General features: G+C 71.7%; 112 protein-coding genes, 2 pseudogenes and 1 riboswitch (1 of these 115 running past the window's edge). Of the genes and pseudogenes, 46 read left to right on the top strand and 68 right to left on the bottom strand.

From position 1 onward, the window contains the following. The first annotated feature begins 46 nt into the window (after positions 1–46). The 6 genes from K377_RS31770 to K377_RS31745 all read left to right on the top strand — a co-directional run bounded on the left by K377_RS31770 (position 47) and on the right by K377_RS31745 (position 5,699). A complete protein-coding gene (locus K377_RS31770; RefSeq protein ID WP_111667025.1) occupies positions 47–679 on the top strand; it encodes a TetR/AcrR family transcriptional regulator in 633 nt (210 codons plus the stop codon). Between the two features lie 90 nt (positions 680–769). Further along, the gene (locus K377_RS31765; RefSeq protein ID WP_111667024.1) at positions 770–1,762 is read left to right on the top strand and encodes a DEDDh family exonuclease; all 993 of its coding nucleotides are present in this window, start codon (positions 770–772) and stop codon (positions 1,760–1,762) included. 136 nt (positions 1,763–1,898) lie between these two features. Further along, a complete protein-coding gene (locus K377_RS31760) occupies positions 1,899–2,132 on the top strand; it encodes a hypothetical protein (protein WP_111667090.1) in 234 nt (77 codons plus the stop codon). Positions 2,133–2,230: 98 nt separating this feature from the next. Then, entirely contained in the window at positions 2,231–3,028 is a 798-nt protein-coding gene (locus K377_RS31755) for an SURF1 family protein (protein WP_111667023.1), read from the top strand. A 114-nt stretch (positions 3,029–3,142) separates the two neighbouring features. Continuing rightward, positions 3,143–4,939 (top strand): glycoside hydrolase family 15 protein, encoded by a 1,797-nt coding sequence (locus tag K377_RS31750; RefSeq protein WP_111667022.1) that lies wholly within the window; start codon positions 3,143–3,145, stop codon positions 4,937–4,939. Between the two features lie 4 nt (positions 4,940–4,943). After that, positions 4,944–5,699 carry an SDR family oxidoreductase gene (locus tag K377_RS31745; RefSeq protein WP_111667021.1) on the top strand — a complete coding sequence of 252 codons (756 nt, stop codon included), beginning with the start codon at positions 4,944–4,946 and terminating at the stop codon, positions 5,697–5,699. A gap of 135 nt (positions 5,700–5,834) precedes the next feature. Here K377_RS31745 and amaP read toward each other — a convergent pair whose 3' ends face one another. From amaP to K377_RS31720, 5 genes are read right to left on the bottom strand one after another with little or no spacing between them, the layout of a single operon-like run. After that, positions 5,835–6,422: an alkaline shock response membrane anchor protein AmaP gene (gene amaP, locus K377_RS31740; RefSeq protein ID WP_181512688.1), complete on the bottom strand. Its 588-nt coding sequence runs from the start codon at positions 6,420–6,422 to the stop codon at positions 5,835–5,837. Beyond that, positions 6,419–7,081 carry a DUF6286 domain-containing protein gene (locus K377_RS31735; RefSeq protein WP_111667020.1) on the bottom strand — a complete coding sequence of 221 codons (663 nt, stop codon included), beginning with the start codon at positions 7,079–7,081 and terminating at the stop codon, positions 6,419–6,421. Before K377_RS31735 ends, amaP begins: the two co-directional genes overlap by 4 nt. Beyond that, positions 7,078–7,413, bottom strand: coding sequence for an Asp23/Gls24 family envelope stress response protein (locus K377_RS31730; RefSeq protein ID WP_111667019.1), 336 nt, complete (start codon positions 7,411–7,413; stop codon positions 7,078–7,080). The genes K377_RS31735 and K377_RS31730 overlap by 4 nt, the downstream gene beginning before the upstream one ends. Before the next feature lie 3 nt (positions 7,414–7,416). Continuing rightward, positions 7,417–7,602: a hypothetical protein gene (locus K377_RS31725; RefSeq protein ID WP_111667018.1), complete on the bottom strand. Its 186-nt coding sequence runs from the start codon at positions 7,600–7,602 to the stop codon at positions 7,417–7,419. Positions 7,603–7,651: 49 nt separating this feature from the next. After that, complete coding sequence (locus K377_RS31720) at positions 7,652–8,128, bottom strand: Asp23/Gls24 family envelope stress response protein (protein ID WP_111667017.1); 477 nt, start codon at positions 8,126–8,128, stop codon at positions 7,652–7,654. 111 nt (positions 8,129–8,239) lie between these two features. On the opposite strand from K377_RS31720, the gene K377_RS31715 reads away from it, so the two are divergent. Continuing rightward, positions 8,240–8,965: a nucleopolyhedrovirus P10 family protein gene (locus tag K377_RS31715; protein ID WP_111667016.1), complete on the top strand. Its 726-nt coding sequence runs from the start codon at positions 8,240–8,242 to the stop codon at positions 8,963–8,965. 7 nt (positions 8,966–8,972) lie between these two features. Here the strand turns inward: K377_RS31715 and K377_RS31710 are convergent, their stop codons facing one another. From K377_RS31710 to K377_RS31695, 4 genes are all read right to left on the bottom strand, one after another. Continuing rightward, complete coding sequence (locus K377_RS31710) at positions 8,973–9,764, bottom strand: enoyl-CoA hydratase/isomerase family protein (RefSeq protein ID WP_111667015.1); 792 nt, start codon at positions 9,762–9,764, stop codon at positions 8,973–8,975. A 153-nt stretch (positions 9,765–9,917) separates the two neighbouring features. Further along, positions 9,918–10,139 (bottom strand): helix-turn-helix domain-containing protein, encoded by a 222-nt coding sequence (locus tag K377_RS31705; protein WP_018533414.1) that lies wholly within the window; start codon positions 10,137–10,139, stop codon positions 9,918–9,920. A gap of 374 nt (positions 10,140–10,513) precedes the next feature. After that, positions 10,514–12,112 carry a ribosomal protection-like ABC-F family protein gene (gene abc-f / locus K377_RS31700; RefSeq protein ID WP_111667014.1) on the bottom strand — a complete coding sequence of 533 codons (1,599 nt, stop codon included), beginning with the start codon at positions 12,110–12,112 and terminating at the stop codon, positions 10,514–10,516. A 95-nt stretch (positions 12,113–12,207) separates the two neighbouring features. Then, the gene (locus K377_RS31695; protein ID WP_181512687.1) at positions 12,208–12,996 is read right to left on the bottom strand and encodes a hypothetical protein; all 789 of its coding nucleotides are present in this window, start codon (positions 12,994–12,996) and stop codon (positions 12,208–12,210) included. 230 nt (positions 12,997–13,226) lie between these two features. Between K377_RS31695 and K377_RS31690 the strand changes: the two genes are divergently transcribed. After that, positions 13,227–14,114 (top strand): neutral zinc metallopeptidase, encoded by an 888-nt coding sequence (locus K377_RS31690; protein WP_111667013.1) that lies wholly within the window; start codon positions 13,227–13,229, stop codon positions 14,112–14,114. An 18-nt stretch (positions 14,115–14,132) separates the two neighbouring features. Here K377_RS31690 and K377_RS31685 read toward each other — a convergent pair whose 3' ends face one another. The 3 genes from K377_RS31685 to K377_RS31675 form a co-directional block, all read right to left on the bottom strand. Then, a complete protein-coding gene (locus tag K377_RS31685) occupies positions 14,133–15,518 on the bottom strand; it encodes a hypothetical protein (RefSeq protein ID WP_161195054.1) in 1,386 nt (461 codons plus the stop codon). Positions 15,519–15,619: 101 nt separating this feature from the next. Continuing rightward, a complete protein-coding gene (locus tag K377_RS31680) occupies positions 15,620–16,747 on the bottom strand; it encodes an alpha/beta hydrolase (protein ID WP_111667012.1) in 1,128 nt (375 codons plus the stop codon). A 120-nt stretch (positions 16,748–16,867) separates the two neighbouring features. Continuing rightward, positions 16,868–17,557 (bottom strand): class II aldolase/adducin family protein, encoded by a 690-nt coding sequence (locus tag K377_RS31675; protein ID WP_237551551.1) that lies wholly within the window; start codon positions 17,555–17,557, stop codon positions 16,868–16,870. Between the two features lie 177 nt (positions 17,558–17,734). Between K377_RS31675 and K377_RS31670 the strand changes: the two genes are divergently transcribed. The 8 genes from K377_RS31670 to K377_RS31635 all read left to right on the top strand — a co-directional run bounded on the left by K377_RS31670 (position 17,735) and on the right by K377_RS31635 (position 27,105). Then, positions 17,735–18,478 (top strand): lysozyme, encoded by a 744-nt coding sequence (locus tag K377_RS31670; protein ID WP_111667010.1) that lies wholly within the window; start codon positions 17,735–17,737, stop codon positions 18,476–18,478. Positions 18,479–18,692: 214 nt separating this feature from the next. Further along, complete coding sequence (locus K377_RS31665; protein WP_111667009.1) at positions 18,693–19,970, top strand: inorganic phosphate transporter; 1,278 nt, start codon at positions 18,693–18,695, stop codon at positions 19,968–19,970. A gap of 16 nt (positions 19,971–19,986) precedes the next feature. Next, the gene (locus K377_RS31660; RefSeq protein WP_111667008.1) at positions 19,987–20,208 is read left to right on the top strand and encodes a hypothetical protein; all 222 of its coding nucleotides are present in this window, start codon (positions 19,987–19,989) and stop codon (positions 20,206–20,208) included. Between the two features lie 132 nt (positions 20,209–20,340). Further along, positions 20,341–20,473: riboswitch (cobalamin riboswitch) on the top strand. 58 nt (positions 20,474–20,531) lie between these two features. Next, on the top strand, positions 20,532–21,467 hold the full coding sequence (locus tag K377_RS31655; RefSeq protein WP_111667086.1) for a cobalamin biosynthesis protein: 936 nt from the start codon (positions 20,532–20,534) through the stop codon (positions 21,465–21,467). Then, the gene (locus K377_RS31650) at positions 21,464–22,975 is read left to right on the top strand and encodes a cobyric acid synthase (RefSeq protein WP_111667007.1); all 1,512 of its coding nucleotides are present in this window, start codon (positions 21,464–21,466) and stop codon (positions 22,973–22,975) included. Before K377_RS31655 ends, K377_RS31650 begins: the two co-directional genes overlap by 4 nt. 109 nt (positions 22,976–23,084) lie before the next feature. Then, a complete protein-coding gene (locus tag K377_RS31645) occupies positions 23,085–25,118 on the top strand; it encodes a putative cobaltochelatase (protein WP_111667006.1) in 2,034 nt (677 codons plus the stop codon). After that, complete coding sequence (gene cobO, locus K377_RS31640) at positions 25,118–25,726, top strand: cob(I)yrinic acid a,c-diamide adenosyltransferase (protein WP_111667005.1); 609 nt, start codon at positions 25,118–25,120, stop codon at positions 25,724–25,726. Before K377_RS31645 ends, cobO begins: the two co-directional genes overlap by 1 nt. Continuing rightward, positions 25,723–27,105 (top strand): cobyrinate a,c-diamide synthase, encoded by a 1,383-nt coding sequence (locus K377_RS31635; RefSeq protein WP_181512686.1) that lies wholly within the window; start codon positions 25,723–25,725, stop codon positions 27,103–27,105. Before cobO ends, K377_RS31635 begins: the two co-directional genes overlap by 4 nt. An 8-nt stretch (positions 27,106–27,113) precedes the next feature. Here the strand turns inward: K377_RS31635 and K377_RS31630 are convergent, their stop codons facing one another. After that, positions 27,114–27,845: a ZIP family metal transporter gene (locus K377_RS31630; protein ID WP_111667003.1), complete on the bottom strand. Its 732-nt coding sequence runs from the start codon at positions 27,843–27,845 to the stop codon at positions 27,114–27,116. Positions 27,846–27,884: 39 nt separating this feature from the next. Here K377_RS31630 and K377_RS31625 point away from each other — a divergent pair, with 39 nt between their 5' ends. The 3 genes and pseudogenes from K377_RS31625 (at position 27,885) to cobC (ending at position 29,815) form a co-directional block, all read left to right on the top strand. Beyond that, entirely contained in the window at positions 27,885–28,286 is a 402-nt protein-coding gene (locus K377_RS31625) for a cobalamin biosynthesis protein (protein WP_111667002.1), read from the top strand. A 104-nt stretch (positions 28,287–28,390) separates the two neighbouring features. Further along, positions 28,391–28,597 (top strand): annotated as a pseudogene (locus K377_RS42485) (CbiX/SirB N-terminal domain-containing protein); the annotation flags it as partial. Between the two features lie 132 nt (positions 28,598–28,729). Then, entirely contained in the window at positions 28,730–29,815 is a 1,086-nt protein-coding gene (gene cobC, locus K377_RS31620) for an Rv2231c family pyridoxal phosphate-dependent protein CobC (protein ID WP_258395200.1), read from the top strand. 14 nt (positions 29,816–29,829) lie between these two features. Here the strand turns inward: cobC and K377_RS31615 are convergent, their stop codons facing one another. From K377_RS31615 to K377_RS31605, 3 genes are all read right to left on the bottom strand, one after another. Continuing rightward, complete coding sequence (locus K377_RS31615) at positions 29,830–30,195, bottom strand: group 1 truncated hemoglobin (RefSeq protein WP_111667000.1); 366 nt, start codon at positions 30,193–30,195, stop codon at positions 29,830–29,832. A 52-nt stretch (positions 30,196–30,247) separates the two neighbouring features. Beyond that, positions 30,248–31,204 carry an SCO1860 family LAETG-anchored protein gene (locus K377_RS31610; protein WP_111666999.1) on the bottom strand — a complete coding sequence of 319 codons (957 nt, stop codon included), beginning with the start codon at positions 31,202–31,204 and terminating at the stop codon, positions 30,248–30,250. 631 nt (positions 31,205–31,835) lie between these two features. Continuing rightward, entirely contained in the window at positions 31,836–32,930 is a 1,095-nt protein-coding gene (locus tag K377_RS31605; protein WP_111666998.1) for an amidohydrolase family protein, read from the bottom strand. Between the two features lie 78 nt (positions 32,931–33,008). Between K377_RS31605 and K377_RS31600 the strand changes: the two genes are divergently transcribed. The 5 genes from K377_RS31600 (at position 33,009) to thpD (ending at position 37,660) form a co-directional block, all read left to right on the top strand. Continuing rightward, positions 33,009–34,109, top strand: a complete 1,101-nt coding sequence (locus K377_RS31600) for an alanine--glyoxylate aminotransferase family protein (protein ID WP_111667085.1) — start codon at positions 33,009–33,011, stop codon at positions 34,107–34,109. Between the two features lie 373 nt (positions 34,110–34,482). Continuing rightward, complete coding sequence (ectA, locus tag K377_RS31595; RefSeq protein WP_111666997.1) at positions 34,483–35,007, top strand: diaminobutyrate acetyltransferase; 525 nt, start codon at positions 34,483–34,485, stop codon at positions 35,005–35,007. A 58-nt stretch (positions 35,008–35,065) separates the two neighbouring features. Continuing rightward, a complete protein-coding gene (gene ectB / locus K377_RS31590) occupies positions 35,066–36,337 on the top strand; it encodes a diaminobutyrate--2-oxoglutarate transaminase (protein ID WP_111666996.1) in 1,272 nt (423 codons plus the stop codon). A gap of 37 nt (positions 36,338–36,374) precedes the next feature. Next, positions 36,375–36,773, top strand: coding sequence for an ectoine synthase (locus K377_RS31585; protein ID WP_018533388.1), 399 nt, complete (start codon positions 36,375–36,377; stop codon positions 36,771–36,773). Positions 36,774–36,778: 5 nt separating this feature from the next. After that, the gene (thpD, locus tag K377_RS31580; RefSeq protein ID WP_111666995.1) at positions 36,779–37,660 is read left to right on the top strand and encodes an ectoine hydroxylase; all 882 of its coding nucleotides are present in this window, start codon (positions 36,779–36,781) and stop codon (positions 37,658–37,660) included. A 90-nt stretch (positions 37,661–37,750) separates the two neighbouring features. Here the strand turns inward: thpD and K377_RS31575 are convergent, their stop codons facing one another. Then, positions 37,751–38,815: an alkene reductase gene (locus tag K377_RS31575; protein ID WP_111666994.1), complete on the bottom strand. Its 1,065-nt coding sequence runs from the start codon at positions 38,813–38,815 to the stop codon at positions 37,751–37,753. A gap of 152 nt (positions 38,816–38,967) precedes the next feature. Here K377_RS31575 and K377_RS31570 point away from each other — a divergent pair, with 152 nt between their 5' ends. Beyond that, positions 38,968–39,468: a MarR family winged helix-turn-helix transcriptional regulator gene (locus K377_RS31570; protein ID WP_111666993.1), complete on the top strand. Its 501-nt coding sequence runs from the start codon at positions 38,968–38,970 to the stop codon at positions 39,466–39,468. Between the two features lie 87 nt (positions 39,469–39,555). Here the strand turns inward: K377_RS31570 and K377_RS31565 are convergent. The 6 genes and pseudogenes from K377_RS31565 to K377_RS31540 all read right to left on the bottom strand — a co-directional run. Then, positions 39,556–39,804 (bottom strand): annotated as a pseudogene (locus K377_RS31565) (sigma factor); the annotation flags it as partial. 66 nt (positions 39,805–39,870) lie between these two features. Further along, positions 39,871–40,950 (bottom strand): aminotransferase class V-fold PLP-dependent enzyme, encoded by a 1,080-nt coding sequence (locus tag K377_RS31560; protein ID WP_111666992.1) that lies wholly within the window; start codon positions 40,948–40,950, stop codon positions 39,871–39,873. A gap of 82 nt (positions 40,951–41,032) precedes the next feature. Then, the gene (locus K377_RS31555) at positions 41,033–41,749 is read right to left on the bottom strand and encodes a DsbA family oxidoreductase (protein ID WP_111666991.1); all 717 of its coding nucleotides are present in this window, start codon (positions 41,747–41,749) and stop codon (positions 41,033–41,035) included. A gap of 92 nt (positions 41,750–41,841) precedes the next feature. Continuing rightward, positions 41,842–42,312, bottom strand: coding sequence for a GNAT family N-acetyltransferase (locus K377_RS31550; protein ID WP_111666990.1), 471 nt, complete (start codon positions 42,310–42,312; stop codon positions 41,842–41,844). Between the two features lie 241 nt (positions 42,313–42,553). Next, entirely contained in the window at positions 42,554–43,159 is a 606-nt protein-coding gene (locus tag K377_RS31545; protein WP_111666989.1) for a DUF1349 domain-containing protein, read from the bottom strand. A 5-nt stretch (positions 43,160–43,164) separates the two neighbouring features. Then, entirely contained in the window at positions 43,165–44,712 is a 1,548-nt protein-coding gene (locus K377_RS31540) for an aldehyde dehydrogenase (NADP(+)) (RefSeq protein WP_375605978.1), read from the bottom strand. A gap of 128 nt (positions 44,713–44,840) precedes the next feature. On the opposite strand from K377_RS31540, the gene K377_RS31535 reads away from it, so the two are divergent. Beyond that, on the top strand, positions 44,841–45,623 hold the full coding sequence (locus K377_RS31535) for an IclR family transcriptional regulator (RefSeq protein ID WP_111666988.1): 783 nt from the start codon (positions 44,841–44,843) through the stop codon (positions 45,621–45,623). Positions 45,624–45,724: 101 nt separating this feature from the next. Further along, positions 45,725–47,185, top strand: coding sequence for a penicillin-binding protein 2 (locus K377_RS31530; RefSeq protein ID WP_111666987.1), 1,461 nt, complete (start codon positions 45,725–45,727; stop codon positions 47,183–47,185). Here K377_RS31530 and K377_RS41830 read toward each other — a convergent pair. Then, positions 47,182–47,703, bottom strand: a complete 522-nt coding sequence (locus K377_RS41830; protein WP_161195053.1) for a hypothetical protein — start codon at positions 47,701–47,703, stop codon at positions 47,182–47,184. The two genes, K377_RS31530 and K377_RS41830, sit on opposite strands and share 4 nt — an antisense overlap. Before the next feature lie 181 nt (positions 47,704–47,884). Here K377_RS41830 and K377_RS31520 point away from each other — a divergent pair, with 181 nt between their 5' ends. From K377_RS31520 to K377_RS31510, 3 genes are read left to right on the top strand one after another with little or no spacing between them, the layout of a single operon-like run. Beyond that, a complete protein-coding gene (locus K377_RS31520) occupies positions 47,885–48,475 on the top strand; it encodes a SigE family RNA polymerase sigma factor (RefSeq protein ID WP_258395190.1) in 591 nt (196 codons plus the stop codon). After that, on the top strand, positions 48,472–49,302 hold the full coding sequence (locus K377_RS31515) for a hypothetical protein (RefSeq protein ID WP_111666986.1): 831 nt from the start codon (positions 48,472–48,474) through the stop codon (positions 49,300–49,302). Before K377_RS31520 ends, K377_RS31515 begins: the two co-directional genes overlap by 4 nt. Positions 49,303–49,343: 41 nt before the next feature. Continuing rightward, entirely contained in the window at positions 49,344–50,177 is an 834-nt protein-coding gene (locus K377_RS31510; protein ID WP_111666985.1) for a pectate lyase, read from the top strand. Positions 50,178–50,198: 21 nt separating this feature from the next. Here K377_RS31510 and K377_RS31505 read toward each other — a convergent pair whose 3' ends face one another. After that, the gene (locus tag K377_RS31505) at positions 50,199–51,002 is read right to left on the bottom strand and encodes an HAD family acid phosphatase (protein ID WP_111666984.1); all 804 of its coding nucleotides are present in this window, start codon (positions 51,000–51,002) and stop codon (positions 50,199–50,201) included. A gap of 254 nt (positions 51,003–51,256) precedes the next feature. Here K377_RS31505 and K377_RS31500 point away from each other — a divergent pair, with 254 nt between their 5' ends. Further along, positions 51,257–51,574, top strand: coding sequence for a hypothetical protein (locus K377_RS31500; RefSeq protein WP_237551550.1), 318 nt, complete (start codon positions 51,257–51,259; stop codon positions 51,572–51,574). 29 nt (positions 51,575–51,603) lie between these two features. Here the strand turns inward: K377_RS31500 and K377_RS31495 are convergent, their stop codons facing one another. The 15 genes from K377_RS31495 to K377_RS31425 all read right to left on the bottom strand — a co-directional run bounded on the left by K377_RS31495 (position 51,604) and on the right by K377_RS31425 (position 68,624). Beyond that, positions 51,604–52,740, bottom strand: coding sequence for a pectinesterase family protein (locus K377_RS31495; RefSeq protein ID WP_111666983.1), 1,137 nt, complete (start codon positions 52,738–52,740; stop codon positions 51,604–51,606). 279 nt (positions 52,741–53,019) lie between these two features. Next, on the bottom strand, positions 53,020–54,318 hold the full coding sequence (locus tag K377_RS31490; protein WP_111666982.1) for a polysaccharide lyase family 1 protein: 1,299 nt from the start codon (positions 54,316–54,318) through the stop codon (positions 53,020–53,022). Between the two features lie 19 nt (positions 54,319–54,337). After that, entirely contained in the window at positions 54,338–55,162 is an 825-nt protein-coding gene (locus K377_RS31485; protein WP_111666981.1) for a rhamnogalacturonan acetylesterase, read from the bottom strand. A 94-nt stretch (positions 55,163–55,256) separates the two neighbouring features. Beyond that, complete coding sequence (locus K377_RS31480) at positions 55,257–56,606, bottom strand: sugar ABC transporter substrate-binding protein (protein ID WP_111666980.1); 1,350 nt, start codon at positions 56,604–56,606, stop codon at positions 55,257–55,259. Further along, the gene (locus K377_RS31475; protein WP_111666979.1) at positions 56,603–58,237 is read right to left on the bottom strand and encodes a glycoside hydrolase 43 family protein; all 1,635 of its coding nucleotides are present in this window, start codon (positions 58,235–58,237) and stop codon (positions 56,603–56,605) included. Before K377_RS31475 ends, K377_RS31480 begins: the two co-directional genes overlap by 4 nt. Next, entirely contained in the window at positions 58,234–59,085 is an 852-nt protein-coding gene (locus K377_RS31470; protein ID WP_111666978.1) for a PmoA family protein, read from the bottom strand. Before K377_RS31470 ends, K377_RS31475 begins: the two co-directional genes overlap by 4 nt. Then, positions 59,082–60,278, bottom strand: coding sequence for a Gfo/Idh/MocA family protein (locus tag K377_RS31465; protein ID WP_111666977.1), 1,197 nt, complete (start codon positions 60,276–60,278; stop codon positions 59,082–59,084). The genes K377_RS31470 and K377_RS31465 overlap by 4 nt, the downstream gene beginning before the upstream one ends. Then, positions 60,275–61,168 (bottom strand): carbohydrate ABC transporter permease, encoded by an 894-nt coding sequence (locus K377_RS31460; protein ID WP_375605977.1) that lies wholly within the window; start codon positions 61,166–61,168, stop codon positions 60,275–60,277. Before K377_RS31460 ends, K377_RS31465 begins: the two co-directional genes overlap by 4 nt. Beyond that, positions 61,165–62,115 (bottom strand): carbohydrate ABC transporter permease, encoded by a 951-nt coding sequence (locus K377_RS31455; RefSeq protein ID WP_111666976.1) that lies wholly within the window; start codon positions 62,113–62,115, stop codon positions 61,165–61,167. The genes K377_RS31460 and K377_RS31455 overlap by 4 nt, the downstream gene beginning before the upstream one ends. A gap of 93 nt (positions 62,116–62,208) precedes the next feature. Beyond that, positions 62,209–63,945: an L-arabinonate dehydratase gene (gene araD, locus K377_RS31450; protein ID WP_111666975.1), complete on the bottom strand. Its 1,737-nt coding sequence runs from the start codon at positions 63,943–63,945 to the stop codon at positions 62,209–62,211. Then, the gene (locus K377_RS31445; RefSeq protein WP_111666974.1) at positions 63,942–64,859 is read right to left on the bottom strand and encodes a dihydrodipicolinate synthase family protein; all 918 of its coding nucleotides are present in this window, start codon (positions 64,857–64,859) and stop codon (positions 63,942–63,944) included. Before K377_RS31445 ends, araD begins: the two co-directional genes overlap by 4 nt. Then, the gene (locus K377_RS31440) at positions 64,856–65,548 is read right to left on the bottom strand and encodes a GntR family transcriptional regulator (protein ID WP_111666973.1); all 693 of its coding nucleotides are present in this window, start codon (positions 65,546–65,548) and stop codon (positions 64,856–64,858) included. The genes K377_RS31445 and K377_RS31440 overlap by 4 nt, the downstream gene beginning before the upstream one ends. 222 nt (positions 65,549–65,770) lie before the next feature. After that, complete coding sequence (locus K377_RS31435) at positions 65,771–66,358, bottom strand: TIGR03086 family metal-binding protein (RefSeq protein ID WP_111666972.1); 588 nt, start codon at positions 66,356–66,358, stop codon at positions 65,771–65,773. Between the two features lie 95 nt (positions 66,359–66,453). After that, positions 66,454–67,614 carry a hypothetical protein gene (locus K377_RS31430; RefSeq protein ID WP_111666971.1) on the bottom strand — a complete coding sequence of 387 codons (1,161 nt, stop codon included), beginning with the start codon at positions 67,612–67,614 and terminating at the stop codon, positions 66,454–66,456. Then, positions 67,611–68,624 (bottom strand): 5-dehydro-4-deoxyglucarate dehydratase, encoded by a 1,014-nt coding sequence (locus K377_RS31425; protein WP_258395189.1) that lies wholly within the window; start codon positions 68,622–68,624, stop codon positions 67,611–67,613. Before K377_RS31425 ends, K377_RS31430 begins: the two co-directional genes overlap by 4 nt. A 199-nt stretch (positions 68,625–68,823) precedes the next feature. Here K377_RS31425 and K377_RS31420 point away from each other — a divergent pair, with 199 nt between their 5' ends. From K377_RS31420 to K377_RS31395, 6 genes are all read left to right on the top strand, one after another. Further along, entirely contained in the window at positions 68,824–69,669 is an 846-nt protein-coding gene (locus K377_RS31420) for an NAD(P)-dependent oxidoreductase (RefSeq protein ID WP_111667080.1), read from the top strand. 261 nt (positions 69,670–69,930) lie between these two features. Next, positions 69,931–70,692, top strand: coding sequence for a DeoR/GlpR family DNA-binding transcription regulator (locus tag K377_RS31415; protein WP_111666970.1), 762 nt, complete (start codon positions 69,931–69,933; stop codon positions 70,690–70,692). 105 nt (positions 70,693–70,797) lie between these two features. Beyond that, the gene (locus tag K377_RS31410) at positions 70,798–72,168 is read left to right on the top strand and encodes a sugar ABC transporter substrate-binding protein (protein WP_111666969.1); all 1,371 of its coding nucleotides are present in this window, start codon (positions 70,798–70,800) and stop codon (positions 72,166–72,168) included. Further along, positions 72,165–73,103, top strand: coding sequence for a carbohydrate ABC transporter permease (locus K377_RS31405; RefSeq protein ID WP_111666968.1), 939 nt, complete (start codon positions 72,165–72,167; stop codon positions 73,101–73,103). Before K377_RS31410 ends, K377_RS31405 begins: the two co-directional genes overlap by 4 nt. Then, on the top strand, positions 73,100–73,933 hold the full coding sequence (locus K377_RS31400; RefSeq protein ID WP_111666967.1) for a carbohydrate ABC transporter permease: 834 nt from the start codon (positions 73,100–73,102) through the stop codon (positions 73,931–73,933). The genes K377_RS31405 and K377_RS31400 overlap by 4 nt, the downstream gene beginning before the upstream one ends. Continuing rightward, positions 73,930–74,919, top strand: coding sequence for a zinc-dependent alcohol dehydrogenase family protein (locus K377_RS31395; protein WP_111666966.1), 990 nt, complete (start codon positions 73,930–73,932; stop codon positions 74,917–74,919). The genes K377_RS31400 and K377_RS31395 overlap by 4 nt, the downstream gene beginning before the upstream one ends. 12 nt (positions 74,920–74,931) lie before the next feature. Here K377_RS31395 and K377_RS31390 read toward each other — a convergent pair whose 3' ends face one another. The 3 genes from K377_RS31390 to K377_RS31380 all read right to left on the bottom strand — a co-directional run bounded on the left by K377_RS31390 (position 74,932) and on the right by K377_RS31380 (position 79,228). After that, complete coding sequence (locus K377_RS31390) at positions 74,932–76,200, bottom strand: amidohydrolase (RefSeq protein ID WP_258395188.1); 1,269 nt, start codon at positions 76,198–76,200, stop codon at positions 74,932–74,934. Between the two features lie 128 nt (positions 76,201–76,328). After that, entirely contained in the window at positions 76,329–77,552 is a 1,224-nt protein-coding gene (locus K377_RS31385) for a TerD family protein (RefSeq protein ID WP_181512691.1), read from the bottom strand. A 98-nt stretch (positions 77,553–77,650) separates the two neighbouring features. After that, entirely contained in the window at positions 77,651–79,228 is a 1,578-nt protein-coding gene (locus tag K377_RS31380) for a TROVE domain-containing protein (protein ID WP_111666964.1), read from the bottom strand. A gap of 471 nt (positions 79,229–79,699) precedes the next feature. On the opposite strand from K377_RS31380, the gene K377_RS31375 reads away from it, so the two are divergent. Then, positions 79,700–81,175, top strand: coding sequence for an amino acid permease (locus tag K377_RS31375; RefSeq protein WP_258395186.1), 1,476 nt, complete (start codon positions 79,700–79,702; stop codon positions 81,173–81,175). A 191-nt stretch (positions 81,176–81,366) separates the two neighbouring features. Here the strand turns inward: K377_RS31375 and K377_RS31365 are convergent, their stop codons facing one another. Continuing rightward, positions 81,367–82,821 carry an alkaline phosphatase PhoX gene (locus K377_RS31365; protein ID WP_111666963.1) on the bottom strand — a complete coding sequence of 485 codons (1,455 nt, stop codon included), beginning with the start codon at positions 82,819–82,821 and terminating at the stop codon, positions 81,367–81,369. 114 nt (positions 82,822–82,935) lie between these two features. Between K377_RS31365 and K377_RS31360 the strand changes: the two genes are divergently transcribed. The 4 genes from K377_RS31360 to K377_RS31345 all read left to right on the top strand — a co-directional run bounded on the left by K377_RS31360 (position 82,936) and on the right by K377_RS31345 (position 85,806). Beyond that, on the top strand, positions 82,936–83,700 hold the full coding sequence (locus K377_RS31360; protein ID WP_111666962.1) for an SDR family NAD(P)-dependent oxidoreductase: 765 nt from the start codon (positions 82,936–82,938) through the stop codon (positions 83,698–83,700). A gap of 219 nt (positions 83,701–83,919) precedes the next feature. Then, on the top strand, positions 83,920–84,138 hold the full coding sequence (locus K377_RS31355; RefSeq protein WP_111666961.1) for a hypothetical protein: 219 nt from the start codon (positions 83,920–83,922) through the stop codon (positions 84,136–84,138). Positions 84,139–84,190: 52 nt separating this feature from the next. Continuing rightward, the gene (locus tag K377_RS31350; RefSeq protein ID WP_258395185.1) at positions 84,191–85,348 is read left to right on the top strand and encodes a S1 family peptidase; all 1,158 of its coding nucleotides are present in this window, start codon (positions 84,191–84,193) and stop codon (positions 85,346–85,348) included. A gap of 11 nt (positions 85,349–85,359) precedes the next feature. Beyond that, positions 85,360–85,806: a hypothetical protein gene (locus tag K377_RS31345; protein ID WP_111666959.1), complete on the top strand. Its 447-nt coding sequence runs from the start codon at positions 85,360–85,362 to the stop codon at positions 85,804–85,806. A 316-nt stretch (positions 85,807–86,122) separates the two neighbouring features. On the opposite strand, the gene K377_RS31340 is transcribed toward K377_RS31345, so the two are convergent. Next, entirely contained in the window at positions 86,123–87,571 is a 1,449-nt protein-coding gene (locus K377_RS31340) for a hypothetical protein (protein ID WP_111666958.1), read from the bottom strand. A 322-nt stretch (positions 87,572–87,893) separates the two neighbouring features. Between K377_RS31340 and K377_RS31335 the strand changes: the two genes are divergently transcribed. Beyond that, the gene (locus K377_RS31335) at positions 87,894–89,717 is read left to right on the top strand and encodes an endonuclease/exonuclease/phosphatase family protein (RefSeq protein ID WP_111666957.1); all 1,824 of its coding nucleotides are present in this window, start codon (positions 87,894–87,896) and stop codon (positions 89,715–89,717) included. Between the two features lie 19 nt (positions 89,718–89,736). On the opposite strand, the gene K377_RS31330 is transcribed toward K377_RS31335, so the two are convergent. The 6 genes from K377_RS31330 to K377_RS31310 all read right to left on the bottom strand — a co-directional run bounded on the left by K377_RS31330 (position 89,737) and on the right by K377_RS31310 (position 93,280). Next, positions 89,737–90,528, bottom strand: coding sequence for an SRPBCC domain-containing protein (locus tag K377_RS31330; protein ID WP_202455127.1), 792 nt, complete (start codon positions 90,526–90,528; stop codon positions 89,737–89,739). Between the two features lie 6 nt (positions 90,529–90,534). Next, on the bottom strand, positions 90,535–91,161 hold the full coding sequence (locus K377_RS31325; protein ID WP_111666956.1) for a winged helix-turn-helix domain-containing protein: 627 nt from the start codon (positions 91,159–91,161) through the stop codon (positions 90,535–90,537). A 73-nt stretch (positions 91,162–91,234) separates the two neighbouring features. Continuing rightward, positions 91,235–91,909, bottom strand: a complete 675-nt coding sequence (locus K377_RS31320) for a hypothetical protein (protein WP_111666955.1) — start codon at positions 91,907–91,909, stop codon at positions 91,235–91,237. Continuing rightward, positions 91,906–92,061, bottom strand: coding sequence for a hypothetical protein (locus tag K377_RS41825; RefSeq protein WP_181512684.1), 156 nt, complete (start codon positions 92,059–92,061; stop codon positions 91,906–91,908). Before K377_RS41825 ends, K377_RS31320 begins: the two co-directional genes overlap by 4 nt. 72 nt (positions 92,062–92,133) lie before the next feature. Beyond that, positions 92,134–93,066 (bottom strand): aminoglycoside phosphotransferase family protein, encoded by a 933-nt coding sequence (locus tag K377_RS31315; RefSeq protein ID WP_111666954.1) that lies wholly within the window; start codon positions 93,064–93,066, stop codon positions 92,134–92,136. Next, a complete protein-coding gene (locus K377_RS31310; protein WP_146614792.1) occupies positions 93,020–93,280 on the bottom strand; it encodes a hypothetical protein in 261 nt (86 codons plus the stop codon). The genes K377_RS31315 and K377_RS31310 overlap by 47 nt, the downstream gene beginning before the upstream one ends. Positions 93,281–93,506: 226 nt before the next feature. On the opposite strand from K377_RS31310, the gene dapA reads away from it, so the two are divergent. Beyond that, complete coding sequence (dapA, locus tag K377_RS31305) at positions 93,507–94,421, top strand: 4-hydroxy-tetrahydrodipicolinate synthase (protein WP_111666952.1); 915 nt, start codon at positions 93,507–93,509, stop codon at positions 94,419–94,421. Here the strand turns inward: dapA and K377_RS31300 are convergent. From K377_RS31300 to K377_RS31220, 17 genes are all read right to left on the bottom strand, one after another. Then, positions 94,408–95,589 (bottom strand): WD40 repeat domain-containing protein, encoded by a 1,182-nt coding sequence (locus tag K377_RS31300; RefSeq protein WP_111666951.1) that lies wholly within the window; start codon positions 95,587–95,589, stop codon positions 94,408–94,410. The genes dapA and K377_RS31300 overlap by 14 nt on opposite strands. Further along, positions 95,586–96,143, bottom strand: a complete 558-nt coding sequence (locus K377_RS31295; protein WP_111666950.1) for a SigE family RNA polymerase sigma factor — start codon at positions 96,141–96,143, stop codon at positions 95,586–95,588. Before K377_RS31295 ends, K377_RS31300 begins: the two co-directional genes overlap by 4 nt. Before the next feature lie 162 nt (positions 96,144–96,305). Further along, positions 96,306–97,298, bottom strand: a complete 993-nt coding sequence (dapD, locus tag K377_RS31290; RefSeq protein WP_111666949.1) for a 2,3,4,5-tetrahydropyridine-2,6-dicarboxylate N-succinyltransferase — start codon at positions 97,296–97,298, stop codon at positions 96,306–96,308. A gap of 119 nt (positions 97,299–97,417) precedes the next feature. After that, positions 97,418–98,386 carry a CU044_5270 family protein gene (locus K377_RS31285; protein ID WP_111666948.1) on the bottom strand — a complete coding sequence of 323 codons (969 nt, stop codon included), beginning with the start codon at positions 98,384–98,386 and terminating at the stop codon, positions 97,418–97,420. After that, on the bottom strand, positions 98,383–98,937 hold the full coding sequence (locus K377_RS31280; protein ID WP_111666947.1) for an RNA polymerase sigma factor: 555 nt from the start codon (positions 98,935–98,937) through the stop codon (positions 98,383–98,385). The genes K377_RS31285 and K377_RS31280 overlap by 4 nt, the downstream gene beginning before the upstream one ends. Positions 98,938–99,116: 179 nt before the next feature. Next, entirely contained in the window at positions 99,117–99,656 is a 540-nt protein-coding gene (locus K377_RS31275) for a TetR/AcrR family transcriptional regulator (RefSeq protein WP_111666946.1), read from the bottom strand. After that, positions 99,656–99,976 carry a multidrug efflux SMR transporter gene (locus tag K377_RS31270; RefSeq protein ID WP_111666945.1) on the bottom strand — a complete coding sequence of 107 codons (321 nt, stop codon included), beginning with the start codon at positions 99,974–99,976 and terminating at the stop codon, positions 99,656–99,658. The genes K377_RS31275 and K377_RS31270 overlap by 1 nt, the downstream gene beginning before the upstream one ends. Positions 99,977–100,043: 67 nt before the next feature. Continuing rightward, positions 100,044–101,018 carry a sulfotransferase gene (locus tag K377_RS31265; protein ID WP_111666944.1) on the bottom strand — a complete coding sequence of 325 codons (975 nt, stop codon included), beginning with the start codon at positions 101,016–101,018 and terminating at the stop codon, positions 100,044–100,046. 118 nt (positions 101,019–101,136) lie between these two features. After that, positions 101,137–102,516 carry a DUF3616 domain-containing protein gene (locus tag K377_RS31260; protein ID WP_111666943.1) on the bottom strand — a complete coding sequence of 460 codons (1,380 nt, stop codon included), beginning with the start codon at positions 102,514–102,516 and terminating at the stop codon, positions 101,137–101,139. Positions 102,517–102,681: 165 nt separating this feature from the next. After that, positions 102,682–103,017 carry a metal-sulfur cluster assembly factor gene (locus K377_RS31255; protein WP_018533312.1) on the bottom strand — a complete coding sequence of 112 codons (336 nt, stop codon included), beginning with the start codon at positions 103,015–103,017 and terminating at the stop codon, positions 102,682–102,684. Then, on the bottom strand, positions 103,014–103,472 hold the full coding sequence (gene sufU, locus K377_RS31250) for a Fe-S cluster assembly sulfur transfer protein SufU (RefSeq protein WP_111666942.1): 459 nt from the start codon (positions 103,470–103,472) through the stop codon (positions 103,014–103,016). Before sufU ends, K377_RS31255 begins: the two co-directional genes overlap by 4 nt. 12 nt (positions 103,473–103,484) lie before the next feature. After that, entirely contained in the window at positions 103,485–104,741 is a 1,257-nt protein-coding gene (locus K377_RS31245) for a cysteine desulfurase (protein WP_111666941.1), read from the bottom strand. Next, on the bottom strand, positions 104,738–105,502 hold the full coding sequence (gene sufC, locus K377_RS31240; RefSeq protein ID WP_111666940.1) for a Fe-S cluster assembly ATPase SufC: 765 nt from the start codon (positions 105,500–105,502) through the stop codon (positions 104,738–104,740). The genes K377_RS31245 and sufC overlap by 4 nt, the downstream gene beginning before the upstream one ends. Before the next feature lie 7 nt (positions 105,503–105,509). Continuing rightward, the gene (locus tag K377_RS31235; protein ID WP_111666939.1) at positions 105,510–105,839 is read right to left on the bottom strand and encodes a bifunctional 3-phenylpropionate/cinnamic acid dioxygenase ferredoxin subunit; all 330 of its coding nucleotides are present in this window, start codon (positions 105,837–105,839) and stop codon (positions 105,510–105,512) included. Then, a complete protein-coding gene (gene sufD, locus K377_RS31230) occupies positions 105,839–107,020 on the bottom strand; it encodes a Fe-S cluster assembly protein SufD (protein ID WP_111666938.1) in 1,182 nt (393 codons plus the stop codon). Before sufD ends, K377_RS31235 begins: the two co-directional genes overlap by 1 nt. A gap of 67 nt (positions 107,021–107,087) precedes the next feature. Continuing rightward, on the bottom strand, positions 107,088–108,512 hold the full coding sequence (sufB, locus tag K377_RS31225; protein ID WP_111666937.1) for a Fe-S cluster assembly protein SufB: 1,425 nt from the start codon (positions 108,510–108,512) through the stop codon (positions 107,088–107,090). Continuing rightward, entirely contained in the window at positions 108,509–109,294 is a 786-nt protein-coding gene (locus K377_RS31220) for a metalloregulator ArsR/SmtB family transcription factor (RefSeq protein WP_111666936.1), read from the bottom strand. The genes sufB and K377_RS31220 overlap by 4 nt, the downstream gene beginning before the upstream one ends. 195 nt (positions 109,295–109,489) lie before the next feature. Between K377_RS31220 and K377_RS31215 the strand changes: the two genes are divergently transcribed. Further along, positions 109,490–110,281 (top strand): aminoglycoside N(3)-acetyltransferase, encoded by a 792-nt coding sequence (locus K377_RS31215; protein WP_111666935.1) that lies wholly within the window; start codon positions 109,490–109,492, stop codon positions 110,279–110,281. Between the two features lie 102 nt (positions 110,282–110,383). Next, positions 110,384–110,549, top strand: partial view of an ABC transporter ATP-binding protein gene (locus tag K377_RS31210; protein WP_111666934.1) — the 5' end (the start) only. 761 nt of this gene lie beyond the right edge of the window; the window shows 166 of its 927 coding nt (coding positions 1–166); it begins with the start codon at positions 110,384–110,386; its stop codon lies beyond the right edge, outside the window.

Genomic DNA, 110,549 nt, shown 5'->3' with positions numbered 1-110,549 from the left:
TGTGCACCGAAAGACGTGTGCGTCGACGGGAGTCGAGGGGGCAGGGATGGCACGCGCGCCGCTCACCCGGGACGAGGTCCTGTCCGTCGCGGGCGACCTGGTCAAGCAGCACGGCCCCGAGGCGCTGTCCATGCGCAAGCTGGCCGCCGAGCTCGGCACGGCCGTCACGTCGATCTACTGGCACGTCGGCAATCGCGAGTCGCTGCTCGACGCCCTGGTCCAGCGGACCGTCGCCGACCTCGGCACGATCCGGCCGCGCGGGAGCGGCCCGCAGGAGCGCGTGGTGTCGATCGCCCGCACCCTGCGCCGGCAGCTGCGCGCTCATCCGCACCTGGTGGCGATGGTGCACGAGCGCGGCCTCACCGAGCACATGTTCCTGCCGGTGCAGCGGGCCCTCGTGCACGAGGCGCACGCGGCCGGGCTGCGCGGGGCGGCCGCCGCCGAGGCCGTGCGGGCGGTGCTCTTCCAGGTCGTCGGGCACGTCCTGGTGGAGCGCAACCGGGAGCGCGCGCCGGTGCAGCGGCCCGGCGAGGAGGAGCTGTGGGCCGGGGCGAAGGCGGTCGCCGCGGAAGACGACCGGGCGCTCGCCCGCGCGCTCGCCGCACCGGTGGACTCGGAGCGGCTCTTCGAGACGTCGGTCCGCGCCCTGGTCAAGTCGCTGCTCTGTCCGGCCACTTGAGCCGGAGCCGGATCCGGCCGAATCCCTGGGGGCGCGCGAGGGGGACGGCGGCGACGGGACTGTCAGTGAGGGCCCGTATCCTCAGGGACCATGCTCGAAGACCGCCCGACCGCAGCGTCCGCAGCCCCCTGGCCGGCCGCGTATCCGCAGGGATACGCGGTCGTCGACGTGGAGACCACCGGCCTCTCCAGGGACGACCGGATAATCTCGGCCGCCGTCTACCGCCTGGACGCCCGCGGCGAGGTCGAGGACCACTGGTACACGCTGGTCAATCCGGAGCGGGACCCGGGCCCGGTCTGGATCCACGGCCTCACGACCGACGTGCTGTCCGGGGCGCCGCTCTTCCCGGAGATCGCCGAGGAGTTCGCCGCGCGCCTGGACGGCCGCGTCCTGGTCGCGCACAACGCGGTGTTCGACTGGTCGATGATCTCCCGCGAGTACGCGCGGGCGCAGCGCACGGCCCCGGTGCGGCAGCGGCTGTGCACCATCGCGCTGTCCAAGGAGCTCGGCCTGCCGCTGCCCAACCACAAGCTGGAGTCGCTGGCCGCGCACTTCGGTGTCGTCCAGGAGCACGCGCACCACGCGCTGGACGACGCGCGGGTGCTCGCCGAGGCGTTCCGCCCGAGCCTGACGGTGGCCGCCGGGCGCAACATGCGGCTGCCGCTGCTTGAGTGCCGCCCGCTCACCGAGTGGGCCGAGCAGTCCGTGCCGCGCCAGCAGCAGTCCTCGTACCGCGGTGGCGGTGGCGGCGCGTCGGCCGGCTGGCGTCCCTCGCGCAAGCGTCCGGCGTGCCCGTACCCGAACCCGGGACGGTACGAACCGGGCAGTCCGCTCAAGCAGGGCATGCGGGTCGCGTTCTCCGGAGACACCTCGGTCGACCGGGAGCTGCTCGAGGACCGGGCGGTCGAGGCGGGCCTGCACGTGGCGACGAGCCTGTCGCGGCTGACCAGCCTGCTGGTGACCAACGACCCGGACTCGTACACGTCGAAGGCCGTGAAGGCGAAGCAGTTCGGGACGCCGGTCGTGGACGAGGCGGCGTTCGGCCAGCTCCTCCAGGACGTCGCCGACGCGGACAAGCAGTAGACACGGACAAGCAGAAGACACAGACAAGAAGTACCGTCCGTAAATAGGGAGACATTGCCGACAGACGGGTGATTTGTGGGGCGACTCGCCCCGCGCCCGCCCGTCCGCCGGGGCCCGCGCCCGCACCCTGTGGCGCATGGCACGTTGCGAGGTCTGCGGAAACGACTACGGCATGTCCTTCGAGGTGCACGCGCAGGGCGCGGTGCACGTCTTCGACTGCTTCTCCTGCGCCATCCACCGCATGGCGCCCATCTGCGAGCACTGCCGCTCGCGGATCATCGGGCAGGGCGTCGAGGTGGAGGGCCACTGGTACTGCGGGGCGCACTGCGCCCGCTCCGAGGGGCGGGTGGGCATCGTCGACAAGGTCTGAGTCCCCACGACTCCCGTACGAGCCCTTACGGCGCCCGGCCGCCCAAGCCGGGCGCACCCCCCTGAAAACACCCCATGGCCGGGCGGTACCGTCATGGGGTGTACCGCTTCCTGTTGACTCGGCAGTGGGTGATCCTCACGCTGGTCGCCCTCGTCCTCATCCCCACGATGATCCGGCTGGGCATCTGGCAGATGCACCGCCACGACGAGCGCGCCGCCCGCAATCAGCTGGTCACCGACGCGCTGAAGGCGAAGCCGGTCGCCGTCGAGGACCTGGCGTCCGTCGGGCACACCGTCACCAGCAAGGAGCGCTACCGCACCGTCACGGCCACCGGCCGCTTCGACACCGAGGACGAGATCGTCGTGCGCCGCCGCGTCAACTCCAACGACGAGGTCGGCTATCACGTCCTCACCCCGTTCGTCCTGAAGGACGGCAAGATCCTGCTGGTCAACCGGGGCTGGGTCCCCGACAGCGGCAGCCAGACCTCCTTCCCGAAGATCCCGGCGCCGCCGTCCGGCGAGACCACTCTCCAGGGCCGTCTGATGCCCGACGAGACGACCGCGGCCAGCGGCATCAAGAACCTGCGGGGCCTGCCCGACCGGCAGGTCATGCTGATCAACAGCAAGCAGGAGGCGAAGCGCATCGGCGGCGACGCCGAGGTGCTCGGCGGGTACGTCGCACAGACCTCCCCCACGCCCAAGGGCGACGTCCCGGAGCAGCTCGGCCAGCCCGGCAAGGAGGACGCCGCGCTGAACCTCGCGTACGCCTACCAGTGGTGGCTGTTCGCCGCCGCGGTGCCCGTCGGCTGGGTGGTCCTGCTCCGCCGCGAACTGCGCGACCGGCGGCGCAAGGAGGAGGACGAGCCCGTGGACGAGGTGACCCCGGCCGCCGTCTAGGACGGTCTGCGGCGGGCCCGCGCTCGGCCGGGTGGTTGATGTCCCTCGTGCGTACTGGTTGTGTGTGACCGCCCGCGCAGTTCCCCGGGCCCTTGACGGGGCAACCGCAACCGTATGCATCGACCCATCGAGGACTACGCGCTCGTCGGCGACGAACAGACCGCCGCCCTGATCTCCCGGGGCGGTTCCGTCGACTGGCTGTGTCTGCCGCGCTTCGACTCCCCCGCCTGTTTCTCCGCGCTGCTCGGCGACGAGGAGAACGGGCACTGGCGGATCGCCCCGAAGGACACCGACGGGGACTGCGCCCGCCGCTCCTACCGGTCCGGCTCGCTCGTGCTCGACACCGAGTGGGACACCGACGACGGCAGCGTCCGGGTCACCGACTTCATGCCGCAGCGCGACCAGGCCCCCGATCTCGTCCGCATCGTCGAGGGGATCAGCGGCCGGGTCACCGTCCGCAGCGAGCTGCGGCTGCGCTTCGACTACGGCTCCGTCGTGCCGTGGATGCGCCGGGTCGACGGACACCGGGTGGCCGTCGCGGGACCCGACTCGGCGTGGCTGCGCAACGAGCCGGAGGTGCACAGCTGGGGCAAGGACTTCGCCACGCACGCGGAGTTCACGGTGGAGGAGGGCGAGCGGGTCGCCTTCGTGCTGACCTGGCACCCGTCGCACGAGGAACGCCCGGCCCTGGTCGACCCGTACGAGTCCCTGGAGCACAGCCTGGAGGACTGGCGGGCCTGGGCCGACCGCTGCACCTACGACGGACCCCACCGGGACGCCGTACTGCGCTCCCTGCTGACGCTCAAGGCGCTCACCTACGCACCGACCGGCGGCATCGTGGCCGCGCCCACCACCTCGCTGCCGGAGGAGATCGGCGGCGTACGCAACTGGGACTACCGCTACTGCTGGCTGCGGGACTCCACCCTCACGCTCGGCGCGCTCGTGTCCGCGGGCTATCTGGAAGAGGCCAGGGCCTGGCGCGACTGGCTGCTGCGGGCCGCCGCGGGCAACCCCGCCGACCTGCAGATCATGTACGGGCTCGCGGGCGAACGGCGGCTGCCCGAGCAGGAGCTGGACTGGCTGGACGGCTTCCGCGCCTCCCGTCCCGTACGGACCGGGAACGAGGCCGTACGGCAGTTGCAGCTCGACGTCTACGGCGAGGTGGTCGACTCCCTGGCACTGGCCCGCCGTTCCGGTCTGGAGGCGGGACCGCACGCCTGGCGGCTGCAGCTGGCCCTGCTCGACTTCCTCCACGAGGCGTGGTCCGAGCCCGACGAGGGGCTGTGGGAGGTGCGCGGGCGGCGCCGCCACTTCGTCCACTCGAAGATGATGGCCTGGGTCGCGGTGGACCGCACCGTGCGGTCGATGGAGGAGGACCCGCGGCTGCCGGGCGATCTCGACCGGCTGCGCAAACTGCGCGACACCATCCACCGCGACGTGTGCGAGCGCGGCTACGACGCCGAGCGGAACACGTTCACGCAGTCCTACGGATCCCGGGAACTCGACGCGGCCCTGCTGCTCCTGCCCCGCGCGGGATTCCTGCCCGCGGACGATCCGCGCATCGTCGGTACGGTCGACGCGGTACAGCGGGAGCTGTCGCACGAGGGCCTGCTGCGCCGGTACAGCACGACCGGGACGGAGGTCGACGGACTGCCGGGCGGCGAGGGCACCTTCCTCGTCTGCTCGTTCTGGCTGGCCGACGCGCTGCACATGATCGGCCGGAAGGACGAGGCACGGGAGATGTTCGAGCGGCTGCTGTCGCTGCGCAACGACGTGGGGCTGCTCGCCGAGGAGTACGACCCCGTGGCCGGGCACCAGCTGGGGAACTTCCCGCAGGCGTTCAGCCACATCGGACTCGTGAACACCGCGCTGACCCTGTTCGCGCCCGAGCCGGACCGAGAGGCAGGATAGAGCCATGGATCTTGGACTGAAGGACCGTGTCTACGTAGTCACCGGCGCCACCCGCGGCCTCGGCAACGCCGCCGCGCGCCAGCTCGTCGGCGACGGCGCGAAGGTGGTCATCACCGGGCGCGACGAGCAGAAGGTCAAGGCCGCCGCGACCGAGCTGGGCCCGAACGCGTACGGGGTCGCCGCCGACAACGCCGATCCGGCCGTCGCCGAACGGGTGATCGGTGCCGCCCGCGAGCAGTTCGGGCGGTTCGACGGGATTCTCGTCAGCGTGGGCGGGCCCGCGCCCGGCTTCGTCGCGGACAACACGGACGAGCAGTGGGAATCGGCGTTCTCCTCGGTGTTCATGGGCGCCGTGCGGATCGCCAGGACGGCGGCGGCCGAGCTCGATGACGGCGGCGTCATCGGGTTCGTGCTCTCCGGGTCCGTGCACGAGCCGATCCCGGGGCTGACCATCTCCAACGGGCTGCGGCCCGGGCTCGCCGGGTTCGCCAAGTCGCTCGCGGACGAGCTGGGGCCGCGCGGTATCCGGGTCGTGGGGCTGCTGCCCGCACGGATCGACACCGATCGCGTGCGCGAGCTCGACGGGTACTCGGCGGACCCGCAGGCCACGCGGACCGCCAACGAGTCGCGGATTCCGCTGCGGCGGTACGGGACGCCTGAGGAGTTCGGGCGGGCCGCGGCGTTCTTCCTGTCGCCGGCCGCTTCGTATCTGACCGGGGTCATGCTGCCGGTCGACGGTGGGTACCGGCACGGATTCTAGGGGTGCGGTCCCGGGGGGCACGGGGCTGCGCCCCGTCTGTCGCCCTTCGGGCTCGTCCTCAATCGCCGGACGGGCTGGAGGGTGCCGCACCGGGCTTGAAAGGAAAACGCCGGACGGGCTTGAAGGGCGGTTCTCTCAGCTCACCCGTTCCGCGCGGTGCTTGACCGCCTTCAGCCTGACCTCGGCCGGGAGGGACGCCAGGCCCGCCGATTCTCTCGCCTGGGTCAGGGCCTGCTCGCCGAGGTGGTCCAGGGTGGCGCCCGGGGAGGCGTGCGGGGCGAGGGTGAGGGACACCTTCGCCTGCGGGGTCGAGCGGCGGCCGGTCAGCATGGCGCCGGCCCGCTCCACGCCGTCCTGCGCCTCGGCGCCGCTCACCAGGACGCTCTCCAGGGCCCGGCCGCGCAGCAGCGCGCCCTCGCCGTCACCCGTGTCGACCAGCACCTCGCTGAGCCGGCGCCGGCGGAACTGGGCGACCAGCCACCACAGCGCGAGCAGCACGACGACGCCGAGCGCGGCGATCACCACCGGCCACCACCAGCCGTCGGCGCGCCAGCGCTGCCGGTCGGCGACGCTCAGCAGAACGTCGTCCTTGCCGTCGTGGATCCACCAGGACGGCGGCTTCACCCCGAGCCCCACGGCGAGCACCGAGCCGCCGCCGACGACCAGGAGCAGGCCGAGGAGACCGAGCAGGATCCGGTTCACGGTTCTGAGCACCGCCGTCATCCCTTCCGTCCGGGCCGGGCCACGCGCACCGAGAGGCGGGGCGCCGATCCGAGGCCGAGCCCGGTGATGCCGTCGCCCAGCGCGCTGTCCAGGTCGGCCCGTACGTCGTCGAGTTCGCGGAAGTGCGAGACCGCCCGCACATCCACCTTGGACCGCTTCATCCGGACCCGTACGGACTGCACGCCCGCCACTTCCATGGCCCGGTCGCGCAGCACCATGGCGGCGGCGTCCCGGTGCAGGCCCGCGCGGATGTCGGTGTGGGTCCTGCGCATCGGAAGGACCGCGCGCAGTCCGGGTGTCACCGCGAGGACGATCAGCCAGAGGCCGAGCGCGGCGGCGACTCCGGCGCCGATCAGTACGGCGGTGTCGTCGAGGGGACGGGTGGCGAGGTCGTCGGCGAGGGTGCGGCGCCACTGCATGGCGTCGCGCCCGGCCCGCACGGCGGCGATGTCGTACAGCAGCACGCCGGCACCGCCGAGCAGCACCAGGGCCGCGAGCCCGGCCGGGATCCGCCGGCCCGACCAGAACCTGGCGGACTTCTCCTCGCCCTCCAGGGTGGGACGCGGCTCGTAGGCGGCCGCGGACGCCGACTGGTCAAGGCCGTCGGCGCCGGTCGGGCCGCGCTCGACCACCGGCATCCGCTGGGTGGGCTCGCTCATCGGATCCTCCCCCGGTCGGTGTCCGCCGAGTGCAGCCGCTCCACGAGGACGGCCACCTCCGGCACCTCCATGCCTGCCAACGTCCTTACCCGCTCGGTCACTTGACGACGCACGGCACCGCACTGGGCGCCGATGTCCGCCGGGAAACCGAGTTCCAGGCTGATGCGCACGCGCGCGGTGTCCTGGTGCACGCTGACCGTGGCGTGCGGGGGCGCACCGTCCTCGGGAATCGTGTCCAGCGCCTCACGTGCCGCGTGCGCGGCGATCTTCGCGACGACCCGGTCGGCGATCCGGGTCGCGCCGCGCTCGGCAGGCGCGACCTGTGCCGCCACCGGTCACCGCCGCCGGTCGCCGCGGGCGCGGAAGAACTCGCCGGGTTCCAGGTCCCCTTCGAGGAACCGGCCCGCGACGAAACCGATGGCGCCGAGCGCCGCCACCAGCAGGAAGGCCCCGAAGCCGCCGAAGTATCCGGCGAATCCGAGGGCCATGCCGGCGATCATGCCGACCACGGCCAGATTCATCGTGCGCTCCTTCTCCGGGGCCTTCTGCCAAGCCCGCTACGCAGTACGGTCACTGGAGCCGTGACTCCGGCTCTTCGTCTTCCTCGTCCGGCAGCTTCACATCGCTGACGGCGATGTTCACCTCGACGACTTCGAGACCCGTCATGCGCTCGACGGCCGCGATCACGTTCTCCCGTACGGCGCGCGCGGTGTCCGCGATCGACACGCCGTACTCGACGACGATCTCCAGGTCGAGCGCGGTCTGCACCTCGCCGACCTCGGCCTTGACCCCGCGGGAGACGGACTTGGTGGATCCGCCGGGCACGCGGTCACGGACGGCGCCGAAGGTGCGCGAGAGGCCGCTGCCCATCGCGTGCACGCCGAGGACGTCGCGTGCGGCGAGTCCGGCGATCTTCTCGACGACGCCGTCGGCGATGGAGGTGCGGCCGCGGCCCGCGGGGTCGCCGCCGCCCTTCTTGGTCACGTTGGCCCGGCTCGTGGGCGCGGAGGCGGGCGTCTCGCCCGGCTTCTGTGAGGTGTCGCTCATCGGGGGTGTCCCCTCTTGTGAGATGCGGTCTCCCTGCGGGATCCTGTCTTCTTTTGCCCACACTAAGTGCGGTTACCCGAGCCCGCGCCCGGGATGAGGCAGCCTGGGTGGATGATGGCAGACCGATGGGCACAGGCAGTGCGGCAACAGCTCGGATTCGGCAGGCTGCTGCCACTGGGCGGACCGGGTGACGGCGCGTGGATCACGGAGGTCGCGGCGGCGGGGGCCCTGCGCCGGTCCGCGGCCGCGGTGAGCGGGGTGCGGCTGGGGTCGCTGCGACTCGCTCCGGCCGATCCGGACGGCTCGTACACGTCCGTGGTGCCGGCCCCGCCGAGCGCGCTGCCGCCGGGGCCGCTGCGGATCGGGGCGGAGTGCGCGGCGACGGCCGACGAGCCGTTGCCGCGAGCGGCGGCGCGGTTGCGGGAGGCGCTCGAACAGGCGGCGCGGGACGGGCTCGGCCTGGTGGTGGCCGAGGTGGATCTCCAGGTGACGGCGCTGCTCGACGCCGAACCGGAGCGGGAGGAAAAGCCGGAGTCCGCTCCCGCCCCGGCCGAGGAGTCCGCCGCGGACGGTGACGAGGGCCGCGTGGCGCGGGCGGCGCAAGGGGTCGCCGGGGTGGTGCGGCTGACGGGCGCGCTGGGCGGTCTGGGCCGGGCGGTGCACATCGAGGAGACCTCCGCCCCGGCCGCGCTGGCGCACCGGCACGTCCGGGTGGAGCTGGCGGTGTCCTCGTCGCACCGGGCCCTGGACGTGGCGCGGGCCGTCCGCGAGGCCGTGTCCACGGCGCTCACCGACGGCCCGAGCGTCGCGGTGCTGGTCACCGAAGTGACCCCCTGAGAACGGGTCAGTCGCCGAGGCCGGCCAGGTCCCGCAGCCGGCGTCCCTGCGCGGCCCGCTCGGCGACGCGCTGCTCGTCGAGGGTCCGGCGGGAGGCGCCCTGAAGCAGCGCCTTGGTCTCGATCACGGCGTCGCGCGGCGCGGCGAGGAGCGCGCCGGTCAGGTCGGACGTGGCCGCGTCCAGGGCGTCCGCGGGCACGGCGACATTGGCCAGGCCACTGGCCACGGCCTCGTCGGCGTGCACGTAGCGCCCGGTCACGCAGATCTCCAGGGCGCGCGCGTATCCGACGAGCGAGACGAGGGGGTGCGTGCCGGTCAGGTCCGGTACGAGCCCGAGGCTGGTCTCGCGCATGGAGAACTGCACGTCGTCGGCGACGACGCGCAGGTCACAGGAGAGGGCGAGCTGGAAGCCCGCGCCGATCGCATGGCCCTGGACCGCGGCGACGGACAGGATGTCGCTGCGCCGCAGCCAGGTGAAAGCGTCCTGGTACTCGGCGATCGTCGTGTCCAGAAGATCGTCGCCGCCGCGTGCCAGGTCGATGAAGGACGGCTCGCCGTCGAAACCCTCGGGCGTGAACGCCTGACGGTCGAGACCCGCGGAGAAGGACTTGCCCTCACCGCGCACCACGACGACCCGCACGGAGCCCGGCAGTGACCGCCCGGCTTCCGTCAACGCCCGCCACAGAGCGGGAGACTGAGCGTTGCGCTTGTCCGGGTTGGTCAGGGTCACCGTGGCGACGGCATCGTCGACGGTGAGCCGGACCCCGTCCTTGTCGAGCAGGGGTGCGAGCGTAGCCATCTGGGCCTCCGAGTCTGCGCAGTCGTGTCCACGGACGACGTGGACGACCTAAGTGACTGCACAGTAACCACCCGGCCGATCGGGGAACCGACCGGGTGGTACCGAGAGATCCTGTGCGGCCCGCACCGCCCGGGAGCGGACGGGCCGGCCGCGTCAGCTTGCCGCGGCCTTCTTGCCTCGCGTGGCCCCGCCGCGACCGCGCAGCGTGACCCCGGACTCGCTGAGCATCCGGTGGACGAAGCCATACGAGCGGCCGGTTTCCTCGGCCAGTGCCCGGATGCTCGCACCGGAGTCGTACTTCTTCTTCAGGTCTGCCGCGAGCTTGTCGCGCGCGGCGCCGGTCACCCGGCTGCCCTTCTTCAGAGTCTCGGCCACCCGTGCCTCCTCATGGGAAGTGCGCTCTGGATTTCCCATGATCACCCCTCATGGCCGTCCTGGCCACCCATTCGGCAAGGTCCGTGGACCGGGAATTCCCGTCCCGAAGGGGATCCACACGAGTGGAATTCGTGATTCCGGAGGCTTTTCGCACCCCCCGGAACCACCCCCTCGAAAAAACCGGCAGGTCAGCGACTGCCCAGGCGCCCCAAGGGCTTCAGCCCCGATGAGCGGGCGAAATCCGTGTAGGACACACCTCGGTACGAGGCGATCTCACCCATATGAAGGATCACGGCTCGGCCGAATGATCCATACCGAGTGGATCATCTCTTCGATCACGCTGTGCTGACGGCTCCCGGGCGGCCGGGCGCCGGTCAGGCGAGCGCGACGAGATCCGCGTAGGTCTGGCCCCACAGGTCCTCGACGCCGTCCGGGAGCAGGATGATCCGCTCCGGCTGCAGCGCCTCGACGGCTCCCTCGTCGTGCGTGACGAGGACGACGGCGCCCTTGTAGGTGCGCAGCGCGCCGAGGATCTCCTCGCGGCTGGCGGGGTCGAGGTTGTTCGTGGGCTCGTCGAGGAGCAGCACGTTGGCCGCCGAGACCACCAGGGTCGCGAGGGCGAGCCGGGTCTTCTCGCCGCCGGAGAGCACGCCCGCGGGCTTGTCGACGTCGTCGCCGGAGAACAGGAACGAGCCGAGCACCTTGCGGACCTCCACGAGGTCCAGGTCGGGCGCGGACGAGCGCATGTTCTCCAGGACGGAGCGCTCGGGGTCGAGGGTCTCGTGCTCCTGGGCGTAGTAGCCGAGCTTGAGGCCGTGGCCCTCGACGACCTCGCCGGTGTCGGGCTTCTCGGTGCCCGCGAGGAGGCGGAGCAGGGTGGTCTTGCCCGCACCGTTCAGCCCGAGGATGACGACGCGGGAGCCCTTGTCGATGGCCAGGTCGACGTCGGTGAAGATCTCGAGCGAGCCGTACGACTTCGACAGGCCCTCGGCCATCAGCGGCGTCTTGCCGCAGGGCGCGGGCTCGGGGAAGCGCAGCTTGGCGACCTTGTCGGACTGGCGGACCGCCTCGAGGCCGGCGAGGAGCTTGTCGGCGCGCTTGGCCATGTTCTGCGCGGCGACGGTCTTGGTGGCCTTGGCGCGCATCTTGTCCGCCTGCGCGTTCAGCGACGCGGCCTTCTTCTCGGCGTTCTGCCGCTCGCGCTTGCGGCGCTTCTCGTCGGCCTCGCGCTGCTGCTGGTAGAGCTTCCAGCCCATGTTGTAGACGTCGATCTGGGAGCGGTTCGCGTCCAGGTAGAAGACCTTGTTGACGACCGTCTCGACCAGGTCGACGTCGTGGGAGATCACGATGAAGCCGCCGCTGTAGCTCTTCAGGTAGTCGCGCAGCCAGACGATCGAGTCCGCGTCCAGGTGGTTCGTGGGCTCGTCGAGGAGGAGGGTGTCCGCGTCCGAGAAGAGGATGCGGGCCAGCTCGATACGGCGTCGCTGACCGCCGGAGAGGGTGTGCAGGGGCTGGCCGAGCACCCGGTCCGGGAGGTTGAGCGCGGCGGCGATGGTGGCGGCCTCGGCCTCGGCGGCGTACCCGCCCTTGGTGAGGAACTCCGTCTCCTGGCGCTCGTACTGCTTGAGGGCCTTGGCCTGGGTGGCGCCCGTGCCGTTGGCGATGCGCTGCTCGTTCTCGCGCATCTTGCGCATCAGGGTGTCGAGGCCGCGGGCCGACAGGATGCGGTCGCGGGCGAGCACGTCGAGGTCGCCGGTGCGCGGGTCCTGCGGCAGATAGCCGACCTCGCCGGAGCGGGAGATGGTGCCGCCGGCCGGGATGCCCTCACCGGCCAGGCACTTGGTGAGGGTGGTCTTGCCCGCGCCGTTGCGCCCGACGAGGCCGATGCGGTCGCCCTTGGCGACACGGAAGTTGGCGTTCTCGATGAGGATGCGGGCGCCTGCGCGCAGTTCGATACCGGATGCGGTGATCACGGGTGGGTCTCCAGGGCAGTGAACGGCTGATTGACGGGTCGGGGGCCGGTCTGCGCCGCTAATGCACCCAGAGAAGAAACGTCATACAGCCCAGCTTACCGGTGGGATGCAAGGGCTTTTCCCACGCGTCCCGGACCGGGCTCCGGCAGCTCGTTGCCCAGGGGCGTCCGGTCCGGGGCGATCCCGCCGAGGTCGTCGACGGCGACGATCTGCTCGGTCCAGGCGGTGTCGTCTCCCGCGCAGGGCTGTGCGATCAGCAGTGCGGCCCCCCGCCGCGCGGTGCTCGCCGGGGCGAACGCGCAGCCCGCGCGCGCGGGCAGCACCCAGCGCAGGTCGCCGTCGGCGGTGCGGTAGGCGGCGATGCGGTGCGGGGTGACGACGGCGAGCATCCGGGCCGCCGGGTCGAGCGGCTGGAGGACCCCGGCGCCGCCGTGCGCCCCCGGGGTGCGCAGCCAGGGTGCGGCGTCCGGGACCGCGCGGTGCCAGCGCACGGCGGCCGCGGTGCGGCGCTCGGTGTCGGTGACCAGGCCGTCGCTCCACAGCGCGAAGGCATGCCCGGCGGCGGGCAGCACGGCGAGCGCCCGCCGCCCCTCACGCGCGTGCCGCCAGCGGGTCCCCTCCGCGTCGTACGCCTCGACCGCGCCGCCGCTCATGCGCAGGGCGGGCGCGGACGCGCCGGAACCGCCCGCCACGCGCGCGAGGTGGTCGCCGAACGGGTGCGGGCGCGCGCCCTGGGCCGCGCCGATCAGCAGCAGCGCGAGCAGGACGGCGAGCGGCGGCAGGAGGGACGCGGCGCGCGGCCGGCGCCTCGGCGGACGTACGGGACGCGCCGCAGGCCGTGCGGGGCTCTGCCCTGCTGTCGCGTCGAGCGGCAGCACCGCCATCGCACGCCCCCTCATTCCTCACCACGAACCACGAACCACGAGATTTCTCACGAAAGGCCACGAATCAGGTGCGGAGCGTAGCCGTGGAGCCGGGTGAGCGGGTCGCCGGGCGACGGCGACACGGCGTGCGCGGGCGCGCGCGTCCCCCGTTCGGCCGCCGGATCAGGGCCGGGCCCCGCGGCACGTAACAGGATGATCAGGGTGGGTTCCGGCGAGAGGGCGGTACGAGCATGCAGTTCGACGACGACGCCAACCTGGACACGTCCGAGGTCCAGGACCAGCGGGGCAGCCGGGTGCCCGGCGGGCGGGCGACGATCGGCGGCGGTCTCGCCGGTCTGCTGGCGCTGGTGCTCGGCCTGTTCTTCGGCACCGACCAGTTCGGCCTCTCCTCGGACGGCTCCGGCACGCCCGCGACGTCCGTGTCGAGCGCGGCGCAGGTCCAGCAGCAGTGCCGTACGGGATCGGACGCCAACAGCAAGGACGACTGCCGGATCGTCGCGGTGGTCAACAGCGTGCAGGACTTCTGGCGGCAGGAGTTCGCGCGCCGCAACGCCCGTTACAGCGGCGCCTCCACGGTGTTCTTCACCAACCGGGTGAGCACCGCGTGCGGGGCGGCGACGTCGGCCGTGGGGCCCTTCTACTGCCCCGGCGACCGCAAGGTCTATCTCGACCTCGGCTTCTTCGACGAGCTGCGCACCAAGTTCGGCTCCAGCGGCGGACCGTTCGCGCAGGCGTACGTCGTGGCGCACGAGTACGGGCACCACGTGCAGAACCTGATGGGCACGCTGTCGCGCTCGCAGGACGGCCGCACGGGGCAGAACAGCAACGCCGTGAAGGTGGAGCTCCAGGCCGACTGCTACGCGGGCGTGTGGGCCCACGGCGCGACGCGGACGCCCGACGAGTCGACCGGGCGCCCGCTGATCACCAGCCTGACCGACGCCGACATCCAGGACGGTCTGGACGCGGCCGCCGCGGTGGGCGACGACCGGATCCAGGAGCGTTTCCAGGGCCGGGTGACGCCCGAGTCGTGGACGCACGGCTCGGCCCAGCAGCGCCAGCAGTGGTTCTACCAGGGCTACAGGACCGGCGACATGGGCCGCTGCAACACCTTCGGCTAGCCCAGCGGGCGTGAGCCGTCAGGCCCCGCCGGTGTGGACCTGGAAGGCCGCGCGGCGGACCGCCTTCGCGAGGGCCGGGTCGGGGTGGGCGGCGGCGAGGGCGACGAGCACCTGCACGGTGCGGGGGTGGCCGACGGCGCGGACCTCCGCGATCAGCGCGGGCACGGTCGGCTGCACGGCGGACTCCAGGTGACGCACGAGCAGCGGCGCCTCACCGTGGTCGGCGACGGCCGCCGCGGTGTCGACCCACAGCCAGGTGGCCTCCTCGCGGGTGAGGACCGTGTGCACGTCCTCGGGGTCGGCGCCCTCCGCCTCGGCGAGCCAGAGCAGCGCGTAGGGGCGCAGACCCGGCTCGTCCGCGGCGCGCCGCACCTCGGGCTCGGCGGGGCCGCCGACGACGCGCAGCGCCTCGAAGGCGAGGCCGCGCAGCAGGGCGTCCTCGCCGCGGGCGGCCTCGATCAGGTCGATGACGGCGGTGCCGACGTCGCGGGCGGCGAGCCAGGCCCGGTACTCGGCGCGGGCCGCGTTGGGCCGCAGGCGGGCGCAGCCGCGCAGCATGTCCTCGGCGCTGACCTCGATGTTCCCGGCCGGGGACTGGGCGGCGACGCAGATCTGCTCCAGCTTGACCCAGACCGCCCAGCTGCCGAGCGGGGTGAGGGTGGCCTGTCCGTCGGCGTAGGTGAGCGCGCCGACGGAGGCGAGGCCGTGCAGGGACCAGTCGAGCAGCGGGCGCAGCGGGGTGTCCTCGGGCGGGGTCGGCTCCGGCTGCGGCCCGAAGGGGATCTCGCAGCGCTCGGTGCGCAGTTCGACGACCCGCTGGTCGAGGAGGTCCAGGAGCTGGGCCGCCGCGACGGGGCCCGCCATGAGCTGGAGGAAGGACAGCAACTGCGGGACGGCCTCGACGACTTCGGCGACCGCGGCGGGCTCCAGGGCGTCCGGCGCCGGATGGACCAGCGACCAGGCGTCGAACAGGGCGACCCAGCCGCGCAGCACGGCGGTGTCGTCGCGGTCCCAGGCGCGCAGCCGCCAGCCGGGGCGGGCGCTGTCGCCGTGCACCTCGACGAGGCCGGCCAGGCGTGCGGTGTCCCAGTCGGCGCGGACCCGCTCGACGCTCAGGCCGAGGTCGTCGGCGGCGCGGCGCGCGGTGGCGTCGGAGAGGGTGCCCTTGCCGTCCCCGGCGGCGGTGTGGTTGCCGGGGCTGAGCGTGGCGTCCGCCCAGCGCGCCACGCGGACGGCGGCGGCCAGGCCCTCGCGCGCGGCGCGGGCGAGTTCGGCGGGGGGCGGGGTGCCCTCCGGGGGGCGCGGGGCGGGACGGGCCACTCGGCGCGGGGCAGCGGGGGCCAGCGGCTGGCGGCGGGGGCGGACTAGTCGGAGCCTGGAGTCGCGCGGGGTACGGGACGTCACTGGAGCAGTCTCCAGGGTGACCCCGCGAATTCCCAAACGCGGCCCTGTGTTCGGCGCCCGCCCCGGGGTGCGGGGCCCGCCGTCGGGGCCCCGCGCCGCATTCACATCAGCGGTGTCAGGAAGCGCCGCAGGGTCTCCTCGTACGTCGTCGGGTCCGCGTTCCACATGGCGTTGTGCGGGGCCTCGTCGACCGTGTGCAGGGAGATCAGGTCCGGGCGGCGGGCGGCCAGTTGGCGGGAGAGGCCCCAGGGGGCGACCTCGTCGTCGGGGCCGTGCAGTACGAGGGTGGGGACCTTGAGCAGGCGCGGGTCGGCGGCGTCCGCGAGCCGGTCGCCGGTCAGGCCGGTGCGTCCCTGGGCGGCGCGCACCGCGAGCGGCAGCAGCGCGCCGGGGATGCGGCGGGCGGCGGCGAGGGCGCGCAGGGTGGTCTCCCAGGACAGCACCGGGCTGTCCAGGACCAGTCCGGCGATCCGGTCGCGCAGCGCGGAGTGGGCGGCGGCGTGCAGGGCCATCGCGGCGCCGGTGGAGAAGCCGAGGACGACGACGCGGCGGGCGCCGTAGCGCACGGCGTAGCGCAGGGCCGCGTCGAGGTCGCGCCACTCGGACTCGCCGAGGTGGTTCAGGCCGTCCGGGGAGCGGGGCGCGCCGAGGTCGCCGCGGTAGGCGAGGTCCAGGACGGGGAACTGCTGCCGGTGCAGGAACGCCATGAGGTTCATGGGGTGCTCGCGGGTGGTGCCGAGGCCGTGCGCCGTGATGATCCAGGTGTCGCGGGCGCCGGGCACGAACCAGGCGGGCAGCGGGCCGAGTTCGCCCGGGATGTCGATGTCGGCGTGGTCGAGGCCGAGCGCGGACTTGGGGTCGCCGATGTGCACCTGGGGCGTGAGCCAGGCCCGCGCGCCGGGTTCGAGGGTGCCGTGGGTGACCCGCTCCAGGCGGCGTACGACGGTGTCCGCGGGGTGCGGGGCCGAGGCGACGACGGGCCCGACGACGGCGTGGAAGCCGTCGCCCGCGAGTCCGTAGGTGCCGGGGTACTGGGAGGCGAGGTCCCGGCTGAGGGTGATGTGTCCCGCGGCGAGGGCGTGGACGGTGAGCCGGGGCTCGGTGGGCAGGGGGCGTCCTGCGGGCGCCTTGAGCGCGGCGTCGCTGGCCAGGCGGCCGGCGGCGATGGCGGCGGCCGAGGCCCCGATGACGGCGGTGACGGCAGCGGCCGTCGCTTTGGCGGTGCGCACTCGTCCAGTGTCGGGGCCCTGGCGCGCCCGGGCCAGCGGGACGGAGGATGCGAGTGACGCGTGTGCCGGGCGGGACGGAATGAGCGTACGGATTCCTCGCACCGGGGCTCCCGGGCTGGGCTAGGGCTGCTGCCCGTACCCGTCGAGCTTCCTGGCCGCCTCCGCCATCTGTTCCTCGCTCAGCAGGGAGGGACGCAGTCCGGGGACGGAGTGGGCCGTGAGCCAGAGGCGGCACATCCATTCCAGCTGGGCGGTGCGGTCGTAGGCCTGGGCGAGGGAGTCCCCGTAGGTGACGGTGCCGTGGTTCTGCAGGAGACACGCGGTGCGCCCGGTCAGAGCGGCGAGCATGTTCTCGGCCAACTCCTCGGTGCCGTACGTCGCGTAGGGGGCGACCCGGACGGTGCCGCCGAGGGCTGCGGCCATGTAGTGGACGGGCGGGAGTTCCGGGACGAGCGTGGAGACGGCGGTGGCGTGCACCGCGTGGGTGTGCACGACGGCCCGCGCGCGGGTGTTCCGGTGGAGCGCGAGGTGCAGGGGCAGTTCGCTGGTCGGGGTGAGGGTTCCGGCGCGGCGGGTGCCGTCGAGGCCGACGGCGACGAGGTCGTCCGGGCCCAGCCGGTCGTACGGGACCCCGCTCGGGGTGACGAGGATCAGGTCCTCGCCGCTGCCGCCGTCGCGGACGCGTACGGAGACATTGCCGGAGGTGCCGACGACGAGTCCGTCGGCGACCGTTCTGCGGGCCGTCGCCACCAGTTCCGCCCAGGCCCGGCCGTGATCCGTCGCGTTCCTCGTGTCCCCGGTGTCCGTCATGGCGGGCATCCTGCCAGCCGCGGAGGGCGAGCGGGACGGGTGCGGAGGAGAGGAGTCCGGTAGCTCCGTTATGGGCACGTATCTGCCCACTGAGGGCTTTTGGCTGGGGTTCGACGGGCAGGTCCGGATCTTCCGATAATCTCTGGGGGATTTGCACGTCGCCATTCGGGGGGAATTATGGCTCGTGACAGCAAACCGTCCCGTCGTCGTGCGTGCCTGCTCGCGACGGTGACCGTCACCGCACTGACCATGGGAGCGACGGTCCTGACGGAGCTGCCCGTCCAGGCAGCGGCGAGGCCGAAGGGGCACGACGTCTCGTCGCACCAGAAGAACGTCGACTGGTCGAAGGCGAAGAGGAAGGGGGCCACGTTCACCTATGTGAAGGCGACCGAGTCCACGACCTACAAGAACCCGTACTTCTGGAAGCAGTACGACGGCGCCCGCAACGTCGGCATCATCCGGGGCGCCTATCACTTCGCGGTGCCCGACGAGTCCTCGGGCCGGGCCCAGGCCGCGTACTTCGTACGCAACGGCGGGGACTGGCTGGGGGACGGCTGGACGCTGCCGCCCGCGCTCGACATCGAGTACAACCCGTACAGCAAGCACAAGTGCTACGGCATGAGCAAGCGCAAACTGGTCTCGTGGATCACGTCGTTCAGCGTCGAGGTCGTGCGGCTCACCGGCCGGCGGCCGGTGATCTACACGAACTTCCACTGGTGGAAGACCTGCACCGGCAACAGCGGTGCCTTCGCCGCCAACCACGCCCTGTGGCTCGCGCGCTACGACGAGAGCTCGGGGTCGCTGCCCAGGGGGTGGTCGTTCTGGACGTTCTGGCAGTACGACAACAGCGGCGGGCTGCCGGGTGACCAGAATCTCTTCAACGGGTCGATGGCTCAGCTGAGGAGGTTCGCCCGGGGCTAGCCGGACCAGGGACCAAGGTCCCTCGGAACCCGGTATTCCGGGGCTCCGAGGGGTCTCCTCCCGGGCCGATCCGGAGTCGGTGCCACCTCCACGGGCCAAGCGGATCGCCCCCGCTCCGGATCGGGTCACCGCGATGCCCCGCCCAGTTCATCTTCCGTTCACCCGACGTGCTTACGTTCGATCCGCCACTGACGTCCAACCGAAGCCTGGGTAAATGGAACACATCACGCTGCTCCTTGCGATCGTGATCGTTACCGCACTGGTTTTTGATTTCACCAACGGTTTCCACGACACCGCCAACGCGATGGCGACGACCATCTCGACCGGCGCCCTGAAGCCCAAGACGGCGGTGGCCATGTCCGCCGTGCTGAACCTCGTCGGAGCGTTCCTCTCGGTCGAGGTCGCCAAGACCATCTCCGGCGGCATCATCAATGAGGACGGCCTCAGAACAGAGGTCATCTTCGCGGCGCTCGTCGGCGCCATCCTCTGGAATCTGCTGACCTGGCTGCTCGGTCTGCCGTCCAGCTCCTCGCACGCCCTGTTCGGCGGCCTCATCGGCGCCGCGGTCATGTCGATGGGCTGGTCCTCGGTCAACGGCGGCACCGTCGTCACCAAGATCCTCATCCCCGCGGTCGCCGCGCCGATCGTCGCCGGCCTCGCCGCGATGCTCGCCACGCGCCTGACCTACCGGATCAGCGCCAAGACCGACGCGCGGGCCACCTCGAAGGGCTACCGCGCCGGCCAGATCGCCTCGGCCGGGCTCGTCTCCCTCGCGCACGGCACGAACGACGCGCAGAAGACGATGGGCATCATCACCCTCGCCCTGATCACCGGCGGGGTCATCGCGCCCGACGCCGACCCGCCGCTGTGGGTCATCATCTCGGCCGGTACGGCCATCGCGCTCGGCACGTACCTGGGCGGCTGGCGGATCATCCGCACCATGGGCAAGGGCCTCACCGACCTCGCCCCGCAGCAGGGTTTCGCCGCGCAGACGTCCGCCGCGACGGCGATCCTCGCCTCCTCGCACATCGGCTTCTCGCTCTCCACCACCCAGGTCTGCTCCGGCGCCGTCATGGGCTCCGGCCTCGGCCGCAAGGGCGGTGTCGTCCGCTGGTCGACCGCGACCCGGATGTTCGTCGCGTGGGGCCTGACCCTGCCGGCCGCCGGTCTGGTCGGCGCGGGTGCCGAGTTCCTCACCAAGCAGGGCGCCTGGGGCATCGGCCTCACCGCCGCGCTGCTCGTGATCGGCTCGGGCATCATCTGGAAGCTCTCGCGCCGCGACTCCATCGACCACACGAACGTCACCGACGACGAGATCGGCACCGGCGCCGAGCCGGCCGCCGAGCCCGCCGGTGTCGTGACCACGGCCATCGCCGCCGTCACCCCGCCGCCCGTCGGCACCCTGGTCACCGGGGAGTCGGAAGACATGAAGGCGACCATCCCGGCCCCCGCGCCGGCCGACCCCGCGCGCCCCGCCGGCGCCACGCTGTAAGGAAGCAGGACCAGCTATGAAGATCGACTGGGCGGCCCTCGGTTCCGTGTTCGGAGTCAGCCTCGTGGTCACCGTGGCCCTGGTGGGCCTGTTCACCCTCGGCATCGTCGGGCTCTCCAAGAAGGAGTCGGCGGCGGAGCGGGGCGACTCGGCGACGCTCGCCGTCTCGGGCGCGTACGCGTGCTTCGCGGCGTGTGCGGCGGCCGTGGCGTACGGGATCTTTCTGATCGTGGCGTGATCCGCGACAGCCCTTTCGGCGGGCCCGGACCTCATCGGTCCGGGCCCGCCGCATGTCCGTGGCCGTACGGGGATGTGGACCTGCCCACACTCTCCCGCCCCAGGTCAACAGCAAGTTGACGCACCTTCGCGGAGCGTGGTGCACTTCCAACGCCATATACGGCAGCAGGTGAGGAAGCCGGTGCGAATCCGGCGCGGTCCCGCCACTGTGAGTCCCCGGTCGTCCGGGGGCGAGCCAGGAACTCCCGCTGCCGGTCTCGTCGAACCAGGGCGTGGACACCCTGAGTGAGGACAACTACCGCCATGTTCGCCCCGCGCGGCGTCATGCGGCCCGGGCGCGTGTTCGCGTACGGGGCCGCCGCAGGACTGTTGAGCGATCTGCTCGTCGGTGACCCGCGCCGTGGGCACCCCGTCGCCGGGTTCGGGCGGGCCGCGAGCACTGTCGAGCGGGTGCTGTGGCGGGACCACCGCGGCTGGGGCGCGCTGCACACGCTGGTGTGCGCCGGTGGCGCCGCCGCCCTGGGCGCCGCCGCCTCCCGTGCCGTACGCCGCTCCCCCGCCGCCGCCGCCGCGCTGACCGCCGCCGCGACCTGGGCCGTGGTCGGCGGGACCTCGCTGGGCCGGGAGGCGCGGGCGGTCGGCTCCGCGCTGGAGGCCGGGGACGTGGAGCTGGCGCGGGAACTGCTGCCGCGATTGTGCGGGCGCGACCCGCAGAGCCTGGACGCGGACGGGATCGCCCGGGGCGTCGTCGAGTCGGTCGCCGAGAACACCTCCGACGCCGTGGTGGGCGCGCTGGTGTGGGGCGCCGTCGGCGGGGTGCCGGGGCTGCTCGCCTTCCGCGCCGTGAACACGCTCGACGCGATGGTCGGGCACAAGTCCGTGAAGTACCGCCGGTTCGGCTGGGCGTCCGCGCGCCTCGACGATGTCGCGGGCTGGCCGGGGGCCCGGCTCACCGGCGCCCTCGCCGTCCTCGCCGGCGGCCGGCCCCGCGCCGCGCTGGCCGCGTGGCGGACGGACGCCGGACAGCACCCGAGTCCCAACGCCGGGGTCGTCGAGGCCTCCTTCGCGGGGGCGCTCGGGGTGCGGCTCGGCGGCACCCTGTCGTACGCGGGCCGGGTCGAGCACCGGCCGGTGCTGAACGGGGCGGGGCGTGCGGTCCGGGTGGCCGATGTGGAACGGGCCGCGCGGTTGTCGCGGCGGGTGAGTGTGCTGGCGCTGGGAGTCTGTGTGGGCGGGCGGTTGCTGTGGGGTCGTCGATGAACCGGGGCGGGCTGCTGGTGGCGGGGACCACCTCGGACGCGGGCAAGAGTGTCGTCACCGCCGGGATCTGCAGGTGGCTGGTGCGGCAGGGCGTGAAGGTCGCGCCGTTCAAGGGGCAGAACATGTCCCTCAATTCGTTCGTCACGCGCGAGGGCGCCGAGATCGGGCGTGCGCAGGCGATGCAGGCGCAGGCCGCCCGGGTCGAGCCGACCGCGCTGATGAATCCGGTGCTGCTCAAGCCCGGCAGCGACCGCAGCAGCCAGGTCGTGCTGATGGGCAGGCCGGTTGGCGAGATGAGCGCGCGGGGCTATCACGGGTCGCGGCAGGAGGCGCTGCTGGACACCGTGGTGGGGTGCCTGGAGGAACTGCGGGGCAGTCATGACGCTGTGATCTGTGAAGGCGCGGGCTCGCCCGCCGAGATCAATCTGCGGCGCACCGACATCGTGAACATGGGCGTCGCGCGGGCCGCGCGGCTGCCGGTGCTCGTGGTCGGGGACATCGACCGGGGCGGGGTCTTCGCCTCGTTCTTCGGGACGACGGCGCTGCTCGCGCCGGAGGACCAGGAACTGCTCGCCGGGTATCTGGTCAACAAGTTCCGCGGTGACGTGAGCCTGCTCCAGCCGGGCCTCGACATGCTCAAGTCCCTGACCGGGCGCGACACTTACGGCGTTCTGCCGTATCAGCACGGCCTCGGTATCGACGAGGAGGACGGGCTGCGGGTCTCCCTGCGGGGCACCGTGCGGGAGTCCGTGGTCGCGCCGCCGGTGGGCGAGGACGTGCTGCGGGTCGCCGTGTGCGCGGTGCCGCTGATGTCGAACTTCACCGACGTGGACGCGCTGGCCGCCGAGCCGGGTGTCGTCGTGCGGTTCGTGGACCGGGCCGAGGAGCTCGTCGACGCCGATCTGGTGGTGGTGCCGGGCACGCGCGGGACCGTGAAGGCGCTGGAGTGGCTGCGCGAGCGCGGGCTCGCGGACGCGCTGGCCCGGCGGGCCGCGGAAGGGCGGCCGGTGCTGGGCATCTGCGGCGGCTTCCAGGTGCTCGGCGAACGCATCGAGGACGAGGTCGAGTCGCGGGCCGGGGTCGTCGACGGGCTCGGGCTGCTGCCCGTACGGGTGCGGTTCGCCGCCGAGAAGACCCTCGCCCGGCCGGTGGGCGAGGCCCTCGGCTCGTCCGTCGAGGGGTACGAGATCCATCACGGGGTCGCCGAAGTCCTGGGCGGGGACGCCTTCCTGGACGGGTGCCGGGTGGGGGCCGTGTGGGGGACGCACTGGCACGGGTCGCTGGAGTCGGACGATTTCCGGCGGGCGTTCTTGCGGGAGGTCGCGGCGGCGAGCGGGCGGCGGTTCGTTCCGGCGCCGGACACGTCGTTCGCGGCGCTGCGGGAGGAACAGCTCGATCGGCTCGGGGATCTGATCGAGCGGGCTGCCGATACGGATGCGTTGTGGCGGCTGATCGAGGGGGGCGCGCCGATCGGGCTGCCGTTCGTGCCCCCTGGAGCGCCGTCGTGAGAGCCGGGTGGGGCTCACGGGGGCTTCTCGCGCCCCGCGGCGAAGCCGCACATCGACACTGTCCCGCGCCCCTGACGGGGCGCCTCAAGTCAACGGAGGATCAACGCTGATGGCCACCCCTTATCCGTTCACCGCCGTCGTCGGGCAGGATGACCTGCGGCTTGCTCTTCTGCTCAACGCCGTGTCGCCCGCCGTCGGGGGTGTGCTCGTGCGGGGAGAGAAGGGGACCGCCAAGTCCACTGCCGTGCGGGCCCTTTCCGCCCTGATGCCGGGGGTCGAGGTCGTCACCGGGTGCCGGTTCTCCTGTGATCCCGCGCGTCCCGACCCGGAGTGCCCGGACGGGCCGCACGAGGACGGTGGCGGGGGCGAACGGGCCGCCAGGATGGTCGAGTTGCCGGTCGGCGCCTCCGAGGACCGGCTCGTCGGCGCGCTCGACATCGAGCGGGCGCTCGCCGAGGGCGTGAAGGCCTTCGAGCCGGGGCTGCTCGCCGACGCGCACCGCGGGATCCTGTACGTCGACGAGGTAAATCTGCTGCACGACCACCTCGTGGACCTGCTGCTCGACGCCGCCGCCATGGGCGCCTCGTACGTGGAGCGCGAGGGCGTCTCCGTACGGCACGCGGCGCGCTTCCTCCTCGTGGGGACCATGAACCCCGAAGAGGGCGAACTGCGGCCGCAGTTGCTCGACCGGTTCGGGCTGACCGTGGAGGTCGCCGCGTCCCGGGAGCCGGCGCAGCGCGTCGAGGTCGTGAAGCGGCGGCTCGCCTACGACGACGCCCCCGACGCCTTCGCCGCGCAGTGGGCCGGCGAGGAGGCCGAGGTGCGGGCGCGGATCGTCGCGGCCCGCGCCCTGCTGCCCGAAGTGCGGCTCGGGGACGACGCGTTGACGCAGATCGCGGCGACCTGTGCCGCGTTCGAGGTGGACGGCATGCGCGCGGACATCGTGATGGCGCGGACCGCAACCGCGCTCGCCGCGTGGGCCGGGCGCACCGAGGTGCTGTCCGAGGACGTGCGGCAGGCCGCGCTGCTCGCGCTGCCGCACCGCAGGCGGCGCAACCCGTTCGACGCGCCGGGGCTCGACGAGGACAAGCTCGACGAGACGCTGGACGAGTTCGGCCCGGACCGGCCGGACGACGAGCCGGACCCGGACCCGGAGCCGAACGGGCCCGACAACGACGGTGGCGGCGGTGGCGGTGGCGGGGTTCCGCCGCAGGGCGATCCGGCGGACGACGGCGGCGCGGCCGAGGAGGCCCCCGCCGAGGCGCCGCCCGCGCCGGGCGCCGGGGCGCCCCGGGAGCAGCGGGCCGTGTCGGCCGGTGAGCCGTTCCGTACGAAGATGCTGAGCGTGCCGGGGCTGGGCGAGGGCGCGGCCGGGCGGCGATCCCGGGCGCGCACCGAGCACGGCCGCACCACGGGCTCCGTACGCCCCCGGGGGAATCTGACCAAGCTGCATCTGGCGGCCACCGTGCAGGCGGCCGCACCGCATCAGCGGGCGCGGGGCCGCAGCGGTCCGGGGCTCGTCGTGCGCCGGGACGATCTGCGGCAGGCGACCCGGGAGGGCCGCGAGGGCAACCTCGTGCTGTTCGTGGTCGACGCCTCCGGTTCGATGGCGGCCCGCAAGCGGATGGGCGCCGTGAAGGGCGCGGTGCTCTCGCTGCTCCTCGACGCCTATCAGCGGCGGGACAAGGTGGGGCTCGTGACCTTCCGCGGGACGGGCGCCGAAGTGGCGCTGCCGCCGACGTCCAGCGTGGACGCCGCCGCGGCCCGCCTCGAATCGCTGCCGACGGGCGGGCGCACACCGCTGGCCGCCGGGCTGCTCAAGGCGCACGAGGTGCTGCGCGTGGAGCGACTGCGGGACCCGGCGCGGCGGCCGCTGCTCGTCGTCGTGACCGACGGGCGGGCCACCGGCGGGCCCGAGCCGGTCCAACTGGCCGGACGGGCGGCCGGGCTGCACGCCGCCGAGGGCACCGCCGCCGTGGTCGTGGACTGCGAGAGCGGCATGGTGCGGCTCGGGCTCGCCGGGGAGCTGGCCGCCCGGCTCGGCGGACAGGCCGTGACGCTGGACGAGCTGCGCGCGGACTCGATCGCCGGGCTCGTCAAGGACGTACAGGGAAACCACACCACCAGCAGGAGGGCCGCCTGATGCCGCAGGGACAGCCGAGTGTCGTACCGGACGACGGGCTGACGACCCGTCAGCGTCGCAACCGTCCGCTGGTGTTCGTGCACACGGGCATCGGCAAGGGCAAGTCGACGGCCGCCTTCGGGCTCGCGCTGCGCGCCTGGAACCAGGGCTGGCCGATCGGGGTGTTCCAGTTCGTCAAGTCGGCGAAGTGGAAGGTCGGCGAGGAGAACGCGCTGAAGGTGCTCGGCGCCTCCGGCGAGGGCGGCACCGTCGACTGGCACAAGATGGGCGAGGGCTGGTCCTGGGTCCAGCGGGACCTTCACGGCGACAACTCCGACAACGAGGAGAAGGCCCGCGAGGGCTGGGAGCAGGTCAAGCGGGACCTGGCCGCCGAGACGTACAAGCTGTACGTGCTCGACGAGTTCGCCTACCCGCTGCACTGGGGCTGGATCGACGTGGACGAGGTCGTGCGGGTGCTGCGCGACCGGCCCGGCACCCAACACGTGGTGATCACGGGCCGCAACGCCCCGGAGAAGCTGGTCGAGTTCGCGGATCTCGTGACCGACATGTCGAAGGTGAAGCACCCGATGGACGCGGGTCAGAAGGGCCAGCGAGGCATCGAGTGGTGAGAAACGTCCCCCGGCTCGTCGTCGCCGCGCCGGCCTCCGGGTCCGGCAAGACGACGGTGGCGACGGGCCTGATGGCCGCGTTCGCCGAGCGCGGCCTCGCGGTGTCCCCGCACAAGGTGGGCCCCGACTACATCGACCCGGGCTACCACGCCCTCGCGACGGGCCGTCCGGGCCGCAACCTGGACGCGTACATGTGCGGCCCCGAACTGGTCGCGCCGCTGTTCGCGCACGGCGCCGCGGGCTGTGAACTCGCCGTCGTCGAAGGCGTGATGGGACTGTTCGACGGTGTCTCGGGCGCGGGTGAGCTGGCGTCGACGGCGCATGTCGCGAAGCTGCTCAAGGCGCCGGTCGTGCTCGTGGTGGACGCGTCGTCGCAGTCGCGGTCGGTGGCGGCGCTGGTGCACGGCTTCGCGTCGTTCGACCCGGAGGTGCGCCTCGCGGGCGTCATCCTCAACAAGGTCGGCTCCGAGCGCCACGAGCAGTTGCTGCGCGAGGCGCTGGACGAGGTGGGCGTCCCGGTCTACGGCGCCCTCCACCGCACCCCGCAGGTCGCCACCCCGTCCCGCCACCTGGGCCTGGTCCCGGTGGCGGAGCGCAGCACGGAGGCCCTCGACTCGGTACGGGCGTCGGCGGCGATGGTCAGGGAGGGCTGCGACCTGGAGGGCTTGCTGGCCCTGGCCCGCACCGCCCCGCCACTGTTCGAGGAGGCCTGGCAGGCAGCTGACCCAGGGGCGCGGGGAACTGCGCGACCAGCCACGACGCACCCGCACACGCCCACGAAACCGGTCGTGGCTGTGGCAGGAGGCGCAGCCTTCACCTTCTCCTACGCGGAACACACGGAACTCCTGGAGGCGGCCGGCGCGGAGGTCGCCACCTTCGACCCCCTGAACGACGAACGCCTCCCGGAGGGCACCGCGGCGCTGGTCATCGGCGGCGGCTTCCCCGAGGTGTACGCCCCGGACCTGTCGGCCAACGAACAGCTCCGCAAGGAGGTGGCCGCGCTGGCCGGCACCGGCGCCCCGGTTGTCGCGGAGTGCGCGGGCCTGCTGTACCTGGCCCGCTCCCTCGACGGCAGGGCGATGTGCGGGGTCCTGGAGGCCGACGCCCGGATGTCCGGCAGGCTCACGCTCGGCTACCGGGACGCGGTCGCGATCGGCGACAGCGTGCTGGCCCCGGCGGGGACCCGGATGCGCGGCCACGAGTTCCACCGCACCGTCCTCGAACCGGGCGCGGGCCCGGCGCCCGCGTGGGGCATGCGGCTGCCCGCTCCGCGCGTCGAGGGGTTCGTGCAGCAGGGCGTGCACGCCAGCTATCTGCACACGCACTGGGCGGCGCTGCCGGACATCGCCCACCGGCTGGTGGAGCGGTGTCTGCGGTGAGCGGCGGCTCAGCCCGCGATGCCCACCACGAGCCAGATGAAGGCCGCGCCCGCCACGGTGGCGGCCAGGGTCGAGCGGGCCGGGTGGTCGTGGTGGGCCTCGGGCAGGATCTCGGCGGCGGCCAGGTACAGCAGGACACCGCCGAAGAAGCCCAGATAGCCGCCGAGCAATTGCTCCGGAATGGTGAACAGGAGCGTGGACGCGGCGCCCACCACGGGGGCCGCCGCGTCGGCGAACAGCATCATCAGCGCCTTGCGGCGGGCGTTCCCGTACAGCCGGGTGAGCGTGTACGTGTTGAAGCCGTCGGCGAAGTCGTGGGCGATGACCGCGAGCGCCACAGCGAGGCCCATCCCGCCGCCCACCTGGATCGCGGCGCCGATCGCCATGCCGTCCATCAGGCTGTGCCCGACCATCGCGGACGCGGCCGTCAGGCCCACCTCGGGCACCCGGCCGTTCTCGCTCTCGGCGGCGCCGTGGGCGGCCTTCCGCTGGGCGAGGAGGTGTTCCAGGACGTGTGCGCCGAGGAACCCCGCGACGAACAGCAGCAGCGCCGCGGGCACGCCGAAGACCGGCCCGCCCGCCGCTTCCAGGGCCTCCGGCAGCAGGTCGAGACCGACCACGCCGAGCATGAGACCGCCCGCGAGCCCCAGCACCAGATGGCGCCGGTCGGTGACCCTCTGCGCGGTCCAGCCGCCGATGAGGGTCATCAGAAAGGCGCCGAGCGCCACGAACACCGCCATAAGCCCTTGCTAACTCATCCGACCCCCGAGACGCACATCATGACCTGTGGCCCGGACCGGCTCGTCGGCGGGGTCGGGGCCCGGGCCGGAGTCACCGCCGACGAGGTGCTGGCCCTGGTCGGGGAGGTGCTGGCCGAGGCCGGGGCCGCCCCCGGCGCGCTGATCGCACTCGCCACGGTCGAGGCGAAGGGGCGGGAGCCGGGGATCGTGCGGGCCGCCGCGCTGCTCGGGGTGGAGCTCGTGACGTATCCGGCGGCGCGTTTGGCCGCCGTACCGGTCCCGCACCCCTCGGAAGGGGCACGGAGCGCCGTGGGAACACCGTCCGTCGCGGAGGCGGCCGCGCTCGCCGCCGGGGGTGAGCTGCTGGTTCCCAAGAGGACGGCGCGCGGCACCGGCGGGGGGCGCGGGAGGGTGACGTTCGCGCTGGCACGCGCCGGGTAGGGTCCGGATCTCCCCCGCCTTCCCCCTTCGCACGCCCGTCCTGTCCGTACCCGCTAGGAGTCCGTCCCGTGCTCACCCCTCCCCCGGCCCTGCTCGCCGCGCTGATGCGGCGGCTCGACGAATCCGCCGGCCCCGGCACCGGCGTCCGCACCCCGCACGACCGGGCCGACGTGACCGTGCTGCTCGTCGGGCACGGTTCGCCCGATCCGGCCGTGAACGCCGAACTCGCCGCCACCGCGCGGCTGTTGTGGGAGGGAAGCGGTTACGCGGGCGTGGAGACGGCGTTCGTGTCGGGCGCCGCACCCGATGTGCCCGCGGGGCTCGACCGGTGTACGGCGCTCGGGGCGCGGCGCGTCGTCCTGCTGCCCTACGAGGCGTCGGTGGCGGGGCGCTGCCGGGCGCAGGCCGACGGGTGGAGCGCCGCGCATCCGGAGGTGACGGTGGTGCGGTGCGAGGCGCCGGAGGTGCCGGGCGCGGACGGCGAGGGCGACGGGCCCGATCTGCGCCATCACGGGGACGCCGAAGTCCGCGACGAGGGCGAGAAGTTGACGGATCTCGCGGTGAACGTCCGTACGGGCACGCCACCGTTGTGGCTGCGGGAGCACATCGGCGGCGCGCTGGAGGGGCTCGCGGCCTATCCGGACGGCCGGGCGGCACGGGCGGCGGTGGCGGCGCGGCACGGGGTCCCGGCGGAGCGGGTGCTGCTGACGTCGGGCGCGGCGGAGGCGTTCGTGCTGCTCGCGCGGGCGCTCGGGGTGCGGCGGCCGGTGGTGGTCCATCCGCAGTTCACGGAGCCGGAGGCGGCGCTGCGGGACGCCGGGCACGCGGTGCGCCGGGTGCTGCTGCCGGAGGAGGACGGGTTCCGGCTCGATCCCGCCCGGGTGCCGGGCGACGCGGATCTCGTCGTGCTCGGCAATCCGACCAATCCGACCTCGGTGCTGCATCCCGCCGACACGGTGGCGCGGCTCGCGCGGCCCGGCCGGGTGCTCGTCGTGGACGAGGCGTTCATGGACGCGGTGCCGGGCGAGCGGGAGTCCCTTGCCGGGCGGACGGACGTGCCGGGTCTCGTGGTGCTGCGGAGCCTGACGAAGACATGGGGGCTCGCGGGGCTGCGCATCGGGTATGTGCTGGCCGCGCCGGACGTCGTGGCGGCGCTGGAGCGGGCGCAGCCGCTGTGGCCGGTGTCGTCGCCCGCGCTGGTCGCGGCCGAGGCGTGCGTGTCGGCGCGCGGGGTCGCCGAGGCGGAGGCCGCGGCGCGGGACATCGCGGACGACCGGGCCCATCTGATCGACCTGCTCGGGGAGTTGGCGGCCTTCGGGGTGCGCGTGGCCGGTCCCGCGCAGGCGCCCTTCCTGCTCGTGCGGGTACCGGACGCGGCCGGGGTGCGGGAGCGGCTGCGGGCGGCCGGCTTCGCGGTGCGGCGCGGCGACACGTTCCCGGGGCTCGGGCGGGACTGGCTGCGGGTGGCCGTGCGGGACCGGCGGACCAGCGCGGCGTTCGTCGCGGCACTGCGCGAGGTACTGGCGTAAGGACCGGCGGCGCGCTACTCGTCCTGCACGATCTGCTGCTTGAGCGGGGTCAGGCGGGCCGCGATCTCGGCGATGAGCGGCTGTTCCACGCCCGCCTCCGTCAGGGAGCCGGCGAGGTGGGTGACCACGCGGTCGAAGTCCGCCCCGGTCAGGCCGAGCCGGGCGTGCGCCTCGTCGAGCGGGCGGCCCCGGTACGTCTCGGGGCCGCCCAGCGCCGTGGCGATGAAGGCCCGCTGATGGGCCTTCAGTGTCGGGAGGTCGGTGGTGCGGAAGTGCGGCGACAGGTCGTCGTCCGCCAGGACCTTGGCATAGAAGAGGTCGACCACGGCCGCCACCGCGGGGGCGCCGCCCACCGCCTCGTAGACACTCGAGTCACTCATGGCAATCGAACGTATCTGCGGAACCGGACATTCGGTACCGCTGTGACAGGTGCTACGCGCGCGAACGGCGTCCCTTGCGGGCCATCGCGACCGCGCCGCCGCCCGCGACGAGCAGCACGATCGCGCCGCCCGCGATGTACGGCGTGTTCGAGTTGCCGCCGGTCTCCGCCAGGTCGGCCTTGGTCTCCGTCTTGGGCTCCGCCTTGTTCTCGACCGGTGCCGCCTCGACCGGCTTCTCCGGCGTGCCGCCCTGGGGCTTCGGGTCCTCCGCCGGGGCCGCCTTGGGCGCGGTGCAGGTGGCGCCGGCGAGGGTGACCTCGCCGTTGACCTCGGCCACGTTCAGCTTCAGGGGGTTCACCGAGACCTTGAGGTGCAGGGCCGACGCGGCCGCCGTGGTCGACGTGGTGGAGGTCTCGGACAGGGCGAGGGAGACCTCGCCGACCTGCGGGACATCGACGCGGGTCGTGCCGCCCGTCGTCAGGGTGACCTTCTTGCCGAGCACGGTGACCGAGCCCAGCAGGTTCGATTCCGCGACCGGCTTCTTGCCCGCCTCGCACAGCGCCTTGGACGTGACCTGGTCGACCTCGATGAGGGAGAGCAGGGGCAGGCCGGGGACGTGGACCTTGGCATGGACGAGCTGCGTGAAGCCCTCCGCCTTCTTGTCGTCCACGGTGGCCCTGGCCTTGGCCACGTCGGCGCGCAGCACGCTGAACGGCTGGCCGCCGTCGACGCCGTCCAGGCGGGCGGTCAGCGCGGTCTTCTCGGCGCTCGCGGGGGCCTGCACCTCGTTGAGCGCGAGCCTCAGCGGCACGTTCACCGTCTTGTTCAGGAGCGAGACGTCCAGGCCCGTGCGCAGGACCACCGCGCCGGCCTTGCCGCCGTGGTCGCCGGTGGCCGCCGCCGGGCCCGCGGTCGCGAGCATCGCGGGTCCGACGGCGAGGACGGCGGCGGTCGCCGTCACGGCGAGGCGGCGGGTGCGACGGGAGACGGTGTTGCTGGTGCTGGACATGCTGGAAAGACCCCCAGGGGTGACTGCGGAAACGGGACAGGGCGTCGGCGGCGGGCGGGGCGGGCCGTGTCACGGGGACATCCCACGGCACCGCGCCGGTCACCGTCGCCGACGAGGGAATCTTTACGCACTGAGAGTGAACAGGCAGCAACCAGGCGTGAGTTCACTCCAAAGGGGGGTTTCCGCGCAGGTCTTCGAATCTGATGGCGCTGTTGTTCCCTGGCGTCCCTCTTGTCACCCGCGCGCCGGGGGTCCGCCGGTGGGCCGCGCGGGCGCGCCAAATGTGTGTGCAACGAGCACATTGCCCCGCAGGTCACGCTGCGTGTCAACCACGGCGCCGGGGGGACGGGTTGTCGCTCGGGTGGGGGCCGGTGGGGGCTGGTCGCGCAGTTCCCCGCGCCCCTGAGATGCGCACTTCGTGCGCCATCTCATCAAAGACGCGCGCCACCCCTGCCCCCATCAAGAGGCGCGCGGAGCGCAGCCCCAGGGGAAGGTTGCGCGCAGCGCATGCCTTCAGGGGCGCGGGGAACTGCGCGACCAGCCACGACGGTGGCGCGCCTGACCGACAACCCTTGAAGGGGCGCGGGGAACTGCGCGAGAAGTCCCGCCGGGACGCAGGCGCGAGGAGAGGTCAGCCCACCACGCGGCCGCGGAGCACCACCCGGCGCGGCGAAGCCAGAACGCCCACGTCCGCCCGGGGGTCGGCCCCGTACACCACCAGGTCGGCCGGGGCCCCTTCCTCCAGGCCGGGCCGGCCGAGCCAGGCACGGGCACCCCACGCCGTGGCCGACAGCGCGTCGAGCGCGGGGACACCGGCGCGGACCAGTTCGGCGACCTCGCCGGCCACCAGACCGTGGGCCAGCGACCCCCCGGCGTCGGTGCCGACGAACACCGGGATCCCGGCGTCGTACGCGGACCGCACCGTGTCGTAGCGGCGCTCGTACAGCCGCCGCATGTGCGCGGACCAGCGCGGGAACTTGCCCTCGCCGCCCGCCGCGAGATCCGGGAACGTGGCGATGTTGACCAGGGTCGGGACGATGGCGACCCCGCGCTCGGCGAAGAGCGGGATCAGTTCGTCGGTGAGGCCGGTGGCGTGCTCGATGCAGTCGATGCCCGCCTCCACCAGATCGCGGAGCGAGTCCTCGGCGAAGCAGTGGGCGGTCACCCGGGCCCCGAGCCGGTGCGCCTCGGCGATGGCCGCCCCGACGGCGTCGCGGGGCCAGCACGCGCTCAGGTCCCCGGTGCCGCGGTCGATCCAGTCGCCGACCAGCTTGACCCAGCCGTCACCGCGCCGGGCCTCCCGGGCGACGTACGCGACGAGGTCCTCGGGCTCGATCTCGTGCGCGTAGTTGCGGATGTAGCGGCGGGTGCGGGCGATGTGCCGGCCGGCCCTGATGATGCGCGGCAGGTCCTCGCGGTCGTCGATCCAGCGGGTGTCGGAGGGCGAGCCCGCGTCGCGCAGCAGGAGGGTGCCCGCGTCGCGGTCGGTCAGGGCCTGCTTCTCGGCGGTCTCGGCGGGGACCGGGCCGTGGGCGTCGAGGCCGACGTGGCAGTGCGCGTCGACCAGGCCGGGCAGCGCCCAGCCGTCGACCGTGGTCACGTCGAGCCCGGCCGCGGCCGGGCGGTCGTAGGTGACGCGGCCCCCGACCACCCACAGCTCGTCGCGTACGTCGTCGGGCCCGGCCAGGACCCGGCCCTTCACATGCAGCACCCCGCCATCGGTCATGGAACGAAGCCTAGAGGCGCGGTGGGTACGCTCGTCATCGGCATCCTGTCCGAACCCGTGAGCGAAGAGAGCACCACCGTGACGCATCCGTTTCTCGACCTGGCCCCGTTGAGCGCCGAGCATTTCGCCTCCATCGAGGACCGTGTGGCCCGGCTGATGGACACGTCCCAGGATGTAGTGATCATGCAGGGCGAGGCGCTGCTGCCGCTGGAGGGCGCGATCCGCGGGACGGCGGCGCCCGGGACCGTCGCCCTGAACGTGATCACCGGCCCGTACGGGCAGACCTTCGGTGACTGGCTGCGCGACTGCGGGGCGGCCGTGCACGATCTGGCGGTCCCCTTCCACACGGCCGTCACCGCGGAGCAGGTGCGGGCGGCGCTCGCCGAGCACCCCGAGATCGACTTCGTGTCGCTGGTGCACGCGGAGGCGGCGACCGGCAACACCAACCCCGTCGCGGAGATCGGCGAGGTGGTACGGGAGCACGGCGCGCTGTTCTACCTGGACGCCGTCGCCTCGGTCGCCGCCGAGCCGGTGCTGCCCGACGCGTGGGGCGTGGACCTGTGCGTGATCGGCGCGCAGAAGGCGATGGGCGGCCCGGCCGGTGTCTCGGCGGTGTCGGTGAGCGCCCGCGCCTGGGAGCGGATGACCGCCAACGAGCAGGCGCCGCGCCACTCCTATCTGTCGCTGCTCGACTGGAAGCAGCGGTGGATCGACGGCGGCCGCAAGGCGCTGCTGCACGCGCCCGCGCAGCTGGAGATGCTCGCGCTGGAGGCGTGTGTCGAGCGGATCGAGAGCGAGGGGCTCGACGCGCTGATGGCGCGGCACGCGAGCGCGGCGGCCGCGACCCGCGCCGGGACGCTGGCCCTGGGCGGCGGACTTGAGCCGTACGTCCACGAGGCGCGGGACGCCGCGCCGGTCGCCACGACGCTGCGGGCGCCCGCCGGCGTCGACGCCCGCGAGCTGGTCGCGAAGGCGCTCGCCGTGGACCCGGTGCTGCCGCTGGTCGCGGGCGGCGGCGCGCTCGCGCAGGAGATGATCCGCGTCAACCACTACGGCCCGCAGGCCACGCGCGGTGTCGTGCAGTCCTCGCTGGCCGCGCTCGGCGGGGCGCTCGCGGAGGCCGGCGCCTCGGTGGACCTGGAGGGTGCGCGCAAGGCGGTCGCGGCCGCCTGGCAGTAATTCCCCGCACGCAGAAGCAGCGCCGCCTTCATGGGATTTCATGAGGGCGGCGCTTTTCTTTATTCTTCTTCAACATATTCTTCACGTAATTACGGGAGCAGCTTCCCGTATGACTTCTGCCCGGTTTTCCCGGGCGTAAACACTAAGGTTTCGACAACGCCGAGCGACGTAATTCAGGCGGGTGCCGGACCGGTTACAACGTTGTGACGCACTCCACATCGGCAGCGTTTTGCCCCTTATCATCGCCGCAAATCGCCATATTGCGCGGCCGGTTCATGCGCGCACCCACCCGCGCGCGGTAACACACATCGAGCGCGCATGTAACCCCTTGCCCGGATGCAATCCAAAAAATAGGCCGGTAAATTCAATTCGCATGACCGCCGCACAAGCGCAATTCCAGCTCGACCATCCAGGCGTCGCCGACGGCGCTGCGATCTGGCGTATCGCACGTGACTCGAAGGTGCTCGATCTCAACTCCTCGTACAGCTATCTGCTCTGGTGCCGTGATTTCGCCGCCACCTCCGTGGTGGCCCGCGACGAGCGGGGCGAGGTCGCCGGGTTCGTCACCGGCTACATCCGTCCGGAGCGCCCGCGCACCCTCGTGGTGTGGCAGGTCGCCGTGGACGAGGCCCACCGCGGGCACGGTCTGGCCGGCGAACTGCTGGACGGGCTGACGGCCAAGGTCCTGGGCGCCGGGCGGCCGGTCAGCACCGTCGAGACCACGATCACCCCGGACAACACGGCGTCCCAGGCGCTGTTCCTGTCCTACGCGCGCCGGCACGGCGCCGGTGTGGCCCGTGAGGTCCTGTTCGACGCCGGCCTGTTCCCGGACGACGGGCACCTGCCCGAGGAGCTGTACCGCATCGGGCCCATCGGCCCCGGCAGCACTCCCGCCTGACCCCGATCCCCACCCACCGCGAACCCCCCTCACTCGCTTCCCCAGAGGAGCTGTTTCTGTGACCATCACCCAGCCGGACCTGAGCGTCTTCGAGACCCTTGAGTCGGAGGTGCGCAGTTACTGCCGCGGTTGGCCCACCGTCTTCGACCGGGCCCGGGGCAGCCGCATGTACGACGAGGACGGCCACGAGTACCTGGACTTCTTCGCGGGCGCCGGATCGCTCAACTACGGGCACAACAACCCCGTGTTGAAACGTGCCCTGATCGACTACATCGAGCGGGACGGCGTCACGCACGGCCTCGACATGTCGACGTCCGCGAAGCGCAACTTCCTGGAGACGTTCCAGAACGTCATCCTGCGCCCGCGCGACCTGCCCTACAAGGTCATGTTCCCGGGCCCGACGGGCACCAACGCCGTCGAGTCCGCGCTGAAGCTGGCCCGCAAGGTCAAGGGCCGCGAGTCGATCGTGTCGTTCACGAACGCCTTCCACGGCATGTCGCTCGGCGCGCTCGCCGTGACCGGCAACGCCTTCAAGCGGGCCGGCGCCGGCATCCCGCTGGTGCACGGCACCCCGATGCCGTTCGACAACTACCTCGACGGACAGACGCCGGACTTCATCTGGTTCGAGCGGCTCCTGGAGGACTCCGGCTCGGGCCTGAACACGCCCGCCGCCGTGATCGTCGAGACGGTCCAGGGCGAGGGCGGCATCAACGTGGCCCGCGCCGAGTGGCTGCGCAAGCTGGCCGACGTCTGCAAGCGCTGGGACATGCTGCTGATCGTCGACGACATCCAGATGGGCTGCGGCCGCACCGGTGCCTTCTTCTCCTTCGAGGAGGCGGGCATCACACCGGACATCGTGACTGTTTCGAAGTCCATCAGCGGGTACGGACTCCCTATGTCCCTGTGCCTGTTCAAGCCGGAGCTCGACGTCTGGGAGCCGGGCGAGCACAACGGCACGTTCCGCGGCAACAACCCCGCGTTCGTGACGGCCGCCGCCGCTCTGGAGACGTACTGGGCCGACGGCGCCGCGATGGAGAAGCAGACGCTGGCCCGCGGCGAGCAGATCGACCAGGCGCTGCACGCGCTGCGCGACGAGTTCCCCGAGGACACCGTCGAGTACCGCGGCCGCGGCCTGGTGTGGGGCCTGGAGTTCCGCGACAAGGAGCGGGCGGGCAAGGTCGCCAAGCGCGCCTTCGAGCTCGGCCTGCTCATCGAGACGTCCGGCCCCGAGAGCGAGGTCGTCAAGCTGCTTCCGGCGCTGACGATCACGCCCGAGGAGCTGGAGGAGGGCCTGCGCACGCTCACCAGGGCTGTGCGCGAGACGGCCTGACACCTATTCAGTAACACTAGAGAGGCAGCAACTCACCGTGATTGTCCGTTCGTTCAAGGAGATCGAGAACACCGACCGGCACATTAAGTCGGCGACCGGTACCTGGGAGAGCAAGCGCATCGTCCTGGCCAAGGAGAAGGTCGGCTTCTCCTTGCACGAGACGATCCTCTACGCCGGCACGGAGACCGACATGTGGTACGCCAACCACATCGAGGCCGTGCTGTGCGTCGAGGGCGAGGCCGAGCTCGAGAACCGGGAGACCGGCGAGAAGCACTGGATCGAGCCGGGCACGATGTATCTCCTGAACGGCCACGAGCGCCACACGCTGCGGCCCAAGACGGACTTCCGCTGTGTGTGCGTGTTCAACCCGCCGGTGACCGGACGGGAGGACCACGACGAGAACGGCGTCTACCCGCTGCTGACCGAGGAGGGCTGAGCCAGATGACCACTGACCTGTATCCGACCCGTGGCGCCTCCGAAGTGGCGACGCCCCGTGTCGACCCGGTCGTCTGGTCCGCTCCGGGGACGCGCGGTCCGATCCGCGAGTCGGACCTCGCATCCTTCGAGCGGGACGGCTTCCTCGCGATCGACGAACTGATCGGCCCGGACGAGATCGGCGTCTACCAGGCCGAGCTGAACCGCCTCGTCTCGGACCCGGCGATGCGCGCCGACGAGCGCTCCATCGTCGAGAAGAAGTCGCAGGAGATCCGCTCGGTCTTCGAGATCCACAAGATCAGCGAGGTGTTCGCGAACCTGGTCCGCGACGAGCGCGTCGTGGACCGGGCCCGGCAGATCCTCGGCTCGGACGTCTACGTCCACCAGTCGCGGATCAACGTCAAGCCGGGCTTCGGGGCGAGTGGCTTCTACTGGCACTCGGACTTCGAGACCTGGCACGCCGAGGACGGTCTGGCCAACATGCGGACGGTGTCCGTCTCCATCGCGCTGACGGAGAACTACGACACCAACGGCGGGCTCATGATCATGCCCGGCTCGCACAAGACGTTCCTCGGCTGCGCGGGCGAGACGCCGGAGGACAACTACAAGAAGTCGCTGCAGATGCAGGACGCGGGCATCCCGTCGGACGAGTCGCTGACCAAGTTCGCCGACGCGCACGGCATCAAGCTGTTCACCGGCAGGGCGGGCTCGGCCACCTGGTTCGACTGCAACGCGATGCACGGCTCGGGGGACAACATCACCCCGTACCCGCGCAGCAATGTCTTCATCGTGTTCAACAGCGTGGAGAACACCGCGGTGGAGCCGTTCGCGGCGCCCGTGCGGCGGCCGGACTACATCGGCGCACGGGACTTCACCCCGGTGCGGTGATCCCCGTACGCGGATGAGTGCCGTACGCGGATGAATGCCGTACGCGCATGAGTGGGGCGGGACCGGTCACGGTCCCGCCCCACCGGTGTGTCACAGGGCGGGGTAGTCCGTGTATCCCTGCGCGTCGCCGCCGAAGAAGGAGGATCCGTCCGGGGTGTTGTAGGGGCCCTCGGTGCGCAGCCGGGCCGGCAGGTCCGGGTTGGCGAGGAACAGGGCGCCGAAGGTGAGGACGTCGGCGAGGCCGTCCTCGATCAGGCCGAGGGCGGTGTGGTCGGTCGGGGTCGCGGTGAATGCGTTGAGGAAGAACGGGCCGGTGAACCGCTTGCGCAGGTCGGTGGTGACCTCGCGGGCGTCCGCGGTGGCCTCCAGGACGTGCAGGTAGGCGAGGCCGAGCGGCTCGATCTCGGCGACCAGCGCCTGGTAGGTCTCGGCGGTGTCGGTGCCCGGCATCGAGTTGTACGGGTTCAGCGGCGAGACGCGCAGCGCGGTGCGCTCGGGGCCGATGGCCTCGGCGACGGCCTTGACCGTCTCGACGGCGAACCGGATCCGGTTCTCGACGCTGCCGCCCCACTCGTCGGTGCGCTCGTTGGAGCCCGGGGTGAGGAACTGGTGGATCAAGTAGCCGTTGGCACCGTGCAGTTCGATGCCGTCGAACCCGGCCTCGATCGCGTTCCTCGCGGCCGTGGCGTAGTCGGCGATCGTGGCGCGGACCTCGTCGCCGGTCAGCTCCCGCGGCGCGACGAAGTCCTGGAAACCGTCGTTCGTGAAGGCCTTGCCCTCGGGGGCGACCGCGGACGGCGCCACCGGCAGGCCGCCCTCCGGCTGCAACGACGGGTGGCTGATCCGGCCCGCGTGCATGATCTGGGCGAAGACCGTGCCGCCCGCCGCGTGCACGGCGTCGGTGACCTTGCGCCAGGACGCTATCTGCTCGGCACTGTGCAGGCCGGGGGTCCAGGCATAACCCTGGCCCACCGCGGAGGGCTGGATGCCCTCGGTGATGATCAGGCCCGCGGAGGCGCGCTGCGCGTAGTACTCGGCCGTCAGCTCGGTGGCGGTACCGCCGGTTCCGGCCCTGCTGCGGGTCATCGGGGCCATCACGATGCGGTTGGCGAGCCGGGTGCCGGGAAGGTCGAACGGGTCGAAAGCGGTGGTCATGACTGCTCCGATCAACATCGGTACGGGTCCGCCACAGAAATATGTGGTCGGCCAATCAATTGCGCTGATGTCACTGTAGCTCATTACTTGGCCGACCAAGGTAATATTCGACAGCGAGACGTACGAGGCCGGAATCAGCCGCAGGAGCAGCCATGGAGCCCACACCGAAGGACGGCGAGCCCGTCTGTACCGCCCCCGTCCCGGCCGTCGCCCTCGGCGGTCCGGTGAGCCTCGCCCTGGCGCGGGTGGCCCGGCTGCACCGTGCCGCGGCGGGCCGGCGGCTGCGCGGGCTCGGGCTCTACCCGGGGCAGGAGTTCGTGATGATGCACCTGTGGGACAAGGGACCCGTACGGCAGTCGGAGCTGATCAAGGCGGTCGAGCTCGACCCGTCGACGGTCACCAAGATGCTCCAGCGCCTCGAACAGGCCGGGCACGTGCGCCGCTCCCCCGATCCGGACGACCGGCGCGCGGTGCGCGTGGAGGCGACGGAGACGAGCTGCGGGCTCCGCAAGGACGTGGCCGAGGCGTGGTGCGGCCTGGAGGAGCAGAGCCTGGCCGGGCTCTCCGACGCGGAGCAGACGGAGTTCGTACGGCTGCTCGCCCTGGTGGAGGGCAATCTCTGCACGGAGGCCGGGACCGGGGACTGCTCCTGACCGGTTCCCGGGGTACGCGGCCGGTCACAGCCAGGCGAGCCGGGCCGCCCGGTCGAGGACGGCGCGGGCCGCTTCCGGGTCGCCGCCCGTGCCGCGGCGTGCGTCGAAGGCGTACGGGCGGGCCCACAGCTGGGCGAAGACCTCCTGCGCCACGTCGTCGGCGGCGCCGGCCGTCCGGGTGACCCGCACGGCGACCTGCCGCACGAGCCCGCCGTAGGCCCGGTACAGCTCGGAGAGGGCCGCCTCGTCGCCGTAGACCAGGCGTCGGTGCAGTTCCGCGTCGGCCGTGCGCCCGCCGCCGCGGTCCGCGGGATCGGTCGGGTCCGTACGAGCCACCGGCACCACCGCCTCCAGACAGGCCCTGGTGCCTTCCTAGCGTCCGGCGGGCGCGGACGCCAGGGTTCAGTGCGACAGCTCGGCGAGCAGCCGGTCGACGTCCTCGACCGTGTTGTACAGGTGGAAGGACGCCCTCAAGTTGCCTGCCCTGTTCGAGAGTTCGACACCGGCCTCGTGCAACTCCGGCTGCCGTACGCCGAGGCCGGGGACGGAGACGATGGGCGATCCCGGGGCCGGTACCGGCTCGTGGCCCAGGTCGGCGAGGCCCGCGCGGAAGCGGTCGGCGAGAAGCAGGTCGTGGGCGAGGATCGCCTCCGGGCCCAGCTCCTCGATCAGTTCCAGCGAGCGGCGGGCTCCCGTGTACGTGATGAGGCCGGGGGTCTCGTCGAAGCGGCGGGCGGAGCGGGCGAGTTCGGTGACCGGTCCATAGCAGCTGTCCCAGGGCTTCTCCCCCGCGACCCAGCCGCCGAAGACCGGGGTCAGTTCGGCGACGTCGCGCGGGCCGATGAAGAAGGCGGCGCCGCGCGGGCAGGTCAGCCACTTGAAGGCGACGGAGGAGACGTAGTCCGCCGCGTCGGCGTGCTCGGTGAGGGGGAACCAGCCGGCCGCCTGGGACGCGTCGACGTAGAGGCGGGCGCCGTGCGCGCGGGTGACCGCGCGCAGTTCGGCGAGGTCCGCGACGCGGCCGTCCGCCGACTGGGCGGCGCTGACCGCGACCAGCACCGTCCCGGGCCGCACCGACTCGGCGAGCGCCGCGAGCGGCACGGTGCGCACCTTGAGGTCCTGCCGTACGTGGAAGGGGTTGATGGTGGAGCTGAACTCGCCCTCGGGGACGAGGACTTCGGCGCCCTCGGGCAGCGAGGCGGCGATCAGGCCGGTGTAGACGGCGACGGACGCGCCCGTGGCCACCCGGGACACCGGGACCCCGGCGATCCGGGCGAAGGCGGCGCGGGCCTCCTCCACGTCGACGAAGAGGGAGTCGAGGGGGCGGCCCTCGGCCATCGCGGTGATCGCCTCGTGCATCGCCCGCACCGCGCGGGCGGGCAGCAGGCCGGAGCTTGCCGTGTTCAGGTAGCTGGTGGCAGGGGTGTACTCGGCGCGGACCAGGTCCGTGTCGAGCTGTCGGGGCGCACCGGAGGTCTCCATGTCCCCACTGTGCCCCGCCGCCAACTACCCGTCCATTGCGGATGTTTGAGCAGTACCTCTAAGCGATCCTTATCAGTGCTGGTCAGGCCTGCGGGACCGCGCATCCGTCGGGGCCGCAGGTGTCGGCGCCGTCGGCCGTGTCGAGGACGGTCAGCGGGGAGCGGGCGCCCCATGCCTGGGTCAGCGCCTGGGTGAAGACCTCGGCGGGCTGGGCGCCGGAGACGCCGTACTTGCGGTCGAGGACGAAGAACGGCACGCCGGTCGCGCCCAGCTCGGCCGCCTCGCGCTCGTCGGCGCGCACCGCGTCGGCGTACGCGTCCGGGTCGGCGAGGACGGCGCGGACGTCGGCCTCGGCCAGGCCCGCTCCGACGGCGAGCCGCACGACGTGCTCCTCGTCGGCGAAGACGGACTCCTTGTCGACGAAGTTGCCCTGGTACAGCGCGTCGATCAGGGCGTCCTGCACGCCCTTGTCCTTGGCCAGGTGGAGCAGGCGGTGCAGGTCGAAGCTGTTGCCGTAGTCGCGGCCCTCGGTGAGGTAGGGCAGGCCGAGCGTGGCGGCCTGCTGGCCGAGCCCCTGCTCGTTCGCCGCGGCCTGGGCCTCGCTGATGCCGTACTTCTGCGCGATGTGGGGGACGACGAGACCGGTCTCGCCCTTCTTGACCGTCGGGTCCAGCTCGAAGGAGCGGTGGACGACCTCGACCTCGCCCTTGTGCGGGAAGGCATCGAGGGCCTGCTCGAACCGGGACTTGCCGATGTAGCAGAAGGGGCAGTTGATGTCGGTCCAGATCTCGACGCGCATGAGGGTCTCTCGCTCCAGCTGGTTACGTGTTCACGTCCTGACGGGCAGGGGGTGCCCTGCGCCGTACGAGTACAACCGGATGCCGCCTCCGGTCATTCCCGGGGCAGGTCGAGGCGCAGCTCACGGTGGTGTCCGGAGCCGGTGCGGCCGCCGTGCCAGCCGTGGGCGGCGTAGAAGGCCTGGGCCCGCTCGTTGTCGCGGTGCACGTCCAGGACGGCCTCGGTCATCCCGTCCGCCCGCCACTGCTCGACGCAGGCCGCGTGCAGCTCCGTGCCGATGCCGCGGCGCCAGTGGGCGGGGTCGGTGTGCAGCTGGAAGAGCTTGACCGTGGTGCCGTGCGGGGCCTCGTCGGGGCGGCGGAAGGAGGCGATGCCGACCGGTGCGCCGTCGCGGACGCAGACCAGGACGTGGGCGCGGGGCCGTTCGATGGCCTGCGTCCACCGCTCCTGCCACAGCTCGGGGCTGTCGCCGTCCGGGAAGCCGTCGGGGTAGTAGGTGGCTCGGGCGCGCTGGTGCAGGGCGGTGATGGCGGGGGCGTCGGCGGGCACGGCGGTACGGATCATGCCCGCATAGACGGGCTGGGCCCGGCCTCGGTTCCTGACCTGGGCCGGGGCACGCTCTCGGGCTGCTTTCAGCCCCGTAAGGGGCGCGGGGAACTGCGCGAGAAGCCCCACCGGGGCCGCACCCGCGAACGGCGCCGAGGCGACCGCCCCCTGAAGCGCTCACCCCGCGCCGGGGTGCCGCCCCAGGCGGCAGACTGCCCAAGACGGCGGGGCGGCGACGAGGGGCGCGGGGAACGATCGCTCAGGAACCGTCGCGGAGGTTGGCCGGAAAGCCCGGCTGGAACTCGATCCGGTCCCAGGAGACGTCACACCCCTCGCCGGTCGGCGACTGCGCGAGGAACCCGATCAACGGCGCCGCCGACGTGTCGTCACCGAGCGCGAAGACCCGGACGAAGGTCCAGGTCTCCCCGTCGACCGAGGCGTGGAACGCGAACGCGGAACCGGTCCGACTGACCCGCAGCCACACCGAATTCCCCGGCACGACAAAGGAGTTGGCGTCGTCGGAGCGCCCGCGCGTGACGACCGTACAGATCGTCGGCTCGGCCGGTGAGCGCTCGTAGCAGAGCTTGGCCCATTCCCGGTCGCCCACGTGCACGTAGAGCACACCGGCGTCGAAGTCGCCCGCGAACCCGACGGTGACCCGCGCGCTGAACCGGAAGTCGCCGCTCGGCGCCCCCAGCAGCCGGGGCGCGTCGGAGGCGGGGTCGAGCGCGTCGCCGGCCGGCGGCACGAAGCGGTCCTGGCGGGCGCCGGCCCGCCCGGTGAGGACACCGTCGGCGTAGGCCCAGTGCCCGTCGGGGCCGTAGGCGGTCAGCGGAAAGGGCAGTTCGGGGAGGTGCAGTTCCATGGCGCTCAGTTTTCCAGGCGGCCGTTGAAGCGCCGCGGCAGCCCCAGCGGGTTGTCGTCGCGCAGCTCGGGCGGGAGCAGGGCCTCCGGCGTGGTCTGGTACGTGACCGGGCGCAGCCAGCGCTCGATCGCCGTGCCGCCGACGGAGGTGGAGGTCGAGGTGGTCGCCGGGTACGGGCCGCCGTGGTGCTGGGCAGGGGCGACGGCGACACCGGTCGGCCAGCCGTTGACGAGGACGCGGCCCGCGACGGGCGTCAGCTCGCCGAGCAGTTCGGCGCCCCGGCCCTCCCCCGCGGCCTCGGCCGAGGACAGCTGGACGGTGGCGGTGAGGTTGCCGGGCAGGCGGGAGACGACGGCGGTGATCTCGTCGGCCGACTCGTAGCGGGCGACGACGGTGACCGGGCCGAAGCACTCCTCCAGGAGCAGGTCGTGCGGGCCGCCCTCGACGGCGAGGCGCGCGGCCGGGACCGTGAGGAAGCCGGGCGAGACCGTGTGGTCGCCGCCCGCGCCGGGCGTGACCGGGGCGGACACGTCGGGCAGCCCGGCGCGCTCGGCGACGCCCGCGATGAAGTTGTCCCGCATGCGGTGGTCGAGAAGGACGCCGGAGCCGGTGTCGCTGACGGCCGCGGTGAGCGCCTTGACCAGGGTGTCGCCCGCCTCGCCGGCGGGGGCCAGGACCAGACCGGGCTTGACGCAGAACTGGCCGACACCGAGCGTCATGGAGCCCGCGAGCCCGGCGCCGATCGCCTCGGCGCGCTCGGCGGCGGCGGCCTCGGTGACGACGACGGGGTTGAGCGAGCCCAGCTCGCCGTGGAACGGGATCGGGGTCGGCCGCGCGGCGGCGGCGTCGAAGAGCGCCCGGCCGCCGCGGACGGAACCGGTGAATCCGGCCGCCGCGACCAGCGGGTGCCCGACCAGCTCGACACCGGCCTCGAAGCCGTGGACCAGGCCGAGGACGCCCTCGGGGATGCCGTGCCGCGCGGCGGCCCGGCGGATCACGGAGGCGACCAGTTCGGAGGTGGCCGGGTGGTCGGGATGGGCCTTCACGACGACCGGGCAGCCGGCCGCGAGGGCGCTGGCCGTGTCGCCGCCGGGCACGGAGAAGGCGAAGGGGAAGTTCGAGGCGGAGTACACCGCGACGACGCCCAGCGGGATCTTGTAGCGGCGCAGGTCGGGGATGGGCGGGGTCGCCGTGTCGTCGGGGTGGTCGATGACGACGCCGAGGAAGGCGCCCTCGTCGACGATGTCCGCGAAGGCCCGCAGCTGGAAGCAGGTGCGGGCGAGTTCACCGGTGAGCCGGACCGGACCGAGGGCGGTCTCCGCGTCGGCGGCCTCGACCAGGTGGTCCTTGGCGCCGTCGAGCAGGTCGGCCGCGGTGCGCAGGAACGCGGCGCGGGTGGCGCGGTCGGCGAGGGCCGGACGGGCGGCGTCGGCGGCGCGGACCGCCTGGTCCACCTCCTGGGCCGTGGCTTCGACGGCGACCTGCTCCCGCTGCTTCCCGGTTCGGGGGTCCACACTCCAGACTGGTGCTGCTGCGTCTGCCACGTCTCCCACGGCTGATTCCTCCAGCTTTTCTCGCGGCTCGGCGGACGAGCCCCGAGGGTCGTTCGATATACTGAACGCTGTCTCTGTTGATGAACACTACGGAGACTATTTCTCGTCGAACGAAGGGGTCAAGGGCGATGTCGGCAGGCGAGACGGGGGCCGCGGCGGGTGGCGCGCAGGTCAAGTCGGCGGTCCGGACCGTCGAATTGCTGGAGTACTTCGCGGGCCGTCCCGGGATGCACTCCCTGGCCGCGGTCCAGGAGGCCGTCGGTTATCCCAAGTCCAGCCTGTACATGCTGCTGCGGACCCTCGTCGAGCTGGGCTGGGTGGAGACCGACGCGACCGGCACACGGTACGGGATCGGGGTGCGGGCGCTGCTCGTCGGCACGTCGTACATCGACGGTGACGAGGTCGTCGCCGCCGCCCGGCCGACCCTCGACCGGCTCTCCGACGACACCACCGAGACCATTCACCTGGCGCGCCTCGACGGCACGAACGTGGTGTACCTGGCCACCCGGCAGTCGCAGCACTATCTGCGCCCCTTCACGCGCGTGGGCCGCAGGCTGCCCGCGCACTCCACGTCGCTCGGCAAGGCGCTGCTGGCCACCCACACCGACGAGCAGGTCCGCAAGCTGCTCCCCGAGACGCTGCCCGCGCTGACCGAGCACACGATCACCGACCGCGAGAAGCTCATCGAGGAGCTGCACGCGGTGCGCGAGCAGGGCTTCGCGGTGGACCGCGAGGAGAACACGCTGGGGCTGCGCTGCTTCGGCGTCGCCATCCCCTACCGGACCCCGGCCCGGGACGCGATCTCCTGCTCGGTGCCGGTGGCCCGGCTCACCCCCGCGCACGAGCAGATGGTCAAGGACGCGCTGTTCGACGCCCGGGACCGGCTGACCCTGGCCACGCGCCGCCTCTGAGCGGTCAGCGCCGGGCCGCTCGGTGAGAGCTTCCTGAGAAAACCTGTGAAACATGTCGCTATCGGAACGAAATCCTTCGCTCCGCTCGTCTTCTGTGCGGGATGAACAAGACGATCAGACGTGCCTCGGTCTTCTGTCTGCTGCTCGTGCTCGCCCTGCTGGTCAGGGTGACGTGGGTGCAGTTCTACGACGGCCGGGCCCTCGCGGACGACAAGAACAACCGGCGGACCGTGATGCAGCAGTACGCGCATCCGCTGGGCGACATCATCGTGGGCGGAAAGGCGGTGACCGGTTCCACGAAGACCGGCGACGACAGCGACCTCGCGTACAAGCGGAGCTATACGGACGGCTCGCTGTACTCGGCGGTGACGGGCTACACGTCACAGGTGTACGGCTCCACCCAGCTGGAGTCCCTCTACCAGGGCGTGCTCGACGGCACCGACAACCGGATCAAGAACCCCGTGGACATGCTCACGGGGAAGAGCACCAAACCCGGTGACGTGATCACGACGATCGACTCGGGTGTGCAGAAGGCCGCGTACAAGGCGCTCGGTGACAAGAAGGGCGCCGCCGTCGCCATCGACCCGGAGACCGGGAAGATCCTCGGCATGGTGTCGACGCCGTCGTTCGACCCGTCGACGATCAGCGGTTCGGGCTCGTCGGACGCCTCGGCGTGGAAGAAGCTGGCGGCCGACAAGGACGCGCCGACGCTGAACCGGGCGCTGAAGCAGGCGCTGCCGCCCGGCTCGACGTTCAAGCTGGTGGTCGCCTCGGCCGCGCTGGAGAACGGGCTGTACTCGTCGGTCGACGAGAAGACCGACTCCCCCAACCCGTTTCTGCTGCCCGGCACCAGCACCTACCTGAAGAACGAGAACGCGTCGGCCCCGTGCGAGAACGCGACGCTCAGGACCGCGCTCCAGTACTCCTGCAACAACGTGTTCGGCAAGATCGCCGCCGACCTCGGGCAGAAGAAGCTCAAGGCGATGGCCGAGAAGTTCGGCTTCGACGACGCCAAGCAGGATGTGCCGGTGCGGGCCGCCGAGAGCGTCTACCCGTCCGGCATGGACGACGCGCAGACGGCGCTGACCGGAATCGGCCAGTTCGACGTCACCGCCACCCCGCTCCAGATGGCGATGGTCTCGGCCACGCTCTCCAACGGCGGGCTCCAGGCGTCGCCGCACATGGTCTCCCAGGTGACGGACGCGGACGGGGACGCGGTCAAGTCGTACGCGGACTCCGACACCGAGCGGGTCGTCAGCGCCTCCACCGCGAAGCAGCTGCGGTCGGCGATGGAGACGGTCGTCAACGAGGGCACGGGCACCAACGCCCAGATCTCCGGGGCGACCGTGGGCGGCAAGACGGGTACGGCGCAGCACGGTGAGAACAACAGCCAGACGCCGTACGCCTGGTTCACGTCGTACGCGAAGGACGACTCGACGGGGAAGTCCGTCGCCGTCGCGGTGGTCGTGGAGCAGTCGAACGCGGCCCGCTCCGAGGTCAGCGGCAACGGCCTGGCGGCGCCGATCGCGAAGGCGATGATGAGCGCGGCGCTGAAGAACTAGCGGCGCCACCACCGGCGGCGCACCGGGGTCGGAGATGACGTATCTCCGGCCCCGGTCGCCGTTTCCGGGGGCAGGGGGCGCTTGTACCAGTGGTAGACGACCCAGGTGCCGCAGGGTTCCCAGCCCTCCGGGACCTCACCACCGGGAGCGGCCGGTTCTCTGCGGTACTCCCAGCGGCCGGGGTGCTCGGGGTCGCGGTGGCAGATGAAGCGGCCGAGGGCGTCGATCTCCCGCAGCTCCCAGCCCTCGGTGCCGAAGCGGTCCAGGAGCGCCGCGTCGGCGTAGGTGTCGGCGGTCCAGCGCCAGATCTCCACGTGCTCGTCGGGCGCGGCCCGCTCGGGGGCCAGCCGACCGGCAAGCTCCTCGGCCGGGCCGAACACCGCCGCCGGGTCCGTGCCGCCGAGCCGCTCGGCGAGTTCGGTGACCGTCCCCGTGACATGGCCGGGCGGCAGGCCGCGGCCGCGCAGGTGCCGGGCGAGTTCGTCCCAGTACGCCGTCGTCGCCGTCCCGTCGCCCACGCGCTCGTGCCCTCCGTGCCGTACCTGGTCCTGCCCTGCCTGGTCAGGACCCCAATCTAGGCCGAAACCCGCCCTTCCGTTCTGCCGTATGTCCGGTATCACGGACGACTTTCGAATCCCCGTACGTCACGCTGGTACGCTCTCGCATCCCGCCGGGCCGCACTGTGAGGGAGGATCCAGCGTGAGTACCGTCGTGGACTTCGAGGACGGTCCCGCCTCCGCCGAGTTCCACGCCTTCTTCGAACGGCATCACGCGGAACTCGCCCGTCTCGCCCATCTGTTGACCGGCGAGGCGGACGCAGCCGACGATCTCGCCGCCGATGCGCTGCTGGCGCTCTGGCACCGCTGGGACCGGGTGCGCGCGGCCGAGCATCCGGTGGCGTACGCACGTGGAGTCGTCGCCAATCTCGCGCGCACCCGGATCCGCAGCGCGGTCCGTGAGCGGCGGCGGGTGGCGCTGTTCTGGTCGGGGCGGCAGGACCGGACCGAGGGACCCGATGTCCCGGCCGTCGTCGATGTGCAGGACGCGCTGCGCGAACTGCCGTTCCGCAAGCGGGCGTGCGTGGTGCTGCGGCACGCGTTCGACCTGTCCGAGAAGGACACCGCGCTCGCTCTCGGGATCTCGGTGGGTACGGTGAAGAGCCAGACGTCCAAGGGCATGGCCGAGTTGGAGCGGCGGCTCGGGCAGGGCGGGGTGCACGGCATCGCGCCCCGGCGCGTCCCCGCGGTCGGAACGCCCGCGCTCGATGCCACGGAAGGGGGCCGGCGATGAGCGACGAGCTGCGCCGTCGGCTGCGCGCGGCCACCGGCGCGCACCGGCCCGACCGGGAGCGGATGCTGGCCAGGATCGAACGCGGCATGGCCGGGCCGCCCGCTGCCGACGTCCCCTCGCGGGGGCGCGGGCCCGCCGTCGGCTGGGTGCGGATCGCCGGGGTGACGGCGGGTGTCGCGGGGGCGCTCGCCGTGGGCGGGTTCGCGGTCGGCGCGGCGCTGCGGCCGGACGACGAGCCGCGGCAGACGGTCGCCGTCTCGCCGTCGCCCGCCACGGCGTCCCCCGACGCCACCGCACGCGAGCGCACGCCCGCCGCCTCGCCCTCCGGCAGCCCTCCGGCGTCCGCGCCGCAGCGGCACCCGTCCTCGTCGCCGCCCGGGAAGCCGTCGGGCAGTGCCGACGGCACGAAGCCGCCCGCCGCGCCCGGTCCGGGGACCGCCTCGGACGGCCCGCTGTGGTCGGACGGCTCCGTCGACCCGGGGTCGAGCGAGTACTGGAGCCAGAGCGATGTCACCTTCAAGACCGAGGACGAACTCGCCTCGCTCACCGTCGAGTTGCGGGTCGCCCTGACCGGCGGCGTCGCGGACACCGGCAACTGGCGCTCGCTGCCCGCCGAGGACTTCACGGTGTCCGTCGCCGAGCACGACGGATTCCTGGTGTACCGCTGGCAGTTGAAGGCCGGGCGGACCGTGCCCACCGGGGAGTTCGTCTTCGCCGGGCAGTACAACCACGGCGCGGGCGGCCGGGACGCCTCGAAGGACACGTACACGGTGTCGGCGCGGACGGCCGACGGTGAACGGGCCTCGGTGGGCGGCGACTTCGCCTAGAACACGGGCAACCTTTCGATGCGGGGCGACCACTACAGGCCATGACACGAAAGCCCCAGACTCCCCCACGCCACCGTCGCCGCCTCAGCAGGAAGCGCACGACGATCGGTGGCCTCGCCGCGCTCGCCCTGACCGGCGGCGCCCTCGCCACGACGGCCTTCATCGGGTCCGCGGGCGCCGCGACCGCCTGGCCGAGCGCCAAGGGCGAGCAGGCCGTGAGCAGCAGCATCGCCGTGTCCGGCACGCTCGACGGCGGCTACAAGCGCTATTACGGTTCCGGCGACCTCGGCGGCGACGGCCAGGACGAGGGCCAGGACCCGATCTTCGACCTGGCCGACGGCGCGACCCTGAAGAACGTCATCATCGGCTCCCCCGCCGCCGACGGCGTGCACTGCGCGGGCAGTTGCACCCTCCAGAACGTGTGGTGGGAGGACGTCGGCGAGGACGCGGCCACCTTCAAGGGCAAGTCCACGTCGTCCGTGTACACGGTGTACGGCGGCGGCGCGAAGTCGGCGTCCGACAAGGTGTTCCAGTTCAACGGCGCCGGGAAGCTCGTCGTCACCAAGTTCCAGGTCTCCGACTTCGGCAAGCTGGTCCGCTCCTGCGGCAACTGCTCGACGCAGTACAAGAACCGGAACATCATCATCAACGACGTCGACGTGACCGCGCCGGGCAAGTCGATCGTCGGGATCAACTCCAACTACGGCGACACCGCGGCCCTGCGCAACGTCCGCGTCCACGGCGACAGCAGCAAGAAGATCAAGCCGTGCGTCCGCTACCAGGGCAACAGCACCGGGGCCGAGCCGACCGAGATCGGCAGCGGCCCCGACGGTACGTACTGCCGCTACACGGCGTCGGACCTGACGTACGACTGACCCTGCGGCCCGGCCTCTCCGCTACTCCACGTAGTAGGTGGGGTTGGGGAACTTGAACGTCTTGTCGGCGTGGCCGCCCTGGAGGTCGGAGTACTGGTCGCCGAAGTTCCCGACGATGTCGTAGCCGAGGGACTCGATGTGCCGCCGCGTGCCCGACTTGTACTGCACGGTGGTGCAGTTCCAGGCGGCCGCGGTGGCACAGTCGCTCAGGTACGCGGGCGGGTTGGCCGTGTCCTTGAGGAAGATGTGGTCGGCGTCGAGACCGACGTCGATGCCGACCTTCTTCAGGTTCGCCACGGCCCCGGCGCGCTGCGACTCCTTGAGCCCGGAGTTGTAGAAGACCGTGACGCCCTTGCGGGTGGCGTACTTCACCAGCTCCGGGGTCCCGGGCACGGCGGGCCGGTCGGCCTTGGCCACATAGTCGGCCCAACTGGCACTCTTGTAGGTGTAGTTGGTCTTGATCTCGTAGTCGAGGCTGAGCAGCAGCGTGTCGTCGATGTCGAAGACGACGGCGGGCTTCTTCGCGTGCTTGCCGTGCCCCTTGGCCGCCTTGGCCGCCCGGTCAATGGACCGCTCGGCCTTGGCGGTGATGCGCGCCATGTCGTCGGCGTACGCGCTGTCCGACGACGCCTGCCACACGCCGTCGGCGTCCTGGGTGGCGCCGTAGTAGCTCTTGATCTCGTTCACGAGGAGGCCGATGTTGTGCGGCTCGGCCGTCGTGCTTCCGCTCGGGTGGTCGGCACTGGCCGCACCGGTGCCGTACAGGACGCCGCCCGCGAGCGCACAGGTCGCGGCGAGGCCCGTGAGGGTGATGGATCTCCGCATGTCACATCTCCGGAATCTGGCCCGAGGCGCGCGGGAAGCGCGCCAGGTCGCCCTCTGTCTACGCGCATCACATGTAGCGGACAGCCACTTTTACCCGATCGATACCCGGCCGCCCGCCTGCGCCGACGAGCGCGATCGGTACCCAGTCATTGCCCTGGGCAAAGACCGCCTTGACTTGCTGTTGAACCCGAGGCCCTAGGGTCGATCGCAGCCGTGCGCGCCGCGCACGCCCCGTCCTTCCCGGAGACTCCGCCTTGTCCGTCCCTGCCACGCTGGCCACGTCGTCGGGCGGCGAGTCGCCCGTGCTGCTCGGTGCGTTCCTGATCGGTGGAGTGGTCGCGATCTGGTGCGGGGTGGCCTGGGCGTTCGACATAAAGGGCATCAGCACCCGCCGGTCGGCGCGGGCCCGTGCGAAGAGCGCGGACGTGTGGGCGGGCTCAGGCCGCCTCGACACCGCCCCGACGACGATCTTCGGCAGCGTCGGCCATCTCCGCTTCCTCGGCGCGGTCATGGCGCTGGCCGGGGTCCTGTTGCTGCTGGTCACCTACGCGCTCTGGCAACTGGGCCGGTGACGGCGGATGCCGTGCCTGCCGCGCAACAATCACGGGGTCGGTCTCCTGGCCGGCACCGCTCTCGGGGCCCTGCCGTCGTGTGGCCGCGCGCGTCGTGGGGCCCAGTCGCCGAGGTAGGCGGCGGGGGTCGCCGACTCGGCCTCGGTGTGGGTGAGTTGAGGGCGGTTCTCGGGGACCGTGACGGTCGCGCCGGGGCCGGTGTTGCGGTACTCGGCGAATCGCTGCCGCTGCCACGGGTGGCTGTCCGACATGTTGGCGTAGGGCGCGACGGCGTCGAGGCCCGCGCCGAGGCGGCTGTTCCGGACCACGAGGGACGGCACCGCCGTGGTGTCGGAGCTGGGCACCCAGGGGCGGGCCAGCTTGTAGGACGCGTCCGGGGCGGTGCTCGTGATCCGGGACCGCGTGACGAGGCAGCCGCGCGGGTTGGCGGCCGCCGTGGAGGGGGCGAAGACGAATCCGTAGGGGGCGGCGCCCAGGTCGGTGCGGTCGAGGGTACGGAAGTGGCAGCGGTCGTACACCGCCGTCCCCCGCCCGAAGACGAAGTCGACGTCCCCCTCGACGTAGCAGTCGTGGAAGTACTGCCGGGCGAAGGCCGTCAGCGCGGGTGAGTCGGCGTAGAGGGTGTCCTGGTGGCCGAGGAAGCGGCAGCCGAAGAACGCCGACCGGTCCCCCGTCACCTTCAGGGCGACGGCCTGGGTGCCGGTGATGCCGGGGTGGTCGGCGCGCAGCCAGTCGTTGGCGAAGGTGATGTCCTGCGCGCTGAAGTCCTCGCCGCGCAGGGTGACGGTGGCCGAGCCCGTGGTGCCGTACGTGCCCGAGCCGTCGGGCTTCTGGGTGCCGGCCGCGTTGTCGTACACGACGACGGTGTCTCGGGGGTTGCCGCTCGCGCCGATCCAGGTCGTCCGGGCGGCGGTCGCCGTGACTGTTTCCCGGTAGACGCCGGGGGCGATGACGACGGTGCGGGCGGTGGTTGCTGTTGCCGCCCGGAGTGTGGTGACGTCGCCGTGGCCTTGAGGGTCTACGTAGATGGTGTCGGGGTCTCTGCGGTGGGTGGGGGAACCGTAGGGGCCGAAGGGGGTGTGGGTGCGGGTGCCTCCGGCGGCGGGGGTCGGAATCGCGGCCAGGCCGATCCCGGCGGCGATGAAGGTGCGGCGGTTCAGGGGCATGCGGATGCTCCTCGCTGGTCGGGTGCGGCTTTCGTCGTGGCTGGTCGCGCAGTTCCCCGCGCCCCTGGGCAGTTCTCCGACCGCAGCCCGGTGGCCGCTTCTCGCGCAGTTCCCCGCGCCCCTGAAGGCTGCGCTTCGCGCGCCTTCCCCTTGAGGCTGCGGCTTCGCCGCGCCTCTGTCGATGATGAGATGGCGCACGCAGTGCGCATCTCAGGGGCGCGGGGAACTGCGCGACCAGCCACGACGGTGGCGCGGACGAAGGACGGCCCAGGGCCCCGCTCAGTAAAGGTGGGCGGCTCCGGCGGACCGGAGGACGGTCCTGGTCACCGTTTTCGCCGGGTCCACATGGAGCCGGAGTGCAGGGACCCACCCGGCACCCGACCGCAGCGGAGCAGCCGCGTTCGCCGCGTTGTAGGCCGCGATGATGTCGGTCGCGACGCCGTTGACGACGTTGCCCTTCTCGGTGAGGGGATAGTCGTTCCACCGGTGGAGGATCGTGTCGGCGCCGACCCCGGCGGGGAGCGTGAAGGAGTTCTTCTCCGCGTACAGCTGCGACTTGAAGCCGATGCCGAACGAGTAGCCGTAGTCGGCGTTCGCGACGTAGGAGTTGTTGTAGACGTCGACCTGGCCGAAGCGGACGCGCGGGGCCCGCTCGACGAGGTTCTTGAAGAGGTTGTGGTGCAGGGTGACGCGGAGCCTGCCCTCGTCGGTGGCGGCGGCGCTGTCGCTGTTGCCGATCATCAGGGTCTTGTCGTGGTCGGCGAAGACGTTCCAGGACGCGGTGACGTGGTCGGCGCCCCTGACGATGTCGAGTTCGCCGTCGTGCTGCTGGTAGAGGCGGCCGTAGTAGGTGGGCAGCGTGGAGTCGGGGTGGTCGCCGTCGGTGAAGGTGTTGTGGTCCAGCCAGACATGGGTGGAGCCGTAGACGACGGCGGCGTCGTACTCGGAGTTCCAGTTGCCGGTGTCACCGTCGGTCGGGTCCCACTGCGGGAAGCAGTCGAGCGGCGACTCCAGGGTCAGGCCGCGCACGATGACGTTGTCTACGCCGGTGATCTGGAGGCTGCCGCCGACGATCCCGGCGTTCTTGCCGACGCCGATCAGCGTGGTGTTGGCGGGCACGGTGGCCTTGATGGCCTTGGCCTGGGCGGTGGCGGAGGCGGCTCGCAGGTCCTCCTGCGCGCCGCTGACCTCGTTCTCATAGCCCCAGACGGCCGGGTCGTAGTCGGCGAGGTACTGGTCGAAGTCGTAGCCGTCGGCGGCGAAGTCGTCGCAGGTGGAGCCGTCGGCGTCGAGCGTGCCGCGCACCTTGACGATCTTCGGCGCGGTGCCGCCGTCGGCGAAGGCGGCCTTCAGCTCGGCCCAGGTGGTGACGGTGTAGACGTGCGCCGGGTCGGCGGCGGCGCCCCCGTTGGTGCCGGTGGTCGCCGAGCCCCAGCCGTCGCCGGCGGCGAGGGTCTGGCGGGCGGTGTCCCGGCCGTGCGCCTGGGCGGTGCCCGCGGTGCCGGTGACGACGAGGACCAGGGCCGTGCAGCCGACCAGCCCAGATATGACACGTCCATGACATCTCTGTGTGTGCACTGTGCGCTCCTTGCCGGTATCAGGCGGGTGTGGTGCCGGGCAGCCAGGTCAGACGCGACTGCCATACGTCGGAGAGCTCGTCGATCTCGTCGCCGGTGCGCCGCACGTCGCGGGCGGGCAGCACCCGCGCGCGCAGCAGTTCACGGGCGACGAGGCGGGCCACGGCGATGGCGCCGGGCGGATTGCTGTGGGTGTTGTCCGCTTCCGTGGCGGTCCAGTTGAAGTAGACCTTCGTCTCCTCGGCGCCGAGCCGCTGCCACAGGGCGAGCGACAGGGCCTGGATGTCGAGCAGCGCCACGCCCTCCTCCTCGGCGAGGGCGCGCATCGCCGCCGGGTAGTCGCCGTGCGTGGGCAGCGCGTCGCCGTCGGCGTCGAACTTCCTGCGTTCGACGGGGGTGGCCAGTACCGGCCGGGCGCCCCGGGCGCGGGCTCCGTCGAGGTAGCGCCGCAGATACTTCTGGTACGTCGACCAGGGCTCGGTGGAGCGGGTGGGGTCGGCGCTCTTCTCGTCGTTGTGGGCGAACTGGACGAGGAGGAAGTCACCGGGGTGGATCGCCGTGAGGACGGTGTCGAGGCGGCCCTCGTCGAGGAAACTCTTCGAACTGCGGCCGTTGACCGCGTGGTTGGCGACCCGGACCCGGTCGCCGAGGAAGAACGGCAGGGCCGTGCCCCAGCCCGTCTCGGGTGCGGCGTCGGCATACTTCTGGGCGGCGGTGGAGTCCCCGGCGATGAACAGGGTGCGGCGGTACGCCGGACGGGGGCGGGCGGCGGCGGGGCTCGCCGCGGCCGCCGCGAGCGGCAGGGCCGCGAGCGCGGCCAGGGTGGCTCTTCGGGTGGTCGGCACGACGGTGCGCGTCCTTTCGTGACGTGCGTGCGGGTCGTGGTGGCCGGGCCGGCGACACGGCGTCTTCGCCGCCGGCCCGTGGGCGGGCCAACTCCTAGTTGGCCTGCTGCTTCCAGTCGTCCTGGGCCTTGTTCAGCTGGTCGGCCATGGTGTCGAGGAAGTCCTTGGCGGACTGCTTGCCGAGGAGGACCTTCTGGAAGTTGGCCTCGTTGTCGGCCTTGGAGATGGTGTTCCAGTCGGGCAGGTAGTACGGCAGTTGCACGATCTTGGTGGAGCCGGACTCCAGGGCCTCGGCGGCCAGCTTGGTGGGCTCGGCCTTCTGCACCCAGGCGTCCTTGGCGGCGTCGGTGTTGGCCGGGATCTGGCCCGCCGACTCGTTCCACTTGCTGTTCTCGCTGTGCGAGGCGGCGAACTCGATGAACTTCCAGGCGGCCGTCTTGTTCTTGCTCGCCTTGAACAGGCCGAGCCCGTCGACCGGGTTGGAGACCTGGACGCGGGTGCCGTCGTCGCCGGTCGGGTTCGGCAGGCCCTTGAACGTGTCGGCGCCCAGCGCCTTCACATGGCCCGCGTAGGAGCCGAGGTTGTGGTTGAGCATGCCGATGGTGCCGCTGTCCCACTGGCTGACCATCTTGGTGAAGTCGTTGTTGACGTCGGCCGACGGGGTGGCCTTCTTGTAGAGGGCGGCGTACTTCTCCAGCGCGGCGACGTTCTCGGGATCGTTGACGGTCGTCTTCTCGTTGTCGCCGTCCCAGAACGAGGTGATGCCGCTCTGCCCGTACATCACGTCGAGGGCCTGGGCGATGGAGCCCTCGCCGCCGCGGATGGTGTAACCGAACTGGTTCTTCGAGGAGTTGGTGAGCTTGCCCGCCGCGTCGAAGAACGTGGACCAGGTCGTCGGCGCGTCCAGGCCCGCCTTGTCGAACAGGTCGGTGCGGTAGTACAGGACGCCGTTGTTCGCGGACGTCGGGATCGTGTACAGCTCGCTGCTGCCCCCGGCCGCCCTCACCGAGTCGACGAACTTGGCGTTCAGCTTGTCGTTGAGGGAGCTGGTGGCCAGCCGGTCGGCGACCGGTTCGAGGGCGTTCTGCGCGGTGAGCGTGGCGAGCATCGCGGTGCCCACCCCGCCGACGTCGGGCAGGCCGCCGCCCTGGATGGCGGTGTCGTACTTGGACTGCACGTTCTCGGCGGGGACGCCGACGTACTTGACCTTGATGTCGGGGTTCTTCTTCTCGAAGTCCTTGATGATCTCCATCCAGACGTCGCGGCGCACGGCCGTGTTGTTGTCCCAGAAGGTGATCGTGCCCTTGCCGGAGCCCTCGTCGCCCTTGTCGCCGCCGGTGCCGGAGCCGTCGTCGCCGCAGGCGGTGGCGGTCAGGGCGAGCAGGGTGGACAGACCCACGGCGGTGCCGGTGCGGAGCGCGTGTCTGCGCATGCGGAAGTTCATGATCGGCTCTCTTCTGCTGGATCGCTGGATCGGTGGGGTTCTGGGGGTCGGAGGTGGGTCGGTGGGGTGTGTTCGGTGCTGCGGAAGCGGGTGAAGAGGGCGGTCCCGGCGGGTCCCGTACCGCCGGGGACCGCCCCGTCCGGGGCCGCGGCGAACAGGCCGAGCAGTGCTCCGACCCAGCGCCACGGCTGTGCGGCGAACATCTGGCCCGAGGGCCGGAATCCGTCGCCGGTGTCGACGGAGAAGCGGCAGCGCGCCCCGTCGGAGATGTCGACGCGCAGGCGCGCCGTGCCGTCAGGTGCCGGGCGCGGGTGGGCGGCGGCGCGTTCGGTGTCGGCGGCCGGGCCCTCGGCGAACCGGTGCGCGACGTGGACGGTGCCGTCGGCGGCGCGCTCCAGGCCGGTCCAGGAGTAGGCGTCGCCGAGGACGACAAGTCCCGCGCGGGCACCGGGGGTTGTCGCGTCGAGGCGGAGGTCGACCTCGATGCGGGAGGGCGCCAGGGGCAGGCGCTGGGTGAGGACGTGCGGGACACGGCGCAGGTCGCGCAGCCCGTCGGCGGAGCGCACGCAGGTCAATCGGAGTCCGTCGCCGCCGTGCGCCGTCGCGAGGCCGTCGCGGGGGTTGGCGGTCCACTGCCACTGCCGGCCGAACCGGCCGCCGGGGAAGTCGTCGTCGGCCGCGGGCGCCGTGACGGGCTGCGCGGGCAGGTCCGGTTTGGGGTGGACGCGCACGGGGACGCCGGGCGCGTGCTCGGCGCCGGGCACCGGCCAGCCGTGCGCGTCCCAGCGCATCGGCTGGAGATGCACCACACGCCCGTACGCGCCGCGCTGCTGGAAGTGCAGGAACCAGTCCTCGCCCGTGGGCGTGTCCACCCAGCCGCCCTGGTGCGGGCCGTTGACGTCGGTGGCGCCCTGTTCGAGGATCACGCGCTCCTCGTACGGGCCGGAGAACGAGCGGGAGCGGAAGGCGCCCTGCCAGCCCGTCTCCACGCTCCCGGCCGGGGCGAGGATCCAGTACCAGCCGTCGCGCCGGTACAGCTTGGGTCCCTCGATCGTGAACCAGCCGGGGATCCGGTCCCCGTCGATCAACAGGGTTCCCTCGTCGAGGAGTTCGGTGGCGTCGGCGCTCATCCGGTGGCCGGTGATCCGGTTCTTGATGCCGGCCCGCGACTTCGCGTAAGCGTGCACGAGGAACGCCTCGCCGCTCTCCTCGTCCCACAGCGGGCACGCGTCGATCAGGCCCTTGCCCGCCTTCAGCAGATGCGGTCGGCTCCAAGGACCCCTGATGGACGGCGCGTTGATCTGGAACACGCCGTGGTCGGGATCGCCCCAGAAGATCCAGAAGCGCTCGTCGTGGTACCGGATCGAGGGCGCCCACACCCCGCAGTCGTGGCGCGGCGCCGTGAACGCCTCGGTGGGTTCGAGGCGGTCGAGGGCGTGGCCGATCAGGGTCCAGTTGACGAGGTCGCGGGAGTGCAGCAGGGGCAGGCCGGGGGCCCGGCCGAAGCTGGACGCGGTGAGGTAGAAGTCGTCGCCGACGCGGCACACGTCGGGGTCGGACCAGTCGGCGGCGAGGACCGGGTTGCGGTACGTGCCGTCGCCCAGGTCGCCGAAGCGCGGTCCTGCGCTCATGCGGACACCGCCTTTCTGACCAGGGCGGCGGTCCGCTCGCGGTCGAGGCGGCCGTCGGCGACGACCGTGACGATCCGGCGTACGGCGGTGTCGCCGGGGGCGATCGGCAGGCGGGCCCGGGCGGCGAGCGAGGAGCCGACGCCGGGGTACTCGGCGGTGCGCACGAACCACGGGTCGCGCCGGGTCCCGGCGGTGGCCCCGGCGAAGACCAGCGTCCAGCCGTCGCCGCTCAGGGCGAGCCAGTCGGCCGGGCGGCCGTGCACGGCGTCCTCGCCCTCGGCGTCCGCGGTGCGCACCGAGGGGGCGGCGGACTCCTTGGGCGCCCGCCAGAAGAAGCCTCCGTAGGCGGCGCCGGGGCGGCCGTTGGTGGCGGGGCTGCCGACGGTGACCGGCTCGCGGCCCGGGTTGGTGAGCGCGAAGGTGAGGTCGAGCGCCCAGGCGTCGTCGGCGAGCCGGGTCACGGCGACGGTGCGGCGCTCACGCAGCAGCACCCGCGCGTCCGCGATCCAGTCCAGGTCCTCGACGCAGCCGTCCGGGTCGCGCAGCTTGAACTCGCGGTGCCGCTGCTCGCCGTGGTTGTCCAGCTCGGTCGGCCCCTGGTCGCGTACATAGGTCCGGCCGCCCCAGAAGTTGTGTCCTTCGACGTCCGGCACGGCGACGCCGGCCCCGAGGTGGTGCGGGTGATCGGCGGGCGCGTACTCGGTGACGGGAACGCCGGCGAGGGTGGTCACCGGGTGCAGGAACGGGCGCGGTGCGCTGCGTCGGTCGAGGTCGGCGCGGACCTCGTAGCGGGCGACCGGGCGGCCCGCGCAGTGCAGGGTGAGGGGGGCGACGGCGAGGCGGTTCATCGGGCGGCCTCCTGTTCCCGGCGGGCCCAGTCGGCGCCGAGTCCGGCGTAACCGGTGAGCGTGTCGGCGCTGGCGGCGACGAGTCCGTCGATGCCGGGCACGACCCGGCGGAGGGTGCCGTCGCCCCCGCCGCCGGGCACCGTGTGCCAGGCCGAGGCGGGCAGCGGCCGCGGCTCGGGCGCGCGCCGGATCGCCTCGACGACCCGCATGAAGGCGCCGGTCGCGGCCGGGGTGACGAGGAGTTCGGTGGCCCCGGTGGGATCGGAGAGGTGGGCGACCAGGTTCTCCAGGAGATCCGTCCGGGCGTACGTGGTCTCCTGCGGGCCGTGCCCCGCGCGCTGCACGAGGGCGCGGTCCTGCTTGTACCAGAAGGTGATCCGGCCGTGGCTGCCGTGCACGACGACGTACGGCTCGTCGGGCCGCTCGGCGCACAGGGTCGCGGCGACGGTGACGCGCGAGCCGGTGCGGGTGGTGATCGAGACGTACGAGGTGTCGTCGGCCTCGATGGCGTTGGCGCGGAACAGCTCGGTGCGGATGTCGGTCAGGTCGTCGGCGCCGGTCGCGCCGTCGAGGGCGAGGCCGGTGGCGACGGCGTGGGCGAGGGGGTTGGTGAGCACGCCGTCGACCACGTCGACCTGGCGGCCGGTGGCGTCGGGGAGCCTGCGCCGTCCGGCCCAGGGGGCGCGCCGGAAGTAGGCCTCGTCGCGGGCCCAGGCTCCGGCGGCGCCGATGCCGAGGGGTTCGCCGATGACCCCGTCCCGTACGAGATCTCGTATATGAGACATCGCGTGCGAGCCGAGCGACTGGAAGCCGATCTGGCAGGCGACACCGGCCGCGGCGACCCCGGCGGCCATCCGCTCGTACGCGGCGTACGACGGCGCGGGCGGCTTCTCCAGGAGCAGGTGCACGCCCCGCGCGGCGGCGGTGAGGGCGAGGTCGGTGTGGGTCGGGATCGGGGTGCAGATCACCGCCGCGCGGGCGCCGGTGCGGTCCAGGAGGTCGCCGAGGTCCGGCGATTGGGCGACGCCTCCGAACCCGGCCAGCTCGGAGTCCGGGAGCGGGTGCAGTTCGCAGACTCCGGTGAGGGTGACGAGGCCTGCTTCGGCCAGCCGCCGGATGTTGTCCAGGTGCCAGCGGCCGTGTCCGCGGGCACCCGCGAGAACGACGGGTACGGGGGTCGGGTTCGCGGTCATCCCTTCACCGCCCCGGCGCTGAAGCCCGTGACGAGCCACTTCTGGATGAAGGCGAAGACGAGCACGACGGGCAGCGCGGCCACCACACCGCCTGCGGCGAGCGCGCCCAGGTCGACGGAGTCGGCGCCCATGAGCGTGGCGAGGCCGACCGGGATCGTCTGCTTGCTCTGGTCCGAGAGGAACATCAGGGCGAACAGGAAGTGGTTCCAGCTGTGCACGAAGGCGAAGGAGCCCACGGCGACGAGTCCGGGCCGCAGCAGCGGCAGGACGACAGCGCAGAAGGCGCGGAAGCGTCCGCAGCCGTCGACCCAGGCGGCCTCCTCCAGGGACGGCGGCACGTTCCGGATGAAGCCGCTGATCAGGATCATCGTCAGCGGGAGCTGGAAGACGGTCTCGGCGATGATGACGCTGCCCAGCGAGTTGATCATCTTCAGGTTGGCGAAGATCTCGAAGAGCGGTACGAGCATCAGCGCGCCCGGGATGAACTGCGAGCAGAGCAGGGCCAGCATGAAGGCCCGCTTGACGCAGAAGTTGAAGCGGGCGAGGGCGTAGCCGCCGGCCAGGGCGACGACGGTCGTCATGACCATCGAGGCGACGCCGACGAGCAGGCTGTTCTGGAAGAAGGTGGCGAACGCCCGCTCGTTCCAGACCTTGTCGAAGTGCTCGAAGGTGAGCGGCCACGGCGCGAGCGAGGTCGAGCCGGTGGGGCGGAACGCGAAGAGCAGCATCCAGTAGAACGGGATCAGCGTGAAGAGGAGGTAGACGCCGAACGGCACGTAGATCTGCCAGCGCGGCACGTCGTCCCAGGACGCGCTCTTCTTCGGCGGTCTCGTCTCCTGGCGGGGCCGGCCGGGGGCCGGGCGCACGGGGGCGGTGGTGGTGGCGGTCACTTCTCGTCGCCCCCGAACTTGCTCAGGCGGAGATAGATCATCGAGCAGAACAGCAGGATCACGAAGGCGATGGAGGTCAGCGCGGACGCGTAGCCGAAGTCGTGGCTGTCGACGGCGATGGACGCGATCCGCAGCGGCAGCGTCGTCGTCTCCCCCGCGGGCCCGCCGCCGGTGAGGGTGTAGAGCAGGTCGACGTTGTTGAACTCCCACACCGCGCGCAGCAGCGTGGACAGGATGATGGCGTCCTTCAGGTGCGGCAGCGTGATGTGGAGGAACTGCCGCAGCCGGCTCGCGCCGTCGACCTCGGCGGCCTCGTACAGGTCCTTCGGGACGGACTGGAGGTCGGCGAGGATGAGGATCGCGAAGAACGGTACGCCGCGCCAGAGTTCGGCGGTGACGACGGCCGGGAAGACGGTCGCGGTGTCGGACAGCCACGACGTCCCGTACGAGCCGAGGCCCACGTCGGCGAGGTAACGGGTGATGCCCGTCTGGGAGTTGTAGAGCAGCATCCAGATGGACGAGGTGAGGACGCCGGAGACGGCCCACGGCGAGAAGACCAGGGCGCGGGCGAGGCCGCGGCCGATGAACGTCTGGTTCACGACGAGCGCGAGCCCGAGTCCGAGCAGGAGTTGCAGGACGACCTGGACCACGACCCACTGGAGGCTGAAGCCGAGCGTGCTCCAGAAGTCGGGGTCGCTGGTGAACGCGGTGACGAAGTTGTCGAGGCCCGCGAAGCCGTTCCGCCACGGCTTGGTGGGGTTGTAGTGCTGAAGGCTGTAGTAGAAGACGCTGATGACGGGGTACGCGATGAAGCCCAGCATCAGCAGACCGGCGGGCGCGATCAGCAGATACGGCAGCCTGCGCGGGGTCGCGGACGTGCGGCGGCGGGGCCGGGGCGGTGGCGGTCCGGCCGGCGGGGCTTGGGCCACGGCTGCGGCTTGGGCCATGACGGGACTCCGTTCCTGGTGAAGCGCTTCGCGAACGCTGTTCGAGATGTCGATCATGTACGGGCGTCGGGGCCCGGGCGCGCGGCGGTCGGCTCAGCCCGCGTACGGGTCCGGCACCTTGCCCGGCCTGGCCAGGAAGGCGAAGTCGCAGCCGGTGTCGGCCTGCGTGATCTGCTCGTTGTAGAGCGCGCCGTAGCCGCGCTCGTACCGCTCGGGCGGCTCCACCCACTCGGCGCGGCGCCTCTCCAACTCTTCTTCGTGCACGTTGAGTTGAAGTTGGCGCGCGGCCACGTCGAGCGTGATGCTGTCGCCGGTGCGGACGAGTGCGAGCGGACCTCCGACGTACGACTCGGGGGCCACGTGCAGCACGCACGCCCCGTAACTGGTGCCGCTCATCCGGGCGTCGGAGATCCGCACCATGTCGCGCACACCCTGCTTGAGCAGGTGGTCGGGGATCGGCAGCATGCCGTACTCGGGCATGCCGGGGCCGCCCTTGGGGCCGGAGTTCCGCAGCACCAGGACGCTGTCCGCGGTGATGTTCAACTCCGGTTCGTTGATGGTGCGTTGCATGGTCTTGTAGTCGTCGAAGACGACGGCGGGGCCGGTGTGCTTGAGCAGGTGCGGCTCGGCGGCGATGTGCTTGATGACGGCGCCGTCGGGACAGAGGTTGCCGCGCAGGACGGCGACGCCGCCCTCGGCGGCGACCGGGTTGTCCCGGGTGCGGATGACGTCGTCGTGGTGGACGACGGCGCCGTCGAGCTGGCTTCCCAACGTGCCGTTCACCGTGGTCCGTTCGAGGTGCAGCAGGTCGGTGATCCGGGAGAGGAAGGCGGGCAGGCCGCCGGCGAAGTGGAAGTCCTCCATGAGGTACGTCCGGCCGCCGGGCCGCACGTTGGCGAGGACTGGCACGGTGCGGGCGATGCGGTCGAAGTCGTCGAGGGTGAGCGCCACCCCGGCGCGGCCGGCCATCGCGATGAGGTGGATGACGGCGTTGGTGGAGCCGCCGAGGCCGAGCACGGTGGTGACGGCGTCGTCGAAGGCCGCGCGGGTGAGGATCTCGGACGGCTTGAGCGCGGTCCAGGCCAGCTCGACGGCGCGGCGCCCGGAGGCGGCGGCCATCCTCTCGTGCGCGGAGTCGACGGCGGGGACGGAGGACGCGCCGGGCAGGGTCATGCCGAGGACCTCGGCGGCGGCGGTCATGGTGGAGGCGGTTCCCATGGTCATGCAGTGACCGGGCGAGCGCGCCAAGCCGCCCTGGAGTTCGCGGAGTTCGCAGTCGGTGAGGTTGCCCGCGCGGTGCTCGTCCCAGTACTTCCACATGTCGGTGCCGGAGCCGAGCGTCTCGCCGCGCCAGTGGCCCGGCAGCATCGGCCCGGCGGGCACGAAGAGGGCGGGGACGTCGGCGGAGGTGGCGCCCATGAGGAGCGCGGGGGTCGACTTGTCGCAGCCGCCGAGCAGCACCGCCGCGTCGATCGGATAGGAGCGGAGCAGTTCCTCCGTCTCCATGGCGAGGAGGTTGCGGTAGAGCATCGGGGTCGGCTTCTGGTACGTCTCCGAGAGCGTGGAGACGGGGAACTCCAGGGGGAAGCCGCCCGCCTGCCACACGCCCCGCTTGACGGCCTCGGCGCGCTCGCGCAGATGGACGTGGCAGGGGTTGATGTCGGACCAGGTGTTGAGGACGGCGACGACCGGGCGGCCCCGGTACTCCTCGGCCTCGTAACCGAGTTGGCGCATCCGGGCGTTGTGCGACCAGGTGCGCAGGGCGCCTTCGGTGCCGTACCACTGGTGGGAGCGCAGCTCCTCGGGGGCGAGCCGCCGACGGCCGGTCATATCGACCACCCCGCGGCGATCTCCGCGATCTCGGCGCGCTCCGCCTCGGGCAGCACCCGGCTGGGCGGCCGGACGTCGCGGCGGCACAGGCCGAGCGAGGCGAGGGCCTCCTTGACGACGGAGACGTTGTTGGCGGAGGCGTCGGCGGCGCGCAGCTCCTCGAAGCGGCGGATCTGTTCCCAGACCTTCATCGCCGCCTGGTACTCGCCGGATCGAAGCGCTTCGATCATGGACAGGGAGACGCTCGGGGCGACGTTCACCAGGCCGGAGGTGAAGCCGGTGGCGCCGGCCGAGAAGTAGGAGGGGGCGTACGGCTCGGCGAGCCCGGCCACCCACACGAAACGGTCCAGGCCCGCGTCGCGCGCGAAGGCGGCGAAGCGCGCGGCGTCCGGGACGGCGTACTTCACGCCGATCACGTTCGGGCAGGCCGCGCCGAGTTCGGCGAGCCGGGCGCCCGGCAGGGTGGCGGTCTTGATGTACGGGACGACGCCGATATCGGGCACCGCGTCGGCGACGGCCCGGTGGTAGTCGACCCAGCCACCCTCGGAGACATACGGGTGCACCGGCTGGTGCACCATCACCATGCTCGCGCCGTGCTCCCGGGCGTGCCGGGCGGCGTCGATCGCGGTCGGCACGTCGTGGCCGACGCCGGCCAGGACGGTCGCCGAGTCGCCCGCCTCGTCGAGAGCGGCCTCGGCGACGAGGCGGCGCTCGGCGGCGGTCAGGGCGTAGAACTCACCGGTGTTGCCGTTCGGCGTGAGGATGCGCACGCCGCCGTCGAGCAGCCGCCGCAGCAGGGTCCGCAGGGCCGCTTCGTCGACGGAGCCGTCCGCGGCGAACGGTGTCACCGGGATCGCCACGACGTCGGCGAGCGCGGCCCGCTGCGTCTGATACGAAGCCTTCGGCGCGCTCATGATCGCTGCTCACTCTCTTCTTCCCGGGCATCGGCTCCCTGGGCCTCGGATTCCTGGGCCTCGGGGAAGGCCCGCTGCACGAACGACGCGATGTGGTCGCGCAGCGCGCGGGAGGCGCCCTGCGCGTCGCCGGCCAGGGCGAGTTCGAGGATCTCCCGGTGCTCGGCTGCCTCCCGCTCCCAGGACGGGTCGGCGGCCCAGGCCACCGCGGAGACCAGCGCGGCCTGGTCGCGCACCTCGTCGAGCATCTTGCCGAGCAGCGGGTTGCCGCAGGGGGCGTAGAGGGCGCGGTGGAACTCCCGGTTGGCCAGCGACCGTTGGGCGGTGTCGGCCGCGGTGTCGGCGGCACGCAGGGCGTCGCGGGCGGCGTCGAGGGACGCCTTGCGCCGCACCGTGCGGCGCAGGGCCTCGGGTTCGAGGAGGAGGCGCACGTCGTAGACCTCGCGGGCCATGTCCGCGTCCACCATGCGCACCGTGACGCCCTTGTACTGGTTCATCACGACGAGCCCGGTCCCGGCCAGCGTCTTGAGCGCCTCGCGCACCGGCGTCTTGGAGACCCCGAACTGCGCGGCCAGGTCGGTCTCGACCAGGGCCTGTCCGGGTCTCAACTGCCCGGTCAGGATACGGCGCTTGATCTCCTCCTGGACGAACTGGGTGCGGGAGGGGATCGGGGTGGGCACAGAGGTCATGCGCGCCTCTCGGTGGATATCCGGTGTACGACGTGCTCGATCGCGCTCGGCGTACGGCGTATCAGGTATCGCGTCTCATATATGACGTACGAAGTACGACGCGTTGAAGCTAGAAGCACGGAGATGTTTCGTCAACGCTTCCGACAAAAGAAGTCCCGCCCGGACGGAACACGGGCGGGACAGGGACGGGGCAGGGGCCGGACAGGAGCTAGCGGGCGGGCCCTACGGCTGCCGCCAGTCCGGGTCCCGGCCGCTCAGGCCGATGACCCGGTCGGTCAGCGACGCGTGCTCGGAGACCGCGACGACCGGGCCGAACAGGCCCCCGCGCCCGCTGTCGTCCGCGGCCGGGGCGAGCAGGGCGTGGGCGGCGCCGAGGGCCGCCTCGTCCGGGGTGTACTCCTGGCCGGTGGCGCGAGCCAGGTCCCAGCCGTGCACGACAAGTTCGTCGGCGGTGACGAGCCCGGCGACGGCGCCGGGCAGGTCGAGGCCGCCCGCGTGGGTCATGCCGTCCCAGGCGGCGGGGTCCCGCCAGGCCTCCACCAGTTCGTCGAGCGCCTTGGGCAGGGCGGCGCGCCAGTCCGGCGACAGCTCGGGAAGGGTGCTGCCGGGCTGTGCCGTGTTGTCGTCCGCGCGCTCCTTGCGGGCCGTGGCGCGCAGCCCGGCCGCGAGGCCGACGATGTGCCCGACGAGATGGCGTACGGCGTAGTCGGGACAGGGCGTCGGCAGGTCGAGCTGGTCGTCCCGGACCCCGTGGGCGAGCCCGGCGACGATCCGGGCCTGCGGGCCGAGGTCCACTGTCGTGTCACTCATGGCGAATGGTGACCCTTCCGGTGAGGCATGTGTTCGCTGGTCACCGGTACAGACTCCGCCGCGGCCCGGAACTCATCGGTCCCGGCCCCGAGGCGTCAGAGCTCCGCGAGGGCCGCCCTGACGAGGTCCAGGTCCGCGTCCGGGGCCAGCCCCGCGTGGTACAGCCGCAGCTCGTCCGCGCCCAGCTCGCGCGCGGCCCGCACGTCGGCGGCGAGGGTGCCGGGACTGCCGCCCATGCCCCGTACGACGGTGAGGTTCGCGGCGAGCACTCCCCTGCCCTCGGCCGCGAAGGGGGCCAGCAGCCCGGCGCCGCCCGTGCAGGGCACCACCACCCCGTCGGCGACGGCCAGGATGTGCGCGGGGTCGACGCCCGCGTTGGCACCGCAGTGGTAGGAGACGGGGTCGGCGTGCAGCAGCACCTGAAAACCGGCCGGGGCCGCTTCCCGTACCGCCGCGACGGCGGCTTCCTGGAGGGTGCGGGCGGTGATGTCGCGATACGCGCGGGTGGCGGCGGCCTGCTCGGCGCCGAGCAGCTTCTCCACGCCCGCCCAGCCGTCGTCGGCCGGCTCGCCCCGCCATACGGGTTCCAGGGCGGCCCGCACCGAGCGGCTCAGCTCCTCCGCGTCGAGGCCGTGCCGGGCGTACCCGGCCCGGCAGTCCGGGCAGAAGCAGAGCGACATCAGGTACTGCGCGGCCTCCCCGAGGCCGACGCCGCCGATCTTGTCGTGGGCGTGCAGATGCGCGAGGCCGTACCAGCCGAGCGATTCGAGTTCGGTGCCGCGCGCTCCGGGCCGGGTGGCGGCCTCGGCGGCGAGGGCGACGAGAAAGGCGCGGGTGGCGGGCTGTGCGATGCAGGGGGCCCAGGGGTAGCGGTCGCCGTACGCGTTGACGACCGAGGTGTCCGGACGCTCGGCCCCCAGGCGGGAGTTGTGGGCGAGGACGACCCAGGTATGCACGTCGAGTCCGGCGTCGGCGAGCGCGGCGGCGGCCTCTCCGTAGGCGTCGCCGGGGGCCCAGTTCCCGGCCGCGTACGGCCTCAACTCGGCGTCGGTCCAGCGCTGTTCGTCGACCGGGTAGAGGACGGCGGCGTGTTCGGCGGTGACGACGCGGTGCCGGGGGTGGCGGGGGGTGAGGGCCCGGGTGGAGTGGTAGGCGGCGGCGAGGGTGACCTGCTGGACGCCGAGGTCCGCGATGCGGCGGGCGGCGTCCGGGTCGCCGATGACGTCCCAGGGATAGACGAAGGCGGAGGTCCTCACGCGCCCTGCTCCTCACTCGCGGCATCCGGAAGATCTGCGGCATCCGGAAGATCCGCGGCACCCGGGAGATCCGCGGCGTCCAGCAACTCGCCCGCCGCCTCGATGAGTTCGGCGAGCCGCTTGATGTGTTCCTCGGTCGGCTCGTGCAGCGGCGGGCGGACCTCGCCGACGTCGAGCCCGCGCAACCGTACCCCGGCCTTCACCAGCGCGACCGCGTAGCCCCGCCCCTGGTTGCGGAGTTCGACGAGCGGCCGGTAGAAGCCGTCGAGCAGCGCGTTCACCGTGGTGTCGTCGCCGCCGTTGACCGCCTTGTGGAAGGCCTGCGCGATCTCGGGGGCGAAGCAGAACACGGCGGAGGAGTAGAGGGTGATGCCGAGGCCCCGATAGGCGGGCATGGTGAGTTCGGCGGTGGGCAGCCCGTTGAAGTAGAGGAAGTCGTCGCGCACCCCGGAGGCGCGGACCGCGCTCACGGTCCGCTGCATCAGATCGAGGTCGCCGAGCCCGTCCTTGAGCCCGATCACCTTCGGGTGGCGGGCGAGCGCGACAACGGTCTCCGGGGTGAACACGGCGTTGTCGCGCTGGTACACGACGAGGTCGAGCGAGGTCGCCTCGGCCAGTTCGGTGTAGTGCCGCAGCAGGCCCTCCTGCCCGGCGACGACGAGATACGGCGGCATCGCCAACAGGCCGTCCGCGCCCGCCCGTTCGGCCGCGCGCGCGTAGTGGACGGCGAGCGCGGTGCCGTATCCGGCGCCCGCGACCACCGGCACCCGGCCGTCCGTCGCCTCGACCGCCGCGGCCACGCACGCCTCGAACTCCTCGGGCGTGAGCGCGTGGAACTCCCCGGTGCCGCAGCAGGCGAAGACGGCGGCGGCCCCGGCCTCGACGCCGCGCCGCACATGGGTGCGGTAGGTGTCGAGGTCCACGGCGCCGTCCGGCCCGTACGGGGTGACCGGGAAGAAGAGCGGGCCACTCGGGACGGCGAGTCGAACGGCGAGGGCGGCTGACGTCACGGGCTCTCCCTGAGCGTTGCACGCACAGATGTGCATGTTTCTGATCCGCGTCTATATTTCTGAACGCACTCACCGTAAGCCGCCCCAAAGCAGACGGTCAAGCGCCCGAACTCGGCGGAGTCTTGACGGCGAGCGACCACCTCCTTAGCGTGTCCACGAATGTGAATGCCGCTCACGCATGGACATGGAGATCACGCACATGTCAGTCCCCTCCGCGCCCCGCACCCTTCTGCTCACCGGCGCCGCCGGCGGACTCGGCACCCTGATGCGTGAGTTGCTGCCGCAGCACGGGTACACCCTGCGCCTGCTGGACGTCCGCCCCGTCCCGGACGCGCCGGACGCGATCGTCGCGGACCTGAACGACACGGAGGCGCTGCGCGAGGCGGTGCGCGGCGTCGACGGCGTCCTGCACCTGGCGGGCATCTCCCTGGAGTCGACCTTCGACAAGATCGTCGAGTCGAACATCAAGGGCACCCAGCGGCTCTTCGAGGCGGTCCGCGCGGAGAGCGAGGCCCGCGCCGACGGCACGGCCCCCCGCGTCGTCTTCGCCTCCTCCAACCACGCGATCGGCTACACCCCGCGTCCGCGCACCGAGGACGGCGCCCCCGTGATCCAGGTCGCGACGCGGCGCCGCCCCGACACCTTCTACGGCCTGTCCAAGTCGTTCGGCGAGGACCTGGCGCAGTTCTACTGGGACCAGTACGGCATCGAGACGGTGTCGGTCCGGATCGGCGCCTGCTTCGTGGAGCCGACCGACGTCCGCATGATGTCGGTCTGGATGAGCCCCGCCGACGGCGCCCGGCTCTTCCACGCCGCGCTGTCCGCGCCGGCCGTCGGCCACACCGTCGTCTACGGCTCCTCCGCCAACACCCGCGTCTGGTGGGACCTCTCCAGCGCCCGCGCGCTCGGCTACGAGCCGCAGGACGACTCCGAGGCGTACGCGGAGAAGCTCCTCGCCGAGTTCGGCCCGCTCAGCGACGACAATCCGGCACACCGGTACATGGGCGGGCGTTTCATCAACGACCCGCCGATCTGGCCGTACTGAGCAACACGCGGCCCGCACCCCACTCGGGCACCAAGCGGGCCACCGCATCCCCCGAAACGGGCAGCCACCCCGCCCGAACCCACATGATCCCCGGCTCCGGCCCTGGTCCGAGCCGGGCAGCCGTGCCCCGAAACGGACAGAAGCGGGCCGCATCACTTCTCCGACAGACCTGGTCACCACCTCGTAGCGCCGGTAAAAATTCCGGAGCGGGCCCCACCGGGCCCGAACGGGCACGACGGCACCAGGGCACGGAGGGGCGACATGAGCGCCGAGGAACGGCAGCGGGAGATCGTACGCGCGGCGCGCCGCACCGGCAGCGTCGACGTCACGGAGCTCGCCGCCGAACTGGGCGTCGCCAAGGAGACGGTCCGCCGCGATCTGCGCGCCCTGGAGGACCACGGTCTGGTCCGGCGCACGCACGGCGGGGCGTACCCGGTGGAGAGCGCCGGGTTCGAGACGACCCTCGCGTTCCGCACCACCATGCACGTCCCCGAGAAGCGGCGGATCGCCACGGCCGCCGCCGATCTGCTCGGTGACGCGGAGACGGTCTTCGTCGACGAGGGGTTCACCCCGCAGCTCATCGCGGAGGCGCTGCCGCGCGACCGGCCGCTCACCGTCGTCACGGCGTCCCTGGCCACGGCGGGCGCGCTGGCCGAGGCGCCGAACACCACGGTCCTGCTGCTCGGCGGGCGGGTCCGCGCGGGCACGCTGGCCACCGTGGACCACTGGACGACGAAGATGCTCGCCGGCTTCGTCATCGACCTCGCCTACATCGGCGCCAACGGCATCAGCCGCGACCACGGCCTGACCACCCCCGACCCGGCGGTCAGCGAGGTCAAGGCGCAGGCGATCCGGGCGGCACGGCGCACGGTCTTCGTGGGCGTGCACACCAAGTTCGGCGCGGTCAGCTTCTGCCGGTTCGCGCCCGTGGGCGCCCTGGAGACGATCGTGACGAGCACCCAGCTGCCCGTGTCCGAAGCACACCGCTACTCGCTGATGGGCCCGCAGGTCATCCGCGCCTGACCCCCGGACGCACCGTCAACTCCCCTGCAGTGCGCGGGAGTCGGCACCGCACACCCATTGGCCAAGCGATTCATCCATATACGCGACAGAAGTCCAGGAGCATCCATGCGAACCCAGAGCCGACGGAGGCCGCCGGGCGCCCTGCTCGCGACGGCCGCCGCAGGGACGCTGCTCACCCCTCTGCTGTCCGGCTGCTGGGCCGGAGCGGGCGGACTCGGGGGCGGCGACTCCATCAACGTCCTGATGGTGAACAACCCGCAGATGACCGAGCTGCAGAAACTGACCGCGAAACACTTCACCCACGAGACCGGGATCAAGGTCAACTTCACGGTCCTGCCGGAGAACGACGTCCGCGACAAGATCAGCCAGGACTTCGCCAACCAGGCGGGCCAGTACGACGTGGCGACGCTCTCCAACTACGAGATCCCCATCTACGCCCGCAACGGCTGGCTGCACGAACTGGGCCCGTACGTGAAGAAGGACGCCGGCTTCGACCAGCAGGACATCCTCGCGCCCATGCGCCAGTCGCTCACCGGCGACGACGGCAAGCTCTACGGCGAACCCTTCTACGGCGAGTCGTCCTTCCTGATGTACCGCAAGGACGTCTTCGCCAAGAAGGGCCTGAAGATGCCCGCGCACCCGACCTGGAACCAGGTCGCGGACCTCGCGGCGAAGGCCGACGGCGCCGAGTCCGGCATGAAGGGCATCTGCCTGCGCGGACTGCCCGGCTGGGGCGAGCTGATGGCGCCGCTGACGACGGTGGTGAACACCTTCGGCGGCACCTGGTTCGACCAGGACTGGACGGCGCGCCTCGACGACAAGGGCTTCAAGGATGCGACCCAGTTCTACGTCGACCTGGTGCGCAAGCACGGCGAGTCGGGCGCGGCCCAGTCCGGGTTCGCCGAGTGCCTCAACAACCTCACCCAGGGCAAGACCGCGATGTGGTACGACGCCACGTCCGCCGCGGGCTCCCTGGAGTCGGCGAAGTCGCCGGTCAAGGGCAAGATCGGGTACGTCGCCGCGCCCACCGTGAAGACGAAGTCCAGCGGCTGGCTGTACACCTGGGCGTGGGGCCTGCAGAAGGCGTCCCACAACCCCGACAAGGCCTGGAAGTTCATCTCCTGGGCGTCCGGCAAGGAGTACGAGAAGCTCGTCGGCGAGAAGTTCGGCTGGGCCAACGTGCCCGCGGGCAAGCGCGCCTCCACGTACGACATCCCGCAGTACCGCGAGGAGGCGGCCGCCTTCCAGGACCAGACCCGCGCCGCCATCGAGGGCGCGAGGCCGCGCGACCCGGGCGTCCAGCCGCGGCCCGCGCCCGGCATCCAGTTCGTCGGCATCCCCGAGTTCACCGATCTCGGCACCAAGGTCTCCCAGGAAATCAGCGCGGCGATCGCCGGACGCCAGTCCGTCGAGTGGGCCCTGGACAAGTCCCAGAAACTCGCCGCCGAGATCGCGAAGGAGTACGAGGGCCGATGACGACCGTGACCTCGGCCCCCGTGGCCGCACCGCAGACCGCCGCGAACCGGCGCCCTCCCGGGCGGCTGCGCGCCTGGGCCACCCGCGCCCCGCTGCTCCCCGCCCTGGTCTTCATGATCGTCGTCACCCAGCTGCCGTTCGTGGCCACGCTGGTGATCTCGTTCTTCGACTGGAACGCCCTCTACCCCGACGCCCGCTCCTTCGCCGGTTTCGGCAACTACTCCGAGGTCCTCACCGACCCCGACCTGCGCAAGTCGGTCCTCACGACGATCCTGCTGACGGTGACCGTGGTCGTGGTGAGCCTAGTCGCGGGCTTGGCCCTCGCCCTGCTCCTGGACCGGAAGTTCAGAGGCCGCGGGATCGTCCGTACGCTGCTGATCGCGCCGTTCCTCGTCGTGCCCGTGGCGGCCGCGCTGCTGTGGAAGCACGTCCTCTACAACCCCGAGTACGGGCTGCTCAACGGCCTGCTGCACTACGTCGGCGGGCCCCAGCCGGACTGGATCTCGAACACCCCGCTGCTCGCCGTGGAGATGTCACTGATCTGGCAGTGGACCCCGTTCATGATGCTGATCCTGCTCGCGGGGCTCCAGTCACGCTCCGCCGAGCAGATCGAGGCGGCCCGGATGGACGGCGCGGGCCCGTGGCAGATCTTCCGCCACCTCACCCTCCCCCACCTGCGCCGCTACCTCGAACTCGGCGCCCTGCTCGGCTCGATCTACATCGTGCAGAACTTCGACGCGGTGTTCTCCCTCACCTCCGGCGGCCTGGGCACCGCGAACCTGCCCTACACCGTCTACCAGACCTTCTACCAGGCCCACGAGAACGGTCTGGCCTCCGCGGCGGGCGTCCTCGTCGTCATCGGTTCGATCATCATCGCGACGTTCGCGCTGCGCGTCGTGTCGTCGCTGTTCCGCGAGGAGGTGGGCCGCGGATGAACGTCGCAACGGTCCTCAAAGGCAAGGGACTCGGCCTTGCGGCCTGGCTGCTCGGCATCGTCTTCTTCCTGCCGATCGCCTGGATGGTCCTGACCTCCTTCCACTCGGAGGAGAACGCGGCGACCAACCCGCCGTCCTTCGCCGCCGCGCTCACCCTCGACGGCTACCGCGACTTCTTCGGCGCGGGCGGCGGCGCGAGCCCCTGGCCGGCGCTGATCAACTCGCTGGTGGCGTCGCTCGGTTCGACCCTGTTCGTGCTGCTCCTCGCGCTCCCGGCCGCGTACGCCCTCTCCATCCGGCCGGTGAAGAAGTGGACGGACGTCCTGTTCTTCTTCCTGTCCACGAAGATGCTGCCGGTGGTGGCGGGCCTGCTGCCGATCTACCTCTTCGCGAAGAACACCGACTTCCTCGACAACATCTGGCTGCTGGTCATCCTCTACACATCGATGAACCTGCCGATCGCGGTGTGGATGATGCAGTCGTTCCTCGCCGAGGTGCCGGTCGCGGTGATCGAGGCGGCGCAGATCGACGGCGCCCGGCTGCCCACCGTCCTCACCCGGGTCGTGGCCCCCATCGCGCTGCCCGGCATCGCGGCGACGGCCCTGATCTGCTTCATCTTCAGCTGGAACGAACTTCTCTTCGCACGGGTGCTCACCGGCGTCGTCGCCCAGACCGCGCCCGTCTTCCTGACCGGCTTCATCACCAGCCAGGGCCTGTTCCTGGCCAAGGTGTGCGCCGCGTCGCTCGTGATCTCCCTGCCGGTGCTCGCCGCGGGGTTCGCCGCCCAGGACAAGCTGGTCCAGGGCCTGTCGTTGGGAGCAGTGAAATGAAGGCAGCGATCGTCGAGTCCGTCGGCAAGGTCACCGTCGGCGAGGTGCCCGACCCCACACCGGGGCCCCGGGACGTGGTCGTCGAGGTCGCGGCCTGCGGGCTGTGCGGCACCGATCTGCACATCCTCCAGGGCGAGTTCGCGCCCACGCTGCCGGTGGTGCCGGGCCACGAGTTCGCCGGCACGGTCGCCGAGGTGGGCCGCGACGTCACGGAGGTACGCGTCGGCGACCGGGTCGCCGTCGACCCCTCCCTGCACTGTCACGAGTGCCGCTTCTGCCGGGCCGGCCGCGGCAACCTGTGCGAGCGGTGGGCCGCGATCGGCGTGACCACGGCGGGCGGCGCCGCCCAGTACGCGCTGGCCCCCGTCGCCAACTGCGTCAAGCTCCCCGACCACGTACGCACCCAGGACGCGGCCCTCATCGAGCCGCTGTCCTGCGCGGTGCGCGGCTACGACGTGCTGAACTCCCGGCTCGGCGCGCACGTGCTGATCTACGGCTCCGGGACCATGGGCCTGATGATGCTGGAGCTCGCCAAGCGGACCGGCGCGGCCAGCGTCGATGTCGTCGACCTCAACCCCGACCGGCTCGCCACGGCCCAGCGGCTCGGCGTCTCCGCGTCGGCGGCGGGCCCGGACGAGCTGGACCGGCCAGAGGGCTGGGACGTCGTCATCGACGCGACCGGCAACGCGGCGGCGATCCAGGACGGCCTCGGCCGGGTCTCGAAGGCCGGTACGTTCCTCCAGTTCGGCGTCGCCGACTACGCGACCCGGGTGACCATCGACCCGTACCGCATCTACAACCAGGAGATCACCATCACCGGTTCGATGGCGGTCCTGCACAGCTACGAGCGCGCGGCCGAACTGTTCGCGGGCGGGGTCCTCGACCCGGACGTCTTCATCAGCGACCGGCTCCCGCTGGACAGCTACCCGCAGGCCCTCGACCAGTTCGCGTCCGGCGTGGGACGCAAGATCGTCGTGGTGCCGTAGCCACCGGGCGGTTCAGGAGCGGCTCAGCCAGGTGTGGGCGGCGAGCACCAGCGCCTCCACGCCCGTGCTGAGCGTCGGCTCGATCTGCGGGGCGAAGAACGGCGAGTGGTTGCTGGGGAGCTGGTCCGCGCGGCCCTCCAGGAACGCGGTGATCGTCGGCTCCGGGTCGAGACCGCCCCAGAACCAGAAGACGGTGGGCACCTTCAGAGCCTCGCCGAACACACCGACGTCCTCGCTGGCGGTGACCAGCGGAAGGGTCTGGATGCGCTGCTCGCCGAAGTGCCCGGCGAAGGCGGCCATCGTGGCCCTGGTGGCGTCGGGGTCGCTGACCAGGGCGGGCGCGGCGCCGGACCAGACCAGGTCGGGCTCGGCCACGGCGCCGCCCGCCGCCGACTCGGCGCGCACGATCCGCTCGACGGCGGCGCGCACCTGATCGCGGGCCTGCGGTGTGTAGGTGCGGATGTTGATCCCGAGCTCGGCGCGGTCGGGAATGATGTTGTCCTTCGTGCCCGCCTGGAGGCGGCCGACGGTGACGACGGCGGGCTCGGCCGGGGAGACCTCGCGGGCGACGATGCCCTGGAGCCGGGTGACGACGTGCGCGGCCATCAGGACCGGGTCGACGGTCGCCTCCGGACGTGATCCGTGGCCGCCACGGCCGTGCAGGGTGACGTGGAGGGAGTCGGCCGAGGCCATGACGGGTCCCGTGCCGTAGCCGATGAAGCCCGCGGGCAGCGGTCCGACATGCTGGCCGAGGACGATCTCCGGGGCGGGGAACCGCTCGAAGAGGCCGTCGTCGATCATCCCCTGGGCGCCGACGGCGAGTTCCTCCGCGGGCTGGAAGACGACGAGCAGCGTCCCCGACCAGGCGTCGCGGGCCTGCGCGAACAGGGTGGCGGCGCCGACGAGACAGGCGGCGTGCATGTCGTGGCCGCAGGCGTGCATCACCGGGACCTCGCGGCCCTCGTGGTCCACGGCGCGGGCCGTGCTGGCGTACGGCAGGCCGGTCTTCTCCTCGACGGGGAGCCCGTCGAAGTCGGCGCGGAGCATGACCACGGGCCCCTCGCCGTTGCGCAGGACGCCCACGACTCCGGTGGTGCCGACGCCCTCGGCGACCTCGTCGAACCCGGCGTCCCGCAGCCGCCCTGCGAGCAGCGCGGCCGTCCGGGTCTCCTGGAGGGACAGCTCCGGGTGCTGGTGCAGGTCCTGGTAGAACGCGGCGAGATCCTCCCGGATCCGCGCCAGTCCCGCGGTCACCGACTCCACCGACTCCACGTGCGCCACGAGCGGGCCTCCTCGCTGTCTGTCCTGACCGGGCCCACGGTACGCCGGGCCGCCCGCGAGGAGCGGGCGGCCTCAGCCGATCGGGCGCACGGTGGCCGGCGCTCGGTCAGGGGTCGGTCAGGGCTCGGTCAGAGCGCCTGCGCCGCCGGCTTCACCATGCCGCGCACGGTCCGCGACTTCACGAAGTCGCCCATCGCGGTCATCTCCCACTCCCCGCTGAACTGCTTGATGAGCTTGGCCATCATGACGCCGGTCTGCGCCTCGGCGTTCGTGAGGTCGAAGCGGACCAGCTCCTCGCCCGTCGCCGCGTCGAGCAGTCGGCAGTACGCCTTGGCGACCTCGGTGAACTTCTGGCCCGAGAACGAGTTCACCGTGAAGACCAGGCCCGTGACGTCCTGCGGGAGCCGGCCCAGGTCGACGACGATCACCTCGTCGTCGCCGCCGCCCTCGCCCGTGAGGTTGTCGCCGGAGTGCTTGATCGCGCCGTTCACGATCGAGAGCTTGCCGAAGTAGCAGCTGTCGATGTGATTGCGCTGCGGCCCGTACGCGATGACCGACGCGTCCAGGTCGATGTCCTTGCCGCCGTAGGCGGGCTCCCAGCCGAGGCCCATCTTGACCTGGCTCAGCAGCGGCTTGCCCGCCTTGACCAGGGACACCGTCTGGTTCTTCTGGAGGGAGACCCGGCCCTTGTCCAGGTTGACCTTCCCGGCGCCCGGCGCGGGGGCCTGCGGGGCGGCGGGAGCGGCGGGAGCCGCGGCCTGCGGCGGGGGCGGCGCGATGCGCGGGTCGACCGGCGGCGTGGTCGGCGGGGGCGGCGCCGTCACCGGAGCGGCCGGGGCCGGGGCGGGCGCGGCTTCCGGCTCCTCGACGGAGACGCCGAAGTCGGTGGCGATGCCCGCCAGCCCGTTCGCATATCCCTGGCCCACCGCGCGGGCCTTCCACGCGCCGTTCCGCAGGTACACCTCCATGACCACCAGCGCCGTCTCCGCGCCGAGCTGCGGCGGGGTGAACGTGGCAAGGACCGAGCCGTCGGCCGCGTCCCGGATCGTGGCCGTGGGCTCGATGCCCTGGAACGTCTGTCCGTCGGCGTCCGGGCTCGCGGTGACGACGATCTTCTCGATGCCGGGCGGCACGGCCGTGGTGTCCACGGTGATCGAGTCGGGGGACGTGCCCCCGCCCGACGCGTACGTCACACCGGGCCCGGCGGGCTGGTTGTAGAAGATGAAGTCGTCGTCCGAGCGCACCTTGCCGTCGGCGGTGAGCAGCAGGCCCGAGACGTCGAGCCGCACGGGAGCGGTGACGTCCACCGCCACGCGCTGCGCTGTGAGCGGGATGTTCGAGCCGGGGGTCATAGCGGTCATGCCTGGGGTAACGACCAGCTCCGCTTTACCGTTCCCTTACCGAAGACTTTTCTACGGTTCTCTTACCCGGGCGGGCCTGAGCCCCGGGCTCAGGCCCAGGGCCAGGCCGCGTCCCGCCCGGATTCGAGCAGCGACACCATCCGGAACGCCGCGTCGGAGAGTCCGCCGAACGTGTGCCGGTGCGCCGAACCGGAGGGCGCGTGGCCCGCCCGGTACCCGGCCAGGTTCCAGGTGTAGACGGGTACCCTCGCCGGGACCTGCCCGGTCGGGTCGCCGTGCCGGCTGTAGCGCGCCTGCTCGTCGGTGACGATCAGTACCCGGTCGTGGCCGCGGTAGTGGCGCCGTACCGCCTCGGCGGTGTTCGTCCCGCCCAGGTTCCCGAAGCGCTCCAGGACCTTCAGGACGGACTCGCCCTTGCGGTACATCACGTCCGTGCTGCCCGTGCCGAACTGCACCAGGTCGGCCCGCTCCGCCCGCAGCGCGAGCGCCGCGCCGAACACGGCGGCCGCGTCCGCGCGGTTGAGCCGCGACCGGTCGGACAGCGGGCCCCACATGGAGCCGGAGCGGTCCACCAGGATCAGCGAACGGCCGCCCAGGGACGGCACGTTGGCCAGCGAGTGGCCGAGCGCGGTCTCCAGCGGGTACGCCCAGCGCAGCGACGGGGCGTGCTGGTACGCGGCGAGGTAGCGGAACGGGAACTGCCGCGAGCGCGCCACCTCGGCCGGGTCGGAGATCTTCGCGGCGACCCGGGCCGCGACCTCGTCCGAGACACCCGCCTCGTCGAAATTGCGGAGGTTGCGGATGAGGGCCATGGAGCCCATGGACGGGATGACGGCCTCCCAGGCCGCCTTGTCCATGGGGCCCTGGAGCCAGCCGGCCAGCGCCTCCCACGTCATGCCCGCCGCCGCGAGCCGTTCGGCACCGTCGGGCGCGAGCAGCACGGCGCGCCGCTCGGCGACCGGCAGGGCCATCAGCTCACGGTGGGCGAGCAGGACGTCGCTGCCCGCCGGGGGCACGGCCGTGTCGGGGTGGTGGCGCCGGTCGAGGGCGTACCGGAACAGCTCGCCCTGCCCCGGCCGGTCCGGGTCGGGCGCCGCGTGCACCAGGTTGAGGACGTCGCCGAAGCGGTAGCCCTTGGACGCGGTGTCGTACTTCAGGAGCGCCTTGCCGTGGTACAGGTGGCGCACCGCGTCGGCGACGCCCCGCTTGACCGGCTTGGGGACGGCCCGCCCGTACGTCTGCGTCCAGTAGCCGAGCAGTTCGCCGGGCTCGTCGGGGCGGCGCAGCACGGAGGCGACGACCGCCCGGTTCGAGGGTCCGTCGCTCGCGCCCGCGTCGAGGCGTGCCTTCACGTACTCGGCGGCACCCACGAGGGACGCGGTGCGCAGGTTCCCCTCGGCGCGCAGCCAGCCGAGCAGGCCCGCGGTCCACTCCGGGTCGCTCACGGCGAGCCCGCGCACGAGGGCGGCGAACCGGTCGTCGCGGTCCGCGCCGTCCTCGTAGAAGGTGCGCTGGGAGACGAAGTTGGCGACCGCCAGGAGGAAGAGCTCCGACCGGGCGTCCCGCTCGAATCCGATGCCGCCCTGGTGCGTGCGCACCGTTCGGCCGGTGGTCAGGACGACGGAACGCAGCGCCGCCTTGGCGCCCTTGCGGTTGTAACGGGCCATGTGAATTCTCCCCCCTGAATTCTTCCGATCGCGTGAATACTTCCGAACGCGCGAATACTTCCGGTCGCGCACACGTGAGGCGCAGCGCATGGAGCGTGCCCGAGGTCAGGAATCGACGACGGAACAGTCAGGTGCTCTACCCGATTGAGCTACGGCGACCCGAGGTCACCGACGGGATTCGAACCCGCAACCGCCAGATCCGGAAGTACCCGTTGTCTGCGCACCGGGCACACACCATGTGCTGCGCCTCACGAGGAATTGCATGCGTCCAGAGATCAAGGCCGGCGGAACCGACGGATGGTGCTCTGCCACTGAGCTACACCGGCACGGAAAATGCCGGCGGCGGGAATCGAACCCGCGGCCTCCCCATTATGAGTGGAAGTAGGTCCTGCCTGTCGCACCTGGACGAGAACGACTGTACGGCGGCGCGCATCAGCCGTGCCAGGCATTTATTTTGCGAGAGTTCCGTGCGTGCACCAGGACAGGAATCCAGAATCGCGGCTCGACGACCCGACCACCGCCGAAGGCGTCGCCGACGCCGGTGACCTCGGCTACAGCAAGACGCTCAAGCCCCGTCACATCAGCATGATCGCGATCGGCGGCGCGATCGGCACCGGGCTGCTCTACGGCGCGGGCGGCAATCTCGCCAAGGCCGGGCCCGCGCTCGCCCTCGCCTATCTCGTGTGCGGGGTGTTCGCCTTCTTCGTCGTGCGGGCGCTGGGCGAACTCGTGGTGCACCGGCCGTCGTCGGGCTCGTTCGTGAGTTACGCGCGGGAATTCCTGGGTGAGCAGGGCGCGTTCGCGGCGGGCTGGATGTACGTGCTGCAGTGGTCGACGGCCGGCATGGCGGACATCACGGCGGCCGCGGTGTACGTGCATTACTGGTCGCTGTTCACCTCGGTGCCGCAGTGGGTGCTCGCGGCGATCGCCCTGGCCATCGTGCTCACGGTCAATCTCATCTCCGTGAAGGCGTTCGGCGAGATGGAGTTCTGGTTCGCGATCGTCAAGGTCGCGGCGCTGATCGTCTTCCTGCTGATCGGGATCTATTTCCTCGTCTCGCGCGAGCCGGTCGACGGCCACCCGGCGGGCATCTCCCTGATCGCCGACAACGGCGGCATGTTCCCGCTCGGCATCTGGCCGGTCGTGCTCATCACCCAGACCGTGATCTTCGCGTACGCGGCCGTGGAGATGGTCGGTGTGACGGCGGGCGAGACCGAGGATCCCGCGACCGTCGTGCCGCGGGCGGTGAACTCGATCATGTGGCGGGTGGCGGTCTTCTACGTCGGCTCGGTCGTGATGCTGACGCTTATGCTGCCGTGGACGTCGTACTCCGCGAACGAGAGCCCGTTCGTGACGGTGCTGTCGAAGATCGGGGTGCCCTCGGCGGGCGGCATCATGAACCTGGTGGTGCTCACCGCCGCGCTCTCCTCGCTCAACTCCGGGCTCTACACGACCGGCCGCATCCTGCGCTCGATGTCGATGGCGGGCTCGGCGCCGTCGTTCACGGCCAGGATGAGCCGCAGCCATGTCCCGTACGGCGGAATCCTGCTCGTGGCGGTGGTGGCCCTGCTCGGTGTCGCGCTGAACGCGTGGCTGCCCGACAAGGCGTTCGAGATCGTCACCAACATCTCGTCGCTGGGCGTGATCTCCACCTGGTCGATGATCATGATCTGTCATCTGCTGTTCGTGCGGCGCGCGAAGCAGGGCCTGGTGCACCGGCCGGCGTTCCGGCTGTGGGCCTCGCCGTGGATCGAGCTGTCGACGGTCGCCTTCCTGCTGGCGGTCGTCGTGATGATGTGGTTCGACACGGACGGCGCGGGCCGGGACACGGTCCTCACCCTGATCCCGATCGCGGCCGCCCTGGCGATCGGCTGGTACGCGGTGCGCAGGCGGGTCCACCGGATCGCCGCGGAGCGCGAGGCGCCGCCGGTGGACCCGCTGCGCTAGGCGGCTAGAGCCTGTCCGGCGGATCCTGTCGCAGGCGCGGGGCCTGGCACGCACATCTGCGGCGTTGTCGTCGGTTGCCAACGCTCCGCGTTGACGCCCTCCTCCGCCTTGCAGCTGCACGCACCAGGCCCCGCTCACCGGCAAAGAGACGTACGGGCCACCCGGACGCGGCCTGATCCGCCGGACAGGCTCTAGCGCTGCCGCTTCCAGGGGCCGGTGATCGCCAGCATGATGCCGGGCGTCTGGATGTTGGCGAACAGCGTGCGTCCGTCGGGCGAGAAGGTGACGCCGGTGAACTCGCTGTACTCCGGGTCCTCCTCGGTGCCGATGTTCAGCTCGTTGCGCGCGATCGGGTACGTACGGCCCTTCTCGGTCGCGCCGAACAGGTGCTGGACGCCCTCGCCGTCCTCGGCGATGACCAGACCGCCGTAGGGCGAGACGGTGATGTTGTCCGGGCCGTCGAAGGCACCGTCCACCGACGGGTCGGGGTTGACGCCCAGCAGCACCTTCAGGGTCAGGGTGCGGCGCTTGGGGTCGTAGAACCAGACCTGGCCGTCGTGCTGGACGGGGCTCTCCGTGCGGGCGAAGGAGGAGACGATGTACGCGCCGCCGTCACCCCACCACATGCCCTCCAGCTTGCGGGCGCGGGTGACCTCGCCGTCCTTGAACTGCTTGCGCGTGGAGACGGTCTTGGCGTCGCGGTCGGGGACCTCGACCCAGTCGACGCCGTAGACCGTGCCGATCTTCGTGGCGCGGGAGAGGTCGTCGACGAACCGGCCGCCGGAGTCGAAGCACTTGAACGCCTGGAGGACGCCCGCGTCGTCGGCGAGGGTGCGCAAGCGACCGCGCCCGTGCTTGAAGCCGTGCGGCGGCACCCAGCGGTAGAGCAGGCCGTTGGGGCTCGCGGCGTCCTCGGTGAGCAGCGCCTGGCCGTTCTTGGGGTCGATGACGACGGCCTCGTGGGCGTACCGGCCCAGCGCCTTGACCGGCTTGGGCGAGCGGTTGGCGCGGCGGTCGGCGGGGTCGACCTCGAAGACGTAGCCGTGGTCCTTGGTGAAGCCCTTGGAACCGGCCTTGTCCTCGGTCTCCTCGCAGGTCAGCCAGGTGTCCCAGGGGGTGGAGCCGCCCGCGCAGTTGGTGGCGGTGCCCGCGATGCCGACCCATTCGGCGACCTCGCCGCCGCGGCGGACCTCGACGACGGTGCAGCCGCCGGCCGCCCCCGGGTCGTAGACGAGGCCCTCGGTGAGCGGCACCGGGTGCGGCCAGTCGGCGCGGGCGCCGGCCAGCTCGTGGTTGTTGACGAGGAGCGTGGTGCCGCGCGGGCCCTCGAAGGTGGCGGTGCCGTCGTGGTTGGACGGGGTGAACTCGCCGGACTCCAGCTTGGTCTTGCCGCTGTAGGTGATGACCTTGTACGAGAAGTGGGCGGGCAGCGCGAGGAGGCCGGCCGGGTCGGGGATCAGCGGTCCGTAACCGACGCCGTGGTCGTGGTGGTGGTCGTGCCCGTGGTCGTGGTCGTGGTCATGACCGTGGTCCGTGGCGGCGAGCGCGTTCGGCGCGGTCGCGAGGGCGCCGACGGAGCCGGCCAGGGCGACTCCGGCACCGGTGGCCGCGGAGCGTCTGGCGAAGTCCCTGCGAGTGAGCGACATGTGGCTGTCTCCCGTTGTGATGGTGTAGCGGGGGGCGGGCCTGTTTCGGGCACACGTTCTCGCTCGCGTATAAACGGCGGTTGAACACCGTCCTAAGCCGAGGGGCCCCCTTTCATGACTTCAGTGAACCTGCCGGAAGCCGGACGGCGCGTGCTCGTGAGCGGCGCCTCGCGCGGCCTGGGACGGGCGCTGGCCCAGGCGTTCGCGGCGGGCGGCGACCGGGTGGCGGTGCACTACGGCTCCCGGGAGGCCGAGGCCCGCGCCACCCTCGACTCGCTGACCGGCACCGGGCACGTGCTCGTCGGGGGCGATCTGTCCGACCCGGCGGGCGCCGCGTCGATCGCCGAACGGGCCGCTGACGGGCTCGGGGGCATCGACGTCCTGGTGAACAACGCGGCCGTGAACCTGCCGCACCCGCCCGCCACCACCTCGTACGAGGAGTGGTCGGAGCTGTGGCAGCGGCATGTCTCGGTGAACCTGCTCGGCACCGCGAACCTGAGTCATCTGGCGGCCCGCCGCATGATCGAGCAGGGCACGGGCGGCCGGATCGTCAACGTCGGCTCGCGCGGCGCCTTCAAGGGCGAGCCGGACCACCCGGCGTACGGGGCGACGAAGGCCGCCGTGCACGCGCTCGGGCAGTCCCTCGCGGTCGCGCTCGCGCCGTACGGGATCGGGGTGGCGTCCGTGGCGCCCGGGTTCATCGAGACGGAGCGGGTGGCGCACCGGCTGACCGACGAGGTGCGGGCGCAGAGCCCGTTCGGCCGGGTCGCCTCGGCGGAGGAGATCGCCGGGGCCGTGCTCTGGCTGGCGTCGCCCGGGGCGCAGTGGGCCTCGGGAACCGTCCTGGACCTCAACGGCGCCTCGTATCTGCGGATCTGACGAAGCCGACAGCGCTTTCCGGCAGACATCGGAAGAATCTTCGTAAAGAAGGTCAACAGGCCCACCTCACCCGCAAACCCAAGATTTCACGCAGAACGCCTTGACCACCTTTCCGTGCGGCAATAAACAGTCCCTACCTGCATCACCGCATCACCCGTCGAGGGGGTGGCGAGCCGAGTGGACGCACGTCGGGCACGCGGCCTCCATGAGAGCCGGCTGATGAAGCTGGCCAATGTCACAGGAGTCGGGATCGGGAGGGACGAGCGCTCGGGGGCGGACGTCATCGTCGTCTTCGTCACCCGCAAAGTGCCCCGTGACCGGCTCCCCGCGGACGACGTGGTTCCTCAGGAGCTGGACGGCGTACCGGTGCGCGTGCTCGCGATCGGCGACGTCCGGGCCCGGGACGAGACGCCCGGCGAGCCGCCCGAAGGGCGCTGACCGGCTCCGAGGACCCGCATGCATGTGAACTCCGGGAAAGAGGTGGTCTGGCGTGAACCAGCCCGAATTGATGCGAGGACCGGCCGGCGGTCAGCTGAGCGACAGCTCCCGCAGCCAGGCACAGAGCGACTTCCTGCGGCGCGAGCAGCCGCTGGCGAACGTGGTCGGCTACGGCCACGGCGTGAAATGGGTCGACGGCCGGCCCACCGGCGAACCGGCCGTCCTGGTCTTCGTGACCCAGAAGGTGTCCGAGTCCATGCTGCCCGAGCGGGATGTGGTCCCGCGTCAGATGGATGACGGCACCCCCACCGACATCGTGGCCGTCGGCCAGATCTCCGCCCAGCGGCGGCAGAGCAGGCCGGGCGGCGGGGCCCGCCAGCAGGAGATCGGCTACGGTCCCGACGGCGGCGTGGTCCAGCAGCTCGGCGGCCTGAGCCAGCCGGTGCTCGAAGAGCTGGGCGGCCTCGCGACCTTCGAGCCGCAGGTCCTGGTCCGCCGGATGCGCCCGTGCCCGGCCGGCTTCTCGGTCGGCAACGTGGCCATCACCGCGGGCACGCTGGGCAGCGTGGTCTACGACTTCCTGCCGGGCGCCACCGTGGACCCGCCGGGGCCCGGCCTCGGCACCCCCGCCAAGTTCTATGTCCTGTCCAACAACCATGTGCTCGCCGACTCCAACCGGGCGCAGTTGGGCAGCGTCATCCTGCAGCCCGGCACGTTCGACGGCGGCACCAACCCCGCGGACCGGATCGCCACGCTGTCCCGGTTCATCACCATCCAGTTCGCCCCGCAGACACCGCTCGACCAGCACAACAACGTGGTCGACTGCGCGCTCGGCGAGGTCCCGTTCCAGGACGCCACGCGCGAGCAGTACTTCAGCGGCGCGCCGCGGGCCTGGCGGCGCAAGGCGAACGTCGCGGTCGGCGACCTCGTGAAGAAGACCGGCCGCACGACGAACATCTCCTTCGGCCGGATCATCGCGGTCGACTCGACCATCGACGTCAACTACGGCACCGCGGGCACCGCCCGCTTCAAGGACCAGATCCTCACCACGAACATGTCGGCCGGCGGCGACTCCGGCTCCCTGGTGACCTCCCTCGACAACGTCGCGGTGGGCCTGCTGTTCGCCGGTTCCTCGCAGGTCACGGTCGCCAACCACGTCGAGAACGTCCGCGCGCTGCTGCGGGTCGAGATCGCCGAGCAGCTGGCATAGGGGGTGACGTCATGACCACTCAGGCACGCAAGCAGAAGAGCACCGCACGCGCCGAGCACCGCTTCCACAACCCGCAGGGCGCCGAGGTCAAGACCCGCGACGAGGCGTTCGCCGCGCAGGCCGAGGTGTCCGCCGAGGCGGTGTCCGTCGACTGCAAACTGGAGCTGAACAACGGCCAGGTGACCTTCGCCATCACCGCGAGGATCAACCCGAACACGCATCCCTACGTGGTGACCGGGGGCCAGATCACGGCCGGCATCTGCGGGGCGCCGTGGGACATCACGGGCGGCTTCATCGGCGACACGATCCGGCTCGACGCCAAGCGGGCCGGGCAGGGCTCGTGCGCGAACACGGTCACGATCGTCGGGGAGTACCAGAACCCGCCGGCGTACCGGGGCACGTACGGCTTCGACGGCGCGACATCATCCTTCAAACACACAACGCGCTACCTCTGCTGACGGACACCCCGGCACTCCCGCCCCGGCCTGCCGACTGCGACCCGGTGGGTGGCTGGGCGCGCAGTTCCCCGCGCCCCTGGGCAGTCCGTCACCCGCGGCCCGGTGGGGCTTCTCGCGCAGTTCCCCGCGCCCCTGAAGGCTGCGCTTCGCGCGCCTTCCCCATCTGCGGCTGATGAGATGCCGCACGAAGTGCGCATCTCAGGGGCGCGGGGAACTGCGCGACCAGCCACGACGAGAGGCGCGCGTGGGAACTGGTTTTAGGGGCGCGGGGAACTGCGCGAGAAGCGGCCACCGGGCCGCACCCGGAAAACAATCCCTACTGCGCAGCAGACCGCGCCTTGAAGGCAGCCTTGCGGGCCTCCTTGGCCACCCGCTTGTCGGGATGCAGCCGCCCCATGGCCTCCAGCACATCCGGCGTGGCGGGATGATCCACCCGCCACGCCGCAGCGAAGAACCCGCTGTGCTGCGCGGCAAGCCCCTCCACCAGCGCCTGCAACTCGTCCGAGTTCCCCTCGAGGGAGAGCTGCGCCGCGATGGTGTCGACGGTGAGCCAGAAGACCAGGTCCTCCGAGGGCGCGGGCACATCACCGAACCCGTGCTCGGCGAGCCAGACCCGGGCGAGCCCCCCGAGCTCGGGATCGTCGAGAACCTCCCGGAGCGCGGGCTCGGCCTCGGCCCCGACAAGAGACAGCGCCTGCTGACAACGGAGCCGCCGCAACGGCGCCCCGTCGTCGGCCCCGCGCGCCGCGGCCAGCAACTCCCGCGCCGCGCCCAGCGGTTCACGCCGAGCGAGCCACTGCTCGATCTCGGCCTGCGCGGCCGCCTGCGGGAACGCGGACGTGCTGTCGAGGAGCACGTCGGCCCCCTTGTCGACGAGGCCACCGACGGCCGGCGCGTCGACCCCGGCCTCCAGCATCCGCGCCCGGATCCCGTACAGACCGAGCGGAGTGAGCCGCACCATCCCGTACCGCGAGACGTCGGAGTCGTCGACCGGCTCGGCGACGGACTCGGCCGCCTCGTCGATGTCGGCCATCAGCGCCTCGTCGACCGGCTGGAACTCCACGAGCCCGACGGGGTCGAGCAGCCGGAACTGGTCGTCGAGCCGCATCATCGCGTCCGACACCTGCTCCAGGACGTCGTCGGTGGGCTCCCCCATGTCGTCGGGGACGATCATCGAGGCGGCGAGGGCGGGCAGCGGCACGGGCCCGTCTCCCGCGCCGCCCTCGGCGACGGTCAGCAGGTACAGATTGGCGAGGACGCCTTCGAGGAACTCGGACTCGGCCTCGGGGTCCCAGTCGAGCTGCGAGAAGTCGATCTCGCCGCCCTCCTCCATGGCGCCGACCAGATCGTCCAGGTCCGGCACGGAGGCGTCGGCGAGCACGCTGTCGAGCGCGCCGAGCCAAAGCCCGAGGATGTCGGCGGGGCCGCCGGAGGTGAGAACGCCCAGCTCCTCGCCGACGGTGACGGTGCCCTCCTCCTCGTCGACGATCTCCACGAGCCCGGTGTCGACGGCGATCCGCCAGGCCTCGCTCGCGTACGCGGCGGCCTCGCCGTCGTCGGTGCCGACGCCGGAGAGTCCCAGCTCGGCAGCGGCGGCGGGCAACTGCTCCTCGACGAGTTCGCCGCCCGCGCCGACCCGGGTGCCGGGTCCGGCCCAGCGCGCGAGCCGCACCGCGCGCGACAGCAGGGGGCTGGCGAGGGCGTCCCGCGCCAGCTCCGCTTCGGCGGGCAGCCGCACCGGCGGCAGGGGGGAGCTGTCTGACATCGGCTGGTTCTCCTCGGGCCGTACAAGTGTCATGCGTTGCGACCGCTCAGCGTAGACGGATTTGACCCTTTGCCGCCCAGTTCATGTACCCGTCAGGTTTCGCTCGCCTGTGGGACACCCGGAAAACCTTGACAACTCCCCTGCCCAGGAAAGAGATTGACGCGCGTAGACGAAGACAGCTGAGAACGGCTGAAGACAGCCGGAGACAGCAGCAGAGACAGAACCCGCGCACGCTCCACCCTCGTCCCGGCGCTCGCCACACGCACGCCCCCGGAGGCATTCCTTGTCGAGCAGATCCGTATCGTCCGCTTCGCCCGCCCACTTGGCGCGTACCCGTTCGCGCCTCGCCGCGCTCGCCGTCGCCACCGCGAGCTGCGCGACCTACGCCGTCGTGGTGACGGCCCCCGCGCACGCCGCCACGGCCGCCATCCACGACGTCCAGGGCAGCACCCGCGTCTCCCCGCTCGTCGGCCAGGCGGTCGCGGACGTGCCCGGTGTGGTGACCGGTGTCCGCACGTACGGCTCGTCGAAGGGCTTCTGGTTCCAGGACCCGAACCCGGACGCCGACCCCGCCACCAGTGAGGGCGTCTTCGTCTTCACCAGCTCCGCGCCGACCGTGAAGGCCGGTGACGCGGTGACCGTCTCCGGCACGGTGACCGAGTACGTGCCGGGCGGCGCCTCGTCCGGCAACCAGTCGCTCACGGAGATATCGAAGCCGACGGTGACGGTCGTCTCGTCCGGCAACGCGATCCCGGTGACGACGATCAGCGCGAAGTCGGTCCCGGACGCCTACACCCCGGCGGGCGACAGCGCGGCGAACGGCTCGGTCAACGGTCTGACGCTCCAGCCGAGGAAGTACGCCCTGGACTACTACGAGTCCCTGGAGGGCCAGAACGTCCGGATCGGCTCCTCGCGGGTGGTGACCGCGTCGGACCCGTACACCGAGCTGTGGGTCACGGTGAAGCCGCACGAGAACGCGACGAAGCGCGGCGGCACCCGTTACGGCAGTTACGAGTCGCAGAACACGGGCCGCCTCCAGGTCCAGTCGCTCGGCGCGACCGCCGACTTCCCCGTGGCCGATGTCGGTGACGTGCTGAAGGGCACCACCGAGGGCCCGCTCGACTACAACTCGTACGGCGGATACACGCTCGTCGCACGGGAGTTGGGCAGCCTGAAGCAGTCGGGCCTGACCCGTGAGACGACCCGGGCGCAGAAGTCGAACGAGCTGGCCGTGGCCACGTACAACGTCGAGAACCTCGACCCGGGCGACGCCACGTTCGAGGAGCACGCGGCGGCCATCGTCGACAACCTGCGCTCGCCCGACATCGTGTCGCTGGAGGAGATCCAGGACAACAACGGCGCGACGAACGACGGCACCGTCGCGGCCGACCGGACGATGGCGAAGCTGACCGACGCGATCGTCGCGGCGGGCGGCCCGCGCTACGAGTGGCGCTCCATCGACCCGGTGAACAACGCGGACGGCGGCGAGCCGGGCGGCAACATCCGCCAGGTGTTCCTCTTCAACCCGGAGCGGGTCTCCTTCACCGACCGGGCGGGCGGCGACGCGACGACGGCGGTCGGCGTGACGAGCGCCGGCAAGAACAAGGCGGCGCTCACCGCGTCGCCGGGCCGTGTCGACCCGGCGAACGCGGCCTGGACGAACAGCCGCAAGCCGCTGGCCGGCGAGTTCACCTTCCGCGGCAAGACGGTCTTCGTCATCGCCAACCACTTCGCGTCGAAGGGCGGCGACCAGGGCCTGACCTCGCAGTACCAGCCGCCGACGCGCAGCTCCGAGACGCAGCGCCACGCGCAGGCGACGGTCGTGAACTCCTTCGTGAAGGACATCCTCAAGGTCCAGAAGAACGCCGACGTGATCACGCTCGGCGACATCAACGACTTCGAGTTCTCCGGCACGGCGAAGCTCCTGGAGGACGGCGGCGCGCTCTGGTCGGCGATCAAGTCGCTGCCGAAGAGCGAGCGTTACACGTACGACTACCAGGGCAACAGCCAGGTCCTCGACCAGATCCTGGTCAGCCCGTCGATCCGGTCCAAGGGCTCGTTCCGTTACGACAGCGTGCACATCAACAGCGAGTTCCACGACCAGATCAGCGACCACGACCCGCAGGTGCTGCGCCTGCGGCCGTGATCCCCGCGCCAGGCTCGGCTCAGCGGAAGAGAGCGGTGAGCCAGGCGCTCCAGACGGTGGTGTTCCGGTCGGCGTCGGCGTCCGGCGCGAAGTCGTGGACGGTGATGCCGACCGGGGCGCCCCAGCGGCCGCGGCCGAAGACGCGGTAGAGGGCGGTGTCGGTGCGCAGGCCGATGAACCAGTCGTTGCGGTAGTCGAGAACGGTGTCCAGGGTCGCGCCGTCCGGGCCCTGGACCCGGACCCGCGCACCGGCCGCGGCGTTCTCGGGCAGGTTCAGCGCGCGGCCCACGGCGGCGAGGGCGTCCTTGGTCGCCGAGGCCGCGGGCGCGTCGAGGGTGCTGAAGGCGGCCGTGCGGCCCGGGAAGTGCGTGACGTACTGGCGCAGGGTGTGCAGATAGAAGTCGGTGTGCTTGTCGGCGCCGTCGTAGTACTCGTCCCAGTTGTCGACGAAGATGCCGCTGTGGACGTAGCGGACCCAGGAGCGGGCGCCGCCGTCCCTGGCCTCGATCGTGTAGTCGAGCTGGTTGCTCGTCTGGAACGGGGGCAGCGCGTCCGGGTCGTCGGAGCGGACGGTGAGCCGGTGCGGCGGGTCCCACACGGTCAGTACGGAGTGGAAGGGGCCCGCGCCGCCCTCCTTGGGCTCGAACTCCATCGGCCACTGCCAGCCGCCGGTGTGCCGGGTGACGGCGTCCCAGACCTGCTCGGGCGAGGCACCCACCTCGAACTCGCGGGGGATCTCGAACTCTTTCCCGTTCTTCTCGGCGTTCTCGGCGTTCTCGGCGTTCTCGGCGTGCCGCTTGTCGTCACTCATGGCCTGTCACTCCGTCAGTTCCTGCTCGGTGGTGGGTAGTCGGGGTTCCTCGTCACGGACCTTCGGGTGCAGGGCGATCACCAGGCGGTGGTCGCGCCCGTCGGCGGCGTCCGCCGCGTGGTACTTGCGGATCAGCCCCTCGACGCCCTGCGTCAGCTCCGTGACGAACGCCGCCCGGTCGGCGGCGGACGCGAACCGCACCTCGCCGTCGAGCGCGAACGTCGCCAGCCGCTTGCGGGCCTTCGCGGCGCCGGTGAGCAGGGCGCCCATGTCCCGTACGAGACGGGCGGCGAGCGCGATGAGCCAGTGCGCGGAGAGCCGGTCGCGGTCCCGGTCGGGGTCGGGCTGCACCGCGCCGAGCGCCCCGGGCGAGATCACGTAGCTGGCCGCACTGGCCCGCATCAGCCGCTCGGTCACATTGCCCTTGCGCCGCTCGCCGGCCAGCTCGACCAGGCCGTGCTTCTCCAGCGTCTTCAGGTGATAGTTCACCTTCTGCCGCGGCAGGCCGACCTTGGGGGCCAGCATCGCCGCGGACGCGGGCCCCTCGGCGAGCTCGGCGAGCAGCCGGGCCCGTACGGGGTCGAGCGAGACCGCGGCGGCGGCCGGATCCTCGATGACGGTGACGTCGAACATGACTCCACCGTCCCACCGAAAACTTTTTTTGTCCAGGCGGGGAATCTGTTCGGGGCCTGCCCCCTTCTGCGGCTCACGGCCGCGTGTCGGGTCCGCCCCGCGCCTCGCCGAGCCGGCCCAGCTGACCCTGGAACCAGTCGAGCCGGGCCTGCAGCAGGGCCGCCTCGGCGACCAGCTCCGGCATACCGGGGAGATCTGCGGCGGTCTGGGTACCGGGCGCGGCGATCACCGTGAGTCCCTGGCCCGCGCGCTCGGCGAACGTCGCGAGGGTCCAGCGCGCCCGGCCGCCCACACAGCCGCCGCACGCCGCTTCGAGGGCCCGCGCTCCGTCACGCCCCCACCCGGCGTCGGCGAGCACCGACGCCGCGGCGCCGCACGGACACGGCCCTACGGTCATGGTGCGCACCCGCTGCCGGGCATAGCGGAAGCCGCGCTCGAAGCGGATGTAGCGGCCGAGGACGGAGACGTCGAGCAGGACCGTCTTGCGGTGCTCGGCGAGCACCAACAGGCCCTCGGCGACCGCGCGTTCGTGCACGCAGTGGAAGCCGCAGTCGCAGCGCCGGTGAGGGACGCGGTGCCGCCTCCCGTACACGCACCGCGCCAGGTCGAGCACTCCGTAGGGCGCGGCAGCGCCGAGCGAGACGCCCAGGAAACCGGCGCGCCCACCGTCCGTGTGGAGCACGGGGTGGGCGATCTTGAATCCGGTGGGCGGCTCCCTCGGGCTCTCCTCGGGGAGCCGGAGTCTCATCGGACGGCCGGGACCTCGAGGGGCTCCGGCGCACCGGCCGCGCCCGTCAACGTCTGCTGATCCACGGTGACTTCATCGTCCGCGGCGACCTCGGGGGCCTCCTGCGGCGCTTCCTCGGCGATCCCGGTGGCGAGTGCCTTGCCCAGCCTCATGCTGCCTCCCCTGAACGGCCTGCGAGCTACGCCTTCATGGTGGCGCATACGGGGCGATTTGGCAGCAGGGCCTCAGATCTCCTCGGCGAGCAGCTCGGCCAGGGACCCGGCGAGCGCCACGACGCCGTCCCGGTCGAGCCCGGCGCGCTCGCGGCCGGGGCCGTGCCGCAGCGCCCAGAACACGGTCTGGACTGCGCGGAGTTGGCACCAGCGCCGGACGCGGTCGCGGTCGAGTCCGGCGGCATCGGTGAAGATGTCCAGGCTGCGCCGGACGGCTCTGCCGAGGTCGTCCTCCGCCAGAAGGAAGAGCAGGTGTGCCTTGATGACCGTACCGGCGTCGTAGGCGGGGTCGCCCGCGCACCCTTTCGGGTCGACGGCGAGCCAGGGTTCGCGCGCGGCGCGCAGGATGTTCCTGGCGTGCAGGTCGCCGTGGACGAGCAGATCGGGCTGGTGCCGCGCGAGATCGCGCACGGTCTCGGCCGCGACGGCCAGCACCCGCGACGGCAGCGGATGCGCGAACTCGGCTGCGTCGGCGTGCAGTTGATCATCCCACTCGTCGGCATGATCCCGCAGCCGGGGCAGTCCGGGTGGCGCGGGCACGGCGAGGCAACGGCTGAGGCGGCCCGCGACGGTCATCATCGTGTCGGGGTCGCCGCACTCGGCGAGGGTCGTCCCGGCCACCCGTTCCAGGAGCATCGCGAAGCGGTCGTCGGCGCGCTCGCGGAGCCGGACGGCCCCGCGCCCGTCCCACAGCTCCAGGGCGTCGGGTTCATGGACGTTGCCGGGGTGCGGGAACGACACCTTCAGGGCCGCGGGGCTCCCGTCCCGTCGCCGCACGGGCACGATGACGCCGACCCCGCCGTGCAGCACGCGGCTGTCGGCCACGCACTGCCACCGCTCCAGCAACTCATCCACGATATGCGGCAGTTCGGTGATCCAGGCCGCGCCGGCCGCTCCTTCACGGGCGACGGTCCCGCGCGCGAACGCCCCCGGCACTTCGATCATCCGGGAACCCTATGTCACCGGCGCACAGTGCGAACTCGTCGGCCACGATCGCCTCGGCCACCTCGACCGCCCGCTCGCCGGCGAGCCGCAGCCCGGCCTGCGAGTACGGCGGTGGCGCCGGCCGCCTGCGCCGCCACCAGGCGGCACCGGCCGCGTAGATCCCACTCGCGCACATCAGCGCCGGCATGGTCAGGGCAAGGACCACGTCTCGCACCAGAACCCCTTTGCGAACCACATGAACTGACTGAGGAACAGCTTCTGTGCAGTTCATCGGATTCCGGCCGACTCCACTGAAGAACCCCTTTAAGCCAAAACGTGGCAAGAACCGGCCAAGTCAACACAAAAAACCGCGTCACTCTCCTCCCACTTAAGCAACGCTCCACGTCACCTCGTAGCAGATTTAAGTGGAGCTTCACGGTCAGACGGCCGAAACTGCACCCATGGACACCACCGCCCCGCAGCGCCCCCGCAGCCCGTTCGGCCGCGCCCTGTGCGCCATGGTCACCCCCTTCACCGACGACGGCGCCCTGGACCTGACCGCCGCGCAGCGGCTGGCCGACCGGCTCGTGACCGAGGGCTGCGAGGGGCTGGTCCTGTCCGGCACCACCGGTGAGTCCCCCACCACGACGGACGCCGAGAAGCGAGACCTGGTGCGCGCGGTACGCGAGGCGGTCGACGGCCGGGCCACGGTCCTGGCGGGCGTCGGCACGTCCGACACCCGGCACACGATCGCCCTGGCCCACGAGGCCCAACGGGCAGGCACGGACGGCCTGTTGGCGGTCACCCCGTACTACAGCAGGCCGCCGCAGGACGCCGTGGAGGCCCACTTCCGCGAGCTGGCCGACGCCGTGGACGTACCCGTGATGCTGTACGACATCCCCGGCCGCACCGGCACCCGCATCGAGCCGGACACCATGATCCGGCTCGCCGCGCACCCGAGGATCGTCGCCGTGAAGGACTGCGCGTACGACCTGCTCGGCACACAGAGGGTCATGGCCGCCAGCGACCTGGCGTACTACACGGGCTGCGACGAGTACGTGCTCGCGCTGTACGCGCTGGGCGGCGCCGGTTACGTCTCGACGGTCGCCAACGCCGTCCCCGGCGCCTTCCGCGCGATCGTCGACGCGTACGACGCCGGGGACACCGCCGAGGCCGCCCGCCGTCAGCGGCTGACGGTGCCGCTGACGCAGGCGGCCATGAACGCAGGGCTGCCCGGCACCGTCACCGTGAAGGCCCTCCTGGCCGCACTCGGCCTGCCGGGCTGCGGCCCGGTCCGGACACCCCTGCGGCCCGCCGGCCACGAGGTGACCGACGGGCTGCTCCGGGTTTACGACGCGCTGGTCAGCGCGTCGTGAACTGGGGGTACCAGCGGCCGGGATAGTCCGCCGACGCCTTGCGGAAATCGCTGAGCGGGACCGTCTTGTGGCTGTGGAGCGTGACGAGCAGCAACTGGTTGCGGAACTCGCCCTTGCCGTCGCACTTCTTGGGGGCGCAGCCCCAGGTGATGACCCGGTCGTCGTCGGCCCAGGCGAGCGGTGTCTGGACGTCCAGTTCGTCGACGCCTGCGCCGCTACTGGCGTCGAGTACCTTGCCGCCGTCCCGGATCACCAGCTTGCCGTTCGGGGAGATGCCCTGCTGGATGTTCGGGCGGAAGTGCCGGGCGTTGTCAGGGACCGCCGCCGCCCTGCCCTCCAGGTCGTAGTACGAGCCATTGCCCATGGAGTCACTGAAAACAAGGTTCCCGGCCTGGCTGAAGACGAAGTCCTGCCGGGCGTTGAAGTTCGACTCGTCGGCGGGCGCCGCGTGCCATTTCCCTCCGCCCTTGTCGGCGTCGAGCACATAGAAACCGGTCCGGGTCGAGGTGGGCGGTCCAGGCTTCGCCGCCCCACTGTCGGACGTCGTGTGCTCCATCGTCCAGTGGTCCGGATCCTTCTCGTACGTCGTCGCGACGAGCTTGTCGCCGTCGGGCGAGAACCCGACCGAGGCCACCTTGTGGTCGACGGGGATCCATCGCGTGACCTTGTCGGTGGCGAGGTCGAGGATGCCGACACGGTCGGACGGGAGCTTCCGCTCCAGCACCGCGGCGGTGCGCAGGCCGGGAGCGACGGTCAGCCAGGACCACCGGGTGGTCTTGCGGTAGGTCTTCGTGGTCGGATCGAGCACCCCGTACGTGCGGGTCAGTTCCGAGTCGCCGCCGTCCAGCTTCACCTTCTTGTACGTCTGGAAAGCGGCCAGCGCCGAGCGCCCCGCCGCGATCGCGTCGCGCGGCGGCGACTGGTCAGGGTGCGCGATGACGTCCTCGGTGCCGAGCACGCCCGTGGCTCGGTCCTGGTCCTCCAGCGCCCTCGGCACCAGCACGGCCGCGGCCACCACGACGGTCACCGCGAGCACCGCCGTCACCGCGGTACGTCCCCTGCGGCGCCGCCGGGCCACGAGTACTTGGTCGGCCAGGTCCGGCGAGGCGGGACCGGTGCCGGCGGCCTGCTCGCGCAGAGTGTCCTTCAGTACCTCTTCGACGTTCACGGGCGCACCTCCACAGGCGCGTAGTCACGGGACGGCGGCGGTCCGGGAATCCCGGGACCCAGCTCCGGCACGAGGGCGCGCAGCCTGGCCAGGGACCGGTGGGTGGTGGAGCGGACCGTACCGACGGAACAGCCGAGAAGCCGGGCCACGTCCGCCTCGGGCAGATCCTCGAAGTAGCGCAGGACGAGAACGGTGCGCTGGCGGGCGGTGAGCCGCCCGAGGGCCTCACGTACGACGACACGCAACTCGGCGGAGGACGCACCCCCCTCAGTGCCGGCGCTGTCCGGCACCTCCCCGTAACTCACCTCGCGCCGAGGCCACTTCAGCCGCCAGCGCCCGATCTGCTGCCGGTACAGGACCTGCCGCACATACGCCTCGGGATCCTCGACGCGGCTCCACTTGCCCGCGACCTTGATCAGCGCGTTCTGCAACAGATCCTCGCCCGCGTGCCGGTCGCCGCCGCTGAGCAGCACGGCGGTCTTCAGCAGCGCGGACGACCGGCTCGCCACGAACTCCCGGAAACTCTCCGCGCCCGAATCGTGCACGGCATCCATCGTCACCTTCCTTCTCCCCCACCACCGACGTGGTGCTCCTGACCTTGGTGACGCCTGTGAACGCCCCCCGCTATGCCGCCCCGCCGAAAATCTTTCCGCGTACACGCCACGGGCGGCCCGCACCGAGAATCCGGTGCGGGCCGCCCGTGGGAGCTGGGAAGATCAGTTGTGGCTGTGCAGAACCTCGTTCAGCCCGCCCCACACCGCGTTGTTCGGCCGGGCCTCGACCGTGCCCGTGACCGAGTTGCGGCGGAAGAGGATGTTCGAGGCGCCGGAGAGGTCGCGGGCCTTGACGATCTCGCCGTCGGGCATCGTGACGCGGGTGCCCGCGGTGACGTAGAGACCGGCCTCGACCACGCACTCGTCGCCGAGCGCGATGCCGACGCCCGCCTCGGCGCCGACGAGGCAGCGCTCGCCGATGACGATGCGGACGTTGCCGCCGCCCGAGAGGGTGCCCATGGTGGAGGCGCCGCCGCCGATGTCCGAGCCGTCGCCGACGACGACGCCCGCGGAGATGCGGCCCTCGACCATCGACGTGCCGAGCGTGCCCGCGTTGAAGTTCACGAAGCCCTCGTGCATGACCGTGGTGCCCTCGGCGAGGTGCGCGCCGAGGCGGACGCGGTCGGCGTCGGCGATGCGCACGCCCTTGGGGGCGACGTAGTCGGTCATGCGCGGGAACTTGTCGATCGAGGTGACCTGGAGGTGCAGACCCTCGGCACGCGCGTTCAGGCGGACCTTCTCGACGTCGTCGACGGCGACCGGGCCGAGCGAGGTCCAGGCGACGTTGGCGAGGAAGCCGAACTGGCCGTCCAGGTTCACGCCGTGCGGCTTGACCAGGCGGTGGCTGAGCAGGTGCAGACGCAGGTACACGTCGTGCGCGTCCAGCGGCTTGTCGTCGAGGGAGGCGATGACCGTGCGGACGGCCACGACCTCGACACCGCGGCGGGCGTCGGGGCCGATCGCCTTCGCGGCACCCTCGCCGAGCAGCTCGACGGCCTTCTCGGCGGTGAGCTTCTCGGAACCGGCCGGGCCGGGCTCGTCCGTCAGGGACGGCGCGGGGAACCAGGTGTCGAGAACGGTGCCGTCGGCGGTGACGGTGGCGAGGCCGGCGGCGACGGCGCCGGTGGAGCGGGAAGCAAGGGTCGTGTCGGTCATGGGGCCCAACCTAATCGTCGGGCCCCTGTTCGGGCGAACCAGCGGGGGCGGCGTCTCAGGTGCCGGGCGGCGCCGCCCCCGTCGTCACAGGGCGCGTCGGTCGCGGCAGGTCAGGGCGGTCAGGGGCGGTCCCCCTTGTGGTCCACGACGGCCGTGTCCAGGAGCGCCGTCTGGAACATGATGTCGCCGGCCTTCCACGGCCGGTCGGGGGTGTCGTCGCCCCCGAAGGCGAAGGACTCCTTGTAGTCCTTGACGATCAGCCATCGGTCCCCTAGGTACTGGTAGGTGCGCGGGTCGATCAGGATCTCGCGGCGGACCTTCTGCCCCTTCTCGTCGTGCCCGACCGCGATGGCGTCCCGGCCGGCGGCGTCGTGCACGAGACGCGGGGTGACCTCGGCGCCGGGTACCGCGGCCAGCGCCCGGTACAGCTTGGCGAGGGCCTTCGGCGGCATGGGCCGGGTCTCCAGTACGACGCTCATCGCGCGCATGTCGTGCTCGCCCTCGGACTCGGGGTTCCCCTTGCCCGAGGGGTAGTAGGCACGGATCTTCTTGAGCACGGCGTCCGGGTCGTCCGGCAGCGTGTTCAGGAACTGGAGCCGTTCGCGCGGCGAGCGGTCGTCGCCCTCTTTGCCGTTCTCGAAGCGCGGGTCCGCGTACAGCGTCCAGGACTCCTGGGCCTTCGCCTCGGGTGTGGGGTCGGCCTTGCTCTTGGGCCAGCCTCCCGGATCACGGGAGAGAGTCTTCGTGTAGATCCACTGTCCGGCGTGCGGGGTGGCGGGCGGGTCCGCCTTCTCGATGGTGTCCGCCGCCCGGTTCATCACCTCGCCGACCGAGCCCCGTACCGTCCGGGTGTCCGCGGGCGCGGTCCGGTCGCCGTTCCCGCCGATGTTGGCGGCCAGCACGGCGACGGCGGTCAGCGCAGCGGCCGCCCCGACCGCGGCGAACCGCCAGTCGGCCCGGAGCCTGCGTACCCGGCCGCCCCCGGCGGCCGCGGTGAGCCGGGCGCGCCCCTCGGCGAGGCGTCCCCGGTCGGGCGTCGGCGCCCCGGCCCGGAAGTCCCGTACGTCCTTCATCTCGTCCACGTTCACGGCCGGGCCACCTCCGCCATGTCACTCACGAACGCCGGGTCCGCGCCCAGCGCGGCCCGTACCTTCCTGCGTGCCCGGTTCAGCCGGGACCGCACGGTCCCGACGGGTATCCCGAGCGCCTCGGCGACGTCCTGGTACGTCAGATCGGCCCAGGCCACGAGCAGCAGCACATGCCGGTCGGCGGCGGACAGCGCGGCGAGCGCGTCGGCGAGCGGGGCCCGGTCGGCGACGCGGTCCGCGGTGTCGTCGACCCAGCCGGCCGCGACCGGGTCGTGCCCGGTCCTGGCCAGCGCGCGCAGCCCGCGCACCTCCTTGCGCCGCTGCTTGCCGATGAGGTGCGCGGCGATCCCGTACAGCCACGGCCGGGCGGCGGCCCGCGTCGTGTCGTAGCGGGCGCGCACCCGGAACGCGGTGAGGAAGGTGTCGGCGGTGATGTCGTCGGCCGCTTGCTCGCCGAGCCGCCGGGCCGCGTACCGGTGGATGTCGGGCGCGTACCGGTCGTAGAGCAGGGCGAACAGCTCCGGCTGCTCCAGGGATCTGGCGATGATCAGGCCGTCGTCGCCGGGCCCGGTGTCGGTGCCGGGCCCCCGGTGGTCCGCTCACGAATCCTCCGTCTGCGCGTGGGAACCCGAGCGGCCCCGGGAACACCCCCGTGTCCCCCGGACCCGCTCGGCGTGTCAGCCGTCGTTCCCCGCAGGCCCCGGCAGAGTTCACGCCGCACAGGAAATTCTCAGGGGATCAGCCGGGACAGCATCTCGCGGGCGTACTCGGCGTCGTACGCGCCGTCCGTGAGCAGGACTTGGAGCGAGATGCCGTCGAGCAGTGCGACGAGGGCCCGCGCGGTGACGGGGTCGGTGCGCTCGGCCAGGACGTCGGCCAGTTCCGTGCACCATTCGGCGGCGACGGGCCGCAGTGCGGGGCGGCGCAGGGCCGCGAGATACAGCTCGTACTCCAGCTCGACGCCGACGCGCTCCCCGGCGAGCCATTCGCCGAGCAGCCCGGCGAGTTCGGCGGCGAGGTCGAGCTTCGGGTCCTGGAAGGCGCCGCGCGCGGCGACGACCTTGGCGAAGCCCTCGTTGGCCTGCCGCAGCGCGGCCACCATCAGCTCGTCGAGGGTCGTGAAGTGGTACGTGGTCGAGCCCAGCGGCACATCGGCCTCGGCGGCGACGGTGCGATGGCTCAGACCGGCGATCCCCTTGGCCCCGACGACCCGGATCGCGGCGTCGATGATCCGCTGGCGCCGCTCGGGGTCGTAGCGCCGCGCCGCCATCAGTGCGCCCCGCCGAGATTGAGCAGCACGACGCCGCCGATGACGAGCACGATGCCCGCGGCCTTGGCCAGGCTCAGCCCCTCACCGAGGAAGATCATGCCGATCGCGGCGATGACGGCGGTGCCCGCGCCCGCCCAGATCGCGTACGCGGTGCCGACCTGCACGGTCTTCAGGGTCTGGGCGAGCAGCGCGAACGCGATCACGTATCCGGAGACAGTGATCAGCGAGGGCCAGAGCCTGCTGAACCCCTCGCTGTACTTCATGGCCGTGGTGGCGGCCACCTCGGCGGCGATGGCGCCCGCCAGCAGAACGTATCCCATGTGTACAAGGGTACATATCGTTGCGTACGCCCGTACACAGAAGAGCCGCACCCAGGAACGGGATGGTTCAGGCGGCGGCCCGGAAGCCGATCTCGTTGGGCTCGCGCATCCGCACCGCCCGGTCCACGATCCGGCGCTTCGCGTACGCGGCGCGGCGCAGTCCGGCGACCTTGCGGTACCGGGCGAGTTCGGCCGGGGCGGGGCGCGCGCCGCCCGCCAGGGGGTAGCCGTGGGCGATGAGCCGGTCGCCGAGGACGGTGTCGCAGAGCCGGATCTGGTCGGGCGTCAGGCGGGTCCGCCAGGTGCCGGCCCGGGTCACGTCCAGCTCGCCCCGGGTGTGCGCGTGCCAGGTCTTGCGGGCCGGCACCGCCGTGCCCGCCAGCCGGTACGGCTCGCTCATCTCGGGCGCGTACTCCTCGCCCAGGAAGCCGCAGATGCCGCGCAGTTGCGTCTCCGGGTCGGCGACGAGGTCCTCGAACCGCACCTCGTACCAGCGTTCGCTACCGAGTCCGGCCCGCCACTTGTCGGCGCCGTCCATCACCTGCGCCCAGGTGGCGACGGCCTCGTGGAAGCCGCTGTGCCACCACGGCATCCGCAGCAGCGACCCGGCGCAGTCCCGCCCGTCGCGGACGACGTGGACGAACTGCGCGTCGGGGAAGAGCCGCAGGATCTCCGGCACATGCAGCGCGTAGGCGGGCCGCTTGTCGCCCCAGCGCACCTTGCCGTGCTGCTCGGCGTAGGCCCGCAGCGCGATCCCGAGCGCCGAGCCGAGCGTGGGCGGCCCGTCCGTGATCTGCCGGATGACCCGCTCCTCGTCGAGGCCCAGTTCGAAGTAACGGGTCTCGTCGCGCCCGGTGATCCAGCGGGCGAGGGCGGCCCGGTTGGTGCGCTGCGCCAGGTCCCCGAAGGCGAGCCGCCGCTGATAGGCGGGCAGCACGAAACGGGTTTCCGGCGGCAGCGCGATCCGCGGATGCGCGTGCAGCATCAGTTGCAGCAGGGTCGTGCCCGAACGGGGGCAGCCCACGACGAACAGGGGTCGCACAGGATCACAGACGCTCACCCGCCCACCGTCACGCGCGACGCTGAGCGCACCCTTGAAGCCGCCTGAGAATCCTGTACGAACCCGTTCTCCGTGCTCTGTTCTCTGTTGTCGACCAGCCCTAGGAGACCGTGAACCGGACGGTCCGGGCCTTCTTCCACTCGTCGTGGTCGAGGTCCTTGGCCTCGGTGCCGTCGCCGTACAGGTCGGCGTCGCCGTTGTCGGTGATCAGCTGGACGCTCTGGCCGGAGGCCGTCAGGTCGGGCACCGAGACGACGGCCTCCCAGCCGCCCGGGTCGGTGGTGGGCAGGTCGCGGACCTTCGTCGGCGCGTGACCGGCGACGCCGTCCCACCGGTAGAGCGCGTACGGGTCGGAGTTGTCGTCGGCGGCCCAGCTGCCCGCGACGATCAGGTACTGGTTCGCGGCGTTCTTGCGGATGTCGCGGATCGACAGGCCGCCCAGGTCCAGCTCGATGGGCGTACCGAAGGCCGGGGTCGAGCCGCTCGCGACGACCTTGTCCATGTTGGTGACGGGCACGATGAGCGCCTTGCCGCCGTTCGCCGGCGGAACGAGCGGGGCGCGGAAACCGACGTACGCGGTGGTCGTCGAGCCGGGCGCGAACTCCAGTCCCTCGACGTTGAACCCGTCGATCTGCTTGGGCGCCTGGCCGTCGGCGGTGGCGTCCTTGAAGCCGTAGCGGTCGTCGTTGTCCTCGTCCCAGTCGACGAGCTGGTCGCGCAGCTTCTTGTAGGAGTGGGCGTAGGCCAGCTCGGTGGTGGCGCCGGAGCCGCTGACCGTCGTGGTGAAGACGGTGTTGCGGTCGGCCTTGTACTCGCCGTCCTTGTTGTTGCCGAGCGAGCCGGTCCAGTAGATGAGGTTGCCGACGCGGGTGGCGCCCTCGATGTCCATCTCCTTGCTCGCGCCGACCTTGGACGACATGTCCCAGGTCTTGACGGGAGCGCCGGAGACCGCGCCGTTGTACAGCCGCAGCACATTGGACTCGTCGTCGGCGACGATGACGTAGCCGCCGCCCGCGTCGACCGCGGCGGAGGCGTCGGACGAGCCGGTCAGGTAGCGAGTGTCGGCCGGGTTCTGCACGGCCTTGGAGGCCGCGTAGTGCAGCTTGGTGGTGGCCGTGGCGCCGCCGGTGCCGGTCACCTTCAGCGTCAGGTCGGTGTAGCCCTGGGCGCGGGCCGCGACGGACACGGTGCGGGTCGCGCCGGTGCCGCTGACGGTGACGTCGCCGGTCTGCGCGACGGACGTCTTGCTGCTGGCCGACGCGGTCACGGTGAGGGCGGAGGCGTCGGTGCCGCTCTGGGCGACGGTCACGGTGACGGCCGGGTCGCCGCTCGCGCCGACGGCGCCGGAGAGGTAGGCGGTCGACAGCTTGATCGTCGGCGTGCCGGCCGCGTGGGCCGGGAGGCCGGTGACGGCGACGGTGAGCAGTCCGCCCGCGGCGGCGACGGCCGCGCGGCGCGCGATCCGAGAGGTGTGCGGCACTGTGGTCCCTTCATCGACGTGATGCCGACGGGAAGGCTCCGCTGCGTACCCCAACCCCCGGTGTCGATCATCAGTACGGCGTCGGAACAGCTGGGACGGCAACGGCAAAGAGCCCCGGCCGCAGGGGCCGGGGCTCGTGACGCACACAGTGCCTCACACGGGGTCTCAGACGTTGAAGCCCAGCGCGCGCAGCTGCTCGCGGCCGTCGTCCGTGATCTTGTCCGGGCCCCACGGCGGCATCCAGACCCAGTTGATCCGCAGCTCGTTGACGATGCCGTCGGTGGCGGACTTGGCCTGGTCCTCGATGACGTCGGTCAGCGGGCACGCGGCCGACGTCAGCGTCATGTCGATCGTCGCGATGTTCGCGTCGTCGATGTGGATGCCGTAGATCAGGCCCAGGTTGACGACGTCGATGCCCAGCTCGGGGTCGACGACGTCGTACAGCGCCTCGCGGACCTCCTCCTCGGAGGCCGGCTTCATCTCAACAGCGTTCTCGGTCATGCGGTCTTCGCCTCCTCCGCGAGAGCCTTGGCCGTCGCGTCCTTCCACGCCATCCAGCTGAGCAGCGCGCACTTGACTCGGGCCGGGTACTTGGAGACTCCGGCGAACGCGATCGCGTCCTCCAGGATCTCCTCCATCGAGTCGTCCGGCTCGATCTGCCCCTTGGACTGCATCAGCTCCAGGAACGTCTCCTGGATCTTCCGCGCGTCCGTGAGCTCCTTGCCGACGAGCAGGTCGTTCAGCACGGAGGCCGAGGCCTGGCTGATGGAGCAGCCCTGGCCCTCGTACGAGACGTCCTCGATGGTCTCGCCGTCGTACTTCACACGCAGCGTGATCTCGTCACCGCACGTCGGGTTGACGTGGTGCACCTCGGCGTCGCCGTCGCGCAGGCCACGCCCGTGGGGGTGCTTGTAGTGGTCCAGGATGACTTCCTGGTACATGGAATCCAGCTTCACAGTCCCAGCCCTCTACCCGAAGAAGTTCCGTACGTGCTCCAGGCCGTCGACCAGCGCATCGATCTCGCCGGGCGTGGAGTACAGATAGAACGACGCTCGCGTGGTCGCAGGAATTCCGTACCGCAGGCAGACGGGGCGCGCGCAGTGGTGGCCGACGCGGACCGCGATGCCCTGCTCGTCGAGGACCTGGCCCACGTCGTGCGGGTGGATGTCGCCGAGCGTGAAGGAGATCGCGGCGCCCCGGTCCTCGGCCGTGGCCGGGCCGATGATCTTGAGGTCCGGGACGTCCTGGAGCTTCTTCACGGCGTACTCGGTGAGCGCCTGCTCGTGCCGCAGGACGTTCTCCATGCCGATCGCGTTCAGGTAGTCGATCGCCGCCCCGAGGCCGATGGCCTGCGAGATCGGCGGCGTACCCGCCTCGAACTTGTGCGGCGCGGGAGCGTAGGTGGAGGAGTTCATCGAGACGGTCTCGATCATCTCGCCGCCACCGAGGAACGGCGGCAGATCCTCCAGGAGCTCCTGACGGCCCCAGAGCACGCCGATGCCGGTCGGGCCGCACATCTTGTGGCCGGTGAAGGCCACGAAGTCGGCCTGCAGCGCCTGCACGTCGAGCGGCATGTGCGGGGCGGCCTGCGAGGCGTCGATCAGGACCAGGGCGCCGACCTCCTGGGCGCGGCGCACGATGGCCTCGACCGGGTTGTGGGTGCCCAGGATGTTCGACACGAGGACGAAGGAGACGATCTTCGTCTGCTCGGTGATGACCTCGTTGATGTTGCTCAGATCGAGGCGGCCGTCGTCGGTGAGGCCGAACCACTTCAGCTTCGCGCCGGTGCGCTGCGAGAGCAGCTGCCACGGAACGATGTTGGAGTGGTGCTCCATCTCCGTGATGACGATCTCGGTCTCGTGGTCGACCTTGTACGGCTCGTCGGCCCAGCCGAGCATGTTGGCGACGAGGTTGAGCGACTCCGAGGCGTTCTTCGTGAAGATGACCTCGTCGCGGCTCGGCGCGTTGATGAACGACGCGACCTTGTCGCGCGCGCCCTCGTACAGCGCCGTGGCCTCCTCGGCCAGCACGTGCACGCCACGGTGGACGTTGGCGTTGTGCTGCTCGTAGTACTCGTTCAGGACGTCGAGCACCTGGCGCGGCGTCTGCGAGGTCGCCGCGTTGTCCAGGTACACGAGCTTCTTGCCGTCGTGGAGCACCCGGTCGAGGATCGGGAAGTCCTTGCGGATCGCCTCGGTGTCGAGGAGGCCCGGCAGCTGTGTCACGCGGATACGCCACCCTTCACGTACTTGTCGTAGCCCTCGGCCTCGAGCTGGTCGGCGAGCTCGGCGCCGCCGGACTCGACGATGCGGCCGTTCGCGAACACGTGCACGAAGTCGGGCTTGATGTAGCGCAGGATGCGCGTGTAGTGGGTCACCAGGAGGGTGCCGACCTCGCCGTTCTCACGGACGCGGTTGATGCCCTCGGAGACGATGCGCAGCGCGTCGACGTCCAGGCCGGAGTCGGTCTCGTCGAGGATCGCGATCTTCGGCTTGAGGAGCTCCAGCTGGAGGATCTCGTGGCGCTTCTTCTCACCGCCGGAGAAGCCCTCGTTCACGTTGCGCTCGGCGAAGGACGGGTCCATGGAGAGCTTCTCCATGGCCTCCTTGACCTCCTTCACCCAGGTGCGCAGCTTGGGGGCCTCGCCGCGCACGGCCGTGGCCGAGGTGCGCAGGAAGTTGGAGACGGAGACGCCGGGGACCTCGACCGGGTACTGCATGGCGAGGAAGAGGCCGGCGCGGGCGCGCTCGTCGACGGACATCTCCAGGACGTCCTCGCCGTCGAGCGTGACGGTGCCGGAGGTGATCGTGTACTTGGGGTGACCCGCCAGCGAGTAGGCGAGAGTCGACTTGCCGGAGCCGTTCGGGCCCATGATGGCGTGCGTCTCGCCCTGCTTCACGGTCAGGTCGACGCCCTTGAGGATCTCCTTCGTGGCGTTGTCCGCCTCGACGGTGACGTGCAGGTCCTTGATTTCAAGCGTTGCCATGGGTGCCTCAGGACTCCTGGGTGAGGGAGGCGCGTACGTCAACGAGGACGCTGCCCCCTTCGATCTGTACGGGGTAAACGGGGACGGGGCGCGTCGCGGGAAGGCCGGACGGCTTGCCGGTGCGGAGGTCGAACGCGGAGCCGTGCAGCCAGCACTCGATCTGGCAGTCCTCCACCTCGCCCTCGGAGAGCGAGACGTTCGCGTGCGAGCAGATGTCGTTGATCGCGAACACCTCGCCCTCGGTGCGGACGACCGAGACCGGCGTGCCGTCGAGTTCCACCCGCTTCGGGGTGTCCTCCTCCAGCTCGCTCAGGTCGCAGGCGCGTACGAAGGCCATCAGACGGTGGCCTCCAGCTCGGCCTCGATCTTCTCGAGGAGGCGCGCCTCGATGTCGGCGACGCCGATCTGCTGGACCAGCTCGGCGAAGAAGCCGCGCACGACGAGGCGGCGGGCCTCGTCCGCGGGGATGCCGCGGGCCATCAGGTAGAAGAGCTGCTCGTCGTCGAAGCGGCCGGTCGCGGAGGCGTGACCGGCGCCGACGATCTCGCCGGTCTCGATCTCCAGGTTGGGCACGGAGTCGACGCGGGCGCCGTCGGTCAGAACCAGGTTCCGGTTCATCTCGTAGGTGTCCGTGCCCTCGGCGGCGGCCTCGATGAGGACGTCACCGATCCACACGGCGTGCGCGTCGTCGCCCTGGAGCGCGCCCTTGTAGACGACGTTCGACTTGCAGTGCGGGGTGTTGTGGTCGACCAGGAGGCGGTGCTCCTGGTGCTGGCCGGCGTCGGTGAAGTAGAGGCCGAACAGCTCGGCCTCGCCGCCGGTGGCCGCGTACTGGACGCGCGGGTGCAGGCGGACGACGTCACCGCCGAAGGTCACGACGACCGACTTGAAGGAGGCGTCGCGGCCGACGAGCGCGTTGTGCTGCGCCACGTGGACGGCCTTGTCGTCCCAGTCCTGCACGGAGACGACGGTCAGCTTCGCGCCGTCGCCGAGCAGGTAGTCGACGTTGGCGGCGAGCACCGCGTCACCGGTGTGGTCGATGACGACGACGGCCTCGGCGAAGGCACCCAGCTCGATGACCTGGTGGCCGTAGGCGATACCGCCCTCGCCGTGCACCGCGATGCGGATCGGCTCGGTGAGGACCGTCTCCTTGGGCACGGTCACAACGGAGGCCTTCTCGAAGACCGAGTACGCCTGGGCGGCGACGCGGTCGACGGGCTTGCCGGCCTTGCCGATGCGGGCGTCGTCCCGGCCGACGGTCTCGACGGTGACACCGGCCGGCGCCTCCACGTCGATCCTGACGCCGGTGCCGGTGGCGACGGCGGTGCCGTCGTGCAGCCCGCGCAGGCGCTCCAGCGGCGTGAACCGCCACTCCTCCTCACGGCCGTGCGGGACGGGGAAGTCCTGCACGTCGAAGGACGGGGGCGCGCTCATGCGCGTGGCGACGGTCGACTCGGCGGCGACCGCGACGGCGCCTGCGGTGGTCGACCCCGCAGGGATGTTCTGAGCCTCAGCCATGGCTGTCGTAGTGCTCGCTTTCATTGCGTACGTGAGGGGCTTGACGTCAGACGGCGGTCGGTGGGGACTAGCCCACCGAGCCCTCCATCTGCAGCTCGATCAGCCGGTTGAGCTCGAGCGCGTACTCCATGGGGAGCTCCTTGGCGATCGGCTCGACGAAGCCGCGCACGATCATCGCCATGGCCTCGAACTCGGAGAGACCGCGGCTCATCAGGTAGAAGAGCTGGTCCTCGGAGACCTTGGAGACGGTCGCCTCGTGGCCCATGGACACGTCGTCCTCGCGGACGTCGACGTACGGGTACGTGTCGGAGCGGGAGATGGTGTCGACGAGCAGCGCGTCGCACAGCACGTTCGACTTGGATCCGGCGGCGCCCTCACCGATCTCGACGAGGCCGCGGTACGACGTACGACCGCCGCCGCGCGCCACCGACTTGGAGACGATGTTGGACGACGTGTTCGGCGCCATGTGGACCATCTTGGAGCCGGCGTCCTGGTGCTGGCCCTCGCCCGCGAAGGCGATGGACAGCGTCTCGCCCTTGGCGTGCTCGCCCATCAGGTAGACGGCCGGGTACTTCATGGTGACCTTGGAGCCGATGTTGCCGTCGATCCACTCCATGGTCGCGCCCTCGTACGCCACGGCGCGCTTGGTGACCAGGTTGTAGACGTTGTTCGACCAGTTCTGGATGGTCGTGTAACGGCAGCGGGCGCCCTTCTTCACGATGATCTCGACGACCGCGGAGTGCAGCGAGTCGCTCTTGTAGATCGGCGCGGTGCAGCCCTCGACGTAGTGGACGTAGGCGTCCTCGTCGACGATGATCAGCGTCCGCTCGAACTGGCCCATGTTCTCCGTGTTGATACGGAAGTAGGCCTGGAGCGGGATCTCTACGTGCACGCCCTTCGGCACGTAGATGAAGGAGCCACCCGACCACACGGCGGTGTTCAGCGCGGCGAACTTGTTGTCGCCGGCCGGGATGACGGTGCCGAAGTACTCCTTGAAGAGCTCCGGGTGCTCCTTGAGGGCGGTGTCGGTGTCGAGGAAGATGACGCCCTGCTCCTCCAGGTCCTCGCGGATCTGGTGGTAGACGACCTCGGACTCGTACTGGGCCGCGACACCGGCGACGAGGCGCTGCTTCTCCGCCTCCGGGATGCCGAGCTTGTCGTACGTGTTCTTGATGTCCTCGGGCAGGTCCTCCCAGGACTCCGCCTGCTTCTCCGTGGAGCGCACGAAGTACTTGATGTTGTCGAAGTCGATGCCGGACAGGTCCGAGCCCCAGTTCGGCATGGGCTTCTTGCCGAAGAGCTTCAGGCCCTTGAGACGGAGATTGGTCATCCACTCCGGCTCGGACTTCTTGGCGGAGATGTCCTTGACGACGTCTTCGTTGATACCGCGCTTGGCAGAGGCGCCGGCCGCGTCGGAGTCCGCCCAGCCGTATTCGTACTTGCCCAGGCCCTCGAGCTCAGGGTGGGCAGTCTCCTCGATGGGGAGAGTCATGCGGGGTTCCTCCCGGCCGTGCTTGCAGATGCGTTGTGGTGGTTCTCGGGTGTGGTCTTCGGAATGTTCTTGGGGATGAACGTCGTGCAGACCCCGTCGCCGTGGGCGATGGTCGCCAGTCGCTGTACATGCGTGCCGAGCAGCTGGGAGAAGATCTCCGTCTCCGCCTCGCAGAGCTGCGGGAACTGCTCCGCCACATGGGCGACCGGGCAGTGGTGCTGGCAGAGCTGCTCACCCTGTTGCGGGAGGGGCGCGCTGCGCGCCGTAGCAGCGTACCCGTCCGCGCTCAAGGCCTTGGCCAGTGCCGCTGTCCGCTCCTCGGCGGGCGCGGCCTCCATGGCCGCGCGGTACGCCACCGCCTGCGCGGCGATCCGGGCCCGCGCGAAGGCGACGACCGCGTCGTCCCCCGCCGCTCCGCCGCCCGCGGTCTCCCGGATCCAGCGGAGCGCTTCCGCGGCGAGCTTGTCGTAGGACTGGTCGAAGGCGTCCCGGCCGCAGTCGGTCAGCGCGAACACCTTGGCGGGGCGGCCACGGGTGCGGGCCCCGTAGACACGCTGCTCCCTGGGCTGCACAACGTCGTCGGCGACCAGGGCGTCGAGGTGGCGGCGGACGGCGGCCTGGGTCAGACCGAGGCGTCCGGCCAGATCGGCGACGGTGGACGGGCCGTGGTCCAGGATGGAGCGCGCGACCCGGTTGCGTGTCGATCGCTCCGAACGCTCACCGGTCGCGAACTCCTGCGGGGCCCCGATGGGGGCCTCCTGAGCCTCGCCGACGTTTTTCACAACGCCATTGTTGCGTAATTCCTCAGAGCCTGACAAGCGACGAGGTGATCGCCGCGCGGTGCGGTGCATCACTTAGGTAGACCTAAGTAGCCACGTGGGGTGACCTGCGGAAACGATCTTTGATCGATCAAAATACGGCGCCCCTGCCCAGAAATCCCCTGGCGCCCCAGAAGCCGCTCGCGGACACTGCCGTCCATGCCCGCACCTCAACCGACCGGTCCGCTCGTCACCCGCGCCTCCCTCGCCACGGATCTGCGCGCGCTCGGGGTCGAATCCGGCGAAACCCTCTTGGTGCACACCTCCCTCAGCAGCCTCGGATGGGTCAACGGCGGCCCGGTCGCCGTCGTCCACGCCCTCCTCGACGCCGTCGGCCCGGACGGCACCCTCGCGGTGCCCACCCAGACCGGCGACCTGACCGATCCCGAGGGCTGGGGCAACCCGCCGATCCCGCGCGAGTGGTGGGAGACGGTCCGCGCCACGATGCCCGGCTACGACCCGGCGACCTCCCCCAGCCGGGGCGTCGGCGTGCTCCCCGAGACCCTGCGCACCTGGCCCGGCGCCCTGCGCAGCGCGCACCCCCACACCTCTTTCGCGGCCCTGGGCCCACGCGCGGCCCGCATCGTCGACGGCCACGCCCCCGACTGCCGGCTCGGCGAACGCAGCCCGCTCGCCCGTCTGGAGGAACTCGGCGCCCGCGTGCTCCTCCTCGGTGCCGGTTACGACGCCTGCACGAGCTTCCACCTCGCCGAGTACCGCATCCCGTTCCAGCTGGAGGACGCCGGCCGCCCGGGCCCCGCGGGCTGGCACCCGGTCACCGAGGTGGCCATCACCGCCGACCGCTTCGACGAACTCGGCGCCGCCTTCGAACACGACAGCCCGGTCGTCCGGGGCCGGGTCGGCGCGGCCGACACCCGCCTCTTCTCCCTGGCCGACGCGGTGGCATACGCCCAGAAGTGGCTGCCCGCGCACCGTCCGCAGGCCGGGTGACCGCACCGCCGCGCTCCCCGAGCAGCAGCCCTCACTGTCGTCCATTCGGCACCCCTCTCCCCACCGGTCGGCCGTTCCGACCGGCTCCGTAGACTCGCCCGCATGAGTAACGACCCCGTCGTGGAGGCCGTCGGCCTCGTCAAGCGGTACGGCGGCAAGACCGCCGTCGACGGCCTCGACCTCGCGGTCACCGCAGGCCTCGTCACCGCGGTCCTCGGCCCCAACGGCGCGGGCAAGACCACCACCATCGAGGCCTGCGAGGGCTATC

The sequence above is a fragment of the Streptomyces sp. PsTaAH-137 genome (assembly GCF_003259365.1).
GTDB lineage: Bacteria > Actinomycetota > Actinomycetes > Streptomycetales > Streptomycetaceae > Streptomyces.
Note: the sequence above shows the minus strand (reverse complement) of the source record. Positions and strands in the feature narration are given on the sequence as shown.

Excerpts from the sequence above, each read along its gene's own strand:
- K377_RS31770 (WP_111667025.1), top strand. The coding sequence starts at position 47 with ATGGCACGCGCGCCGCTCACCCGGGACGAGGTCCTGTCCGTCGCGGGC.
- K377_RS31765 (WP_111667024.1), top strand. The coding sequence starts at position 770 with ATGCTCGAAGACCGCCCGACCGCAGCGTCCGCAGCCCCCTGGCCGGCC.
- K377_RS31760 (WP_111667090.1), top strand. The coding sequence starts at position 1,899 with ATGGCACGTTGCGAGGTCTGCGGAAACGACTACGGCATGTCCTTCGAG.
- K377_RS31750 (WP_111667022.1), top strand. The coding sequence starts at position 3,143 with ATGCATCGACCCATCGAGGACTACGCGCTCGTCGGCGACGAACAGACC.
- K377_RS31745 (WP_111667021.1), top strand. The coding sequence starts at position 4,944 with ATGGATCTTGGACTGAAGGACCGTGTCTACGTAGTCACCGGCGCCACC.
- amaP (WP_181512688.1), bottom strand. The coding sequence starts at position 6,422 with ATGACGGCGGTGCTCAGAACCGTGAACCGGATCCTGCTCGGTCTCCTC.
- K377_RS31735 (WP_111667020.1), bottom strand. The coding sequence starts at position 7,081 with ATGAGCGAGCCCACCCAGCGGATGCCGGTGGTCGAGCGCGGCCCGACC.
- K377_RS31725 (WP_111667018.1), bottom strand. The coding sequence starts at position 7,602 with ATGAATCTGGCCGTGGTCGGCATGATCGCCGGCATGGCCCTCGGATTC.
- K377_RS31720 (WP_111667017.1), bottom strand. The coding sequence starts at position 8,128 with ATGAGCGACACCTCACAGAAGCCGGGCGAGACGCCCGCCTCCGCGCCC.
- K377_RS31715 (WP_111667016.1), top strand. The coding sequence starts at position 8,240 with ATGATGGCAGACCGATGGGCACAGGCAGTGCGGCAACAGCTCGGATTC.
- K377_RS31710 (WP_111667015.1), bottom strand. The coding sequence starts at position 9,764 with ATGGCTACGCTCGCACCCCTGCTCGACAAGGACGGGGTCCGGCTCACC.
- K377_RS31695 (WP_181512687.1), bottom strand. The coding sequence starts at position 12,996 with ATGGCGGTGCTGCCGCTCGACGCGACAGCAGGGCAGAGCCCCGCACGG.
- K377_RS31690 (WP_111667013.1), top strand. The coding sequence starts at position 13,227 with ATGCAGTTCGACGACGACGCCAACCTGGACACGTCCGAGGTCCAGGAC.
- K377_RS31675 (WP_237551551.1), bottom strand. The coding sequence starts at position 17,557 with ATGACGGACACCGGGGACACGAGGAACGCGACGGATCACGGCCGGGCC.
- K377_RS31670 (WP_111667010.1), top strand. The coding sequence starts at position 17,735 with ATGGCTCGTGACAGCAAACCGTCCCGTCGTCGTGCGTGCCTGCTCGCG.
- K377_RS31665 (WP_111667009.1), top strand. The coding sequence starts at position 18,693 with ATGGAACACATCACGCTGCTCCTTGCGATCGTGATCGTTACCGCACTG.
- K377_RS31660 (WP_111667008.1), top strand. The coding sequence starts at position 19,987 with ATGAAGATCGACTGGGCGGCCCTCGGTTCCGTGTTCGGAGTCAGCCTC.
- K377_RS31655 (WP_111667086.1), top strand. The coding sequence starts at position 20,532 with ATGCGGCCCGGGCGCGTGTTCGCGTACGGGGCCGCCGCAGGACTGTTG.
- K377_RS31650 (WP_111667007.1), top strand. The coding sequence starts at position 21,464 with ATGAACCGGGGCGGGCTGCTGGTGGCGGGGACCACCTCGGACGCGGGC.
- K377_RS31645 (WP_111667006.1), top strand. The coding sequence starts at position 23,085 with ATGGCCACCCCTTATCCGTTCACCGCCGTCGTCGGGCAGGATGACCTG.
- cobO (WP_111667005.1), top strand. The coding sequence starts at position 25,118 with ATGCCGCAGGGACAGCCGAGTGTCGTACCGGACGACGGGCTGACGACC.
- K377_RS31630 (WP_111667003.1), bottom strand. The coding sequence starts at position 27,845 with ATGGCGGTGTTCGTGGCGCTCGGCGCCTTTCTGATGACCCTCATCGGC.
- K377_RS31625 (WP_111667002.1), top strand. The coding sequence starts at position 27,885 with ATGACCTGTGGCCCGGACCGGCTCGTCGGCGGGGTCGGGGCCCGGGCC.
- K377_RS31615 (WP_111667000.1), bottom strand. The coding sequence starts at position 30,195 with ATGAGTGACTCGAGTGTCTACGAGGCGGTGGGCGGCGCCCCCGCGGTG.
- K377_RS31610 (WP_111666999.1), bottom strand. The coding sequence starts at position 31,204 with ATGTCCAGCACCAGCAACACCGTCTCCCGTCGCACCCGCCGCCTCGCC.
- K377_RS31605 (WP_111666998.1), bottom strand. The coding sequence starts at position 32,930 with ATGACCGATGGCGGGGTGCTGCATGTGAAGGGCCGGGTCCTGGCCGGG.
- ectA (WP_111666997.1), top strand. The coding sequence starts at position 34,483 with ATGACCGCCGCACAAGCGCAATTCCAGCTCGACCATCCAGGCGTCGCC.
- thpD (WP_111666995.1), top strand. The coding sequence starts at position 36,779 with ATGACCACTGACCTGTATCCGACCCGTGGCGCCTCCGAAGTGGCGACG.
- K377_RS31575 (WP_111666994.1), bottom strand. The coding sequence starts at position 38,815 with ATGACCACCGCTTTCGACCCGTTCGACCTTCCCGGCACCCGGCTCGCC.
- K377_RS31570 (WP_111666993.1), top strand. The coding sequence starts at position 38,968 with ATGGAGCCCACACCGAAGGACGGCGAGCCCGTCTGTACCGCCCCCGTC.
- K377_RS31560 (WP_111666992.1), bottom strand. The coding sequence starts at position 40,950 with ATGGAGACCTCCGGTGCGCCCCGACAGCTCGACACGGACCTGGTCCGC.
- K377_RS31555 (WP_111666991.1), bottom strand. The coding sequence starts at position 41,749 with ATGCGCGTCGAGATCTGGACCGACATCAACTGCCCCTTCTGCTACATC.
- K377_RS31550 (WP_111666990.1), bottom strand. The coding sequence starts at position 42,312 with ATGATCCGTACCGCCGTGCCCGCCGACGCCCCCGCCATCACCGCCCTG.
- K377_RS31545 (WP_111666989.1), bottom strand. The coding sequence starts at position 43,159 with ATGGAACTGCACCTCCCCGAACTGCCCTTTCCGCTGACCGCCTACGGC.
- K377_RS31535 (WP_111666988.1), top strand. The coding sequence starts at position 44,841 with ATGTCGGCAGGCGAGACGGGGGCCGCGGCGGGTGGCGCGCAGGTCAAG.
- K377_RS31530 (WP_111666987.1), top strand. The coding sequence starts at position 45,725 with ATGAACAAGACGATCAGACGTGCCTCGGTCTTCTGTCTGCTGCTCGTG.
- K377_RS31515 (WP_111666986.1), top strand. The coding sequence starts at position 48,472 with ATGAGCGACGAGCTGCGCCGTCGGCTGCGCGCGGCCACCGGCGCGCAC.
- K377_RS31510 (WP_111666985.1), top strand. The coding sequence starts at position 49,344 with ATGACACGAAAGCCCCAGACTCCCCCACGCCACCGTCGCCGCCTCAGC.
- K377_RS31505 (WP_111666984.1), bottom strand. The coding sequence starts at position 51,002 with ATGCGGAGATCCATCACCCTCACGGGCCTCGCCGCGACCTGTGCGCTC.
- K377_RS31495 (WP_111666983.1), bottom strand. The coding sequence starts at position 52,740 with ATGCCCCTGAACCGCCGCACCTTCATCGCCGCCGGGATCGGCCTGGCC.
- K377_RS31480 (WP_111666980.1), bottom strand. The coding sequence starts at position 56,606 with ATGAACTTCCGCATGCGCAGACACGCGCTCCGCACCGGCACCGCCGTG.
- K377_RS31475 (WP_111666979.1), bottom strand. The coding sequence starts at position 58,237 with ATGAGCGCAGGACCGCGCTTCGGCGACCTGGGCGACGGCACGTACCGC.
- K377_RS31470 (WP_111666978.1), bottom strand. The coding sequence starts at position 59,085 with ATGAACCGCCTCGCCGTCGCCCCCCTCACCCTGCACTGCGCGGGCCGC.
- K377_RS31465 (WP_111666977.1), bottom strand. The coding sequence starts at position 60,278 with ATGACCGCGAACCCGACCCCCGTACCCGTCGTTCTCGCGGGTGCCCGC.
- K377_RS31455 (WP_111666976.1), bottom strand. The coding sequence starts at position 62,115 with ATGGCCCAAGCCGCAGCCGTGGCCCAAGCCCCGCCGGCCGGACCGCCA.
- araD (WP_111666975.1), bottom strand. The coding sequence starts at position 63,945 with ATGACCGGCCGTCGGCGGCTCGCCCCCGAGGAGCTGCGCTCCCACCAG.
- K377_RS31445 (WP_111666974.1), bottom strand. The coding sequence starts at position 64,859 with ATGAGCGCGCCGAAGGCTTCGTATCAGACGCAGCGGGCCGCGCTCGCC.
- K377_RS31440 (WP_111666973.1), bottom strand. The coding sequence starts at position 65,548 with ATGACCTCTGTGCCCACCCCGATCCCCTCCCGCACCCAGTTCGTCCAG.
- K377_RS31435 (WP_111666972.1), bottom strand. The coding sequence starts at position 66,358 with ATGAGTGACACGACAGTGGACCTCGGCCCGCAGGCCCGGATCGTCGCC.
- K377_RS31420 (WP_111667080.1), top strand. The coding sequence starts at position 68,824 with ATGTCAGTCCCCTCCGCGCCCCGCACCCTTCTGCTCACCGGCGCCGCC.
- K377_RS31415 (WP_111666970.1), top strand. The coding sequence starts at position 69,931 with ATGAGCGCCGAGGAACGGCAGCGGGAGATCGTACGCGCGGCGCGCCGC.
- K377_RS31410 (WP_111666969.1), top strand. The coding sequence starts at position 70,798 with ATGCGAACCCAGAGCCGACGGAGGCCGCCGGGCGCCCTGCTCGCGACG.
- K377_RS31405 (WP_111666968.1), top strand. The coding sequence starts at position 72,165 with ATGACGACCGTGACCTCGGCCCCCGTGGCCGCACCGCAGACCGCCGCG.
- K377_RS31400 (WP_111666967.1), top strand. The coding sequence starts at position 73,100 with ATGAACGTCGCAACGGTCCTCAAAGGCAAGGGACTCGGCCTTGCGGCC.
- K377_RS31395 (WP_111666966.1), top strand. The coding sequence starts at position 73,930 with ATGAAGGCAGCGATCGTCGAGTCCGTCGGCAAGGTCACCGTCGGCGAG.
- K377_RS31385 (WP_181512691.1), bottom strand. The coding sequence starts at position 77,552 with ATGACCCCCGGCTCGAACATCCCGCTCACAGCGCAGCGCGTGGCGGTG.
- K377_RS31380 (WP_111666964.1), bottom strand. The coding sequence starts at position 79,228 with ATGGCCCGTTACAACCGCAAGGGCGCCAAGGCGGCGCTGCGTTCCGTC.
- K377_RS31365 (WP_111666963.1), bottom strand. The coding sequence starts at position 82,821 with ATGTCGCTCACTCGCAGGGACTTCGCCAGACGCTCCGCGGCCACCGGT.
- K377_RS31360 (WP_111666962.1), top strand. The coding sequence starts at position 82,936 with ATGACTTCAGTGAACCTGCCGGAAGCCGGACGGCGCGTGCTCGTGAGC.
- K377_RS31355 (WP_111666961.1), top strand. The coding sequence starts at position 83,920 with ATGAAGCTGGCCAATGTCACAGGAGTCGGGATCGGGAGGGACGAGCGC.
- K377_RS31345 (WP_111666959.1), top strand. The coding sequence starts at position 85,360 with ATGACCACTCAGGCACGCAAGCAGAAGAGCACCGCACGCGCCGAGCAC.
- K377_RS31340 (WP_111666958.1), bottom strand. The coding sequence starts at position 87,571 with ATGTCAGACAGCTCCCCCCTGCCGCCGGTGCGGCTGCCCGCCGAAGCG.
- K377_RS31330 (WP_202455127.1), bottom strand. The coding sequence starts at position 90,528 with ATGAGTGACGACAAGCGGCACGCCGAGAACGCCGAGAACGCCGAGAAC.
- K377_RS31325 (WP_111666956.1), bottom strand. The coding sequence starts at position 91,161 with ATGTTCGACGTCACCGTCATCGAGGATCCGGCCGCCGCCGCGGTCTCG.
- K377_RS31320 (WP_111666955.1), bottom strand. The coding sequence starts at position 91,909 with ATGAGACTCCGGCTCCCCGAGGAGAGCCCGAGGGAGCCGCCCACCGGA.
- K377_RS41825 (WP_181512684.1), bottom strand. The coding sequence starts at position 92,061 with ATGAGGCTGGGCAAGGCACTCGCCACCGGGATCGCCGAGGAAGCGCCG.
- K377_RS31315 (WP_111666954.1), bottom strand. The coding sequence starts at position 93,066 with ATGATCGAAGTGCCGGGGGCGTTCGCGCGCGGGACCGTCGCCCGTGAA.
- dapA (WP_111666952.1), top strand. The coding sequence starts at position 93,507 with ATGGACACCACCGCCCCGCAGCGCCCCCGCAGCCCGTTCGGCCGCGCC.
- K377_RS31295 (WP_111666950.1), bottom strand. The coding sequence starts at position 96,143 with ATGGATGCCGTGCACGATTCGGGCGCGGAGAGTTTCCGGGAGTTCGTG.
- dapD (WP_111666949.1), bottom strand. The coding sequence starts at position 97,298 with ATGACCGACACGACCCTTGCTTCCCGCTCCACCGGCGCCGTCGCCGCC.
- K377_RS31275 (WP_111666946.1), bottom strand. The coding sequence starts at position 99,656 with ATGGCGGCGCGGCGCTACGACCCCGAGCGGCGCCAGCGGATCATCGAC.
- K377_RS31270 (WP_111666945.1), bottom strand. The coding sequence starts at position 99,976 with ATGGGATACGTTCTGCTGGCGGGCGCCATCGCCGCCGAGGTGGCCGCC.
- K377_RS31255 (WP_018533312.1), bottom strand. The coding sequence starts at position 103,017 with ATGACCGAGAACGCTGTTGAGATGAAGCCGGCCTCCGAGGAGGAGGTC.
- sufC (WP_111666940.1), bottom strand. The coding sequence starts at position 105,502 with ATGGCAACGCTTGAAATCAAGGACCTGCACGTCACCGTCGAGGCGGAC.
- K377_RS31235 (WP_111666939.1), bottom strand. The coding sequence starts at position 105,839 with ATGGCCTTCGTACGCGCCTGCGACCTGAGCGAGCTGGAGGAGGACACC.
- sufD (WP_111666938.1), bottom strand. The coding sequence starts at position 107,020 with ATGGCTGAGGCTCAGAACATCCCTGCGGGGTCGACCACCGCAGGCGCC.
- sufB (WP_111666937.1), bottom strand. The coding sequence starts at position 108,512 with ATGACTCTCCCCATCGAGGAGACTGCCCACCCTGAGCTCGAGGGCCTG.
- K377_RS31215 (WP_111666935.1), top strand. The coding sequence starts at position 109,490 with ATGCCCGCACCTCAACCGACCGGTCCGCTCGTCACCCGCGCCTCCCTC.